This window comes from bacterium, from assembly GCA_024224155.1.
In the GTDB taxonomy this organism is placed as follows: domain Bacteria; phylum Acidobacteriota; class Thermoanaerobaculia; order Multivoradales; family JAHEKO01; genus CALZIK01.
Genome location: JAAENP010000050.1, coordinates 1 through 110,891, shown reverse-complemented (window position 1 = coordinate 110,891; position 110,891 = coordinate 1). Strand labels below are relative to the sequence as shown.

The following is a 110,891-nucleotide window of genomic DNA, read 5'->3' as shown; positions in this document are numbered from 1 at the left end:
TTTGGTAATGGTGTCGCGGTACTTCTGATCATGGTTTTTCTGGCAGGATGTACAACAGGCTACAGAGCCGGCATGCATCCCCCTCTGAAATTAAAAAGAGAGCTAGATTCATTAAAACCTAATTCTCTTTCTCAAAAGGCGGCAAGATATACAATAAAAAAAGGCGATACCATTTGGAGGATAGCTCATAATCATGGTGTATTGCCTGACACAATTATAAAAGCCAATAAAATTAAAGATGTTGAGAACATAAAACCGGGGCAACTATTGATTATACCAAGAGGTGTAGTCGTTAAAAAGGACGTCTCCGAGCGGAAGGTGCCGGCCTATACTCATACTAAAAAGTTAAATGAACAATTTAAATGGCCTATACTCCAGGCACCCTGATTTTATTGCCTTTTTCTTCTATCTAAAGTCTGGACGTCTTTCAATCCCGAGATCCCTGCCCTGTCAGAGCGTCAACTCGATATGGGTATACGCGTCCCCTGGCAGATTCTGGTGACATCAGCAACAACCTCTATGGTCAGAACCCCTATACAAGCCGCACGGTTTTGCCACCGGTAAGAGACCCTGAAGGCAAACTGGAATGGGGAAGGACATGAGTCACAACAGAGCCGCCTCGCAAAGGACGCTGGGAATCGCTGCCCTTGCACTCCTGAGCCTCGCCGTCGTACCTGGAGTCGCGACGGCCCAAAATATCGGTGTATTTGTAACCAGTAATCCGAGCCCGGGCAGTTTCGGAGGGCTCTCCGGCGGCGACGGGTTCTGCAACGGCCAGGGCTTGCCGGCATTTCCCGGGAGCGGCCCCTGGGTGGCCTGGCTGTCTACCGATGGCAACGACGCCCGCGACAGGATCGCTCAACCCGGAGCTGGCGGAGCCTATGTGTTGGCGGCGTTGCCAACAACCGTAATTGCAGACAACCTGACGGATCTCACGGATGGAACCCTGGATCATCCGATCGAGCGGGACGAAAACGGAGTACTTGTTCTTAGCGGTAGTGTCTGGACGGGCACGAATGAAGATGGGACGGCGACAGGAATCGATTGCAGTGATTGGACTGATAGCACCGCTGCTTCGACCGCAACTGTCGGCTCGATTGTGACCGCCCTTCCCTCAGACTGGAGCAGGGTTGGAACCACCCCATGCAATTCAGTATCGAGGCTTTATTGTTTTGGGTCCCTACCGACGGTCCCCGCGATCCCGAGTCAGGGTTTGTACTTCTTGCTCGTTCTACTCCTCGCCGGTGGCGCGTATCTGTGCCGGCAGCGGCAGGCGGTCGGCTGACCTCGTCGCGGCGCCCACCCGCGCCACCTTCTGACGTACGCATACGACCGGGTGGGGTCTCGAGGCTTCCCCTTAAAGCCCGGGTCTGGCTCGCTCTCTAGCGCAGTTGGTGTCGGTCCCGGCCCTCGTTCCCAGGGGACCTGGGCAAGCACATGATCTATGGGACTAGATGAGGACCCGTCGGGTCCCTCAGAGGGGGGGCACTGGGCCTATCTCTCGATGGGCCCCGATCGCTATCGCAACCTGAACATGCAGAGGCTCTACTACACCAACGGCAATTGCACCGGCACCGAAGCGTGTCATGAGCTTCTGGGAAGACGTGGCCAAAGATGTTCGATTAGAGCCAGACGCCGCTCGTATGCGGGGCCGCCGACTGCTTGAGAAACTTCGGGTGTCGGACTGGGGGGAACTTAGTTCTTTCTTCAACGACACCGAAGACGTTGCCGGCAGAGATACCCAGGGTGGTAAAGCCTCGGACTTCTCTCGCGTGGCATTGAAATCGAAGCCCTAGCGCCTGATCGGCGCGACCTTCCCGTTCGTCTTCCCGTTCATTGCCGCCGCGATCTCGCCCGAGATTCTGTCGGCTGCCTGCTTCACGGGATCGGCGGCCAAGTGGGTGTAGCGCTGCGTTGTAGCGGCCTGCATGTGGACGAGTAGCTTCCCGATGATAGGAAGCGACAAACCCGCTCCAGCGCCGGTTAGACTTACCAAAACACTAAGGGAGGAACCGTCCATGACCGACGCTGAACTGTCCAACCGTCTCGAGCGCCTGGAAAGGGAAAACCGCTGGATGAGGCGGGTCGGTTTCGCCGTGGTTGTGGTCGCCATGGCAGTGGCTTTGATCGGAGCCGCGAAACCTGAAGAGATCCCCGAAATGATCGAAGCGCGTATGTTTCGCGTGATCGACGAGAAGGGCAGTCCCCGCGCCCAGATGGATGCTAACGGCCTCCGCTACGCCGACGAAAACGGCAAGACCCGCGCCCAGATGAACGCTGACGGCTTCGTCAACGTCGACGAGAACGGCAAGACCCGCGCCCAGATGAACGCTGACGGCTTCGTCAACGTCGACGAGAACGGCAAGCCCCGCGCCGCGATGACCGCTAACGGCCTCAGCTACGCCGACGAGAACGGCAAGACCCGCGCCCAGATGAACGCTGACGGCTTCGTCTACGCCGACGAAACCGGCAAGCACCGCGCCCAGTTTGGTGTCGTGGAGGTTGTTACTCCCAAGACGGGCGAGGAATCGCGTTACCCGGCTGGCATGGCTCTATTTGACGCCAATGGCAAAGTGATCTGGGAAGCGCCGAACTAGAGCCTCCAAATCCGCCGCCGGTCGCTCCCAAAAGCCGGAGCGCAGGGGCTCGGCTACCGCCTGATCGGCGCGACCTCTCCCTTCGCTTGTCCATTCAAGGCGGCTGCAATCTCGCCTGAGATCCGGTCGGCTGCCTGCCGCACCGGATCGGCCGCCAGGTGTTCGTAGAGTTGGGTCCCGCCCGTTCGGGTGGCGCGTCGTCCTTAATCACAAGCGTAACGTCAAACCTGCCTCGATAAGGCACACCTGGGAAAACCCAGCGCCGCAAAGCCACGGGTCCTCGCTTCCTTCGCGACGCTTCTCTCCGCACGAAGCTCGGCTGCGCGGAGCTGCGCCTGGAAGCGCTCGTGACAAAAGCTCAGGAAAGATAACTTCCAGAGGCTTGTGGGTGACCAAGTAGGTGACCGGAAATGGTCACTGCCTCTTAAGCGACTGTAAAAGAATAGGTTAGCCGACTGTTAAGACAGCCTCCGGAGCTGGCAATCTAGTACACGGCCGGGGTGGTTGCCGGGTCTCCCAACTGCCACCGTTGGTCTTACTGGCCAGGAAGATGGATTGCTGAGCCCCTCGAATCAACCTGAAAACTGCTCGCCACGGAACACCGAGCTTGACCACCAATTGACCAACACGCAACTCTTGACCGTGCTTCGAGCCTGGCCAGTCAACCACAAACTCTTTAGATGAAGGGTCTAGAGATGGTAGCCCACTCCATTCCTACTTGGAACCAGATCAATCAGTGGCTACGGGAGTTAACAGCTCTCCAACAGGGCAGCTACGCTACCGCGCCAGCATAGGCCAAGATGCCCCAGCGACTCAGGGCTTTCAGAGTCGGAACCGGTGGGTAGATGGATAAGAACCAGAGTCTTCTGCGAGGAATCCTCCCAGCCTGGACGCTCGGACCAGCTCCAGGGTCGCCTCACCATCCGCTATCATCGAGCGAGCTTCTACAGCCTTGCCTGCGGTCCTGGGCCGCTTTAGGGAGACCAACTCCGAACGACGCAAAGGAGGATCACGATGAGTCGACCGCTCGCAGTATTGGCCGTTATGGCACTGACTCTTACTGCAGGCTGTAACCCACAGCTTCCCGCCGACGAGGGGCTGCCCCATAATACGGCGTGGTCGATCAAAGCAGACTACACCGACGCCTGTAGCTGTCGGCCGACATGCCCCTGTCTCTTCGGGTCGCCTGCGACACTCGGGCACTGCGAGGGCGTCACTCTCGTCGAGATCGAGAGCGGCCACTACGGGGACGTCCGGCTGGACGGGGTCAAGGTGCTCGCCGTGTACCGCGGCGGCAACTGGATCAAGTTCTACGTCTCCGAGGAGGCAGACGAAGCACAAACCGAGGCGGCCGTGGAGCTGCTACCAACGTTCGAACAATTCTTCGCCAGCGACAACGTGCTGGAAGTCAAGAATGTGTCCATCTCAGTAGAGCGGACTACGGAACGGATGAATTTTTCGACGCCAAACACCACGGCCGAAATCGAGGTCATGAAGGGCAAGAACGGCAAGCCGATCAAGATCCAGAATCTCCCCTCGCCCGACTTCCCGGCCCCCCCCTACCTCGATCACACACAGTACCGAACCGTCATCCTGAGGCACGAGGCCGAGGACAAGCAGTTCGAGTACTCGGGGACCAACGGCTTCACGGCCAGGATCGAGGCGGTCGCCGCTGACGCCGAATGATTCGATAAACACTAGAGGCGGTCCAGCGGCTCCCCGAGTGGAGGGTGGTGGCCCTCATCTGGGCTCACACGGGATTCGTTCCCGAGGACTTCGAACCACGTGCGGGGCCTGGCGACCGCAATTCCGGACGTACTGTCAGAACGGAACGGAGCGGAAGGCTGGTACCCCACTCCATTCCTACTTGGAACCGGATTTACGCTTGCCTGCTGGACCTCAGCCAGCTACAACAGCAACTGGCCTCTCACCCGACGTCAGCTTAAGGGTTCCCTCGCTCCAAGCCGAATGGGAACGGTCAGGTGACTCCCTTGCCGGCTTGGAACCGGCGCTGACTGTCGACGTCTTCTAAGGCACAGTCTTCGACCATGCGCCGGTGTCGCCGGACTCGCGCCAACGGGCGGACCACTCATTCAAGTTGTGGCCCGGCGGGGCCACCGACATCGAGGATCTTCTCGAGTTCCGCGACGCTCGCTCGGTAGGTCTCCGGACGCACACCTTGCCGGGCACTTTGACGAGGTGTGGGCGCGCAGCCTCGGCACCGGGGGCGTAGATTTTGGGCCGCCTAGGTCGAACCCGCTCTGGGTCTCCGAGGTCTTGAACAGCACCGCCTCGAAGTCGAGCAGCTCATCGCTGGCGTGATGCGGTTGTCTTTCCCGCTTCGCAAGGAACGGTGCTGGCGGCAGAAGCTGTAACTTGACACGTCCGAGAAGTCGCCCTTATCAGACCGCCGGACGAGTCGGAGCTCGACAAAGAAAGCGTCCCGTAGGGCGCGCTTCGCCTAGCCCCGCCAGACTTCCAGCGGCTCTCGCTTTGCGATCCGTTCGAAATCGCGGTCGGTCGTGAGCACAGTCAGCGAGTGACGAAGAGCGAGCTGGGAGACGAGGGCATCGATCGTTCCGAGCTGAACACTTCGCCGGCGGCAACGATTGCGAAGCGCCGCAGCTTCGATGTGATCCTCTCGGTTCGGAACCAGGAAGGGCAACGCTCCGAAACGATCCACGATGGCGTCACGAGCCTTGGGCCCCAAGAAGCCCTGTAGGAGCTCCTGAAGGATGAGACCCGTCGTGCCCCGCACCGTTTTCCCTCAGCGAAACCGGCGGCTAGAAGTAGTGATTCAGTTTGCCGACTTCTTCCCTGAGTTTGTTGACCGTCGATCGGAGCTTGCTACGCTCTTCGGCTTCGAGGTTTGCAGCGTCGCGGCGGGCCTGGGCGATCAGCGGGGTAGCCTTATCCAGGCTCGCCTTCACTTTTTCGTAGGTGCTGCCGTCTTCTGCTGCAGCCGGCGAGGCACCGATTGCAAACATGAGAGGCGTAGCAAATGCGGCAGTCTGGCTGACTCGCCGTACGAACTCCCTCCGGCTTGGCAGTGCCTGCTTCTCAGTGCTCATCGCGCGCCTCCTCTGGTATGCGGGACCGATCGTGATCTGGGAACTGGCGTAGGTTACTCTATTCGGACGACGCCAACAAGTTGAGAAGCCGCCCGCCTTCGCCACTCGCGCCGTCAGGCGCTGCGAGCTCGAAGATCTCGGCTCGATCGAGCCAGGTAGCCAACGAGGCCGCTCCCGCTGATGACAGGGCGGTCCTGGCCTCGGGCGCGGTCAACAAAGCGTCGAGGGCCGCCGCGGGAGAGCCGAGGCGCAGCGTCGCTCGGCCGCCTGCGGCGGAGGCCAGCAGAACGAGGCGGCGTCCGCTCACGGGTGGCAGCTCGATCGGGGCGGTCTCCTCAAGACCACAGCCGCTCGTCGGGATGATCAAAAGCCCGCCCCGTCGACGGCCCAGAACGGTGAGCGGTGCGGCCTCTCTCGAACTCGGGTCGTCCGATTCCGACGAAGACTCGGCGTTGCGCTCGAAACCGGCGAGCAACCCGCGCTGGGCCCAAGCCACGAGAAGGTCCCAGACCTCCCCTGCGATGCTCGGCCCCGTCACCTCGACGACGGCCTCCGACAACTCGTCGATCAGCGATGCGGGCTCGATGCCTTCGGCCAGCCCGAGCCACACGGCCGCGGCCGATGCATTGAGCGCATAGAGCCGGTTCGGCGTGCAGTCGTAAACCACGAGCCCGTCGCCGAGGGGGGTGGCTTGGAGGTGCTCCGCAGGTCGCAGCGCGGGCTCGCTCGGTGCGATTCCCGCGCAAGCATCGCTCGCCAGCGCGCGATCGAGCGGGCGCAGGAGCGGCAAACAGGGGACGAAGCGGTCGCTGTCCGTGGTCGGCCAGAGCCGTTCCCATCCTCGTGCGCCGGCGAGCTCGTGCTCGGTTCGGACCCGCCACGAGGTCGGATCGGGGCCGATGTCGGGAACAGCGCCACGCCCCACGCCTACTAGCGACAGAAGATCTGTGACGATTCGATCCTTGGCGGTCACGATCTCTGTCGCCGCCCGATCGTAGGGGCCGACGCCGAGGGCCGGATTGACGTTGCACTCGATGATCCATGGTCTCAGATCCTCGTCGACGAGGACGTCGACGCCCAGGAGCAGGTAGCACCCGTCGAGCCGACAACGGACAGCACGGTTTTCCAGCAGAGCTTGCTCGCGGAGCGCGAGCAACATGCGCAGGATGGCTGCGCGGATCTCGCTGAAGAGCTTCTCGTCATCAATGCTCAGCTCTCGCAACTGATTTCGATAGCCATGGAGGTCGGTAGCCCGTGCGACCTCCTGGTGGCGATGCTGCAGTGACGCATTGGCGACGTGCACGAAACGGTCGTCGAGCGACGCCGGGTCGAGAGTGTAGGGCCGCGACGCCATCTTGCAGACCCCGTCAGTATGAAGGTAGCAAAGCAGAGGGTCGAGTGCGGTGATCAGCGGGAAAAAGCGCAGCCCGTACTTGAGCCCCGACAGTAGATGTGGCCGCGAGATGTACTCTTGGACCATCCATTTGTGGTCTCTTGGCACCGTGTCCGGTTCGCGGATCAACTCGATCTCTCGGCCCCCACCAAGCGCCTTGGGCTTGAGCAGCCAAAGCTGATCGGGATCGAGCTTCGCCTGAGCGCGCCAGGCTTTGTAGTCGTCTGGCATAGAGAAGCTATGCGGGTGGATTCTGCGAAAGATCTTGCCGGCGACTCGATCGCTTTCGACGATGTTGTCGTGCAGGTCGCTCTTGACGGAGAACGCGTCGAGGGCGGGAAAGCAGTTCACTCTCTGGCCGGGTGCCAGCGCGCGGAAGAAGTCGCCGCTCGGCACGACGCCATCCCAGTAGAAGTCCCAATCGTCTCCCTCGGTCTGTCGGTATCCGACCGACTGAAGGACTCGATGCAGAGTGGCCACCTCCGAGTCTGGCAACCTGGGATCTACAAAGTAGCGCATCGCCATCGTGCCCCCAGTTTAGCGGTGTGCGGCCGCGCTACCATGAGCAGATGTCGATCTCGCCGGTCGCGAGCCGCGCGGCTCCCGGTAGATCCGGCAAGCTCCTATAGGCGTGGGCGTCGCCCGAGCCGCGGACTTTCACTCATAGCGGAGAAGAAGCTCGAGTGCACTCTCTCACTCGATGCCAAACAACTCGTCCGTCGCGCATCCGAAATGACGCGAGAGCTTCAGCGCCAGCGGTAAACTCGGAACGTAGCGGCCGCTTAGCACCTGGCTTCTTAGCTCTGGCGCGAACTCCATTCGCTGATTTTCCTGTGGTGCGGTTCCGGGTTCTTCATGAGAACTGTCCGCTGTAATCACGTTCTCGACCCCCGGGCAGCAGATGGCACGAAGAGAACTCGTCGGAGTATTGGACGGTCTCACGGAGGCCGTCAACGTCGTCGATCCGCTGGACGGCTGGCCAGGGCTAGTTCAGGTCCAGCTGGACACTGGCTCCTGCCTTACCGCGGTACATCTAGGGCCCATTGGACTCACTCACCGTAACCGGGAACTCTCCGCCGATGCCGTGAGGTCCTCGGAAAAGACTGCAAGCTTACTGACCAGGAACTGCGACGCATTCGAGAACACCTGAGCGCCCTAGCCGAAGTCGTTGTCACCGAGTTTGAGCGACGAGGTCGGCTCTCGGAGAAACAGCCCCCGCTTGAGCGACGGTAAGACAAGAAAGGTCATGCCCCGCGCGCTCATTTACACCCGCGTCTCCTCCGAGCAGCAGGTCAAGAACTTCAGTCTGGACACCCAGATGAAGCGTTGCCGCCACTACTGCGAGACCAGGGGCATCGCGGTCGCGGGGACCTTCGTCGAGGAGGGGGAGAGCGCACGCACCACAGAGCGGACCGAGCTGAAGAAGTTGTTGGCTTACTGCCGTGAGAAGAAGGGCAGGATCGATTTCGTGGTCGTCTATGCGATCAACAGATTCGCCAGGGACGCCCAGCAGCACCTGGCGCTGAGAATCTGCCTGCATCACGGGGCGAGAAACGAAGGAGTGGTAGCGCGTACGGGATTCGAACCCGTGTTACCGGCGTGAGAGGCCGGCGTCCTAGACCCCTAGACGAACGCGCCTTCGTGGGAGCGGCAGGGTAGCAAAAACCAGCGATACGGCCAAGGGGGCTCAGAAAAACCAATCGGGAGGGGACACGAAGGAATCGTGTCCCCGACTACTCCTCCACGAAGAGAATCCGAACACCGTCGGGATCGTGGGTGCCGAAGATGGTGTTGCCAGCGGAGTCCTTACGCAGGCCGCCTGGAATGTTGCGATCGCGAAAAATCAGCTCCTTGTAGATATCCTCGGCAGAGGCCACGACCAGGGTAAGAACCATCGGCGCTTCGGGCGCGTGGTAGCCCGCGCTCGAGTCCTTGCCCTTTCCGCGAGCCAGACCGGTCACCTCGATCTGCGCCGAGCCCGCCTGGTAGACCGCGGAGCGGCCTTCGGGCGTATCACGGCTGGCCAAGCGGGGAAGCCCCAGAACCTCGCTGTAGAACTGACACGTGCGATCGAAGTCCTTGGCCTTGAGGGTAGGCCTGAATTCGCGAATTTCCATGTTCTGATGCCTCCTTGCGGCGGACTCGCCGACTCCCGAGTGGTATCCTCTACGCCGTCGTGCCGACCCGCCTGCGAGCCCTCACCGGCCTCCTCATCTTACTCGCCATTCCGCCCCTTGAAGCAGCCAATCCGGCTGCCGAGGACCGCTCGTTCGAAGTTCTCGAGACCGGCCTGGCGGTCGTCGAGCTGGGCACGCAGAGCCGGCCGCTCCCCTACTCTCACACCCTGGCCGGGCCGATGTTTGCCCTCCAGCCGCTGGTGGGCCTCCTCGGCGGCGAGCTCGACATCGGGCCGATGCAGCAGAAGCACGAGCTGCGGATGGGCGAAGCCGCTTTCCTCTTTGGTCCCGGCGCGGTGACCATGACCGAGAACGAAGAGATCGAGCTACTTTCCCAAGCGCCAGTTGCCGGCGACCGTGGCCTGCACGTGCCGTTGGATCTCCTGCAAACGCTCTACGGCAACCTCCTGGGATACGACTTCGACTGGCAGCCGACCGACCACCTGCTGAGGATCGAGCGGCAGCCGTTGCGCGAGCTTCCGGTGACCGTGGACGTGGTGAGGCTACGCGGCGTCACGACCCTGGTCTTCGAGTTCCCGGAGCGCCCACGCTACCACCTCAAGAAAAGCGCCCGCGAAATCGAGATCGAGCTGATCGGCGACCGGCTCGAGGAGACCTCGCAGACGCTTGCGTCGACCGGCGAGCTCGTTCGCGACATCCAGTTGACATCGGAGTCGATCCGAATCGAGCTCACCCGGCAGGCAACGACTCAGGACTACATTCTCGAGAATCCGTTCCGGATCGTTTTCGACGTTTTGCGCGACCGGTCCGGCGGTTCGACCCTCGTGCGAACCCAGCGTCCGCCGGTCCAGGCACAACGCCAAGGCGTCCGGACCGTGATCATCGACCCGGGGCACGGCGGTAGCGATCCGGGCGCCCATGGCGCGGGCGGCGCGGTCGAGAAAGAGCTGACCCTCGCGCTGGCCCGGCAGCTCGAGACCCGCCTGGAGCAAGCCTTAAACGTCCGGGTTGTGTTGACCCGATCCAGCGACATCGACATTTCGCTCGATTCGCGCTCGGCGCTCGCCAACCAATACAAGGGCGATCTGTTCATCTCGCTCCACATCAATGCCTCCCCGAACTCGTCGGCACGCGGCGCCGAGACGTATTTCTCGAGTTTCGAAGCCAGCGACGCGGAGGCCGGGCGTACGGCCTCGGTCGAGAACGCGAGCGTCCGCGACCCGCTCTACGACCTCCAACTCATGCTCTGGGACCTGGCTCAGAGCCGCTACCTGGGCCAGAGTCAGACCCTGGGCGGACTCATGCAGGCCGAGCTCAACGACGCCCTGGGCCTGCGCAACCGTGGAGTCAAGCAGGCCCCGTTCCGAGTGCTTCTGGGCGCCGCGATGCCCGCGGTGCTCGTAGAACTGGGATTCCTGAGCAACCCGAAAGAGGAGCAGAGGCTTCAAGACTCCGAGTATCGCGGCCAGCTGACCGACTCCCTGGTGCGCGCGGTCTCGCGCTATAAGGCACAGGTCGAGGGGTCTTCGGCTGAGCAGCTCGAGTTTTCCAGCCGATGAACCGCCGAAGAGCCTTGTTGCTGACGGCCGCCCTGGTCGCGGTCGGGATCGCGGGTCTCGGAATCGTCTGGTTGAAAACCGAGCCCTCACCGGCAGCCGCTACCGACCCCGGTGACACGGAACCCGTCCAATCATCGGCGGGCTCACAGGCCGCGGTCTACTTTCCGGCGACAAGTGGAATGCTCGAGCCCGAGCTGCGAACGATGCCGGCTGAGCTGCAGCCGACAGCCAGAAGACGCTGGCTCGCCGAGCAGCTGGTGGAGGGCCCGACGACCGAGGGTTTACGGCCTGCCTTGCCCAACGGTACGCAGGTCGCAAGCGTCTTTACGGCACCGGACGGCACGATCTACGTCGATTTCAAGATATCCGAAACGGTCGGCATGGGCTCGACCGAGGAAATGCTCGCGCTCTACAGCATCGTCAACACACTGCTCCTGGACGACGAGGCGGCGCGCTGGGCGGTGATCCTGATCAACGGCCGACAGCGCGACACCATCGCCGGCCACGTCGACACTTCGAGCCCGCTGGCCGCGCGGCCGGACCTCATCCGCGAGGCGGGATGAATCAAATCGGAGTGTTCGACTCTGGCGTTGGCGGTCTTACCGTCGTCAGGGCCCTCAAACGCCGGCTCCCGAACGAGTCGATTCTCTTTCTCGGCGATACCGCGCGCCTCCCCTACGGAATCAAGTCGCGAAAGACGATTGCTCGCTACACCCAGCGCAATGTCGAGTTTCTCGAGCGCCGCGGCGTCAAGGCCGTGGTGGTCGCCTGCAACACGGCGTCGGCGCTGGGTCTGTCCGAGGTCTCACCCAACGTGCCGCTGTGGGGCGTCGTCGAGCCGGGAGCCGCACGGGCCGCCCGGGTCTCGAAACGGTGCGTGGGCGTGCTCGGCACCGAATCGACGGTTCTTTCCGAGGCCTATCAGCAGGCGATACTCGAACACCGGCCCGAGCTCGAGGTGGTGAGCCAGGCCTGTCCATTGTTCGTGCCCCTGGTGGAAGAGGGCTGGCTCGAGGATCCCGTGACTCGCCAGGTCGCCCGACGCTACCTTCAGCCGCTGATCGAGCACGGTGTCGACACGGTGGTTCTCGGATGCACGCACTACCCCCTGCTCAAGCCGGTGCTTCGCGAGCTGTTCGACGACGCCGTCGAGCTGGTCGACTCGGCCGAGGTTGTCGCCGCTGAAATCGCAGACGCTCTGGCGCAGGCGGACGACTCGGAGGCTCAGCCCCGCCCGCGCGATCGATTCCTCGTAACCGACGCAGCCGACCGCTTCGAGCGGCTGGCCCATCGCATCCTCGCCGGTGATTGGGGCACCCTCGAGCTTACGGATCTCTGAGCCGGCTACGGCTAGAATGACTGCGTGCTGAACAAGAACCATCCTACGGCGCGCGCCCTCGGGCGCTCAGCAGCCGAGCTGCGGCCCGTCAAGATCACACTCGACGCAATGAAGTTCGCCGACGGCTCGGCCCTGATCGAAACCGGTGACACCCAAGTACTGGTCGCGGCGACTCTGGAGAATCGCGTACCGCCGTTCCTCGAGGGCAGCGGCAGCGGCTGGATTACCGCCGAATACGCCATGTTGCCGCGCGCGACGAGCCGGCGCTCGGCGCGCGAGGTCAAGCGCGGCCGGCAGTCGGGCCGGAGCGCCGAGATCCAGCGCTTGATCGGCCGGAGCCTTCGAGCCGCGTTCGATCTTCGCGCGATGCCCGAGACGACCCTGATTCTCGATTGCGACGTCCTGCAGGCCGATGGCGGAACTCGGACCGCGTCCATTACCGGCGCCTTCGTGGCCGCGGTCCGCGCTCTCGGCGAGGCGTTCCTGCGAGGCGACCTCAAACGCTGGCCGGTTCTCGACAACGTGGCGGCCACCTCGGTCGGGATCTTCGGCGGCGAGCTGCTTCTCGACCTCGACGCCAGCGAGGATCAGCAGGCCGAGGTCGACATGAACGTGGTCGGCACCGGCGCCGGCGCTCTGGTCGAAGTCCAGGGCACCGGCGAGCGCGGCACCTTCAGCCGAGCGCAGTTCGACAGCCTGTTGGATCTAGCGGTCGTCGGGATTCAGACCTTGGTCGAGCGGCAACAGAGCGCCCTGGCGCCGGTTCTCGAGCAGGTGGCAGCGCTCGAGCGCAAGGGGCCCCGACGCGAAGCCGCGCCCAAAGACGAAAAAGAGCTCTGGGGCAGACCCTAAAGAACCGTGCCGCTGAGGTCGACCTCGAGAAGCGGGCGCCGCTTGCTGGAGGTAGTGATCTGGACCTTGCCCTTGAAGGGCCCCTTGGCCATTTCCGGTTGCAGGGTCAGGACCACCTTGTAGACCTTGCCCGCCTCCACTTCTTCGATCTCGGCGTCGATGCCGGCCACGTCCGCGGTCGCGCCCGAAAGTGAGATCGTGGTGTTGGTCTGGTTCCGAACCTCGAGGGTCGTCGTGAACGGCGTCTCGAGCCGGCGACTCCCCAGCTCGGCTACGCGGGGTGTCACGCTGACTTCGGGCCGGACAAAGCCCGAGACCGGAATCTTGATCACCCGTTGCTTCGGATGATTGGTCTCGACTTCGATGAAATCCGCGAGCGGGCCGACAGGCGCGCCATTGCGGTCCAGCGATAGGCTCACCTCCCAACGCGAACCGGTCTCGGCCTCGCCGGTATCGAGTCGCCGGTAGCCCGCCTTCACGAACGGATACGGGGAGCGCACGCTCCGAATCTCCAGGTCCGGACCCTGGGCGGTCCAGAGCGTCTGGGTGCTCGATTCGGTTCCCGAGCCCTCGACCACGATGAAGCGGGCGTAGCCCGGCTGAACCTCCACCTGCGGCTGAATGACCGCCTTGATGACCAGGTTGATCCTCGGGTTGGAGCTGTCGCTGGTAAAGACGGTTACCGACTTGGCAATCGGTCCGGTGAAGTTCTCGGTCTTGACGACGGCGGCGATCTTCCCGGTAGCCCCGGCAGCGATGGACTTGTCGTACTTCGCGATCGTGCAACCGCAGGCGGGTTTGACCTCGCGCACCGTCAGGACGGCGTCGCCTTCATTGCGCAGCTCGAAGCTGTGTTCGATCTGCTCTCCCTTGGCAACGGTCCCGACGTCAACGATCGGTTCCCGAACCACGGCTTTGGCCGCCGCCGAAGCGCTCGAAGCGGTCACTGCCAGAAGCAGGCCGATCGAAACCACCAATTGTGCCGGCAAGAGTTCTCTACTCACGTTCTTCCTCCAGGTCCCTGACCCAAGGCCAATGCTATATTGCCTCGGCGTCGGGCGGGACACAATACGTAATCTGAGCTGACAGGCCGCACACTCTCGTCACCGAACCGAACCCGGTCACAAGAACGGTACTCTCTTTCATACCAGATTACGTATTGTGTCCCCGAAGTCCCCCCTCGACATCTACCTGATCGCCATCGGCGGCAGCGGCATGGCCCCCCTCGCCTGCCTGCTGCAGGAGGCCGGGCACTCGGTACGGGGCTCCGACGGCCCTCTCTACCCGCCCATGAGCACATTGCTCGAAGACTGCGGCATCGAACCGTTGCTCGGCTACGAGCCCGGGCACCTGGATCCTCGGCCCGACCTCGTGGTCGTCGGCAACGCGATTCCTCGAACCAACCCGGAAGCCCTGGCGGTAGAGGAGATCGGCATCGAGCGAATCTCCATGCCCGAGGCGCTCTACCGTTTCTTCCTGGCCAGGCGGCGCCCGCTTGTCGTCGCTGGCACCCACGGTAAGACTACGACGACCGCCCTGGCGGCATGGGTCTATCGAGCCACCGGCAACGATCCGGGCTTTCTGATCGGGGGCGTGCCCTTGAATCTAGAGCAGAGTTTCGCGAGCGGCTCGGGAGAACGATTTATCGTCGAGGGCGACGAATACAACGCCGCCTACTTCGATCGCGGCCCCAAGTTCTTTCACTACCGGCCCGAGACGTTGATCCTGACCAGCGTCGAGTACGATCACGCCGACCTTTACGAGACTCCGGAGGCGCTCGACGAGACCTATCGCCAGCTGGTGCGCTCGATGCCGAAGAACGGCCTCCTGATCGCCTACGGCGATTCGGCAGAGGTGCGCTCGGTCGCCGGGGAGTCTCCGTGTCGGACCGTCCTCTACGGTTTCGAGGAAGGCCGCGACGTGCGGGCGGCAAACGTTCGCGGCAACGAGCGCGGCACTCAATTCGAGATCCGCGTCCGGAGCGACCACACCGAGCACCGGATCGGCATCGAGCTTCCCCTCGGCGGACGACACAATCTGCTCAATGCCATGGCCGTGTTTGCAGCCGCGCATGCGGACTCGGTACCGGCGGCAGAGATCGCGGCGGCGCTCGCCGCATTCAAAGGCGTGCAACGACGGCAACAAGTGGTCGGCGAGGGCCGCGGCGTCCTCGTCGTCGACGACTTCGCTCACCACCCCACGGCGGTTCGCCTGACTCTGGAGGGTCTCCGCAGCCGGTACCCCGGCAAGAACCTGGTCGTGGCACTCGAGCCGCGCTCGCTCACCGCGGCGCGTCGGCTCTTTTTTGGCGACTATCTCGAAGCCCTCACATCGGCAGATAGGGTCTGGCTCGCGCCCGTGTTTCATGCCGGCCGCTTCTCCGACGACGAACGTCTCGACACCGCAGAGCTGGCCGCCGCGCTCGAAGAGCGTGGCACTCCGGCCACGGCATGCGACTCGATCACCGAGCTGCGACAGGGGGTCCTCGAGACGCTCCGTCCGGGCGACCTCTTCGTCACCATGTCATCGGGGAGCTTCGAGGGCTTGCCGCACGCGGTCGCGAAGGCACTGGCCTGAGCTTCTCCGGCCGCCTACCAGACCGGATCGTAGTCGCTCGACTCGAGGCTCCAGCGCGGCCCGGCAACGTGAACTCGCCGGGTCGGGCCGTCGGCGTCCACCAGATCTCGCTGAGCGTGAGTCCAGGCCAGGATGGAGCCCTTCAAGTTGAAGACGCGAAACCCGGCGGCCTGGAGCTTCTGCGCATACAGACCGCTCCGATGTCCGATCGTGCAGTAGATGACCAGCGTCTTGTCGGCGTAGGCGCTCGGGTCGCTCTCCAGCTCGGTGCTCGTGATCGAATCCGGAATCATGGACACCGCCTGCTCCGGGGCATTGCGCACGTCGACGAGCACCACTCTCGTGGTCTCTCGAAGCCGGTCGAGCTCCTCGACCGTGAGATCTCCGACTTCGGGAAATAGCCTCTTCGATCGAGCGTAGAGTTTCTCGATCTCGAGCTGCTTTTCGGTATCGGGCATCGAAGTGCCGGCATTCTAACCGCAATCGCTCGTCGCCCCGAAAGATGCGCGTAAGTCTGTAAGATACAGGCACTTTGGTTGTTGGTACCGGGCCGTTCTGCTAACATTCGCCGGGCTTTTTCCAGCGGCTCGAAGAGCCTCCCCTCATGATCTACCCCGGCAACGAGACCCTCGCAGAGGAGATTCGCGGTCGTATCTTGAATACGTTCCGCCAGACGCTGAAGCTCGCTGAAAACGGCGACCTGCGCGAGGCCGAGCTCGGTTGCGACTTCGTTCTTCGCCTGGATCCTCTGTTCGAGCCGGCCCGCCAACTGAACGAGCGCCTCCAGGCCGAGAACGGACCGGTTGCGGTAGCCGACCTCCGGGCGATCATTGGCGAAGGGGCCACGGCCGATTCGGATGCAGAGTCCGATCTGGTAAAGGAGGTCGACGCGGTTTTCGGGGAGCTCGACCCGGTCGTCCCCCCCGCGCCGGCTCCCGAGCCCGACGCCGACGCCGCGGTGCTCGACCTCGAAGCCGAGCCCTCGGCGCTGGACTCGGCGCTGGATCTGAGCTCGCTCGAAGAAGCTCCGGCCGAAGAGCCACCGGCGGCCCCGCCTGCACAACCGGCGCAGGCACCGCCGCCCCACTCCGACACCGAGCCCGTCGCAGAACTCGACAACGAGAGCGAGCAGCGCGTTCAGGATCTCCTCCACGAAGGCCAGCTTGCCTTCGACAGGGCCGAGTACCAATCCGCGATCGACGCCTGGTCACGGATCTTCCTGATAGATATCGACCACCCGGAAGCCAACCGACGGATCGATCTTGCTCGCAAGCTCAAGGCCGAAGTCGAACGGAAGCTCGAGGAGACCTTTCACGACGCCGTCACCAAGGTAGAGACCGGGCGCCTGGAAGAGGCGCGGCGCGGTTTCGAGGCCGTTCTCGAAATGATGCCCGGCCACCTGGCGGCCCAGGAGTACCTGGACCGGCTCGACGCGCCCGACTTCGCCGCGCCCGAACCGCCGACCGCGATGGAAGCGACCGGAGACGTCGAAGGCGGTCTCGACGACAGCCTCGCGAGCGAACGCGAGCTCCCCGCCGACATGGCCGGTGGGCTCGACCAGGCGACGGATCTCCCCCTGCCCGGCGAGGCTCAGCCCAGACCTGCCATCGGAGGCGTCGCCAAGGCCTCGAAACCAGTTCGCTCGCCGAATCAAACCTTTCGCACCCTCGGCGCGGCCGCGCTCGTCGTCATCGCCGTCGCCGGTTTCTTGCTCTACAAAAACTGGGACAGCTTCTTCCCCAACGCTTCCGACGCGGCAGTCCCGGTGCAGCTCGATCCGATCACACGCGCCAAGCGCACCCATGCGGAGGCCGGAGCGGCGATTGCCATTGCCCAGCTGCGCCGGCTCTCTCCGGGGCATCCGCAATACGCGGAGGCGCAGGCCCTGGTAGCTCAGTGGGAAGCCTCGCTGGATGCAAGCAAACCCAAGAACGACGCGCCCGAGCCCGAGGCCCTGGCGGCAAGAGACCGGCTCGTGGACGAGGCCCGAACCGCCTTCGGCGAGAAGCAGTTTCTCCTGGCGCAGGAGCTTCTGGAGCGCGGCGCATCGCAGGCCGCCCTGGATGACGCCGCTGAAGAAATGCTCGAAGAGACTCGAGACGAGCTCGCGCCGATGCAGGCGGAGATCGCGATGTTTCGCGACGGCGAATGGGAGATGGCGCTGCGCAACCTCTGGCGCATGCGGGAAAGCGACTTGGCCACTCCTGATGTCAGCCGATTGATGGTTGATTCCTATTTCAATCTGGGGGTGCGAGACCTTCAGCGGCAGGACCCTGGCGCTGCGATTCTCAGCTTCAGGGAAGCCGACGAACTGGCCGGCGGCGATGCCCAGATTGCTCGGTTGATCGAGTTCGCCGAGGTCTATCAGACCCGCTCGGAAGACCTTCTCTACCGGATCTTCGTCAAGTACCTACCTTTTCGGTGAGATGAAACGGTCGGCGCGCGGAGCGCACAACACGCCGATCGACCTGCCTCTCGACCCGGCGTCAAGGGCTTCGAGGGTGCCGGCGATCGAGCAGTCGCAGCCCGAGCTGCCACTCGAGCCCGCCACGGATCCGTCCGCCAGCCCCGAACCGCTCGCTGACTCCGAGGCACAACGGCCGGCAGCCAGAGCCGTCACCGGCGGCCGGCGATTGGCGGCAGGAGTCGTGGACCTCGCCGTGCACCTGGGCGCTTTCGCCACCGCCGTCGCCGGAAGCTGGTGGCTGGGGGTTCCTCCGAGCCGCTTGTCGTTGCTGCCACTGCTGCTCCTGATCGCCTGCTTTTCTTTCGTCTACCACGTTCTGCCGCTCACCTTCTGGGGACACACTCCGGGAATGGCGAGCGTCGGTCTCGTAGCCCGGACTACGGACGGCGGACCTCTCACGATCGACCAGGCCGTTCGGCGCTGGCTGGGCGCGTTGTTGAACGTTGCCAGTCTGGGATTGATCTTCTTCTTCAGCCAAGAGCGTTCGCTTTCCGACCGCCTCAGCAGATCGGAAATCCGGGGACACAATACGTAATGCTGCTCTAGGCGAAGTGGCCTCGAGACCAATGCCTCCCCTGCAGCATTACGTATTGTGTCCCCCGCGGCGGCTCCCGCGGCGGCGCAGAAACAGCGACGTCGCGATCGTGCCGTTAGCGACCGCCGTCGTCACGGCAAAGGCGGTGAGGCTTCCGAACCAGGGCAGTAGCGACACGACCCCGCCGAGCTGATAGAGCAAACCGGCGCGTTTGAGTGCGCTCGACGCCAACCCACCGACCGCAAAGAAGGAATGGCCGATCAGGAGCAGCCAGACCGCCGGCAGAAAATCGTACATTCGCTGCCAGACGAGAGCCGCGGTCAAGACGATCGCAATCAGTGACAGATTGCCCTGACCTCTAAACACCCAGCGGGTGATGTCCGATCGGACAGCCGCTCGGCGCGAGCGCCGCATGGCAAGCGCCTCGAACGCGCCACCGAAGAGAATCGCCAGCGACCACAGCAGCAGAACCGCGAGCGCCCCCCCGGCGCCAGCGACCGCGGCGGTCATGACCGCCGCAACCGGCAGAACGATGGCCCAACACACCCAGGGCCACGGTGAGCTCAGATAGCCCGAGGCCGCGCCGGCGAAGAGCGTCTGTACCTTGTCGAGATCGGAGGCTTCGCCCGAAAGGGGGTGGCGTGGACGCAGCGGGTCGTATTCGGACGGCATGGAATGGGATCACGGCCGAGGCGCTCCGGGGCCAGCCGCTGATCGAGATCCTACCGCTGAGTTGCGACTCGAAGCTGCATCCGGGCTCTCTCGATCGCCTTTTCACGCTCGAGCCTGGCGACCGGATCGCGGGCTTCCATCGCGCGCGCTTCCTTGAGAAGCCCTCCGATCTCGCTCGGATCGAGCTCCTCCGCCGGGCGGGCGTCCTCGGTCGGCACCGTCAACTCGTTGCCGGCCATCTCGGCGAAGCCGCCGTCGACGTAGAAGACCCTCAGACCGGTTTCGGTCTCCACCCGAAGCTTGCCGATCGCCAGCTTGCACACGAGCGGCGCGCGCCTTCGGAGCAGACCGATCTCACCGTCGTGAGCCGGCAGCGCAACGAAGCTCGCGTCGCACTCGAGCACGACCTTCTCCGGCGTCACCACCGAGCACCGGAAAGTCTTCGCGTCGGGAAAGGTCTTCGAATCGGCCATAACCCGGACTAGGCTTCCTTCGCCAGCTCCTCGGCTCGCGCCGCGGCATCCTCGATCGTACCGACATACATGAATGCTTGATCGGGAAGATGATCCCACTTACCGTCGCAGAGCTCCTCGAACGAGCGAATCGTGTCCTCGCGAGAAACGTACGCGCCCGGAATACCGATGAACTGTTCGGCGACAAAGAACGCTTGCGAGAGAAAGCGCTCGATCTTGCGGGCGCGCCGAACGATGAGCTTGTCGTCCTCGGACAGCTCGTCGACACCGAGAATCGCGATAATGTCCTGGAGGTCCTTGTAGCGCTGCAGAATCTGCTGGACCCGACGAGCCACCCGATAGTGCCGCTCGCCCAGAAACTCCGGGGCGACGATTCGGCTCGATGAGGCCAGCGGATCGACCGCGGGGTAGATGCCCTTCTCGGAGATACTCCGTTCGAGGTTCACGGTCGAGTCGAGGTGGGTGAATGCCGTCGCGGGGGCCGGATCGGTGTAGTCGTCCGCGGGAACGTAGATCGCCTGAATCGAGGTCACGGCCCCCTGCTTGGTCGAGGTGATGCGCTCCTGGAGCTCACCCATCTCGGTGCCCAGGGTCGGCTGGTAGCCGACCGCCGAGGGCATGCGGCCGAGAAGCGCCGAGACCTCGGAGCCGGCCTGCGAGAACCGGAAGATGTTGTCAATGAAGAGGAGCGTGTCGACACCGGTCTGGTCGCGGAAGTGCTCGGCCATGGTCAGCGCCGACAGCGCCACGCGCAGACGCGCGCCCGGGGGTTCGTTCATCTGGCCGAAGACCATCACCGTCTGGTCGATGACGCTCTTGCCGGTGTCACCGATCTGGGCTTCCTGCATCTCGAGCCAGAGGTCGTTACCCTCGCGGGTGCGCTCTCCGACTCCGGCAAAACACGAATAACCGCTATGGAAACGTGCCAGGCGGGCGATCAGCTCCTGGATGATGACCGTCTTGCCGACACCGGCGCCGCCGAACAGGCCCGCCTTGCCACCCCGAACCAGTGGACACAGCAGATCCATGACCTTGATGCCGGTCTCGAAGAGCTCGGTCTTGGAAGACAGATCGTCGAGCTCGGGAGGCTCGCGATGAATCGGCAATCTCTCGGTGATCTCGATCGGTCCCCGATCGTCGATGGGATCACCGACCAGATTGAAGACCCTTCCCAAGGTCTGCTCGCCCACCGGAACCTTGATCGGGCTCCCTGTATCGAGAATCTTGGATCCCCGCTTGACGCCATCGGTCGAGTCGAGCGCCACCGCCCGAATCCTGCCACCACCGAGGTGCTGAGCGACTTCGCACCACAGCATCTCGGGCTCTTCGTCGCCCATGACCGAGCGCTGGACCTCGAGGCGCAGAGCGTTGTAGATCTCCGGCAGGTTCTCTTCCGGAAAACGGGCATCGAGAACCGACCCGATGACCTGTGTGACTTCGCCGTAACTGCCTTCCGTCATAACTAAGCTTACCTTTGCGTTTATGGGGTCAGGCGAGCGCGTTGGCTCCACCGACAATGTCCAGCAGCTCCATCGTGATCTGCGTTTGCCGCGCACGGTTGTACTGCTGGGTAAGGTTCTTGATCATCTCGCCCGCGGCGTCGGTCGCGGCCTTCATGGCGACCATGCGCGCGATCTGCTCGCTCACGGCCGCGTCCATGAACATCTGAAAGAAGCGCACCCGAACCGTCGCCGGCAGGAGCTCGGCAAGGATCTCGGCTGCATTCGGGGAAAACTCGTACTCGACCTCGCGCTTTTTGGAACCGACCGGGATCTCGCCGCCGGTCTCGGAAACGCCACGCTCGAGCGGCAGAACCTGCTCGACCCTCGGCACCTGCTTGCCGACGGAGACGAACTTCATGTAGGCGATCGAAACCGAATCGATCTCGCCGGCGATAAATCGGCTCATCAGCTCGCTCGCCAAAGGCTCGACCTCATCAAAGCGCGGCGAATCGGAGATATCGGCAACCTCGCGGGCAACGGCCTGCCCCAGGAACCGAAAGTAGGAAGCACCCTTCTTACCGATCATGTGGACCTCGGTCTCGCTCCCCGCCTGCCTGCTCTCCTCGAGAAAGTGAAGCGCCGTGCGCAGCACATTGGCGTTGTACCCGCCGCAGAGGCCCCGGTTGCTCGAAAGCACAAGCAGCGTGTGTCGCCTGCTCTCGGTCGGCACTTGCATCAGCGGGTGGTCCACGCCCTCGGCCGCTCGCGCCAGCTTCTCGACCAGCTCGGCCAGCTTGTCCGTATAGGGCCGGCCGGCCACGGCCGCGTTATGCACCGACTGAAAGCGAGCCGTCGCAATCAGCTGCATCGTCCGCGTGATCTTGCGGATGTTGCGCGCTGCCTTGCGGCGCTTGACCAGTACTCTGCGATTCGCCATCGGTTAAGGAATCTAGCCCGCGAATTGGTTCTTGAAGTTGCGCATCAACCCGGTGATGTTCTCGCCGAGCTCGTCGGAAATGACGCTGGTTTCGCCGATCTCCTCAACCACTTCGGGGAACTCGTTTCGGATGTGCTTGAGCAGCTTGGACTCGAACTCGCCAACCTGGTCGACCGGTAGGTCATCCAACAAGCCCTTCGAACCCGCGAAGACGCTCAGAACCTGATCCTCGACCGAGTAGGGTCGATACTGAGGCTGCTTCAGGAGCTCGACCATACGTTCCCCCCGGTCGAGCTGGCGCTGGGTCGCCGCGTCGAGCTCGGTGCCGAGCTGAGCGAAAGCCTCGAGCTCCCGAAACGACGCGAGGTCCAAACGTAGCGTCGAGGCGATCTTCTTCATCGCCTTGATCTGGGCGTTACCGCCTACGCGGGAAACCGAGATTCCGACGTTGACCGCCGGTCGAACGCCGGCGAAGAAGAGATCCGGCTCGAGATAGATCTGGCCGTCGGTGATCGAGATGACATTGGTCGGGATATAGGCCGAAACCTCGCCCTCGAGCGTCTCGATGATCGGCAACGCGGTCATCGAGCCGCCGCTGTCCCGAAACTTGTGGATCCGGAGCTCGTCCTTGTCGTCGAGTGTCTCGAGCCAGGCCTCGGCACGCTCCAAACCCTCACCGCGATGGTAGATCCCCGAGACTTCGTCCGGCCGGACATCTTCGGGCGCCTCGAGGCCCTGCGGGTGGACCCGGGCGAGCGAACGGTCGATCGAGTCCTCGGGAGTGTCCTTGGGGACGATCGCATACTCGTTGCGCAGCTTGACCGCGCGCTCGAGCAGCCGCGAATGAAGATAGAAAACGTCTCCGGGATAGGCCTCCCGGCCGGGTGGCCGGCGCAGCAACAGAGACAGCTGGCGATAGGCCTGGGCCTGCTTGGAAAGATCGTCGTAGACGACGAGGGTGTGGCGGCCCTCGGTGTACATGAAGTACTCGGCCATCGCCGCTCCCGCGTACGGAGCGATGTACTGAAGCGGCGCCGGGTCCGAAGACCCCGCCGACACCACGATGGTGTAGTCGAGTGCGCCATGCTCCGCAAGCTTGTCGACGATGCCGACCACGGTCGATTCCTTCAAGCCGATCGCGACATAGATACAGACGATGCCGCTGTTCTTCTGGTTGAGGATCGTGTCGATCGCAATTGCGGTCTTGCCCGTCTTGCGATCGCCGATGATGAGCTCGCGCTGACCGCGGCCGATCGGGATCATCGAATCGACCGCCTTGATGCCGGTCTGAAGGGGCTCGTCCACCGGCTGGCGGCCGGCGATGCCGGGCGCCTTGTGCTCGAGCGGCCTTCGATCCGGAGTGTCGATATCGCCCTTGCCGTCGAGCGGGCGGCCGAGCGGGTCGACCACCCGACCGATCAGCGACTCGCCGCAAGGAATACTCAGGAGATTCCCGGTTCGCCGGACCTCGTCGCCCTCCTTGATGTCGAGATAGTTGCCGAAGATGACCACACCCACCGAGCTCTCTTCCAGGTTGAACACCTGGCCGAACTGGCCGTTCGAGAACTCGAGCTGCTCGCCGGCCATGGCGTTCGACAGGCCATAGACGCGGGCGATTCCGTCACCGATTTCGAGCACGCGACCCACTTCGTTGAGGTCCACCGCGCTTTGATAGTTCTGGATCTCCTCGGTCAGAACCGAGGCGATCTCGTCCACGTTGAATTTCATCTCGCTATCTCCACTCTGCTGGGCTTCTTGGTCTTCTTCGAACCGGGCTAGTCCACGATGGAATCCAGGCTCTGAATCTGCTCCGAGGCGCGTTCGAACAGGCGTCCCGCCATGGCGTCGAGCTCGCGGGCAACACTGCGGTCGAGCTTTCGATCGCCGGCCCTGAAGACCATGCCGCCAATGACCTCGGGGTCTTGGAGCTCGACCAACCGAACTTGGCCACCGGTCCACTTCTCGGCCACCTGCTGCGCTCGCTTTCTCTGCGCCGGCGACAGCGGCTCGGCCACGATGATGTCGACCTCGGTGATGCCCCGCATGGCCTCGAATTCTTGCCGGTAGCCTTCGATATAGGCGCGCAGCAGACTCAGCCGGCCCTTGCGGCCCATCACCTGGAGCGAGTTCACAACCAGGTCGCTGGCCTGATTTCGAAAGGCGGTTTCGAGCAGCTCACGCTTCACATCGACGTCCACCAGGGGCGACGACAGGGCGAGCTCGAACCTCGGGTCCCGATCCAGGAGCTCACCGAGCCCGGTCAACTCCTCGAGCACGGACTCCGACGCACCGGCCGTTTCGGCCAGCTGGAGCGTAGCTCCGGCATAGAGCCGAGCCACCGCCAGTTCGCGTTCGTCGAAGCCGCCGGACATCAGTTGGGGTCGAGTTGATCGAGCTCGTCGAGAGAGCGTGCGATCATCTTCTCTTTCTCGGCCGTCGAAAGCTCCTTGCGCAGAATGCGCGAGGCCATTTCGGTTGCCAGGCTGGCGCTCGAGGTATAGAGCTCTTTGATCGCGGTCTGCTTGGCGAGCTCGATCTCGCGCTTGGCGCGATCGAGTATCTTCTGGGACTCTTCCCGGGCTTCCTCTTCGATCCGCGCCTTAACCGCCTTGGCGTCACGTCGACCTTCCTCGACAAGCTCGGTAGCTTCGGCCCGGGCCTGGTTCAGTTGGCTGGTGTGTTCCTCGAGGCGTTTCTCGGCCTCTTCGCGATCCCGTTTCGCCTCGGCCAGGGAATCGTGAATGAACTGCTCACGCTTTTGCAGCGCGTCGAGCAGTGGCCCCCACGCGTACTTGCCCAGGACGACGAGCACCGCACCAAAGATGAGGAGGGTCCAGACGGCATTGCCCAGATTGCCGGAGAAAATGTTCTCTTCTCCGCCTCCGGCAGCAAACGCCGGGGTCGCTGCCCCGGCGGCTGCGATTGCGAGCAGCCACAATTGCGGTTTCATTCTCATGCTTCTCATGCGGCCGGCCGATCCCGGCCGGCCGTCCCGGTCGATGGTTATTTGGCGTTGACCGCCAGCATCGTGATGATCAGAGCAAAGAAGGTCGCGCCCTCGATCAATGCTGCGGTCAGAATCATCGGCGTGAAGATCTGCCCCGCAACCTCGGGTTGACGCGCCATCGACTCAACGGCGCTACCGCCGATCCGGCCGATACCCGCTGCGGCGCCCATGATCACCAGACCCGCGCCGATCGCGCCGCCCAGCTTGGCCGCACCCAGAGTGGTCAACATCGAGCCCCCGTCGGAGCCGCCTTCGGCCGCCATCGCCGGGGCCGCGGGAACGAACATGACCGCGAGGCCCATGACGATCATGACAAGCGCAAATTTCGACAATCGCTTCTGCATCTTTTCTCTCCAATTTTCCGTCGAGCGGGAATTGACGGGGGTTCGGATCGCCATCGCAGTCACGCCTTGCGGCCCTTTGTCCCGCGACTCGGGCATGGCGAGTATTCCCGATTAGTGAGCTGTAGCTTCCTCATGGTCGTCATGGTGAAAGACGACCGACATCCCGATGAACAACGTCGTCAGGAAGGTAAAGATGAACGCCTGTAGAAAGGCGACAAAGATCTCCAGAAGGCTGATGCCGACACTACCCAGAATCACCGGAATCGCGACGCCGAAGCCGGCGCCCGCGCTGACCGAGCCCGCGCTCAAGATGAAACCGAGAAGAACCGCCAGCACCAGGTGTCCGGCGAGCATATTGGCGAACAGCCGCACCGCCAGCGCGAACGTTTTGGCGAGCCAGCCGGCGATCTCGACGGGAACCAGAATCGGCGCCATCCACCACGGCCCCGGGCAGAAGTGCTTCAGAAAATCGACCTTCCCCAAACGAAGCCCATTGATGACAACCATCGCGAGCGTCACCACGGCCAGAGTGCCGGTCACCCAGATATTTCCCGTCGCCGTGCCGCCGATGTGAAGTCCGATGGCCAGCGGCGTGATCGCGCCGATCGGAATCATGCCGAGCAGATTCATGGCGAGCACGAAGAAAAACAACGACCAGACGTACTTGATGAAACGATCGGTGTGCTCGCCCAGGGTCGGCTCGGCGACTTCCTTGCGCAAGTACTGGCAGATCACCTCGATCACGCCCGCGAACCCCGTCGTCATCAGCCGATCCACGCCTTCCCCGGACTTACGCGAGCGCCGGAAGGCGAACGGTAGAAGAATGCAGAGCAGCAGCCCGGCCAGAATCGTCATCGCGATGTGGTCGCTGAACAGCGTCACCACACCCTCGGGCGTCAAGAGTCCCGCGTCGAGCTCCGTCTCGACGATGGGATGCTGAACAACGTGTTCGAGCGGATTCGTACCAGCCATGGCGCGGAAAAATCGAAGGTTTTTTGGTGGAAATCGGCGAACGTTTCCTCAGCTCGCGGCGCGAGTATAGCCACTTGTGACGAGTTTCACAATCTCCGAAAAACCCTGAGCGCAAAGGCGGTATCGACGATCAGAAACACCAGATAGCTGACCGCCAACCAGAGCAGGAAAGGCGCGACTTCGACCTCGCCGAGCAGGACCACCGCCACCGCCCCGATGCCGACCGCGCCCAGGCGCACCAACATGGCAGCAAGGAACCTGGAAACGCCCGCCGGGCCCGCGCTGGCAGCGGCGCCGGCGCCCGAGATCAGCGGCACGGCCCCCAGTATCGACCCCAGAAAAACGACGCCGCAGGCCCAGATCATCGATTCCCGGGCCCCGGGAGCCGCGTCACAGGTCAATAGGGTCCCGGCGACGAGCAAGACGACCGTTACCGCGATCGCGATTGCGGCGAAACGCAGCATCGGAATCACTCCGGATCGGGTCTCTCGCTGCCCTTGGCTCGGGCCTTGGCGCGGGCGTTGGCGCGGGCCTTCCGATCCGCGGCCTCGGCCGCGATCCGAGCGGTGCGCACGAAGTTGTAGAGCCCACCCACGACCCCGATTGCCGCGCAGATCAGGAGCGCCCGTGGCTCCGTCCCGAAACGGCGGTCGATCCACAGTCCCAGGAACGTGAACCCCGCGACCGCCGCGGCCAGCTCGAAGCCCATGCCCGCCATCGACATCGGTCGACGGCTCTTGCCGGATCTGGTCACTAGTAGATGATCCGCATTCGAGAACCGGAACCGCTCGGTACGACCGTAGCCGTGATCGTCGACTCCGCCTTCGCGGCGCTCAGCCCCGATTCCCCCGAACGTCGGACTGTCCACCCCTCGGACTCGAGCAGCGAGATCCAACTTGCGGTCAAGCTCGACGCCGACGACGGCGTCTCCAGAACCACAAAGCTCTGGCCGCCGCGGTCGACGCCCTGGTCCGCCACCGACGCTCCACCCGGAATCGGCAATTCCACAGGGAAACCGGGCGGAAGCACCAGACCGGACTCCACCCAGCGAGGACCGCGCCGATCTTCCTCGGTCGAAAGCTCGGAATCGATCGCGCCTCCCACGTCCTCGGTGGCCAGAGTCTCCGCGGCTCCGGAGTCGCCCGCCTCGGGCACACAGCCGATCGCCGCCAGAGCCAGCGAGCCGAACGCCAACATGAGGACAACCGCGGTGAAATGGACTCGCATCGCCATCGGAAACGCTAGCACAGGCCTGCTCACGGTCGGGGGTGCGGGAGTGGGGGCAGCCGCGGAAGCCGTCCCAGGATCCGGCGAAGATCCGACACCGAGGCGCGTCGAGCCGACTGGGCTCGGGACCGGTCCAGAAGCAGCGCGCTCAGGCCCGCACCTCGCGCTCCTTCGCAATCCTCGAGAATCCGATCGCCAACGTGAAGACAGGCTCGAGCAGGCACACCAAGGCGGTCCAGACAGGATTCGAAGATTGCCGGATGCGGCTTTTCGAAACCGACCTCGGCCGAGTATGCGAGCGCGTCAAATCCGGGTAGCTCGAGTCCATCGAGCAGCCCCGCAAGCCGATGATCCCAGTTGCTGATGACCCCCAGCAGATAACCCCGGGCGCGCAGCTCGGTGAGGACTTCACAGGCCTCCGGGAAGACCTCCCAGGATTCCGGCCGGCTGAAGCGCTCGAAGAGCTCGGCAGCGGCGAAAGCCGGCTCAGCCGGGCTTTCCAGGTATTCGAGAATCCGTGCGACGAAATCCGTCCACCAACCCCTGGCTTCGCTCCGTCCGGGTCCGAATCGATTCGCGAGAAAGCCGGCACTTCCGGCATTGGCTCGACAATCGAACTCCCGCCAGACGGTTCGGACCAATTCGCCGGCGCGGTCACTCGACACCTCGGCACCGTGCCGTGTCAGGATCTCCGAATAGATGGAGCCGAGCTCGGGACAGTGGAACAGAGTGCCGGTCGCATCGAAGGTGACGGCCCTGACCTGGAACGCTGCCTCGGAAACCGCTCGCATCGGCATGCTAGCCTGCATTATTCATGACGATTCGTTCATGATTGACGCAGGCTGAAGTCCTGATTCCCGTGTCGAACACCGATCTGCGCATTTTCGCAGCCGCGATTGCCTTGGCCGCCTGGCTCGTCCTCCTGTTCACTGGTTGGGCGTTCGGAGGACTCGTCCATACGCTACTCGTCGCGGCGCTCTTCCTGGTCCCGTGGCGAGCCGTACCGAGAAGCACCACGGAGATTGTCGATAGCTCTGAGCAAGCTGTAGGCAAGGGCGGTAATAGCCAGTCCGACTAGGAAGGCATGGACCGGAAAAAAGCCGCGCAGCTTGTAGAGAAACAACCCGGCCAGCGCTCCGACCAGCACGCAGATAGCGATGCGCCTTTTCATCCTTGAGCGCCCGCAACGCTGAACTCGAGGCTTCCTATTTGAGGGGAGGAGACCTCGACCCGGTCTCCCGCAGCCAGCGGACCAACCCCCGAAGGAGTTCCGGTAAGCACCAGATCGCCGGGCTCCAACGTCATACAGCTGCAAACGTAGCTCACCAGCTCGCCGAAGCTCCAGATCAAGTCGAGTGACCTGCCGTGCTGCCTCGGCCTACCGTTGACTCGAGTCACCAGCTCGAGCTCGTCCCAATCGGGATCGGTGACCAACCTCGGGCCCAGGGGACAGAACGTGTCGAAGGACTTGGCGCGCGCAAACGTCCGGTCGCGCTTCTGGAGATCGCGAGCGGTGACGTCGCACGCCAGCGTGACGCCGAGAACGCCCTCCAGCGCTTGCTTCGGCTCCACACGCTTGAGTCGGCGGCCGATCACCAGCGCGAACTCTCCCTCGAAGTCGACTCGCTCGCTCTGGCCCGGCAGAACCACCACCCCACCCGGTTCGAGTAACGAAGACGGGGCCTTCAAGAAGATCAGCGGCTTTTCCGGCACCGGATTGTCGAGCTCCAGGGCGTGGTCCCGGAAACCTCGCCCGATGCCGATGACCTTGGAAGGAAAGGCCGGCGCCGGCGCCATGCGTGCAAGGTAGGTCTCCACCGCCCGCTAACGATACCCCTTCTGGAGCAGCAGCCAGAGGAAGAACGGGCCGCCGACGATTGCGGTCAGCACGCCCACTGGCAGGTCGGCCGGTGCCAGAATGCGCCGAGCCAGGAGGTCACAGAGCGCCAGAAACGCGCCGCCGGCCAGAAATGCCCCGGGCAGCACCCAGGCATGGGCGAAGCCGACACCACGTCGCACCCAGTGCGGCACGATCAGGCCCACGAAGCCGATCGGCCCGGTTACCGCGACCAGGGCGCCGACCACCAGCGAGACCACGGCCACCACCGACATCCTGAGACGCCCGAGATCGACGCCCCGGCTCGCGGCCAGCTCTTCTCCGGTGGCGAGCTGATCGAGCTCCCGCCGCATCAGCAGCAGCGCCGCCGCACCGAGCAGGATCCACGGAGCCACCCAGAGCACCTCGCGGTATCCGACCACCGCCAGCCCGCCCATCATCCAGCGCACCATGCGGAAGGTGCGCGAGAAATCCGCCAGATACTGGACGAAGAGAATCAGGGCCGAGGATGTCAGCGCGACCGCGACACCGGCCAGGAGCAGAGTCGCGGTGGACCTCTTGCGCGCCACGAAGACGATCACCGAGCTGGCCGCGAGCGCGCCGCCGAAACTCGCGATCGGAACCACCGGAACTCCACCAAGACTGGCGGCCGCCACCAGCTGTTGCGCGAGCACGGCACCGAGCGCCGCGCCACCGGCGACGCCGAGGGTGTAGGGCTCGGCCAGCGGATTTCCGAACATTGTCTGAAAAGCCGCGCCACAGACCGCAAGGGCGCCGCCCGCCAGGAGCGCCAGGAGTAGGCGTGGAAGCCGAAGCTGCCAGACAACCCGTGAGGCCACCTCGTCGCCGGATGCGAGCGCCTCGAAGCCAACCTCGTGAGCCCCGACGAATGGGCCGAGCAGCAGGATCGCAACCCAGACCGCCGCCACCGACCACAGGAAGCCACGCTTCACTTCGACCGCCTCCCGAGCTCCGGAGCCGCCGATTCGGCATCGAGGTCGACGGCCACTACCGGGTGAGCCGGCGGCCCACCCAAGGGCCGCGAAAGATGAAACGGCGCGCCATAGAGGTCTTCGAGCAATGGCATGTCGAGCACTTCCACCGTCGATCCGGCGGCTGCGACCTCGCCGGCCGAGAGCGCCACCACGCGGTCGGCAAGCACATAGGCGAGGTTCAAGTCGTGGCTGGCGAACACCAGTGTCCGGCCCTCCTGGTGAGTGAGCTTATGGAGCAGACGCGCGATGCGCCGCTGGTGCCCGGGATCGAGGTAGGTAGTCGGCTCATCCAAGATCAGGCATTCGGTCTCCTGGGCGAGGGCCGCGGCGATGTAGACGCCCTGGCGCTCGCCGCCGGAAAGCTCGCTCATCGGTCGATCGGCGAGCTCGCTCGAGCCGACCACGTCCAGCGCTCTGGCGGCGGCCTCGAAGTCCCGAGCCTCGTAGCCCACCGACCAGCGCCCGCTGTGAGGATAGCGGCCGAGCAGAACGACATCGCGGACCGTCAGCGGAACTCTCGCCGGCCGGACCTGCGGAACATAGGCCAGCGAGCCGGCGAGCTGACGAGACGTCAACTCGGAGTAGGCGGTGCCCCGGAAGGTAAGACCGCCGCGACTGGGCTCGAGGACCTTGGCCAGCAAACGCAGCAAAGTTGTCTTGCCGGCCCCGTTGGTGCCCACGACCGCCACGCTCTCGCCCTCTCGGAGACTCACCTCCACGTCGTTCAGAATTGCGCGGTCCGCGACCTCGAAGCTGACTCGACCGGCGAGGAGCTCGGTCATGACGCCCTACCGGGGTCACACGAGACCAGAGCGGCCTCGAGATCGCGATAGAGCTCGGCCACTCTCGGTCCGGGCAGCAAGACGTGATTACCATCGACGATCTTGACGCATGGGGCGCTGTCACCCGCGACCTCGAGCCAGTCTCCGGTCCAGGCATCCTCGTCCTCGGGCGCGACCTCCTCCGGCTGCAGCTCGAGGACGACCTCCGGGGCCCGAATCACGGCCTCCTCGAAGCCGAGACGCGGATAGAGCTCCTCGCCGTCCGAAGCCGCGTTGGCGGCTCCGAGTCGCGACAGCAGCTCGCCGAGAAAGGTGCGCGGCCCGGCGGCGTAGATCTCCCCCGCGCGGCCCGGCTGACGGGCCACCGAGAGCAGAACCCTTGCTTGGAGCGGCTCGGCGCGTGGCTCCAGCCCCCGTCTCAAGTCCGCTATCAGCTCTTCGCCGCGCTCGGCCACGCCCGCACGCTCAGCGATCATGGCAATCGCCACGTCGACATCGGCAAGCGATTCGTGCGGCACGATCATGACCTCGACACCCAGCCGCTCGAGCGCCTGGGCGAGCTCGGCTTCGCTGGGCACGAGGATCGCCAGATCGGGCTCCAGGGTCGCGATGGTCTCGAATCGCGGATCGTAGAGGCCGCCGATTCGAGGCAGGTTCTCGACTTCGGGAGGCCAGTGGGCATAATTGCCGACCCCGACCACCCGCGCCCCCAGGTCGAGCGCGAAGAGAGTCTCGACGATCCCCGGCGCCACCGCGACCATTCGCCCGGGTACCGCCTCGTGCTTCAACTCGGGCTGCCGGCACGAAACCACGATCGGCGCGAGCACGAGCGCGAGCAGCAACAGTCTCATCGCCAGCGGACCGAGAAACCACCGACCAGACTCCTGGGAGCGGCCGGGAATCCGAGGGCCTCCTGATAGCTCTCGTCGAGGGTGTTCTCGAGTCGAGCGTAGGGCTGCCAGCGATCGAAAGCGCGCCACTCGACAGCCAGATCCATCCTAAAATAGCTCTCGTTGACGGCGCGCGCGAACGAGATCGGGTCGACATCGTCTCGGCTTCCCACGTAGATCGCGGTCGCGGAGAGGCTCGTTTTCCTTTGGCGCCGGCTCAGAACCACCGAGACCTTCTCGTCCGGCCGGCGCAGAAGCGCCAAGCCGGTGGTCTCGTCTTCGGCGTCGAGCAGGGTCGCCGAGCCGCGCACCGCGTAGCGGTTGCCCCGAAAGGCGAGGCGCGTCTCCAAACCACGGGTCCGAGCCTTGCCGACGTTGATATTGGTCAAGGTCGAAAAATCGAAATCGATCAGGTTGGTCAGCCGGTTGTCGAAGCCCACCAGCTCGAGCCGCCATCTGCCGATCTCCACCTCCGAGCCGAGCTCGAGGCTCTCGCTCTCCTCGGGCTCTAGGTCGGCGTTGCCGGAGAACTGGAAGAAGAGCTCGCCCAGCGAGGGCGCCCGAAAGCCCTCGCCATAGGACACCCGCACGCGTACGGTCTCCCCGATCGGCAGCAGCACTCCCGCACGCGGGGTCAGCCGGCTGCCATAGACGTCGGAATGATCGAAACGAGCTCCGACGTCGAGCGTGAAGGAATCGAACTTCTTCAACGCCTGACCGAACGTCGATCTGGTTTGCTGGCGGGCCCGATCCAGATTGACTCCGAAGATCGAGCGATCGCTGACTTCGAGCCACTCCATCTCGACGCCGAAGGCCAGCCAGGAGCCGGGTTCGAAGCGATAGGTCGCCTGGGAGCGCAGTCGATCCGCTTCGGACCGGGTGTCCGATTCGGTAAACCCGAAAACGTCCTCGGGATCTCGAAAGGAAGAGTCGAGGCTGACGCTCGAGAGCTGCGCGTCGAAACTCCAGCTGCCGGAGTCCCAGCGGAAGGGGACGGCGACCTGGCGCTCGCCCCAGTCGATGGTGCGCTCGGGCGAGGGCAGGCCGGACGACACCGGGATGCCGACCTTCGACTCGTTGACCCGAGTCAGAAGCCCGAGCGTTGCTCGCGAGCTCAAACTCCATTCCAAGCCGGCGACCAACTCCCCACCACGGTAGAAGTCGTTGGTCTCGAGGCCATCGCCTTCGCGGAAGTTGCCCGCTAGATCCAGTCGGGTGTTGCCGAGCTCGGCCCCCAGGCTCACCGCGGCACGCCCGTAGCCTCGCTCGCCCGCTTCCATCCGGAGCGCGCCTCCGTTCTGCCGGCCGCGCACAATCTGGACCACGCCCCCCAGGGCGTCGCTCCCGTGGAGTGCACTGAACGGTCCTCTCACGATCTCGACCCGGTCGACGCCTTCGGTGGGCAGGAAGGCCCAGTCGAATCCGCCGAAGTAGGGATTGTTGAGCTCGACGCCGTTCCACAGCACCAGGGTGTGATCGGACTCGGTGCCGCGCGAGAATATCGACGTCACCTTGCCCGCCGAGCCCGAGCGCACGACATGAACGCCGGTGGCCGTCGTCAGCAGATCGGCGATCGAAGTCGCCTGGCGAGCTTCGATCTCGTCGGCGTCGATAACCTCGACCGAGGCCGGCAGGTTCTCCTGGCTCTCTCCTTCGAGAGCGGCGGTTACGACCAGGACCTCCTGGATTACCTGAGCAGGGACACCTTGCGCCCAGGCCTTCGCCGTGCCGAACAGCAGGATCAGCGTTGCTAAGAGAAGTAGGGGTTGTCTGCGCAAGGCGAGTCTCCTCGAGCAGGGGCACCCGGAAAGAGGTTTGCGACTCTGTGCGCAGACATCCTTCCCCACGCCCCGGGGGAATCGGCTCGCCGTTTTCGAGCGAGCCCGGTCTTGTGCCGCGGTAGGTCTCCTGGCTCCCGGATCCTCCTACTCCCGAACCTTCCCCTGCGCGTGGCGTCGAGCCATCGCAGAGTGGCGTTCCCGGTTTCGTACCCGGCTACAGTGGCGGGGACCGCGTCGGCTTGGTACCGACTTCCCTGGAGCGGCATCGCACCCATGTGCGAGCGCTCGACCCTCGAACGGGTCACCACGGCACTTGAGTTGTCAAAAGACCCGCACTACGGGTCCACCGGACTCTACTACTAGCCTGGCCGATTCACCAGGGATTCGTAGCAAGGTGGTGCGAGTCTAGCGAACGCGGCCCTGCGTCGCTCCCAGAGGCGGCGTCGTCCGATTGGTGAAGCCGATCGGAATCCCGGTGGATTGGCTCGGCTCGACTACCAGGTCGTTGGAATAGACCGGCGCCGGCGGGGCCGAGTTTTGCTCGCGCATGAAGTTGATCAGCCGGGTGGTCGGATCGAGCTCGGCCCCGGGATCGGCTTGCGATTGCATCGAGGGCGGTATCCACCCAAGCGCGATGGTCTGGCTGTCGAGCACCGTGCCAAAGCCCTTGGACTCGGTGTCGGAGGCCACCGAAACGATCGCTTCCTTGGGCAGGAAGATCCAGTTGCCGAACTCGGTCAGGAGAAGAACCTGGTCCTCTCGCGTATCGCTTTGCTGAGGCTGATACCGGGTCACGAAGGTGGCGCCCGACGTCAGGGTCACCGTAAAGACATCGGCAACGACGGGGCCGGTAGCCATAAGGGCGAACAAGCTCGCAATCACTAGAAATCTGCGCATTGAAACCTCCAACCTCCTGAATTTCCCTTTGATCATAGCATTTGGCTGATCGCAGCAGTCTCCTCGGGCCTCTCCGGGCTGCCGAGTCGGTCCATTCTGCGCCGCAGCACCTCATTCTCGAAGGCCACCCCGACCTGAGCCGCCGCGAGCTCCAGAATCTCGATCTCCTCGATTTCTCTGCTCAGCCGGCCATTGTCGGTGTAGACCACAGAGTTGACCCTGTGGCTCCCGAGCACCGGGAAGAGCACGATCTGACCCGTGCGCGGCTTGCCGATCCGCTCGGCGAACTCCTCGGGGAGATCGGCGTTCTCGAACTTCAAGGACCGAGCCCGGCCGTCCGAAATGGCCTCGCACAGGGCGTTGCGAGAATTGAGTGGAATCTCGAGATGATGAGTCGCCTCAGCCAACGAGGTGCCGTCGGGACCACTGCCGAAGGCTCCGAGAGCCACCAGGCGCTCGCCTCGGACTACGAACATCACGGCTCGCTCGACCGATTCGGATATCACCTGCATCAAATTGAGCGCGACGGTGGCGGACAGGAGACCCGACCTCAAGTCGGCCACGACTCTGCGCAGCTTGGCAAAGCCCGCATTGGTCTCGAACTGCTCGTTGACGATACGGGCTCGCCCGCGCCGGCTCCGCAGAACACTGGCCAGGCAGGCATAGATCGCGTCACCATCCGGGGGCACCGAGGCCAGCGCGCCGGCCTCGTAGAGTCGAGCGGTCGAAGCCGGATTGCCGGCAATGGTCAGGATCGACGCATGCGTGCGGCCCCGGCAGTAGGACTCCAGGTCCGAGAACTCGATGGCGCCGTCGCGAAGGTCCAGGAGCACGACGGGTGGAGACTCGCCCGGCAACGTCAAGCCCGAATCCCAGAGTTTGACCTCGGCGATGGTCACCTCGTGTGCGGGAATCCGCTCGCGCAGCGCATCGATCAGCGAGCGGTCTCCGGTCACGACCTGAAAACGCGGCTTCGACTCCTGTTCGTCGCCGCCGAGCGGCTCGCTTCGGCTCCGCTGCCGCGTCTCTCCGGGCTGCTCTTCGCTCTCCTCGGAAACCAATCGCTCCAGGGCCATGTCGCTCTCGGGATGAGAAACCGCCGGGGACTTGACCACTTCGCTTGGTGGAGTCGTGTCTTCTTGGGTTTCGCCTTGCGCCTTGGCCCTCGCTCGATCGCGGTTCTTTTCGTCAAAGATCCGCAGCGCTTCCAGAACCACGATCTGAGTGTTCAGGTTGATGTCCGGGAGCACGTCGCCCGGGTAGACCGCGATGTCGTCCACGGGCCGCAGCTCATTGAGGGCGAACTCGAAATCGCCGGAGCTCCAGGTCACGAGATCGTAGATCGTGTGCTCGATCTGATCGGCAATCACCTCGCGCAACTGGTCCCTGGTCATCACCCCCATGCCCACGAGGACCTTTCCCAGAGAGACCTTGGGCACTTCTCGATCCTGCCTCGTCAGGGCTTCCATCAGGGTCGTTTCCTCGATGGCACCGTTCTCCAGGAGATAGTCACCGAGGCGCTTCGACTCCGGCGTCCAGGCGCTGATAATGCGCCCGCGATGGAAACCGACTTCGGCCCGACGATCGGCCGACACGATCGCCAGGGTCCCGCTCCGCCCACCCAAGTGAACAAACTGCATGACGTCTGCAACGGAAACGTCTTCGAGATTGCCCGAGATCGACATGACGAAACAGCCCGGTCAGCGAACCAGTTTGACCAGGTTCTCCAGAGTCTTGAGTTTGCGATCGGTGGCCGAGTACATTCTCGCGGCAAGCAGGGCGGATGCCGCGTGCGCGGCAAGAAGATCTAGGAGGTCGCGATCGTCGGGCGTGAAGGCACTCTTGTGATCGAAGAGCTTGAGCACGACGACCGCGCCGACGATCGCTCCCTGCACGGTCAGCGGCACCACCGCCAGCGCGTCCGATCCCTCTTCGATGTCCATTCGCAAGACGCCGTCTTGCAGGGTTCGATCGACCTGAGGATCGCCACCTAGATAGTAATCTCCGGCGAAGCGCTCGTCGTCGGTGTCGAGCCCCTGGGCCAGCGCGATCTCGCACTTGGCGTGGCCGTCGTCGCGCATAAGAAGCGCAAACTTCTCGGCCCCCACTAGCTCGCGCGAAATTTCGGCGATGGTCGTCGTCACCTCTTCGACGTCCAGCGTCGCGTGCAGCTGGTAGGTCGCAACGTAGAGGTTCATGAGCCGGCCGCGCTGGTTCTCGGTGTCCACGAGCCGGGTGGCCAGCTCGTCCATGTCCTGCTCGGCGGCAATCAGGTTGGCCTTGAGCTTGTCGACCTGGCCCGAAGCCTCCGGTTCGATCCATTGGGCTTGCGGGACGCGTTCCTGGAGAACGCCCAGGAGTTTTCCGGCGCGCTCCAGAGTTACCTGAAGCTCGGCAACGACGCTGTCGAGCTGGGGGTTCTCCGTGTTCGCCTCGGTCACGACTCTCACTAGTCGCTGACGCCACTCATCGTCATCTTGGAAACGACCTCGAGCACGCTCTCGCCTCGGAAGGGTTTCGTTATGTATTCGCTCGCCCCCATATCGATCGCCCGCTGAGTGTCTTCTTCCTTGCCCTCGGTCGAAACCACCACGACCGGAATCTCGGACAGCGCCTGGTTGCGTTTGATCTCGTCGAGGAACTCGAGTCCGTTCATCCGCGGCATGTTGATGTCCAGCAGAATGAGATTCACATCCGGGTGCTCCGCCAGTCTCTGGAGGCCTTCGACTCCGTCGACCGCATGAACCAATTCATGCCCGCGCAGCATGACGTCGAACATCTTGTGGATCAGCTTGGAATCGTCGACGATCAGGATCTTTCTACTGCGCACGGTTGGGTTCCTTTCGTCAGTCCACACTTCCCTGATGACTGGTCATGGATCGTACAGCTCACGGCTTGAACATGATGCGAAGGATTTCACACGTAGATAAGCGCGTTTAGACCCATTCCTGTGTGGCGTTGTACATAGACAGTGCATGGGCTTGTTTCGGTCTAATAGAGCCTAGCCGTCTTTTGCGGTTTTGGGCAGTGACGAATGGTCAACGAAGAGCTAAGAGAGCTTCTGGACGACTTCCTTCTCGAAGCGGAAGAGCGTCTCACTCGCGTTGAAGTTTCCCTGTTGGCAGCGGCAGACGCGACACCTGAAGCGCGCGAGCTTTCGTTCCGTGAGGTGCGCCGAGAGCTGCACACGCTTAAGGGCAACTCCGGAATGATGGGCTTCGCAGGTCTCCAGGCTTTGGCCCACGAGCTCGAAGACCTCGTCGACGATCTCGACCCCGACAATCCGGACCTGGCCCCCCTCTTGGCCGGACTCGATCGTTTCAAAACCGACTTGGGCGACGCCACGCACCCGGCCAAGCCGCAGGCCGAGACGCCCGTGGAGCGCAAGCACGACCGCCGCGAGGGAAGCACCCGTGTTCGGCTCGACCTCCTCAACCGGCTGCTCGAGACTTCGACCCGCCTGGTGGTGGCCCGCAACACGTTGAGCGATCGCATCCAGATCGGGCTTTCCCTGGACCCGGAGGAGCCGGATTTCGCCGATCGAGCCAAAGAGAGCTGGCTGGAAGCCGAGGAGACGCGAATCAAACTGGACCAGGTTCTCGAGCTCCTCCAAGAGCAGATCCGAAGCCTTCGGACCATTCCACTGAAATCGGTTTTCACGCGGCTCCAGCGCCTGGTTCACGACGAGAGCGCCAAAGCGGGCAAAGAAGTTCGCTTTGAGACCCGTGGCGGTGAGACGCCGTTGGACAGCGCGTTGACCGAGCTCGCCACGGACGCGCTCGGACACCTCATGCGCAATTGCATTGTCCACGGGATCGAGACTCCCGAAGACCGTGAGCGGTGCGGCAAGTCTCGAGTCGGCACGCTCTTTGTCGAAGCCTCGCTGCGCGCCGGCAACGTCGAGATCGAGGTGTTCGACGACGGCGCCGGGATCGACGAGGCAGCCCTTCGCCGAGCCGCCGAGAGGGCGGGAATTCGAGAGGCCGAGACGGCTGATCTGCATGCCTTGCTGTTTCACCCCGGCTTGTCGACGCGTCGAGAGGCCGATCAGAGCGCCGGACGCGGAATAGGGCTTTCGGCGGTTCTGGCCTCGGTTCATCGCCACAGCGGCACCATCGAGGTCGACACCTCGCTCGGACTCGGCACTCGCTTCTGCCTACGGCTGCCGCTGACCGTGGCGATCACCGACGCCCTGATCGTCTCCTCGGGCGGCGATCGATTCGCGATTCCGATCACCGCCGTCAGGGAGACCGGGAGTCGGCCCACTCTCGACTCGGAAGAGGCCGTCGATCTCAAGCACTTCCTCGATCTGCCACTCGGGTCCGGCAAAGCCGACTTCTTCGTGACGGTCGAATCCGAAGGACGCCAACGCAGCGTCCTGGTCGACGAGCTCGGCAGCCTTCAGCGCATTGTCGTCAACCCGCTCGATGAGATCTTCGGCAGGCCCAAGGGCATTGCGGGCTCGACGGTGCTCGGCGATGGCCGGGTCATCTTGATTCTCGATCCAACGCAGCTCGCTGTCGGATCCTCCGAAGCCGAAGACCGATCCATGACCAGCACCGGAGAAGCCCCGTGAGCCCGACCAAGCCAACCGACGCCTTAGGCAACGAGCGCAGAGGCCAAGACGACGCCTCTCAGGCGATCCTGGCTTTCGCCGATCGCCTGAGATCCTCGAGGACCGTCCAGCCCGAGCAGCGGATGACCTTCGAAAGCTGGGTGGCTTTCAAAGTGTCCTCCCGCACCATGGCACTTCCGGTCAGCCACGTACGAGAGATCTTGCGGCTCACGGAGCTCACCGGAGTCCCGAACGCCCCCAGGCAGGTGGCCGGTGTAATGAACCTACGCGGCCATGTCCTGCCGGTAATCGACACCCATGCGTTGCTCGGCCTGCGGCATCAGCTCGCAACCGATTCGAGCCGCATTCTGGTTTTTCTTCTGGACAACCGCGCCGTCGGACTCATCGTCGACGACGTGACCGGGCTCGAGAAACTTCCGGCCGAGCTCTTCCAGAGCGTCACCGACAACGAGCCGTTGGCGCAGTTGGCCCGGGGCCACTTCGCGCACGGCGACCAAGAACCTCTGCTCCTCCTGGAACCGGCGCGACTGCTTGCCGGGAACAACCTGGCCTTCAACTAGCTGGAGATTTGCCATGTTTCGCAAAGTAAGCATTCGAGCCCGGATCGTCTTCCTGCCGCTGCTGGCCGGCCTCGCCTTTCTGGCGCTGTTCCTGCTCGTTCGCCAGAGCGGCGATCGCTACAACAGCTTGATGGGAGAAATCGAGGGCGGCTACTTCCCCGCGCTCAGCTTGAGTCACGATCTCGCACAATCGCTGGGGTCGGTTCAACGTGCTTTCGACGAAGCTGGCGTTTCCGGCAGCACCGAGTCGCTCGACACCGCCGAAGCGCTGCGCAAGAGCTTTCTGGCACGAGTCACCTCCGGCACGGGCAACGTGACCCTCGACAATGATCTTCTTACGGCCGTCCGCCGGGAGTTCCAAACCTATTATGAAACCGGGCTCGAGGCGACGCTGACCCTTATTCAGAACGGTCCCACCGAAGACAGCCTGCCACAGCTCGAAGCGACTTCCAAAGCCTACCAACGTGTCGAGACCCGACTCGACCGGCTCGGGGCCAACCAGTCGCGCGAGCTCCACGCCGCTCTGACGACCGCACGCCAGCAGGGCCTCGACACCACCATCCGGCTCTCGCTACTTCTGGGTGGGGCGCTCATCGTGCTGTTCGCGCTCTCGTACTTCATCGTTCAGTCGGTGACCAAGCCCCTCTCACGGGCCCTGCGCGCGGCCGACGCCATGGCACAGGGTGATGTCGAAACCGACATCAGCGTCGACTCCAACGACGAAGTTGGGCAGTTCATGCGCTCGCTTCAGGAGACCGTCCTCTACCTTCGAGAGATGGCCGGGGCAGCGAATCGAATCGCAAAAGGCGAGTTCTCGGTCCGGGTCGAGCCCAGGTCACAGAAGGACAGCTTCGGCAGGGCCTTCCAGACCATGGCCTCCAACCTCCAGGAGATGATCGGCAATCTCAAAACCTCCTCGGAGCAGGTCCTGAGCGCCGCCGACCAGATCTCGGTATCGGCGGTGCAGATCAGCGAGGGCGCCGAGAGCCAATCCTCAGCCACCGAGCAGACCTCTTCCACGATGGTCGAGATCGCCGCCCAGATCGATACGGTCGGCCAATCCATCCAGTCCCTGGCGAGCAACGTCGAGGAGACGTCCTCTTCGATTCAGGAGATGAGCGTGACCTCCGACGAGGTCGCGAGTCACTCGGAAGGACTTCTGTCCGCGGTGGAGGAAACCTCGGCCACCATCGAGGAGATGACGGCTTCGATTCAGTCGATCGCCAACAAGGTCGATTTCGTCGATCGGGTCTCGCGCGAATCAGCCGAGGCCGCTCAACTGGGAGGCACCCGTTTGTCCGAGGTCATCGGTGGCATCGAGGCCTCGACCGGTGACATCGGCAAGATCGTCCGGATCATCGAGGAGATCGCGGATCAGACCAATCTACTGGCCTTGAACGCCGCCATCGAAGCTGCGCGCGCCGGCGACGCGGGCCGCGGCTTCGGGGTGGTTGCCGACGAGGTCAAGCGACTCGCCGAGAAGTCGGTCGACTCGACTCGCGACATCGCCCGCTTTGTAGAGAACGTGCAAAAGGACACCCAGGAGGCGGTCCAACTGATTCACAGCGTACTTGACGAGATCGTCGAATCGGTGACCAAGACTCGCGGTCTGGTCAGCGAAGTCTCGGTCGCGACCCAGGAGCAGCGCGGCGGCGCCGCCCAGATTCTCGAGACTTCGCGCAACATGCAAGACATCACCCGCCAGGTCGCCTATGCGGCAAAGGAGCAGGCCCAGGGAGCCCGCGACGTTCTGAGCGCGGTCGAGAACATGAACGAAATGACCCAGCAGGTCGCTCATTCCGGCTCCGAGCAGAAGCGCGGCGGCGACATGGTGGTCAAAGCCGTCGACCACATCGCGTCGATTGCTCGATCCAACGTCGTCACCAGCGAGCAGCTCTCTCTGGCCACCGTCAGCCTGGCCGATCAAGCGACTCGATTGCAGGAGATCGCCGGTGGGTTCGCGGTCTAGGAGAACACTCTGAGCGTGCAAGCCAATCCGTCCATCGACGAATCCTGGGACTTCTGTATCCAGGAGCTCGAAGCGCTACCGTCAAGGCCGATCGAAGAGCGGGTCGAAGTTGTCGAGCGGCTGATCCGCAATCCGCTTCCCGGCATCCGGGAGCAAGCCCTGCGGGTTGGCATCGCCGTCCTCTCAGACGACGTTCTGGTCGACTATCTGCGCAGCGATGCCGACGCCGTCGCTCGCAATGCCGGTCTCGAGATTCTCAAGAAGAAGGGCGGCCAGAGCCTGCCGCTGGCGATCGAGCTGCTCAAGGACGCCGATCCGGACGTGACCCTGCAGGCGATTCTCATCGTCGATCACATCGGTGACCCGCGCGCGCTCGAGCCGTTGCGCTCGGTTCTGCGCCACGAGGACCCCAATATCGTCCAAGCGGCAATGGTCGCCATCGGCCACCTCGGAGACCGCCGGGTGATTCCGGATCTGCTGCCCTTTCTCACCGAAGACCTGTGGCTGCAGATGGCGGCGATCCAGGCGCTCGGCGACCTGCGCAGTGCGGAGGCGATTCCACCCATCGCCGCCCTCTTGAGCGACCTCATGGTCGGGTCCACCGCCGCCGAAGCCATCGCCCAGATCGGCGGCCAGCAGGCATTCGACGTTCTTTCCAAGCATTGGCTGTCTTTTCGCGAGACTCTCGACCCCGAGAATACCCTCGGGCTCCTGGCTCATATTCTCGAGGGCCTGTCCCACGACGTGGTCTATGACGCGAATCTGCGCCCGGCTCTCGCCGTGCACCTGCGCGACCCCTATCGCGGCGTTCGACACTCGGCCGCTCGCTGCCTGCTAGCCCTGGGCCCCGGGGCGGAGGACACGGAAGCACTTAGCGTCCTGCTCGCCGCCAACGTGGAGTCCGAGGTCCTGCCAACCTGTCTCGCCCGAAGATCGGACCTCGCGCGCACGCTTCTCGCCAAGCCGCTGCCCCTGATCGGATGGGGATTCTTGCTCTGCGCCCGCGAGCCCGAGCTGGCGCCCAAGGATGCGCTGGTCGAGGCCCTGCGCTCCCTGCGTGGCTCGCCCCTGCCAACCCAGCTGGTGGGAGCACTCGAGAAACTCCAGGCCGACGAGTTCGGCGAGCCGCTGCTCGACCTCTATCTGAATATGAGACCCATCGAGCGCGCCAGGTTCATACCGGCGATGCGGGCCAGCAGCGCTTCTTTGATGCGCGCTCTCGAGAACGCGGATTCGGTCTCCCCGGAGGATCGCGCCGTGCTCGAGGCGATCCTCGGGCACTCGAGCGAAGCCACCCGGCGCGCGCTGCTCGAGCTGCCCGACGAACGGCGGCCACAAGTCCTGCGCCTGATTCTGGACCAGCCCGACCTGCTCAGGGCCCTACCCTGGACCGAATGGGTTTCCGGCCAGCCCGAACGTTATCTGGAGGTCGCCGCTCGAGCCGCCGCCGACAGCGGCCTTCGAGAGTTGCTCCCCCTACTGCGAGAGGCTCTTCGGGAAACTCCCGTCGCGGGGGCCATTCGGGCGGTCGGTCAGCTTGGCGATCACGAGAGCGTCGCCGTGATCCTGCCGATCTATGATCGCGAGGACCTGGCTCTGCTCAGGCCCGTGGTCCTCGAGAGCCTGGGCTCGATCGGCGGCACAGAAGCCCGCGCAGCGCTACGCAGCGTCGCCACCGGCAGCGAAGGCATCGACTCGAGGCTCGCCTACCACGCGCTCGCCAAGTGTGCGTCGGAGGAGGACGACGAGTGCTTCCGCCAAGCCGCCACTCACAGCGACTGGTACATCCGTCTCGCGGCGGTCGAGGCCCTGGCCCGATTCTCCCGCCCCGCCAATCTCAGGGCCCTGTCGCAGCTCGCGGCCGACCCGGTCTCGATCGTCGCCCAAAAGGCACTGTCGGCACTAAGGTCCCAATGAACCTGCTTTCCGAGGTCCGCGACATGACCGATGCGGAGTACAGGCTCCTCAACGAGTTCGTGTCGAATCTCTACGGGATCTCGTTTCCCAACGAGAGACGACGCCTGCTCGAGTCGAGGCTCAAGCCGAGACTACAGGCGCTCGACATGAATCGCTTCATGGATTACTACCTGCTCCTGCAGTACGCCTTCGAGGACGAAGTTACGACCTTCACAAGACTGATCACCAACAATGAGTCGTATTTCTTCCGCGAGACGCGACAGTTCGATGCGCTTCTCAAGCAAGCCTGGCCCGACCTCGTCAAGGGCGTCACCAACGGCAGTCCGGTGCGCATCCTCTGCGCCGGCTGCTCATCCGGAGAGGAGCCCTACACACTCAGAATCTTCTCCGAAACTCATCGACTGACACCTGAGCTGCCGCTGCAGATCGACGGCCTCGACATCGACGCCGATCGGCTGGCGGCCGCTCGCAAGGCCGAATACACCCAGACCTCCCTGCGCGCCACCAGCGAGCCTCAGATTCGGCGGTTCTTTTCACGCACGGGTTCCGATCACTACATGCTCAATCGCGCGCTCCTGGAGGACACGAAGTTCTCGTTGGGTAATATCCTCGACCTTCGGACTTTTCCGACTGCCGGTGGCTACGATGTTCTCTTCTGCAGAAACGTGCTGATCTATTTCTCCGAGCGAGCTCTTCATCGGGCGATCGACAACTTTGCCAGCGTCTTGCGCCCGGGCGGGCTGCTCTTTCTCGGACACGCCGAGTCGATCATCGGTCTTTCGGACGCTTTCGAAACCGTCCGCTTCGACCGCTGTATCGCGTACCGGCGGCGACCATGAGACGGATCCGCGTCGCGATAGCCGATGACTCGGCCTTCATTCGCAAGGCGCTGGTCCGAATCCTCGAAGCCGATCGCCGGTTGGTTGTCGTCGGCACCGCGACCTGCGGAGAGGAGCTTCTCGACCATCTCGACGAGTGGGCGCCGGATGTGATCAGTCTCGATCTATCCATGCCGGGCATTGGGGGTCTGCGCACGCTCGACCGGATCATGGAGCAGCGCCCGACGCCGGTGATCATCCTGTCCACCCACGCTCGCGAAGATGCGCCGCTGACCATAGAGGCCCTGCACCGAGGAGCGGTGGATTTCATCGACAAGCAAAGGTACTCGCTCGTCGACTTCCAGTCGCTGAGCCGAATCCTGATCGAGCGAATCCTGGAGATCGCCGGAAAGGACGAGGTTCCCCGATCTTCCGTCAGCCAGGATGAGACCGGACCAGAGGCTCCAGGAGCGCCCGCCCGGTTGGCCGCCACCGAGGCGAGCAAGTCCTTTTCCCACGATCTGCTGATCATCGCCGCGTCCACCGGCGGTCCGATAGCGATTCAAACCGTGCTGGAAGGACTCGCGCCCAAGCCGCCGGTGCCGATCGTTCTGATCCAGCACATGCCGCCGGATTTCACCGGGGCTTTCGCCGAGCGGCTGAACAACCACCTACCCTTTGCGGTACGCCACGCCTCCGATGGCGAGCTCCTCCTTCACGGGACCGCCTACGTGGCTCCGGGGGGCTATCAGCTCCAGTTCAAGAAGACCCGTCTTGGTCTCGCCGCAGTCGTGACCGAAGATTCGATGAGCCAGGAACACAGCCCGTCGGCCGATGTCACCTTCGCGTCCGCCGCCGAAGCGGTGGGCTCGCGTGTCCTGGCGACGATCCTCACCGGCATGGGCAAGGACGGCGCGCACGGGCTGGCGAGGCTCACCGACCAGGGCGCACACGCCATCGCCCAGGACCGCAAGAGCTCGATCATATTCGGCATGCCCAGGGCTGCCATTGAGCGCGGCGGGGTTGCGGACGTACTGCCGCTGCACGAGATAGGGCCGCGCCTTTCCGAGTTGCTGCGTGCCGAGATCGTAGAGCCGGCGAGCACCAAGTGACTCGACCCCACGCCTGACTCGAGGAAGCGATCCTGGCCGCCGCTTTGGCGTTGCTTTCTTCGGCTCCTTTTCATCCGGCTAGTGCAACATTCTCGGAGATCTCGACAGCCTTGCCGACGACCCCCAGCAGCGTTGCAGGGTCAAGGCGCTCTCGCAGCCGCCTCTAACCGCGGGTGAATACGAGCCGGTCGTCTTCCGACAGGTCTTTGCGAAAGCCGTAGCCGTCCTCGGCGAAGTTCTTCAAGCCCTCCGGGTCATCGATGCGGTTGTCGACCACGTAGCGCGCCATGAGGCCGCGGGCGCGCTTGGCGGAAAACGCGATGGTCTTGGGCTTGCCGTCTCGAATCTCCTGAAAAACCGCCGTCACCAGGCGCGACTCGAGTCGCTTCTTCGGCACCGCCTTGAAGTACTCGTTCGAAGCCAGGTTGAGCACCACGGCTCTGCCTTTCTGCTCGGCGTTGAGCTCGTCGACCAACCGGTTGCCCCAGAATTCATACAGGTTCTTGCCGCGGCTGTTGTCGAGACGCGTGCCCATCTCGAGCCGGTACGGTTGGATGAGATCGAGCGGCCTGAGCAGCCCATAGAGGCCGGAGAGGATCCGAATGTGGTTCTGCGCCCAGCGCAGATCTCTCTTCGACAGGCTGGCGGCGTCGAGCTTCCTGTAGACATCACCTTGAAACGCCAGTAGACATAGCTTCGAGTTCTTGTCGGTGAAAGGCAGTCTCATGGCCTGGAAGCGCTCGTAGTTGAGCTCCGCCAGGGGTTCACTGAGCTTCATGAGCTTCTGCAGAGACGCGGCATCCAGCTTCTTGCAGCGCTCGAGCAGAACCGCGATGTCCTTGCCGAACTGTGGTTTGGTTGCCGGCAGCCGCTTGGGGGCTGTGGAGAAGTCCATGGTTTTTGCGGGTGAAAGCAGGGTCAGCATGGGCGGCAGATTACCAAACGCGCCATGGTGGGATGCTAGTCTGTTGTGAAGTCGTCGCTCGCATCGAATCGCGAACGTCCCGAGGCCAGAATCGTGGTGGTCGAACCCAGCAAGAGCACCATCAAGCGTCTTCGCGAGATCCTCGAACTCCTCTTGCGGACGATGAAGACCCTCAGCCTCTACGAGGCCAGAAACCCGGTGAGCGAGAACCTCGAGAAGGAGCTTCACGCCCGCCTCGCTCAGTTGCTCGATGAAGAGGGACCTCTCGAACTCAAGGTGCTCGAGCATCAGATTCTCTTCGGCGACGAGGTCGTCTATGAGAACCAAGAGCGCAAGGAGAGTCTGGCTTTTCTCCTGTCGCGTGACGGGATCCGCAGTCTCTCCTTTCGAGGCGGACTCGAGCTCGACGAGCTTCGGCGCTTCGTGTCGTGCTTGAACCGCGCGCGAGTTCTGGTGGGCGGTGAGGACGATCTCGCCACCCTGCTCTGGGACCAGGACTTCGAGTCGATCGACTACTTCGTGATCGACGAGCTGGCCGACGGCGCGACCGGCGAGGAGCCGGGTGAAGGGCTGGTGGGCACCGGCTGGTCGACTGGCTCGACCGGAGTTGCTGGAGCGGTCGGAGCAGGCGCAGCAACCGCGGCCAGCGAAGCCGGCGAGCCGGGCAGTTCGGAGCGGGATCCCACTGCAGCAGAGGCCGGCGGGACCGTGACCTTGCAGGACGTACGACCCTCCGCAAGCCTGCCGGTGAAGAGCGTGCAACTGTCGGAATCCGAGATTCAGAAGCTCCACGACGAGCTGGCCGAAGAGAGTCGCGCCGACCCGGCGTCAATGGCGGTCGAGCTGGCGGTCGAACTGGCGATGCTCGAGGCGGACCCCGAGGAGCGACAGATCGTCGCGACGGCCTTGGCGGACATCCTGGACGAGCGGCTCGCCCACGGCAAGCCGGAGGAGTTTCTGGAGTCGTTCGAGCGCCTGAGCGAGCTTGCCGGCGAGGTCTTCGCGGTCGAGCCCGCGGTGACGGAGCTTTTTGAGCAGGTTCATCATGCGGGCGCCCGAGAGGAGCAGCTGGGCCGTTTCCTGGAAGCCGTCGATGGACACCTGGAGCTCGCCGAGCGAGCGCAACGGTTCCTGGCGGGGCTCCCCGAGGCCGCGCTGCCGACGTTGATCGACAGTCTCGGGAGCCTGCAGCTCTCTCGTCTGCGCCGCGCCGTCTCCGACGCCGTCCTGGTCCACGGCGAACGCGGCCCGAGAGATCTGATGAACCGGCTGCCGGCTCTTCGCGCGGGCGGCGAAGGCGAGGTCATCGACGAGTTGCTCCACATGGTGCATCACCTGCCTCAGGACAGTGCTTTCCCCCTGGTCGAGCGCCTGTTGAGCTCCGGTGACTCCGAGCTGGCCCGCCGGGGCGCGCTGATCCTGGGGCATTTCCGAGGGGAGAAAGTCGAGCTGCTGCTGCTCAAGCTCTTCGAAAGAGGTGCTCCGGAGACAAAATCTCTGGCAATCAGCGGTCTGGCTCGCAGCGGCAATCGGGCTCTCGCACCGCGGTTGTTGAAACAGGTGATGGAACCCGGCAATCTGAAGTTGGATTGGGAGGAGATCCGGCGGGAGCTGGCGGCAATCGGTCGGCTCGGAGGAGATTCGATCTTGCCCGACTTCGACAAGCTGCTGCAGGCCAGAAGCCGAGTGTGGTTTCCGACCCGTGAGAAGAAGGAGCTGGTGCGAGCCCTCGTGCATGGCGTGAGCGCCGTCGGATCGGCATCGTCCCAGGCCTATCTGGAACAGCAGGCCGCAAGCGGAAACCGAATGCTCAAGGGAATCTGCCGCGAAGAGCTCACGGGAGCGAACCGCTGATGGCTCCAGAAGGCCGCAATCGGGACAGCCGGCACTTCCTGAAGCAGGCCCTGGAGGTCATTCGGCAGCTGGCTCCTCTGATTCGCAATTCCTACTTTCACGATCTCTCGAACGCCGTCTTCCGCGAGCCCATGCAACAGTTCCTCGCCGCCCTGCAGCCGTTGGTGGAGGCAGAGGACGGTTTTACCCTGGAACGGCTCGGTCAGGGGCTCTTTGCGAATGGGACGCGCATTCCGCAGCGGCTCCGAACGGCCCACGCCTACAGCCTGGTCTCGGCGGAGTTCGAGAAGCAGGGACTCGGCGGAATGCGCTTGCTGGACACGGTCTCGAACCGGGATCTGAGAGGCCTGCTTTCGCTACTGGCCGGCGTCCGAGCCGGCGGCGCGGCCGAGGCCAGCGAGCTCAACCAACGCTTGAAGGCCGCCGGTATCGACAACATCGAGCTGTTACCCCCTCGAGCGGAGGTGGGCGGCACGAGCGACAGGGAGCGCCCCAACCTGCGCGAGCGAGCCCTCCACACCTATAAGGAGGTTCTGGATTTCATCCAGACGACCTTCACCGACCTCGACTCACCCGGCCAGCTGAATCAACGCAGAGCCAAAAGGTTGGTCCAGAAGCTGGTGGACCTGAGCGGCGAGGAGGCCGAGGGCTTCTCGCTTTTCGGTCTGGCGGCGATCAAAGACCACGACCGCTACACCTTCAACCACATGGTCAACGTCTGTGTGCTGGCAATTGCCTTCGGTCAGCGGCTCGGATTGTCTCGCCAGGACCTGGCCGAGCTGGGCCTGAGCGCTCTCTACCACGACCTCGGCAAGCTCAACATCCCACTGGAGGTGCTCAACAAGCCGGCAAAGTTGAACGCCAAGGAATGGGCGCTCATGGGGAATCACACTGTCTACGGCACGCGGGCGCTGTTTCCGCTGCTCCAGCGGGATCTGCGGGCCGTGCCCCGATTGCTGGCCGTGCTCCAGCATCACCACGGCTTCTCCGGAGAGGGCTACCCGAAGCTCCGGCTGCTCAAGAGCCAGAATCTGTTCGCCCGGATCATCGCCGTAGTCGATCTGTTCGACGCCATGACGACCAAGCGTGTCTATCAGGAAGAGTGCCTGCCCGACGAAGCGCTGCGGACCATGCACAGCCTGGCGGGCAAGTACTGCGATCCGCTCGTGGCCAAGGCGTTCACAAACTGTATCGGCATCTTCCCGGTGGGCTCGACCGTCGAGCTCGCGTCGAACCGATTGGCGGTGGTGGTCAAACCCAACTCGGATCCGGACCGCCCGGATCGTCCCACGGTCCGCGTTGTGACCGATCCGAGCCAGCAACCGGCCGAGCCCTACCTGCTCGACCTCGCCACACCCGAGGCCGCGGATCAGAGCATCCGCGGATGCGTCGATCCCGACCTCTACGGCCTGAATCCAGCCTATTTCGCGATCTGATGGATCTATCACTCCCTCCAAGCCCTATCCTTTCGGGTGTTGGCGCGACTCGGCCTCTTGAATGAAGATAGAATCGGTTGCAACCGGTCAGATGAGAGGAGGCGACAAATGTCTGTGAGCGCGTCCGCCGAGCGTCGCGAGTTTCGTCGACTGACGCTACCTCTCTCCGCTCGTTTTCGGCTTCGTGACTCAACGGTCGTGCGTCGAGGAACGATAGAGAACATTAGCGGAGCGGGTGCCGCGATCCTGACGCCGGTTCCGCTGCCGGCCAACGGCATCGTAGAGCAGCTGAGGTTCTCGCTGTCTCCCGAGGACTCGCAAGACCGCGTCAAAGTCTCGGTCGCGGCAAGTGTCGTCAAGAGCGAGCCAAGGCGGTTCGCAGACAGTAGCGAGCGCTACCGCTCGGGTCTGGTGTTCCTCGACCTAGAGGGCGAGCCCTTGGAAAGGGTGAGCGAGATCATCGACAGCGAACTGAGCAGAGCGGCCGCGGCCTAGTTTCTTTCCGACATTCCACCCCCGGGGTGTGCCCGCCATACCACCACAGGCCCGTCATAGGGTCCGGGGTCGGAGCCCCGGGAGCTCGTTGGTTCGAGCGCGACGATGGGTGTCGGAAGGAGCCGCCATGAAGAAGCCCGTGAAGCTCAAAGACCATAGCGAGGTCCTCATCCGTAAGATGACCCGGGAGGATCTCGCCGCATCCCTCGTCTTCTTCGAGTCGCTCTCCGAAGAGGATCGAGCCTATCTTCGCAGAGACGTCAGGAGCCGCGAGGTCCTGGAGCGGAGAATTCGCGAGGCCGAATCGGGCACCGCGATCCGGCTGGTCGCGGTGGCCGGCGAGCGGATCGTGGCCGATGGCACCCTGGAGCTCTTCGGCGAGGACTGGAAAAAGCATGTCGGCGAGCTGCGCTTGATCGTCGCGCGCCAGTACCGGCGCAAGGGGCTCGGCACCCGAATGGCGCGCGAGCTGTTCCTGCGCGCGAGCAGCGCGAAGCTAGAGGAGATCGTCGCCAGAATGATGAGGCCCCAGAAGGCGGCTCGCAGTATCTTCCGCAAGCTCGGGTTCAGGCAGGAGACCGTGCTGCCGGATTACGTCAAGGACCTCGCTGGCACAAAGCAGGACCTGATCGTGATGCGCTGCGATCTCGAAGCCCTCTGGCGCGAAATGGAGGACTTCGTCGCCACGGGCGACTGGCAGCGCACCCAGTAGTTGTTCGGACTGGAAGCAGCTCGGGAAACACGAGGCGACTCGAGGCAACTTCAAAACTTACGGCTTTCATTACGGAGATGCACCACCCCAACGGGCAGGATGCTATTTTCTCCTTCCAACCAGCTCGAGGAGGTGACCATGTCCGCTCGCAAAATGCTCATCGTCTCGCTCAGCGCTCTTCTCGTCGCGCTTCTCCTCACGACGGCGGCACAGGCCCAGCAGATCTTCGCCGATGGGTTCGAGTCCGGCGACACATCGGCCTGGTCCAAGGCCCGAAAGCCGAGAGGGCTCGACGTCAGTGGGAATGCCGCCCGCACCGGCAACTTCGGCCTCGAGATCCTGAGCGGCCGCGGACGGACCGGCGTCCAGGACAAGATCCCCCGACGTGAAGATGCCTACATGGTCGACTTCTTCTTCAGCCCCAACAACTGGGAAATGCTCTTCAACAAGCGGGTCGACATCCTGCAGCTGTTCGGAAGGGGTGGCAAAGGCGCGCACGTTCGTCTTTTGCTCGAGCAAGTCGGAGAGGACCGTTTCGAGCTGCGGCTCCTCGCGCGCGAGAACACCGGCCGATTCCGTTTCATCGGCAGCGCAGAGGTGCGCCGCAACGAATGGACCCCAGTGTCGGTGCTCTGGGCACGCGCCGGCACCAACGGGCTCGATCAGGGGCTCGCCGCACTCTTTACCGATGGCGGCCTTCGCGGCGAGAAGAACAACCTCGACAACGACCGGCTCACGATCGACACCGCACGGTTGGGCTTGCTGAAGAAGGCCGGCGCGGCCAAGAGCGGCAGCTTCTACCTGGACGACTTCCAGAGTTTCCGAACGCTCTCTCCTTAGCGGGCTCCCAGCCGGGAGGCGGAGCCGCCGTTACTTCCTTTCACCACTCTTGCGAAGGTTGACCGCTCCCGCCTTAGGCGGTAAGAAAGTCGGGCAGGTCTGTCAGGGTGTGCCTGGCCGGATACCGCTGGTATAGCGGGCACCGAGGTCTCGAGAAAGTGTCGGGCGAATCGCGGAACTGGAAGAGGAGGTCCGTGTACGGCGGCGCGGCCTGGCACCCGGGCGTTCTTGTCGTTTCGGCAGTTCTTGCGGCCGGTGCGGTGAGTGCGAGTCAGACCGGGAACTGGACCGACGCTCAGAAGGAAGAGTTCCTCCTCAAGGCGCAGGTCGTCGACATCGTAGAACTCGAGATCGGAGTGACCGGCTCGCGTCGCGCCACGTTGAGACGAGACTCGGTGACCCACGACGCCCACATTCAAACGGTCGACATCATTAAGCGCAGGGCCAAGGTCGGGCCGCGCACCGAGCTCAACTTTCGCGACAGCTATCGGTACAACATCGCGGCCTACCGGTTGGACAGGCTCTTGGGACTGCGAATGGTACCGGTTTCGGTAGAGCGCGTGATAAGGGGCAAGCGGGCCGCCGTAACCTGGTGGGTGGATGATGTCCTGATGATGGAAGCGGAGCGGGTCGAGAAACGGATTCAACCTCCGAACCCGAAAGCCTGGAACCATCAGATCTATCGCCGGCAGATCTTCACCCAGCTCGTCTGCAACGCCGACCTCAACGCGGGCAACATCCTAATCACCAAGGACTGGAAGATCTGGTTGATCGACTTCACCCGCGCCTTCCTCAGCCGCAAGAACCCGCCGGAGCCGAAAAGCATGCTCAAGATCGACGCGCCGCTGCTCGCGCGGTTGCGGCAGTTGAGTAGGGAGGAGGTCGCCGGCGCGATGCAGGGCTGTCTCACCAAGGCCGAGATAAAGATGCTGCTGTCACGGCGCGACCGCGTCGTCGAGATCTTCGAGGACAGAATCGAGCGCCAGGGTGTCGACGCGGTGGTCTACGAAGAGCACGAGACCGAGCCCTGAAGAGTCGCACGGACCGCCCCTGAGAAGTGTCGGCCTCTTCCGCCAGAAGAGAGCCTCGGCTGACGCCCGGCGCTGCTCCTCTCTTGTGTCGCGACGCTCCCACCGAGGCCGCCCCCGGATGTCCGCTAGTCCGAGAGAACCGAAGACAATAACTGCTCGGCGATGAACCGATGTCCCTTAACGTTCGGATGCCACACATCCAAGGCATAGTCCCTGGGCAATCCTCCGCTCGCGGCAAAAGCTGCTCGCAGGTCAAGCAGCGAAATGGCCTTCTCTTTCGAGAACTCCCCGATTTCCTGGTGCACATCCAAGAGCGGGTAATCGTCAAAAGTAAGCGGGCGGTCAGGGAAGACCGGTACCAGAACCACCTGAAAATCAATACCCCTCGGTTCCAGAATTTCTTTCATATCCAGAATACTCTGGAAGACCACCATCTTGTTTTTCTTGAAATGAAACCGGTGAAAATCGCCGCCCTGCAGTCTTTGCAAAGCCTTCTCGAGCGTCAACAGAAAGAAGCTCTTTGGCTTTCGAAAATATAGGATCTTCTCGCCGGAAGACTCGTCGAAATCAAAATCGTTCAGACACATCACATAGACGACCTTGTCCGGCGAAAAGGGCAGCACTTTCGTTCGAACCACCTCGAGGATCTGTGGCGTGTTGTAGCCGTCCACGCCGAAATTGAGAGCTTGAACCCTGGGCTGAGATTTCATCCGACTCGCTTCCATCTCGAACTGGCGAACGAACGTCTCTCTTAGGTGAATACCCAGTCCCAAGGTGATGGAGTCGCCCGCAAACGCTACCCGAAAGGTGTTGCAGGGTTTCTTGGTCGACTTGTAATCCCGGTCTCTGAATCCATAGCGATTCGTCCTAATCCGTGCATGTACATACTTGCCGTAGGAGCGGTATTCCCACATCAAGACGGGATTTCGCGAAGGTATCGTGACCTTGTCGAACCATCCATAGTTGTCGAAGTTCTCTCGCCAGCGATAGTACTGGACGTTCTTGGTTACTTCGTATCCTCCAACAAGCAGAACCGAGGAAACAGTCGTGCTCACTAGAAGCCACTTGAGCTTGGACGTGACGAAGTAGCGCGTATTCACTGACTCTGCAAACCGCGCGACCGATTTGAGTCTCTCGAATAGAGCCATCGTCTTGTTGCTCGTGCTGGCTATGGGGGAGAAAAAGCCAGGATGAGTGTCCTACGTTCGGTCAAGAAGCACAAGAACGCCAGGGAATGACGCCATTGGGCCCGATGCACGTCCACGCATCGCTCGACCAGTAGCTGCCCTTGCTGGCCGGCAAGCGATACGCGCGAAAAGCTGCGTCAGGGTGTGCTTGCCCGCCTCAGCGCAGGTCGGCGCAGATCGCAAAGGCGTTTACCCAATCACAGGAGCGGAGGTGTTCCACGTGGCACACCCATCCTTGGGGTGCAAGACGGGGATAGCTACCGGTGATGGGACCTCCGAATTCCTGCAATTCGTTGTTGTAGAGGCTAGCGCATCCACCACCGATGATCTTGTATGGATACGGACAGAGCGCGACTGAGTAATTTGTCAAGTTCTCGCAGCGCGATTCGACGACGAGCGTGTGGCCGAGATCAAACGTGCCGACGTTCCACAGGTCGTGGCCCATGAAATCGACGTCGTCGTGAGTCAGCAGCGGACCGCCCGTCTTGATCGCTCCGCCCTCCCAGTTGAGGTGAAGAGTGGACGGTTGGCCTGCCCTGCGGGCCATGATCTCGTTGTTGTCGAAAGCCAGGTTGAAACTACTAAGGGAACCGAGTACCAGCGTACCGCCCCGGTCCGGCTTCACGTCTACCCCGCCTTCAAACCGCACCATCGGACGGGGCAGTAGATCCGGGAAGGGCACCAAACTCGCTCCGGCCGGTTCAAGAGCGGCCTCGCCAACCGGGCTCTCGCTCGGCGAAGCCTCGTCTTCCTCTTGCGGACGTCGATCGCGGTACGCCGCCTCGAGAACCGCTAACGCTCGTTCGATCTCCTGTGGTGAGGGTGTTGCGGCGACCTGAAACAGGGCGGGTTCTGACCACAGCGTCTCGCCCTTCGGCGTCACCGCTCCGATCATCCAGGCATAGCTCCCGCCGGGAGCCAGACCCTGCTCCAAAGATGGCGTCCAGGAAGAAACACCGGCCGAAACGCTGTGCCGAACCACAGCTCCACCCAGGCCGCCTTCAGCGGAAACCTGATAGATGACAAGCCTGTAGCCACTGGCCCGTGGAACGCTGCTCCAGCTGAAGGTCGGGCAGCTCTCGGCCGTCGTTCCTACCGCAATGGGGCTCCCCGGTGAAACCGGCTCGGGAGATTGAAACGCCGCGCCCATCGTTGGTGCCGACAACAAAAGTAACGACGCGACCGAACCGACAAGAACTTTGCGCACCATCCTCTGCCTCCCTTCGGCAAGTGGGTAAGAAGACCCCCATCCGCCCTTCGGCAGCCGGACGGTCTTAGGGTCTTCGTGGCGGGTGCTCGGTGCCAACCGTCGCGGAGAAGCGAGGACCCGTGGCTTTGCGGCCCTGGGTTTTCCCAGGTGTGCCGTTATCGAGGCGTCTCCAGATTACGCCTGAGGTGACGATAGAGGGACCACCCGAAGGGGCAGGCCGTGAGCCGGCGCGGGCCTCTCGCTGCCGATCATCGGCAAGCTGCTCGGACACACACGCAGGCCGCGACAACGCAACGCTATGCCCACCTCGCCGCCGATCATGTGAGGCAGGCAGCGGACAGGATCTCGGGAGAGATCGCGGCTCCGCTGCCGGATTCTGAGACTCCCGTATTTGCCGCATTGGAACGCCCGCTGCTAACGTCGTGATCCGTGAAACAGAAGATCGTCACAGTCGGCGCCGGCGAGGATCTTCAGGCAGGCCTTACAACCGGCGTAGACCCACGAGTGGTCGGGATCTTGCGCTCGCCGTCTTGGGCGTCCGCTTGCGCGTTGCACGAGACGCTCGGAATTGATCTCCTGGTCATCGTGCTTCCGCTAGAGGACATGACCTTCGACGAGTTGGTCGCGGGCTTGAGTGCTTCCGGACTTCCTCGCCTAGTGGTCATCGCCGGCGAAAACGACTATCGCGTGCTGTCGCAAGGCGAGTCGGGCCGGCTGACCGTACTGCCGGCAAGCCTTCCGACATCCGAGCTGGTGTCGATGTGTTTCCAGTTCGTCAGAACCTCGCCGCGGACCGACCAGCGCATCATGGCGCGGCTCGAAGTGAACATGGAGGGCAAGCCCAGCGGGCTGCGAATGGTCCAGACGCGCGACATCTCGGCGACCGGAATGAAAGTCGCGACCAGCAACCTCGTGCCGCCCGAGACTTGGGTCAAGTTCACGTTCAACTGGCCGGGTGATCCAGAGCCCATTTCCGGCGATGCCGAGGTGATCCGTCACACTTCTCAGGAAACCGAGGGCATCCAGGGGATGGGGCTTCGCTTCACCGCCTTCGAGGGCCACAGCGGCCAGCAGCTGCGCGAGCACATTCGCCAACGCGTCGACCCGCAGTAGCGCGGTGGTGTCCGGTGCAACGCATCCGCCCTCGCGAATACTGGAGCTACTCGGCCGCACCCAGGCCGCGACGACGCAGCGCTACGCGCACCTGGCTCCCGATCAGCTCTTGCGGCGGTCGTTCTCGCTCCGCCGATCTCCGCCGCTGCGGCGGTCCAGGAACATCGAGAACGGGAACAGGTTTCTGATCCGCGCTTGCTCTTGCGCCGGTCTTCGCCTGAGCGACGATCCCTGCCGGTTCGTCGCTCCGGGCCTTGCCCCTCACCCGTTGATTGCTCGGGCATATCCAAAGATCCTCATTCTGTCTAGGCTTTGCTTCACCAAGAAAAGACAACCCTGTATCCGCGTTGACGCGGACTCCAGCTCGTCGCTTATCTCTACACTCATCTCAAGATGCTCTTTCAATTCAAAAGGTCCCGGTCGAGGGACCCCACCCGGTCTCAAACGGTCCCATAGATCATGTGCTTGCCCACGAAACCGGGTCAACTCCAGCTACTACGTCCTGGGCTGGCTGGCCAGTGCGGGCTAGCAGACCTGTACGAGGCTTGGGTGCCGCAACACTCGAACGTGCTCACCCTAGGCAAGAGTCGGGGCGAGGCTGTGTCGAAGCTACGCGAGCGGCTGGCTGAGGAAGTCGGGGTAAACCCGGAGGTGTGCGAGGACTTGAACTAGGTACCTGCGCTCAGGTTTTACGAGCGAGGGCCAGAAGGCGGGTAGAGCCCGCACGCAGCCTACTCGATGGACTCACCGTTGACCTGGTGGAGATAGTGGTCCTCTACCACTAGCCCGTCCGCCGTTCGGTTAACAAAGAAATCCACGTCATACGTGTTCTCGCCGTCCTCGAAGTCCACGCAGACAGCATAGGAACTCTCCTTCGTCTGGTGGACTTTGTGAAACGTGGTCAGCACGCCCGCGACGTTCTTGTCGGCCCTCTCAGGAATATCGTAGACATCATCGTCACCAGCCGCTGATGCCACCCAGAGCCGGATGAAATCCGTTATCTGGAGGGAACCTTCGGAGTTCGGTTCCGCTAGAGGTGCTTCGTTTTCCACTTGTCCATGAGCGGCACTCGTCTCGAGTTTCGCTTCCTGCAACGGCTCCGGCGCCTTGGAGCAGGCAGCGATCACTCCTGTCAGTGCCAGCGCACTCATCGTCCAGGGGGAGATGGCTGCTCTCATTCTTTGGTCCTCCTTAAAGCATCAATCTTCATCACGAACAGTTTACCGGACGCACTCTGCCGGTAGAATTCCCGGCATACTACTCGGTCACACCCAGGCCGCCTCGACGCAATGCTATGCGCACCTGGCAGCCGATCCTGTGCGGCAAGCGGCGATCTCGAAGACCGATCTTCCCTACTGAACTAGCGTAAAGTCCGTCTCCCCGAGCGTTACGAGCATGTGCTTGTGTGGCTTGAACTGAATCCGGTGCTCCCCCACCGACGGGTAGTTCCCGAACGCCACACCGCCGCGAGCATTTTTTCTGAAGTGGAGCGCGAGCTTTAGCTTCGGCTGCCCCGGCACCCACTCCCAGTGATGGGCTTCGACCTTCTTCTGGTGGCTGTGGTCCTTGAGGAACTGCTTGCGGTTCTTGAACCAGGTGGCGGCGTCCATCTTCTCGAGACTCTCGAGCAGCTTCTGGTCGTAGACGACCAAGAGGTCGAATGCCAGTGGCGAGTTCTGATTCAAGTCGGAAGAGACCGAAATCTCGACGGTCGATCGGCCACCGAACAGCAGCGGGAACTGGTGACCGAAGTTCCACTTCGAACAACCACACAAGAACAGCAGCAGCGTCATCACCAACCATGCGGATCGATTGCGACGAACGCCGGTTACGATCCGAAGCCCGTCGCCCCGCGAGTCGTTGAGGATCACTGTGGCTATTCTACTCACCGACACGAGTCAGGCAGCTAGGGCTGCGTTCTTGATCTAACCACCGGTGAGCTTGAACTGCTTCTTCAGAAAGAAACAACTGATCTCATCTGCCGGAGGAAAGCAGCCTCAATGTCGGGTTTCGGTCGTGAGTGTCCTTGACCCCCCAGGAGGAAGGTTCACCCCGAGGAAGGTTCCGAGGAAGGTTCTCCGAGGAAGTTTCCCCCATTTTCGCCCTCCCGAGGAAGGTTCCTCCGAGGAAGGTTCCACCATTTTCGCCAGAAACAGATCCCATTCGGCGTCTCTTACTCATGAGATGCCACGAAGACTCCGTTTCATTCCACCCGAAGGCTCCGTCGTCGAAGTCACGACCCGCACCATCCAGGGCCGCCTGCTCCTGCGCCCCAGCCCGCAGCTCAACTCTCTCATACTCGGCGTTCTCGGCCGTGCCCAAAGAGTCTATGGAGTCAAGATCCATGACTTCATCTTCATGTCCAACCACTACCACCTGCTCCTTTCGGTCAGATCGGCTCTCCAACTTGCCCGTTTCATGGGCTATCTCAATGGAAACCTCGCCAAGGAAGTGGCTCGCCTCACCGGCTGGAAGGACAAGGTCTGGAGCCGGCGCTATCAAGCGGTTCTCGTAAGTCAGGAAGAGCGGGCCCAGATCGGGCGCCTTCGCTACATCCTTGCCCACGGGGCCAAAGAGAATCTCGTCGCAAGCCCACGGGAGTGGCCTGGAGTTTCCTCCTTGAAAGCTCAGCTGGGCGAGGACACCCTGGAGGGCATCTGGGTTGACCGAACCAAGGAGTTCGTGGCCAGGAGACGAGGTGTTGAGCTCTCTTTCGATGAACTAGTCGAGGCCGAGCGAGTCCATCTCTCTCCGCTTCCGTGCTTGCAGAACCTGCCAGGTTCGAAAAGAGAAGCTCTGATCGCGCAGCTCCTCCGTGAGATCGAGTCAGAGACACTCGAGCGGGGGGTGCAAACTGGTACCAAACCGCTGGGTGCCGCGTCCGTGTTGAGACAGCGCCCTGCCGACAAGCCCCGCCAATCGAAGCACTCGCCGGCGCCCTTCGCTCATTGCGCTTCGAAGACCGAGCGAAGGCTCCTCTGGCAAGCTTACGGTTGGTTTCTGGGAGCATATCTCGATGCCAGTGAGACGTTGAGAGCAGCGGGAACGGCTTCGTTTCCCGAAGGGGCCTTTCCGCCGCCGTCTCCGTTCGTCGATCCACTCTTCGAGCCAGGGTAGGAAGAACCGGTCTTCATACCCGGTACAGTGGTTCGAGGGGGACGACAGGCGAAGCCGTGTCCGCTGCTACGAAGGAAGGCCTCTAAAGAAGGCTAGCCACATCCACACCACGGGTCGGACGGGAAGTCTCTCTTTAACCAGCTCCGCGAAAGCCAAGATTCCGCTCGCAGGAAGGTCACGACACCGGAATCATGCGATTCGGGTGGAACTTCTTCTCTTGAACTTCTTCTCTTGGGACGTACTCGCACAGGCTGGCGTAACGAGCGGCCAGCGACTACCTGAGTGCTTGTCCGGTCACTGCGGTTTGTCGCTTGCGATGTCGCGTTGCCTGAGTGAAACCGGAAAAAGGGAGGACCAAACATGAGATACCGAGTTCCCCACTTCGCGAGGAGGCCGGTTCTCGCGGCGACCATCGGCCTGGTTCTAGCAACTCTTCCCCTTCCGTCGGCGGCGCTGGGCCAGGAGAGGATCTCCAGCTTCGGCCGCTACAGCGGCTACAGCGAGGCCTCCTACGACGGTTGGAGCCGCCACTCGGAGTACGTTCCGATGGCGGACGGTGTCGAGATCGCCGTCTTCTACTTCGTTCCCACCCGGGCCGGCCGGGAGGCCTCGGAGCCGCTGCCGGTGCTGCTTCTCTACACGCGCTATCTGCGCATTCTGGAGGTGGACGGCGAGATCATCACCCCGGTCGAAGAGGAGGTCTTCTACCAGGAGCTCATCCGTCACGGCTACGTCTTCGCCATCGCCAACGCCCGGGGCACCGGAGCCTCGTTCGGTGTCAACAACGGTCCCCACGCCGCCGACACCACCGCGGACTCGTGGCACATCGTCGAGTGGTTGGCCGAGCAGCCCTGGAGCGACGGCCACATAGGCATGCTCGGCCACTCCAACTCGGGCAACAACGCGCTCCTGACCGCCACCCAGGCGCCGCCCCACCTGGAGGCAGTCTACGCCGAGATGGCCGACCCCAGCGTCTTCGACTTCGCCTTCCGCGGAGGCACCTTCAAGGAGGGCTTTGTCGAGTTCCTCGGCACGTTGACGCGGTGGATGGACACGGGCCGCCTCGGCTTGCCGGCTCCGGTGGACGCGGACACCGACGGTTCGATGCGCGACGCCGCTCTCGCCGAGCACGCCGACAACCTCTGGGTCGATCGATTCCCAAAGAACGTAAAGTACCGCGACGCCTCGATCACTCGGCCGAACGGCGCGGTGTGGTCCTGGGAGGTGGCGAGCTCGATCGACAACCTCGACGCGATCAAGGCCGCCGGTATCCCCGTCTATAACCGGCTCGGCTGGTACGACACCTACACCACCCAGCAGGCGTGGGCGTACGCGAATCTCAAAGGCGCCCCACAGAAAATGATGATCGGGCCCTGGGCCCACCAGGACGGCGGCGGCGGCCCGGTGCGCGTCAACGAAGCGCTCCGCTGGTTCGACTACTGGCTGAAGGGCATCGACAACGGGATCATGGACGAAAAGCCGGTCCACTACTACCTGATACGGGGCAATAAGACCGTGCCGGCGCTGGCCGAGCTGCCCGTAAGCCTCGACGAGATCGACGCCCAGGACGGCCGCCGGTGGCGGGCCGAGAAGCGCTGGCCGCCGCGGAAGGCCAAGCCGAAGCGCTTCTTTCTCGAGGCCGGACCCTCCGGCACGGTGGCCTCGGCGAACGACGGCCGGCTGGTCACCAAGCGGCCCCGCGATTCCGGGGCGGCCGACAGCTACAGGGTCGACTACTCCTCGACCATGGGGTCGTTTTCCCGGTGGATGAACGGCGCCGGGCAGCAGCGGGAGGACCGGCCCGGCACCACATTCTTCGACGAGCGGACTCGCGAGGACGAGAAGGCCCTGACCTACACCTCCGAGCCCTTCGCCAAGGCCCGCGCGATCGTGGGCTATCCGGTCGTCCATCTGTGGGTGACGTCGACCGAGAAGGACGGTGACTTCTTCGTCTACCTCGAGGAGATCGACGCCGCAAGCAACGCCCACTACGTCACCGAAGGAGCCCAGCGCGCCTCCTACCGCGCCTTGGCCAAAGCGCCGTGGAAGAACTTCGGCCTGCCCTTCCACCGATCCTTCAAGAAGGACGTGCGCAAGCAGCTTCCGGCGGAACCCGTGGAGCTGGTCTTCGATCTCTTGGGTACCGCCATCGTCATCGACGCCGGGCACCGGATCCGGATCTCCATCGCCGGAGCCGACGCGCTCAACCACGCCCTCTACCCCGACCGCAAGGGCCGCAAGGCGCCGACGATCTCCGTCTACCGCGACGCCGCGCATGGCTCCTACGTCGAGCTGCCGATGATGAAGCCCAAGGGTCCAGATGCGGCCCGCGGCGCTCTTCCTCGCGTTCCCTATTGAGAGACGAGATTCCGGGCCGGAGAGCCGTGAACGAGTCGCCCTCCGGCCAGGAGGAAGGAGGCACAGGATGCTCATACCGAAGCGGCGCCACAGCCTACTGGCACCGGTAGTGACTCTGGCGGTCCTGCTGGGAACTGCTTCCCACCCGCTGCTCGGAGCCGAGCGGACCCGCGCGGCCATCCAGAGTGAGCTGGCCGCTTACATCGACGCCTTGTTCGACTCCGAGCCCGCCTGGGGAAGCGCCCTCATCGCCAAGGACGGCCGAGTGCTCTTCGAGGGGAGTTACGGCTGGGCCGACTCCAGCCAGGCGAAACCGAACGAGCCCCGGACTGCGTTTCGAATCCAACACCTGACGAAGACCTTCACCGCTGCGGCCATTCTGAGGCTCGTGGAGCGCGGCCGGCTGTCTCTGGACGACAAGGTCGTGGACTACGTGCCCGAGCTCCGAGAAGGCGAAGCGGTCACCATTCGGCATCTGCTCCAGATGGAGTCGGGGATCCCCGACCTGATCCAGTATTTGGAGGACCAGGGAGGCTTCGATCGATTTCACCACCCGGAGGAGATTCTCGATTACTTCGCCCGGGAACCCCTCCTCTTCGAGCCGGGAACCCAGGTTGATTACTCGAACTCCAACTACATTCTGTTGGGCCTCATCATCGAACGGACCACCGGCAAGTCCTACGGACGATTCCTCAAGAAGAAGATCTTCAAACCGCTCAAGATGAGGCGCACCCGCTACGACCCCGACGATCGAGCATTCGCCAACCGCCGCGCGATCGGCTACGACGACATCACGGTGGAGCCGCCGACGGAGGCTCTCTACGTTCATCCATCGCTGGCCTACGCCTCCGGCGGCGTCTTGTCGACGGCCCGCGACCTCCTGAAGTGGGACCAGGCGCTCTACGGTGAGCGGGTGCTCTCACAGGAGACCCTGGAGGAGGCTTTCACTCGGGGCAGCGGTACCTGCGGACTGGGCTGGATCCTCGACCACGTCCGAATCCATGGGGAGAGGCACAAACTCGTCTGGCACGCCGGTGGAGCTCCGGGATCCCGCGGCTTGCTCGTGCGAATGATCGATGCTCGTGTGACCATCATTCTGCTCTACAACACCACAGGGTTCGAGGACCTCGACCTCTACCGTTGGGTCGCGAACCTGTCGATGGATGTCGGCGAGATCGTGCTGCGCGACGCCGGGTGATCGATTCGCCGTGCCGCTGTTTGAAGCGGCCGGCGCCCCTGACGGCCGTTCCCATATAGCGGTCAACCTTCGTGCTGACCGAGAGAGGTGTCGATGTAGCGGTCGACCTCCTTGCCTTCGAGCTCGGGATCGCTAAACCCTTTGTATGGAGGAATAAACGTGGTGCGCCCTAGAGGATTCGAACCTCTGACCTACAGCTCCGGAGGCTGTCTCGGCGGCCAGCTAAGCATAAGCTCTACATAGGCTTAGGCAAAGCATGAGTATTTCGGTCACCTACTTGGTCACCGACAAACCTCTGAAGGTCGCCTTTATCTGAGCTTTTGTCAGAAGCGCTCCCGAGCGCAGCTCAGCGCAGCCGAGCTGGAAAAGACCGTCGAGGCCACTCGCTAATTGAGAGGTAAAGAAGTCTCGGCCAGGCTCGCGTGCTTGGCCGCGTCGGCAAGGGGAGGGGGGGCGGGTACCCTAGCCCGCAGCCGGGGGCCCGACGGGTCCTGATCTGGTCCCATACATCATGTGCTTGCCCAGGTCCTCTGCGGCTCCAAGGGTCCTACCGGCCCTTCTGTGGCGCGATCCGCAAGAGCCCCGAGCTTCCGATCCAGGAGCCCGCCCACGCTGGAGAGTGGTTAGGTCCGTGCGAAGACAGCTACGGACCCGGTGAAACGGCAGGCTCTATCGACACACTGTCCAGCCAGGCTTCGTCAGGGCCGGACCAGTATTCGCCACGGATTCTGAGGTCGTCGACCGACTCCAGCACGCGACCGAAATCATCACCGGTTGCGTCTCTCCTTTCGGCACCCTTGATCCAAACCCAACGGCTCTCCACGACACCTTCAGGGCTCTGAATCCCTATCTTGCCCTCCGTCAGAGGAACCGCGTACTCACCCCAGTCCTCTCGCGGCCGCATCGGGATGCGCAGCTCGAGGCTGCCGCGTTCACCCGAGCCCACGATGATCAGGTCAGCCGGGACCTCCTTCTCCGTCTCACTGGCGAGTGGCGTAACATGCGCCACCCATTTTCCGTTTCTTTCCGATTTCCACTTTCGTCTTAGCCAGTAGTTCAGACTTCCCGCGTGGAAACGGGTCCAGTCCGCATCGCCCACCCAATGCGGAGGTGCCCGAAAGTAGAAGAAGTCGGTAGACTCATCTTCAAGATGCAGACATCCGCCCATCTTGCTTCTGCAGTCTTCCTCGGACGATGGCGTAACCGGCCTCGAACCAGCACCCCAAGTCCACCACCCTTCGTCGTCGTCGCCTTTGTCGAAGGTGCTGGTCAGCTCTAGCGGGGGCTCTTTCTCGCCGGTGACGCTCTCAACGGCGGGGCCTTCGTCGTGGTCGCTGTCGGACCCGGTCTCTGGCCACCAGTTTTGGATCACAAGCACAAGGGCGACAAGGACGGCGCCCACGACGACCAATCCCGACCTCGTGCGAAAGAAAGCCGCCCTCGAGGGACTCCGCTCGCGGGGCAACTCGTCAGCTTTCCACCGACTTCCAGCCGAAGGCAGCACCGCTTCTCGCTCCGCCGCTTCCGTTCCGCCGTCGTCGGCAAAACCCAGAAGACGCTCCACGCCCTCCACGAGCTGCCGGAAGGCGGGCGCCTCGGTGTCGCCACTCCACTTCGAGAGATCCGCGGCCTGCAGGCTCCGGAAGCCTAGCGGCGGCTCGACGTCCTCAAGGAAGAGTGGAACCAGAACCCCTCGCTTCCGAGCTTCGCCCGCCTCTTCAAGCACCCAGCTGGACTGGATGGCGGACTCGGACCACGCGACCAGAACACAGCGGGCCTCCTGGATCTCCCGCCCAATGTAGTCGTGCCAGGTCAAGCCGGGCGGAATCGTCCGGTCCCAGAACACGGACCACCCGGAGCCTTCCAGAGCCGCCGCCAGCACGCGAGCCCGGCCGCGGTCCTCCTTCGCGTAGCTGATGAAGATGTCACTCATCGGTCTCCAATGAGAGCACCCAGCGCGCGGGAAGCACGTCCCCTTTTCTGTCTACATCCTCGCGACCGAAAGCCGTGGCTTTGCGGCCCTGGGTTTTCCCAGGTGTGCCTTTATCGAGGCACCTTTAGATTACGTCCGGTGTGACGAAAGAAGCGCCACCCGAACGGGCAGGATGGGCCCCAGCGCGGGCCTCTCGCTGCCTATCATCGGCAAGCTGCTCGGCCACACCCAGGCAGCCACAACGCAGCGCTATGCGCATTTAGCCGCCGATCCTGTGCGGCAGGCGGCTCTTTCCTGGCATTGACTGGAGCCTACAACGGGTGCCGCTCCAAACCACAGGGCCGCCAGGCCGACCCGGATCTCGGGCGAGATTGCGGCTGCGATGGACGGCAACCCCAAGGGAGAGGTAAAGCCGCTTAGACGTTAGAAGCAACGGCCCCGTTTCCGGGGCCGATCAATCACCAAGCGGGACCCGGCAGAGCGGTAACTCAGCCGAGCCCCTAGACCGAGCAAAGGAGCAAGCCCAATGCCCGACCCTGGTTCCGAGTCTACCGATCTTGAGCGAGTCCGGAAGAGACTCCGCTCTGACGACACCCGCGAGTTTCTTCGAGCGCTGCAAGCTGTGCTAGTCGAGGCGCTGCGCTCTCAGCAGATCGCCTCTCGGGAAGCCGGGAAGGTGGCCGAAATCGCCGTAGACGAGGGCCACAGAGAAGCTCTGGCCGAACTGGTGTTGCTGCTCCTGGCTGACCGCTGGATGATCCGGTTGTAAAGCTCTTGGCCTTTCTACTCAGGCGCACTCACGTACAGGGAGTGTTCGGCATCGTTTGCCTACCACGCAATCTGACGGAGAGCCTCTTTCTTCAGATGCACGATCACTCTTTCTACGAGGTTGCATGACGACAACTCCGACTCGGAATAGAACACCTGGTTTTGGTTCTCTCTTAACGCCGCCGGAAAACTCGATGCGTCCTTGTATTTTTCGTTCGTAAGGATGAAGAGGCGCGGTGCGAACTTTGAACTCGAGAAGTGGGCTATTTCTTCGCCTGCACCCTTCGATGCATCCAGAACGATGCACGTGTCGCAGGCCCCAAGATGAAACAGCTCTTTGTCTGGCACCGACAAGAACTCGGCGCCGTCTATCAGCTTGTCTAGTTCTGGGTCTTCGCTGAAGCGAACGTCGGCATAGGGAAACCGACCTCCGATCTGGTCTTTGATCTTCTCGCGTTTGGCAAGAAGACTTGGGTCCTTACTGCTGGGTCCCCAGACGAGGACATTGAGCTTGTGGTTTGTGATTCGATGGTCGAGGTCTTCGAATCCCTCATTGAAACTCATTTCTCAACGCGCCGAGGTTCTAATCCGTCGCGTCCGCGAGCTTCGCACAAACTGACATCCCCAGATCGGTACAAGCAAATGCCCCGGATGCTTCCACCGCGAGGGCCTTGAACCTAGTCAGATGAGCGAGTACTGCGGCGACCTTATTCACCGCAACGTCTAACGCAGCTGAAATCTCAAGAGCCTGGAGCCGAGGCTTACCCGCAAGCAAGGAAACAATCTTTAGACCAAGCCAATCGTGCCCGATCAACGCACCCATTAGTTCCCGCTCTTCATAGGCCTTTGAAAGACATTTTTCGTTCTCCAACGTTGCAAGCTCCTTTCGGAGTTCCTGTGCAGCGCTCTCGTAGGACTCTATGAACGGCTTGGCACGAGATACGCCGACATCTGAGGGTGGTTCATGCGAGATAGCAGCTCTCTCACCAACCCAAAAGTCGATCACGGAGTCCCACGTATGAGGTCTCACCTGATGCGCCGTTTTCGAGGAGATTTTTTCGCCTGATGCGAGGAAATAGTTCGTCTCAGGAAGGTCGAAAAAGACGGTAGGTTCGACCTCGTCGTACCGAGCAGCCGCACTGCACCCCTGAAGCCACGCAACATACTCAGTTGCACGCTTGCGAGAGCCATAGCTCTTGGCTCTAGGCGGTCTGTCATACACCGCAAGTTCCTCTACGTCTGGGTTGGTCGACATGATCAAGCTCCAGCCTTTGCCGCTGTGCCGGTAGGCGAGTCGCCGGGTTCGGCTGGGTCGCCGACGGTCTCGGACAAACTGCCCGCAACTCGCTGGTCTTCGCTCAGCACATGCAGCTTCCTGTCTATGTCCTCGATGGTTCTCTTCAGCTTAGTCAGCCCAGCTTTGCTCAGCTGTATAACGTGAGTGTTTTCACCATCCGATTCTGTCTCAGTCACGATTTGCAGGATCACGCAGGGGACGAACTCCTCAACCTGTTTACGGTTCTTATCAAACCTCGGTCTCAAATCTACAAAGGACGCAAACCTAACTGCGGTATTCAGAATTCCAGTTCGCAACCAACGGAGCCTGCGCTTGCGCTCTAACGTTGGGTTCTCGGTAAGCAAAGCCAGCAGACGCTGAGTGCCCTCTTTTGGGTCGTCGCCAAGCTGCTCACTCAAGCCCGTAAAGCTGAGGAATTCCGTGATCACCTCTTCGAAAGTCTCTCCCTCTTCTACCCACTCTCGTCCGTCGAAGTAGAAGAACTCGAGCGCACTCATCGCGTGGGACAGTGTCCGGACCTTCGGTTCGCCTTCTAGTTTGCTCGCTAGGTCGGAGAGTCGCTTGAAGTTGATGTCATATGCATCAGATCCTCGAACCGCTTTCAGCAGCACCTCGAGATCTTTCTCGCTGACCGACCCAATGAACTTGAGTCCTTGTGGCACCGGGGGCACAAATCGTGTCTTTGCCATCGCTCTTAGCCTCGAGAAGCCTGCCAGATGCGTGCCGATGCCCTAGGAAAAAGGGGAATCCTGCACATTCTCATCGTCTACTAGAGTCGGACAATCTAGGCTACCAAGCAGTGTCTCAGACGGTCAACAGGTTTGGCAGTGCACGCGATATTACAGTTAGTAAGCCCTCCAGTCCCCCTGGAGCCCTGGGGCCCTGGGGCGGAGCTAACTTCAACGATAGCATTCCGATCAGCCAGCACGCTGTTAGCGGCGCAACACGAGCCAACTGGGCGTGTAGCGCACGGCGTTTGAAGTGCTCGGGGGACCCTACCGCCCGGAACCTGTTCGCGTCAGCCGTCGGCTCCCAGTATCGACCAGAATGCATGCCAGTTCAAGATCGGGGTGGCTGTCCTTTCCAAGCCTCTCTAGCTCCTCGGCGCAGAGGAAGCGTCGCCGTCCTTCTTGCCTGGAATCACGTAAGGGTTCGCGAACCGTTGCCGACTCCGCCGCGCGGTCGAAGGCTTCGAGGTAGCTGTCAAGTGGGTACTCGGCCATCGCGCGTTCTCCTATGTTCTGCCCTTTGAGCGGAATTTGTCGGCGGGGCTGGGCCTTGCCGGTTTCGGCGCGTGGATCTTGTTCTTGGCCGTAGGGTTGAGCCCGAACTCAGACGCGACCCGATTCGCAAACGCACGGTTTGACTCGAACTGAATCGCGGCCGGGTGACGTAGCTTGTTGCCCTTGTCGGAGACGTAGAACCAGCCTTCGTCTTCACAAATCGCGTAGAAGTGCTCCATGTCCGCGCGGGCGGTACAAAGATCCTCGAACTGATGCCGGTGGTAGACCTCGCCCCAATACGGCGCCATCTCGAGCCAGAGTTCTTTCGCACAGTCGGACAGGTGGTCCGGTGGTTCGCCTAACTCGCCAACGGGCAGAGGTGTGTCGGGATTCTCGCGGCCAGGGTCGTTCTTGTTCGTGCCCTTCACGATCCTAAGTGCTGCCGGCGTCTTTTTCGGTCCCCGCGGCATAGTGTTACCTTTCTACCCAAATGTGCGGACGTTGAAACAAGGCCTCACGCCGTTGCATCCGGGACAGTCTGCTCAGAATGTTGGGGGCGCTGGTACCTCTCGACTCGATTCGTTCGCGTGCTGCGGTAGATCCCACGCCTCTCCTCGGATGTCTTCCGGTTGTGGCACGCGACACAGAGGCCTTGAGAGTTGGTCGGTTCGTACCTCAGCTCGGGGGCAACGCTCACTGGAACAACATGATCGGCAATAACGGACGGGTTGAGACACAGCGAGCCGTCGTCTAGTTTCCAGTGGCAGACAAGGTCGGCAGCTAGGGCGAGCTTGCGCCAACGGTCGTGCGAAGCGCCGTAGCCGGCTCCGCCTTTGTGCAGCGCCTTGCGTGCGCTGGGTCTACGGCGGCCTGACGGGCGCGATCGTTCATGCTTCTCACAGAAACGCTCGCGCGTCGCGACTCCACAGCCAGGAAACGGACACGGGGTTGGAAAGGCTCCCACTACATAGTCTCCAGTGACGGTGTGACGGTAGTGACCGTTCTTTTCCTACCTTCTGTTTCTTCGTGATCCCACCGGGGCCACGTCCTGCCACGGAAGATACGTTACGTCCCGACGATCTTCCAGCGCCACGGCTGCGGCTCGCCCCAGCACCTGTAGGAGTTGTCCTGTCCCGCGTGAGGTACAAACCGTCTTACCGATGAGTGGGTACAGTGTTTCCGGTCAGCAGAAGTCGGACACATTAGGGTTTCGATCTAAGAGACACTTTGGGGTCTAGAGTCAGGCCCAGGAGAGTGTCGAATGCCAAGAAAGAAGAAGCAGTCCAGCGAAGCGGCAGTCCGTGAGATCAGGCGGCGGGCCCGCCGCCGATTTTCGGCTGAAGAGAAGATTCGGATCGTTCTCGAGGGTTTGCGTGGCGAGCTCAGCGTAGCCGAGTTGTGCCGACGAGAGGGCATCGCATCGAATCTGTACTACCGGTGGAGCAAGGACTTTCTCGAAGCGGGGAAGAAGCGCCTCAACGGGGACACAGTGCGCGAAGCGACGGGTAACGAGGTCAAGGCGCTGCGCTCGGAGAACCGCGAGCTGAAAGAGGTCGTTGCGGAGATGACGCTGAAGAATCGGGTGCTCAAAAAAAGTCTGACGGGTCTTGGCGAGGAGGTCGCTTTGTGAGGCGCTCTGGCTCCGAGAAGCTGGAGATGATCCGTCTGGTCGAGCAATCGGACCTTCCGGTGCGCTCGACGTTGCGCCAGCTGGGGATCGCGCCGAGCACCTTCTACGGCTGGTACCAGCGGTACCTGGACGGTGGCCCCGAGGGGCTGGAAGACCGCAGGCCCCCACCGCGGGCCCGCTGGAACAAGATCTCGCAAGAGATCCGTGAGGAGGTGGTCGAGCTTGCCTTGGAGCGCACGGAGCTCTCGGCCCGGGAGCTGGCCTGGCACTTCACGGATGAGAGGCGCTACTTCCTGTCGGAATCGAGCGTTTACCGCATTCTGAAGGCCTATGACCTGATCACCAGCCCGGCCTACGTGCTGCTGTCGGCCTCTGATCGCTTCGCGCAGCCGAGCCGGCGCGTGCACGAACTCTGGCAGACCGACTTCACCTACCTGCGGGTGATCGGCGGGGGCTGGTACTACCTCTCAACGGTGATGGACGATTACTCGCGCTATCTGATCGCCTGGCAACTGAGCCCGACGATGGGAGCGGAGGATGTGATGGCGACGCTCGATGAGGCGCTCGAACGCACGGGAGTCGAAAGCGTGAAGGTACGGCACCGGCCACGCCTACTCAGCGACAACGGGCCAGCCTACGTCTCGAAGGATCTGGGGGAGTATCTGGCCGAGCGAGGCATGACGCACACTCGCGGGAGGCCCTATCACCCCCAGACCCAGGGCAAGATCGAGCGTTACCACCGCTCGATGAAGAACGTGGTCAAGCTCGAGCACTACCACTTCCCGTGGCAGCTCGAGCAGGCCATCCGAGACTTCGTTGCCTACTACAACCACGAGCGCTACCACGAGTCGCTCGAGAACGTCACGCCCGCAGACGTCTACTGTGGCCGATACCGACAGGTGCTGTCCGAGAGGGCCAGGATCAAGCGGCTGACGATGCAGCGCAGAAAGAGGGAGTACCGGGCTGTCAAAGCCGCCTAGGTTGAAACTATGAACCGTCTCTTAGAAATCGACCCCGAGTGTCCGGAATATTCTGACGACCTACACTTAGTGTTTTGTTGGGGAATCGTGGCGCGCCCTAGAGGATTCGAACCTCTGACCTACAGCTCCGGAGGCTGTCGCTCTATCCAGCTGAGCTAAGGGCGCCCTTCAAAGAAGAAATGGGGTGAGCGAGGGGACTTGAACCCCCAACCACTTGAACCACAATCAAGCGCTCTACCGATTGAGCTACGCTCACCACAGTTGTCAAAAAACTGGCCTGCCTGGAGGGATTCGAACCCCCGACCCGCGGCTTAGAAGGCCGCTGCTCTATCCAGCTGAGCTACAGGCAGCCTCACTCGGAACCGCAAGGCCGCAAACCTGCGACCAGTGTTCCTCTCATATCGGGGCGCCGAGATTTGAACTCGGGACCCCCTGCTCCCAAAGCAGGTGCGCTACCAGGCTGCGCCACGCCCCGTCAGAGCCCGGCAGTCTACGGGAGGGCGCTCGAAAGCTCAAGACGGGCCGAAGCGCTCGCCGGCAGCCGCGGCGAGATTGTCGACGTAGCCTCGCGGCGAGAGCACCCGCCACTCGCCGCTTTTCTTGGTCATGCCGCGGATCTTCTTGGCCCCGCCGAGGCCGGCGGGGTGGACGAAGACCGACGGATAGCCGGTCACGCCGTACCGATTCGCCAGGGCTCGCTCGGCGGCACCCTTCTCTGGGTTGACCTTGATCTTGACCAGGTACTTCGTGTACTCCTGGACCACGGCGCGGCTCAGGAGCTCCGACTCGAGCTGCCGGCAGTAGCCGCACCAGTCGGCGTAGAAGTACACCAGGACGGCCTGGTTCTTGGTTCGCGCCCGCTCGAGTCCCCGGTTGAACCCGGCTGCGCCCTGGAACCAGCTCGAATCGGGATCGACCCAGCGCGGCTTCGGCGGCTCGACCACCGGTTTGGGGGCCGGCTCGGGGACCGGCAGGGCCGCGACTGGAGCCGGCACGGGCGCGGAAGGCCTCTGCCGAGACACACGTTCCGACGAGCGATCGGCCGCGGAATCGCGCGGGATCTCCGGGCGAAGGCTCGGTACCGGCTCCGGCGGAGCTTCCAGATCATCGACCCGGCCTTCGACCCACTGCAGAGCAGCCAGGGTACCGAGCGCCAGCAGAATCACGACACCCAGGATTGGCTCCAACCGGAACCCTCGGGCCGGTTCGCTCTGATGGGGCGTGCTCGGCTCTTCGCGCGTCCGAATCTTCGCGAACACCACGCCGCAGGCCACGCATTCGCTGGCTTCCGGCACCGTGCGGCCGCATTTCGGGCAATCCATCGTCGGCGGGTTCATGACGGCCAGCCACAACCTAGCATCCGGAGCGCGGGATGGAAGTAAGCTGCATCACAGCGACCCGGCTAGTAGAATCAGCCCTCAGCCCGAGCCCGCGCCAATGGAATCCCAAGTCAAAAGCCCGCCCTCCGGGCAATCTGCCACTACAGGCTCATCGACCTCCGGTGGGTCGGATCGAGGCGCGTTCGAGCGGTTTCTCGAGGACAACCCGGGGTATCGCGACACCGTGGTTTTCGATGAGCTGAGGGCACGCGAGTTCGCGCGGCTGGACCGCCAGCGCCACGTCTACCTGGACTACACCGGCGGCGGCCTCTACTCGGAAGCCCAGGTGCGCCAACACTCCGACTTCCTGCTCTCGCACGTTCTGGGTAACCCCCACTCCTCGAATCCGAGCTCGCTCGATACCACCGACCGGGTCGAGCGCTGTCGCCGCCGGATCCTCGACTTCTTCAACGCTTCGCCCGACGAGTACGGCGTTATCTTCACGGCCAACGCCAGTCACGCCTTGAAGCTGGTCGGCGAATCCTACCCGTTCGAGGCCGGTGATCAGTTTCTGCTCACCTTCGACAACCACAACTCGGTCAACGGCATCCGCGAGTTCGACCGCGCGCACGGCGCCCGGACCACCTACATTCCGATCGTGCCGCCCGACATGCAGGTCGACGAGGGGCGGATCGACGACTACCTGGATCGGGCTCGACCGGGAGGGCACAACCTGTTCGCCTTTCCGGCGCAGTCGAATTTCTCCGGTGTTCTCCATCCTCTGGAATGGATCGAGAAGGCTCAAGAACGGGGCTGGGATGTGCTCCTCGACGCTGCCGCGTTCGTTCCGACCAACCGGCTGGACCTGGGGCAGTGGCATCCCGACTATGTAGCGCTGTCGTTCTACAAGATGTTCGGCCATCCGACCGGTGTCGGAGCGCTCATTGCCCGCTGGCAGGCGCTCTACAAACTCCACCGGCCCTGGTTCGCCGGTGGCACGATCTCGGTCGCCTCGGTCAAGGCCGACCGCCACTACCTGGCGCCAGGGGCGCAGGCCTTCGAAGACGGCACCCTCGACTACTCGAACATCCCGGCGGTCGAGCTGGGGCTCGATTTTCTCGACTCGCTCGGTTACGAGCGAATCCAGAAACGCCTGAAGCCCCTGGCCGGCTGGATGATCGATCGGCTGCTCGAGATGCGCCACCCGAACGGCAAGCGCCTGATCCGGCTCTACGGACCGGGTTGCCTGGAGCGCCGCGGCGCGACCCTGGCGCTCAACCTCGTCGACGCCGACGGCGAGATCATCGACCAGGACGAGGTTCAGAAGCTAGCCAACGAACGGCAGATCTCGATTCGCACCGGTTGCTTCTGCAATCCGGGCGCGGGCGAGGTGGCGCTCGAGATCTCAAAGAGCGAGCTCACCGCCTGCTTTCGCAGCTCGCCCGAGCGCATGAGCTACGACGACTTCAGAAACTGCGTTCAGGGCAAGGGCAGCGGCGCGGTGCGCGTGTCTCTGGGAATCGCGTCCAACTTCGCCGACGCCGAAGCCTTCATCGAGTTCGCGCGCGGCTTCGTGCAGGCGTAGGGGCGGGGCGAGTGCGACCCGCGCTCTGTAGCGGTTGAACTCCGTGTCGACCGGAATCCCTCGAAGTTTCTCCGCGGTGATTCGAACCGATAGTAGGCCGCCGGTGCGCTCTTCTCGCTCGCAGGGCCTCGCTCGCAAGAGGCACGCGGCCGGCCCCTCAGACACACAACCGCAAGTGGTTGTAACGATCGACTTCCGTGAACTCGACCGCTACGACGCGGGTGTGGCTTCGCGCGCCGGCCGTCAGGTCAGTCCGAATGCGCCTGGTCGAGCTTCTTGCGGAAGTTCTTCGCCCACGACTTGAAAGCGGCTTTGACGTCTCCCCACTCTTTCGATCCCTTGATGACGCCACCCATGCGCCGGGGCTCTTTGGTTGCTACGACAGCATCTTGAGGTCGTTCGGGTCAATGCCCTCGTTTTTTCGCCTCGGAGTGGAAATAGACCAGCGGCTGGTCGAGAATGAACTCGCGATAGCCTTTCCAGTACTCCTTCCGACTTCCGATACACGAGAAGGTCCTTCTTATCGGCACTCGGTTCGAGATCCGAGTGGTCGCCGAGAAAACCCGAGAGCGTCTGCTGTTTCTTCTTCTTGGCCTCCGCCTCAGTAGAAGTCAAAAGGCCGATTGCGACGAACGCCACGGCTACCACGACAACAGCTTTCGTGATTCTCATTCCGCGAGCCTCCTAACAGTTCGTCGTGTTTCCTTCAGAACTCCCGGATGAGCAATGTGCAGCCCGACCATCCGAGCGATGAGTATCGCCAAAAACAGTTGCCCGGTGACGGCCTCCATCCAGGCAAACGTCTGGCTCCAGTGATTTGCCGGTGAGATCTCGCCGTAGCCGAGTGTCGTCAAGGTGACGAAGCTGTAATAGATGAAAGCGTACTCGCTACCCGGTATTCCCGTATCGAAGACCAGGTCGGCCGGCAATCGAAACGACGCCGGATCGATAATTGCCACAAGGCCGTAGAGGAGCGCCCAGATCAGGCCCAGTAAGAGATAGACGGCGATCGCACCGGCGATCTTGTCGCCGGTCACCGGGCCGGATCTCAGAACCGACGTGAAAACAACCACGGTCGTGAAGATCAAGAAAGCGAGTCCGAGCATGGTTGCGACCAGCGGCGCCGATCCCTGCGGTTCGGCGAACGCCGCGATCTGAGCAACTCCGGCTGGTGCACCGAGAAGAGCCGCCGCCCACAGATGCCACCGGCTTCCACCGATGGAGTAAACGGCAAGGATCAGCACCATGACCATGCCAAAGCGAAAGAATCGCACCCGCTCGAGCTCCACCATGATCGGGTATAGCACGAAGAGCGCCACCAGTGAGATCAACAAGGGCAGCAGCTTGCCGGGTGCTAGCAGGCGCTTGAACATCGGGTTGAGAACCTAACCATGGATAAGACGGTCGACCGGAAGACGGTCGACACGGAGGTCGACCGCTACATCGGTACGCGTCGTTGCGCTCAATATACGAAGTCCTTGAAGCGGACCTTGAAGAACAGCGAGTAGAGAATCGGGACGACGCCCAGTGTCAACGCGGTGGCGAAGACCAGCCCGAACATGATCGCGACCGCCATCGGTCGGTACATGACGCCGCCGCCGATGTATAGGGGGATCAGGCCGCCCAGCGTGGTGAACGTCGTCAAGAGAATCGGACGCATCCGCCGCTGGGCCGACTCGACAATGGCTCGCCGCGGCGTGAGGCCATTCTCGGAGATCTCGATCTCGATCCGGTCAAGCAACACAATGGCGTTGTTGATGACGATGCCGGCCAGCGACACGATGCCCAGCAACGTCATGAAGCCGAAGTAGGAGCGCATGACCAGGAGACCGATCACCACTCCGATCAGGCCCAACGGAATCGTGATGAGGATGATCAGCGGTCGGCGAATCGAGTTGAACTGGCTCACCAGGAGCAGAATGATGATGAGCGCCGCGACCGGAAGCTGCTCGCCGATCGAAGCGTTGGCTTCCTGCGAAGCTTCGTCCTCACCACCGATCTCGTAGGAATAGCCCAGGGGCCAGCTGGCACTGTCCTGATCGAGAAGCGGCACCAACTCCTCGTTGACCGCGATCGCGGTGAAACCCGGCTCGAGATCGGTGGCAACGGTAACCGTCCGCAGCCGATCTCGGCGGCGGATGTTGGCCGGCTGCCAGGCCACTTCCAGGTCGGCTACCTGCTTGAGTGGAACCGAAAGGCCGGTCGCCTGCGAGAACACGTTCAGGCTGTCCAGCTTCTGCAGGTTCAGCCGGTCGGCGCCGACCGAGCGCAGAGTCACCGGGATGATCTTGTCGGCCTCGCGGTACTCGGTGGTGGTGATCCCCGAGAGCACCGTCTGCAGCGAAACCGCGACATCCTGATTGGTAACACCCGCGCGCTGTGCCCGGGCCTGGTTGATCTTGACCAACAGTTTTTTCGAACGCGCGCCCCAGTCATCGGAGATGTTTCGCGGTCCCTCCACTTCGACGAGGCGGCTCTTGACCTGATCGACCAGGCGGAAGATCAGGTCGGCGTCTCGCCCCGACACCCGAACCTCGATCGGATCGCCCGCTGGGGGTCCCAAGGGGAGCGGCTCGATCTTGGCCTTGAGTCCCGGAAACCGGCGGCAGAAGACACGGAGCTTCTCGACCGCAACGTCGATGTACTCCCGCGATGAGGCATTGATCACCAGGATGGCGTACTCCGGACTGGCCTGCTCGGGGCCGTAGGAAAGAAAGAAGCGCGGGGCGCCCTCGCCGATGAAGGTCGCCCAGTTGGTGACCCCGTCCTCTCCGACCTCGATCTCCTCGGGCGTGGCAACCAGGTTGTACTTGATGAACGTCTCGACCTCGAGGACCACTTCCTCCGTACGCGCCAACGGCGTCCCGGTCGGCAAGAACAGCTCGGCTGTCAACGACGGCCGCTCGTTGGGAGGGAAGAAGATTGCCGGCACCAGACCGAAGAGCTGCATAACACCGAAGAAGACCAACGCAACCACCGCGACCGACACCCAGGGCCGGCGCAGACTCGCCAGCAGCCCCGACCGATATCCCCTATAGAACGGTGTGTCGAAGGCACCTTCCCCTCTCGGCTTCACCTTGAGAAACATGACGCAAAAGAGCGGAATCATGGTCAGGGCCAAAACCCATGAGCACAGCAGGGTGATCGTTACCACCTGAAACAGCGCCGCCGTGTACTCACCCACCGCCGACTTCGCCAGGTAGATCGGCAGGAAGGCGGCCGCGGTCGTCAACGACGACACCAGGAGCGGGGTCTTGAGCTCGGCGGCCGCAGCGATAGCGGCCTCCTTCGGCGGTTTCCCCTCGGAGATCTGCACCATGATCGATTCCGACATGACGATGGCGTTGTCGACCAGCAGCCCGAGAGCGATCATCAGCGCCGCCAGCGACATCGTGTTGATGCCGACGTCGAACAAAGACATGAATATGAAAGCCATGACGATCGCCATCGGGATCAGGCTGGCCACGACCAGTCCGGTGCGAAGCCCCAGGCTCGCCAACATCACCAGCATCACGATGGCCACGGCCTGCACCAGATTGCCGACGAAGCCATCGACCTTCTTCTCGACCTCGCCGGCCTGAAACTGGGTGAACTCGAATTCGACGCCGTGCGGATAGCTTTCCTGGGCATGGGCGATGGTCTTCTTGACCTCCTCGCCGAGAACCAGAATATTGCCGCCCTCGCGCATCGAAACCGCCAGCGCCAGACCCGGTTCGCCGCTGGCTCGCATCTTGCGACTCGGCGGATCGACGTAGCCACGGCTGATCTCGGCGACATCCTCGAGATAGATCAACTCGTCGCGACCCGGCAGGCTGATGATGGTGCGCGCCAGGTCGGCGACCGACTCGAAGTTGCCTGACGGCTCGAGAACGATCTCCTCGTTCAGGGTCCGAACCTGGCCGCCGGGGTTGATGATGTTGCGGCTCTCGAGAATGTTCTTGAGCTGGCCCGGCGACAGACCCAACTCGGCCAGCCGGGCGTTGTTGTACTCGACAAAGACCCGCTCTTCCTGCTCGCCGTGGATCTCGACCTTGGCGACCTCCTCGATGAGCAGGAGCTCGTCGCGCACCTCGTCGGCGACGTCTTTGATCTCGGCGTAGCTGTAGCCGTCGCCGGTCAGGTTGACCACCGTGCCGAACACGTCACCGAATTCGTCGTTGACATTGGGCCCGATGACGCCATCCGGGAGCTCGCCCGCGGCCCGGCTGACCTTGCGCCTCAGGTCGTCCCAGATCGGCCGCATCACCTTGTAGCGTTCTTGAATGTCGACGATGATGATCGAGACTCCGTTCTTGGACTGGCTGTTGATTACGTCGACCTGGGGAATCTCCTGAATCGCCTTCTCCAGCTTGTCGGTGACCAGCTGCTCGACGCGCTCGGGACTGGCTCCCGGAAAGTAAGTGATCACCATCGCGGTGCGGATGGTGAACCCGGGGTCTTCCGACTGTGGCATCCCGAGATAGGCCTGGATGCCCGCTACCGCGAGCACCGCCAGCACCACGAACGTGATGCGGTTCTTCTCGATCGCCGCTCGGGTCAGATTCACGAAGGGATCTCCACGACCTTGACCTGCTCTCCGTCCGACAGCCGGCGCACACCGGCGGTGACCACCAACTCACCGTCCGCGAGACCGCTTCGGATCTCCAGCCCGTCACCGGTGAGCTCGCCTATGGTCACCGCACGACGTTCCACTCGAGCAGTGAGAGTTTCCGCCTCGCTCCCCTTCTGTGCGAGCTTCAGGACGAAGACGAACCGCCCCTCCCGATCCTCGCCGACCGCGACCGGTGACACCAGCAGCCGTCCCTGAGTTGCCGCGGTCGAAAACCGGAAAGCGACCTCGGCAGCCATGCCGGAGCGGATATCCGGATCGGATTCCGTGAGTTGGGCCGTAACCGGGAAGGTGGTCGCGGTGCCCACCGCCGCGACGCCCGCCTCGGTGACTTGGGCGTCAAAGGTCCGTCCGGGCAAAGCGTCGAAGCGCACTTCGACGGTCTGTCCGAGCTCGACGGCGGAGATCACCGCCTCGGGCAGAGCCACCTCGACCTCGGTATCAGAGCCCGCGGTCAGGAGAATGACCTTCTGGCCGGCGTTGACGTTCTCGTTGACCTCGACATTGACCGCCGCGACCGTGCCGCCGACCGGAGCCCGCAGAGTGGCGTAGGAAACCTGCTGGCGGGCCTGCTCGAGCCGCTTCTGGGCCGCCTGTACTTGCGCGAGGCTGGACTCGCTGCTGGCCCGGGCGCCATCGAGCTCGCGCCGGGAGGCGTTGTTGTTTTCGTAAAGGCCGCGCACGCGCTCGTAGTCGGCTTCGGCGTTTCGCGAAGCCGCCTCGGCTTGAGCAAGGCCCGCCACCGCTTCCTGGACTCTTAGCTCGTAGTCGGTCGGGTCCATGCGCGCCAGAAGCTGACCGCGGCGCACCTGCTGACCGACTGTAACCGCGACCCGATCTACCGTACCGGCGACTCGGAAGCTCAAGTTCGACTCGACACCCGCCCGAGCGACTCCGGCGAATGTCCGCAGCCGCGCTTCCTGGCTGGTCGAGACCTGTTCGTAGCGAACCGGACGCAGAACGGTCTCGACCGGTGGCGGCTCCTGGCAGGCGATAAGGAGCGTCGCGACAGCCGCTAGAGCTATGACGCCTAGCTCCGTGAACATTTGTAGCGGTCGAGCTCTGTCTCGACCGTCCCTTCCGGGCGGTGGATTCCGGTCGACACGGAGGTCGACCGCTACATCCTCCCGACCGGTCTTGAGCGAGTGAGTATCCCCATCTTTCAACATCGTCATGGTGTTTCCTCGGTGCAGTTGCCTACTGCGTCCCCGCCGGCAACGAGATCCCCTGCAGCGCCACGTAGGCGTCCAGTCGATCGAAAAAATCCCGGCGAAAGTCGTCGTCGGAGAAGAAGTCGAGCAGGTTGGCGGAACGCTGACCCTCCAGCCAATCGATCATGAAGTCGTAGAGGGCGTTGGCCGCCTGTTCTTCGGCGTTGAGTGCCGCGGTCTGGGCGTCGAGAAGATCGAGCAACGAAGCGACACCACGCGAGTACGAGTCCTCCACCAGCTCGAGATTGGCGCGCCCGGCCTCGGCCGCCTGGTTGGCCAGACCGATGCCGACGAAGGAGGCTCGGGTCCTTTCCAGTGCCGTTCTGATGCGCTGCTCGATTCGCTCCTCCGCCGCCGTCCGCTCGAGCCGCAGCCGCTCGAGATCGATCTCGGCCTGTATCTTCTCCGCACCAAGCAGGCCTCCCGTGAAAAGCGGCAGAGTTGCGTTGACGGCCAGGCTCCAGCTCGAATCGTCCGCCCGCGGCAGCTCGAACGGCAAGGCCCCGCCAAGCTCGAAGCCGGACGAGCCGACCCCGCCGCGGCTCAGAATCTCGTCCAGCGCGGCCTGGAGCGCCACGGTCGGGGACCAGAAGGCGCGCTTCGCCGATGCCACGAGCCGCTCCTGCGCCGCGATGCCCGCGTCGATCAGCTGAAGCTCGGGGGCTCGCCCCAGACCCTCGAGCACGATGAAATCTCGAAATACGCCGAAGCCTTTGGGCGTATGGATGAACACCCGAAAGCGCCCCTGGCCGGTCAGGAATCTCGGCGAGTCCAGGGGCACTGCCTCGGTAACGAACAGAGACTCCAACCGGCGACGCAGCAACCGGTTGACCGCGATCTCGGCGGCGCGGCGGTCGCCGACCGCTTCGACCAGAGACTTCCGCGCGGTTGCGCGCTCGCTTTGCCAACGCAAAACCTCGCCGGCCGCGGCGACCCCGATGCTGCGTCGGTCCTGGGCCTGGTCCAGATTGGAGCGCGTGCGCTCGACGTTGTTGCGCTGCACCCGTTCCAGCGCCTTGGCGCGCATGAGGTTGAGATAGGTCGTGGCGGCGTCGAGCGCGATGTCGAGTCTCAGGCTCTTGAGGTCGTACTCGCGCCCTTCCTGAAGTCGCTTCTGGATGTTCAAGTTGGCCAACGCCGGCTCGGAGTACAGAAGCTGGGTCAGCTCGGCCGAGCCCGTGATCGTCCGCTCGGACTGGCTGCCCAGGCTCGCCGCGGCGCGGTCGTCGTCGATTGTCACCGACGTCGCAGACAGGTCGAGCCGGGGCCGTAGCGAGGCGCGCGCGATGGCGACCTCTTCGGCACCGGCGGCAACCACGCGCCGGCGCGCCAGAAGATCCAGATTGAGCTCGACCGCCTCCCGAACCGCCTTGTCGAGCGATAGCTCGTAGGCGCCTTCGATGTCCTCGGCGTGCAGAAGCTCGGCTTCGATCAAAACTTCCCAACGTGGCGACACGTCGATAGCCCGCGCCGTCGCCATGTTGATCACCAGGTTGTCGCGGACGCTGAAACTCACCGGAATATCCGCGGGGTCCTCGCCCAGAAGAATTCGTTGAACATTCAACGCGACTCTTCGGGCGAGCTTCGGGAAGAATTCCGGTGAGCCGGCCGAAGCCAGCATCCCGGCTTCAACGTCGCCACCACCCAACCCCGAGAACACCGGCAGCTTGCGCTCGATCAGCCCATCGATCAGACGCCGGTACTCGAGCTGCGAGAACTGAAACAGAGGCCAGGCGTAGATGGCATCCGTCTCGGGCGAGATCGCCGCCAAGACTTCATCGGCCGACTCTCTCGTCGGAATGTACTCGAAACCGACTCCGCTTCCGGCCAGACTGATACGCGTTCGATCGACCAGCTCCGGGACCGACTCGAGCAACGGCGCCGTCGCCAGGATGCCGACCTGCTGGAATGGAACGATCTCCCGGAAGGTCGCGAGCTCCTGCGCCAGAGTGTCCGGTAGCGCCACATAGCTCAGGTTGTGGATGCCGCTCGAGCCAAACTCGAAGGGCAGGCCCTGGAGGCTCGCGTCGATGACCACCGGCGCGACCACCGGCTTGGTCAGCTCCCCCAGACAGCAGATGGAGTGCGAGGCGATCAGACCCCAGGTGATCACCAAGTCGACCTCGGGGTCATCGAGCAGGCGGTTGATGTTGTCCAAGGCCGTCGCCAGGGTCCAGTCGCCGACGAAGTAGGCGTCTTCCGGAAAGCTGACTTCGAACTCGCCCTCGGTCAGCGCCATGACCTCACGGATCGTGAGCTCCTTGACTGCTTCGTTGAGCTCCCAAGGCCCGTCCACGACCACGCCGATTCGGAACGGCTGCGCGGCCGCAGAAACGGCCACCAACAGAGCCACAAGCACGATCAAGACCGCCCGATGTCCTCGTCCGCTCGCACACATAGACGTCCTGAGCCTCTCGTAAGGTTGGTCGAAACGGGACGATAACAGGTCGGCCAACGAAGCGCGACCCCGCTCGACTCCTTCGATCGGATCGTCGTTAGTTTCACCGCCCTCAGGTAGTATCTGCACAGCCACGAATCGTCGTGGCTCGCCCCAGAATGGCTTCCAACCGAGCAAAGGGACCGCACAGGTACGTGGTGATGGGCGCCGGCGAGGTCGGCTTCCACCTTGCCCGCACCCTGTCCAGGCAAGGCCATGACATCACTGTGATCGACACCGATCCGGCCAAGCTCGAGCGCATCGACGAGGAGCTCGACGTGCTCATGGTCGGAGGCAACGGCGCCCACCCCCCGGTCCTGACGTTGGCCGACGTCGGCTCGGCGGATCTGTTCATCGCGGTCTCCTCTTCCGACGAAGCCAACCTGGCCGCGGCGCACATCGCCAAGCATATGGGCGCGGCCCGGACCATCGTGCGGGTCGGCGAGGCCCAGGAAGTGATCGCCGACCGCCGGCTGTTCGAGGAGCTCTTCGGCGTCGATCTACTGCTTTCTACCCAGCTTTTGACGACGACCCGAATCCTCAACACGATTCGGGGCCACAGCACGGTCGCGGTCGAGTACCTCGCCGAGGGGAAAGTCCAGTTGCGCAAGATCCACCTGGACAAGGACTCGCCGTTGACTCAGAAACCTCTGCGCGAGCTCAAGCTGCCCAACAACACCCTGGTCGTGGCTTTCTTCCACGGCGAAGAGCTCGTCATTCCCTCGGGGGATGACCGCGCCGATGCCGGCGACGAGGCCCTGATCCTCGGCACCACGGACGCCATCGGTCAGGCCGAGAAGATGGTCAGCAGCGGTCGCGAGGTCATCGGCCCGGTGGTCATCGCCGGCGGTGGGGCTACCGGTCACACAGTGGCCCGAATGCTGCTGCGCGTGGGCGCCAAGGTCAAGATCATCGAACACGACCGGCCGCGCGCTAAGCAGCTGGCCGCCGAGTTTCCCGACCTCGAGGTCGTCCACGGCGACGCCAAGGACCTTCAGCTCTTGAAGGCCGAGCGCGTCGACGACGCCCACACGTTCGCCGCGCTCACCGGCGAAGACGAGGACAACCTGATGGCTTGTCTGCTGGCGCAGGAGCTGGAAGTGCCGCAGGTCTTGGCACTGGTTCAGCGCGCCGAGACCTCGAAACTCTGGAGCCGGCTGAACCTTCACGACGTGTTCTCGCCGCGCGCCGTTGCCGCCGAGCGCATTCGGGACTACATCGACAGCGGCTTTTCGGCCAACATCGTCTCGCTCCAGCGCGGCGCGGCGCAGGTCCTCGAGCGCCGCCTGGCCCCGGCAAGCCCGGCCGCGGGAGTCACCCTGGCCGAGATGGACGCCCCCCGAGGCTTCATCGTCGGCGCCGTGGTTCGCGGCCATCGGGTTTTCGTACCGCGCGGCAAAGACCGGCTCGAGGTCGGCGACCTGGTGATTCTCTTTGTTCGCGAAGAAGAGCTCGGAACCGTCCGCCTCCTGTTCCCCGGCCAGGGCAATACGTAGCCTACGCGCCGTGAACTTCCGCTCCGCAGCCTTCTTTCTCGGACGCCTGGTCATGCTCGTGGCGCTGGCAGAGCTGGCTCCTCTCGCCTGCTCGCTGCTCTACAAGGAGTGGGCGGCGGCCCAGGCTTTCGGGGTCTCGGCAATCCTGGCGGCCGTCCTCGGCGCCGCATTGATCCTCTACGGCGAGCGTTCGGAGGCCTACCGGCGCGAGGGCATTCTGATCGTCGCCGGAGGCTGGATCCTGGCTTCGATCGTGGGCGCGATCCCGTACCTGATGACCGCCACCATCGCGAGCCCGGTGGACGCGCTGTTCGAGTCCGCTTCCGGTTTTACCACCACCGGCGCTTCCATCTTGACCGACATTGAAAGCGCCGGCCGCGGCATCCTGTTCTGGCGTTGCTTCACCCAATGGTTGGGCGGCATGGGCATCATCGTTCTGTTTGTCGCTCTCTTGCCCGAGCTCGGACCGGGTGCGCGATTCCTCTACAAGATGGAGGTACCCGGCCCGTCCGCCGAAGCGCTGCAACCGCGAATCCACACCACCGCCAAGATCCTGTGGAAGATCTATCTTGCCCTGACCGCGATTCAGACGCTGCTGCTGAGCCTCGCGGGCATGGATCTCTACGACTCCCTGACCCACACCTTCTCGACGCTTTCCACCGGGGGCTTTTCGCCCAGAAACGCCTCGGTGGCGGCATTCAACTCGCCGCTGATCGAGATCATCATCATCGCGTTCATGTTCGTCGCCGGCGCGAATTTTTCTCTCTACTACCGCGTCTGGCAGAACCGCGGCTGGAATCTGCTCAGAGACGCGGAGTTTCGAGTCTACGTGGGCATCGCCCTGGCCGCGTCGGCCATCGTGAGCTGGGACCTGATGCGCCATCGGGCCTACGACAGCGTCACCGAGGCTTCGCGCGATGGTCTGTTCCAGGTCTTGTCGCTGTCGACCACCACCGGCTACGCAAGCGCCGATTTCGACACCTGGCCGGTGCTGTCTCGGATCATGCTGGTCACTCTGATGTTCATCGGCGGCTGCGCCGGCTCGACCGCGGGCTCCATGAAGATCATGCGCATGGTGATCGGTCTCAAGTCCGCGCTCCGGGAGGTGCGCCTGATCTTCAGCCCCAATACGGTCCTGTCGGTTTTCGTCGGCGGCAAGCGCGTGCCAGAAACGGTGGTGCGAAGCGTCGCGGGCTTCTTTATCCTCTACATCAGTATCTGGGCTTTCGGTGCCCTGGCCCTGAGCATCGGGGGGCCGGATCTCATCACCACCGCCACCGCCTCGGCGGCCACGATCGGCAATATCGGTCCAGGCTTGAAGGCCGTAGGTCCGACCGCCAACTTCGCATTCTTCAGTGCCCCCGACAAGCTGTTGATGGTGCTCCTGATGTGGTTCGGAAGGTTGGAGGTGTACGCCATCGCTGCTCTGTTCACGCGCGCCTTCTGGCGACCGTAGCGGGATTGGCGCGGAAAGATAGACGACCCAGATTGGAGCCAGTCCCCGAAATCCGCGCAGACCGAAGCCTGCTTCTGCCCGGCCCGCTGCCGCCGCTTTCTCACCTCGGCGCGACGCTCCTGCGCCATTCGGTTCACACCTCGCTACGCTACGCCCTCTACCAGTTGGGCCTGCCGACACCCGAAGCTCCTCCCACTCGGTTCGTAGCCCTGAGGCTGTACTTCGACCGGCCCTCGCTGTCGGACTCCCTCGGCACGGCTCCCGGCTCAGAGGAGATCCTCGGCGCTCTCCTGCATCCCGGCGGCGCCGCGGTGGCGCCACTGCCCAGGCGGCTCCGCGGCGCCCTCTGGTTTCATCGCCGGCGTCTGAGCACCAAGAACTCGGCGGCCGGCCGATGGCTCTCGCCGAACCGAACGAGCCCGGCTCGCACCCAGGATCCTCGAGTGCGGTTGTCCGAGCTTCTACCGCCGCTGGGAGACGCGCTCTTGGGAGACCTCATCGCAGCGCTCGACCGACGCCGTTTGCGAACCGGCGGCCAGCACGTCGACCCGGCTCAGAGCCCCGAGGCGGCCCGATTCCTGAAAGATGCCCGGCCGGACCTGTCGCGACTCGGCTTGCCCGATCCGATCGCGGCCTCCTGGAACGACTCCAGGCCGCCACTTGATCCCGGGAGCTCGGTGCCCGTCGAGATCGACTGCCCCGCCGATCGTCTCCGTGGCGGCTTTCGCGAGTACTACCGCCACCTCCTCGACCTCCTGCGCCCCTCGTTGCTGGCACTCGGAGATCGAGCCGTGAGACGGGGCCATCTGGCTTCGGTCGAGGACCTTTTCTTCCTGCCGCTCGACCTATTGGACGATCTCGACGGCGAGCTCAAACCCGACTGGCTGGACGAAGCGATTCAATCGAATCGCGAAGAATGGCGCGAGCTCCGGAGCCGCAAGGCCCCGGCCGACACGCTCGGCAACGTCGAGCCGGCGGCCCGGCTCTCTCTTCCGGACCTTCTCGTGCCCCTGTGGCCGTTGGTCTAGTCCTCTAGGCCCGGACCTCTAGGCAAAGAGGGTCGGAATCGACGGCTGCGCCGGTTTGTCGGTCGCGCTCATGATCTCGCCGTCCACGGTCTCGAAGCTCGCGCTACCCAGGGCAAGCAGGCAGCGGTTCCTCCCCGATTTCTTCGCTTTGTAGAGCGCCTCGTCGGCCAGCTCGAGTAGCGTCCCCGCCTCTTTGACGTGCAGCTCGGGAAAGGCCGCGACCCCGGCGCTCAGCTGCAGCTTGATTCTCCTACCGTGGGGCTTGAACGCCAGGCTCTCGACCGCTTCTCTCAGGCGCTCCGCCACCTGCAACGCGGTATGACCCTCGGTCTCCTCCAGGACCACGGCGAACTCCTCCCCTCCGTAGCGACAGCACAGGTCCTTCTCGCGCCGGTGGCCCTCGAGCACCGCGGCGACAGCCATGAGAGCCTGATCCCCGGTCGCATGGCCGTAGAGATCGTTGATCCGCTTGAACTTGTCCAGGTCGCACATGATCACCGCCATCGGCTGACCCGATTCGACCGCTTGGCCGTAGACGTTCAACAGACGCTCTTCCAACGCGCGGCGATCGGCCAGGCCGGTGAGCGGATCCTGGCGCGCTTCCCGATCGAGCACCACGCTGTGGACCGAAGAGGCCATCTGAGGAAGCAAGGCGTCGAGCCATCCGGTGGCTCCCGGACGCTGCTGCCGGGGATCGCACCACATCCGGATGACGCCCAACCGGCGGCCCGGCACGGCCAACTCGCGCTCGACGATCTGCCAGCTGACGCGCCGGTGAATCCCGGGTAAGGCCGCCGGCCGCGGCGGAGGCTCGGGCTCGCCCTCGCGAACCCAGCCATCGGGCCCGGAGAACCAACTCTGCTCTTCTCCGTTGGCGTCCAGCAGAGCGAGCTGGAACCAGCTGAACGTGACCAGGCGCCGGCACTCACCGAAGATCTGCCTGGCAATGGCCAGGGGCTCGGATTCTCCAAAGATGATCCGGTGACCGGCCAGATGAACCTCCTGCATGGCGTGCGCGCCCTCGATCGCCACCCCGCGCTCGCGATCGAGGCGGGCCAGCTCGAGCGCCAGCACCGCTACCGCTCCGAGGAGGCCAATGCCCGCTCCCCGGCCACTGCCCAGGAAAACCACCACAGAGAGGACCCCGACCAACCAGGCACCGATCTCGTAAGCCAGATCGCGGTTGAAGGCATCCTGCCGCAGCTCGCGATCACCCGTGCTCCAGCGAATCACCTCGGCGATCGCAATCACCAGAAAGTAGAAGCCTCCCGCGGCGAGGCCGGCGCGAAAGACGCTGTCACCCTTTGGCGCGAAGACGGCCAGCCAGGCGACTCCGGCAACGATCACCGCGATCAACCGGACACCCAGAAGCTCGGCCCATTCGTCGGATGGACGTTCGCCGGCGCCGCTGCCCCTGCCGAGGGCGCCGCCGGCTCGAGCGTGGCTCGGTGAGCGCCCCACCGAGATCAGGGAAGCGATGGCCAGAAACGCCAGTGCTGCCGGAGCCGCGAACCGGCTACCGACGAAATGGAGAAGCGGAGGCAGCGCCACCGCGCCCAAACCCAGGCCGCGCCCGGAGCGTGAACCGTAGGCCGCGCCCAAGGCCCCGAATCCCAGCGTCGCCAGCAGCACCTCCACAGGTACCAACCCGGCGCTCGGCGCTCCCTGCGGCAACCACCACGCCAAGACGACCAGAAGAACGCCAAGACCCAGTACTCCGTAACGGTATCTGGAATCCAGGAGAAGTCTCTTTACAGGCACGTTGGATTCGATCGGCACCCAGTCGGGATATCGGGCCGATCGTATGCCCGGCGCGATAACGACGCAATGGAGCTTTCTTGCGGACGATTCTGCTAGCGGAGGTCCCGCGCGGCCGGCAGGATCGAGAATCCGTCGGCCTGACGCACCGCGGTCACCACCGCGTGCGCGACTGCGCGCTCGGCAAGCACGCCGATCTGGTGGGTGTGGGCAGGCTTCCTGGCCGAGGCAAGAGTCACCAGCAGGTCGCCGTCGAAAATCGTCAGGGCGGGCACCAACGTCCTGTAGAGACCGCCGAAGGCCATCTCGGTCACCTTCCGCGCCGAGACCTTGTCCAGAATGGCGTCGGTCAAGACGACCGCCAGGGTGGTATTACCCTGCCAGCGAGTCCCGTCTTCCGGAGTCAGCGAAGCGAAGACCCGATCCGCGCCCACCAACTCGTGGGACTCGGGAGTAGCCCGGCAGCCGGCGAGGATCGTTCCCGACTCCGCGTCGCGCACATCACCGAAGGCGTTGACGGCCACCGCGGCGGCGACCGAAATGCCACCGCTCGTGGTGCAGCCGGCGAAGCCGAACCCACCCTTCATGGCCTGGGACCGGCCAAGGGCCTTGCCGACCGTTGCGCCGGTCCCGGCCCCGACACTGCCACACGCGATGTCGCCCGACGCGGCGTTCTCCACAGCGGAGCGAACCAGCTCCGGGGTCGGTCTCGCCTCGGGGTCGCCGAAGCCAAGATCGAACAGAATCGCGGTCGGAACCGAAGGCACCGGTCCGACATCGGTAGCCAGGCCGTGACCGTGTCGAGCGAGCCAACGACCGACCTCGTCGGCCGCCGAGAGCCCGAACGCGCTGCCGCCCGCCAACACCAGCGCGTGCGCCCGGGAGCCGACGTGATTGGCGCGAGTCAGCGCGTCGAACTGCCGCGTGCTGGTAGCCGTGCCCCGGACCTCGGCGGCGGCGACCACGCCCTCGGGGCAGAGAATCACGGTGACACCGGTCATGCCGTCCGTGTCGGTGCCGTGACCGATCGAGAATCCCTCCACGGCGAGCCGCGGCGAAAGCTCCGGCAGCGGCGCGATGGAATCTCTCGACATGGTTGGCGATCCTGGCAGAGCATTGTACTGGCCCCCTCGGCTAAGATCGGCAGACATCGTGTCGAATCTCGAGTTTTCGCGTACGCCCTGGATCGTCGGTCATCGCGGGGCCGCTGGGGAGGCCTGCGAGAACACACTGGCATCCTTCCGGCGTGGCTTGGAGGCGAGGGCCGACATGATCGAGCTCGACGTTCAGATGACCCGGGACGGCGAGCTGGTCTGCTTCCACGACTGGACCCTGGAACGACTCGCCGGCCGAGCCGAGGCCGTCGAGGAGACAGCCGGTGAGGTGGTGACCGAGATCACGATCGCTCCCGACGGCTCGAAAATCCCGACTCTGAGCGAGGCGTTGGCGGTGATCCCCGAGGACGTGCCACTCAACGTAGAGGTCAAGCGGCGTCGCGCCCGGAGAGACAGGCTCGCGCGAAAGGTCATCCAGGAGCTCGACGGTCGATCACCGATTCTGGTTTCGAGCTTCGACTGGGAGCTCCTGCGGGCGCTTCGCAAGCTCGCAGCGGGTCTGCCGCTGGCGCCCATCGAGCGCTACCAGCCGGGCGAGCTTCTCGAGGCCGGCGGCGAGCTCGGCGCCTTCAGCCTGCACTGTCACCGTCGCCTGGTAACCGAGCACTTCATCGAGCGGGCAAGCGCCGCCGGGTTCGACCGGGTTCTGGCCTACACGGTCAACGAGCCCCACGAGGCCGAGCGGCTGTTGAAAGACGGGGTCTCGGGATTCTTCACCGACCTGCCGGCGAGGCTCGTCGACCACTTCAGGGGCCGGTGAAGAAACAAGTACTGTGGGCCGCCGTCGATCAGGGCTCGACCTCCACCAAGGGCGCTTTGATTTCCGAGCAAGGAGACGCCGTGCTGGAGGCGAGGGCGCGCGTCCAACGTGTCGTGTCCGGTGACTCCGTCGTTCACGACCCGGAGGCTCTTGCCGAAGGCGTCACCCGCGTTCTGAACCGACTTCTCACCAAAGCACCCGAGGCCTCGGTTGCCGGGATCGGACTGACCTGTCAACGCTCGACCTGTCTCGTCTGGGACCGGGAATCGGGCGAGCCCCTTACCGAGGCTCTTTCCTGGCAGGACCGCAGCCAGGCACGACGGGCCGTACGGCTCGCTCATCACGACCGGATGATTCGGCGGCGTACCGGCTTGCCGCTCTCTCCACATTACGCGGCACTCAAGCTGAATCATCTGCTCGGACGGATCCCCGGCGGCCAGCGCAAGGCCGCCCAAGGCGAGATCGTGGCCGGAACCCTCGACGCGTTTCTCGTTCGCCGCCTGGTCGGCAGGGATCTCACCGAGCCCGGCCATGCCGGACGGACACTCTGCTTCCACCTCGACCGTGGCGCCTTCGATCGCGATCTCTGCCGCCTCTTCGGCGTTCCGCCGGCGGCGTTGCCTGCCATCGTGCCGAGCGCGGCGATGCGCGGCTTCTACCGCGACATTGCCCTGACCGCGGTGGCCGGCGATCAGCAGGCCGCGCTCCTCGGCCATGGCGGCTGGCGGCCGGGAGTTACCGCCGCCCATTTCGGCACCGGAGCATTTGTTCTGGCTTCGACCGGGACCCGGCCGAAGCGTGGAGCCGGCGTTTTGTCCGCCGCCCTCGCGACCACGAGCCGAGCGCAGAGATTCCAGGCCGAAGGCTCGGTCAATAGTGCCGGCAGCTCGGTCGACTGGATCTTCCGGATCACCAAGAAGCGGATCCGGGACTGGAGTGAGCGCAAGATCGAGCCCGGCGCGCTGCCCGCGGTTCTGCCCGCCTTCGCGGGCCTGGCTACGCCCTGGTGGAAGCCCGGGGCGCGAGCAATCTTCGCCGCGATCAATCCGGAGACGAGCGCCGACGACCTGATCGCCGCCACCCTGTTCGCGCTCGCCATGCGCGTTCTCGACTGCATCGAGGCCTTGACGCGAGCAGGGGTGCCGACGCGCCTTCTCCGCGTCAGCGGCAAGTTGACGCGATTGAACGGGTTGGTCGCCCTACTCGCAGACGCCGGTCAGCTCCAAGTCGAGGTGTCGGAGCACGAAGAGACCGGTCTCGCCGGAATCGCCCGGTTGGCCGCGGCCGGAGCTCTTGGCAACAGCCGCGCCCTCGAGCATCGACCGAAGACTCGACGGCGAATACGTCCAAGGTGGTCGGTCTCGAAGGCTGCCGAGATTCGCCGCCGCTGGCGGCGCTTCGTGCGGCTCAGCCTCGACGCGGCCGAAGTCGGACCTTTCTAGCCGGCACCTGAATCTCCCCCCTCTCTCTCGAGTTGCCAAAACTGCTCGTCGTAGCCGGGCTTGAGCCAGCGCCTGACCGGTCCCCCGGTTATCTCGAGGCCGCGGTCTTCGAGACTGCGACCCAGCAGATGCAGGAACTCGTTGCGGCCATCGACGACCGCCAGATTCAGAAAAAACTCCCTCGCCCGGCCCGACGGCTCCAGCCGAACGAAACGAAGGCTCTCGCTTCCGGAACGCACCATTCCGCACGACACGATCTCCCCGAGCGGCAGCGATTTGGGCCGGAAATGTTGCAGCAGCTGATACGAGAGGGCTTTCTCCCCGAGCACTACGGCGGGAGAGCGTGTAGCGGTCCACCAGATCTTGAGCAGAGTCACCAAGAACAAGAGGGCGTAGAACACCAGCACGCCGAAGGCCCGGCCGAGGGGCTTCCTTCCGGGCTCTTGGAGAAGCCAGGTGACGCCGCCCAGAATCGCCAACACGCCGATCCCCCAGAGCATGGCCTTGCGGCAGGCGGAGCGCACCCACGGACGGAAAGAGAACGCGGTGCTGGCTGAATCGTCGGCTCCGATCACGCGGCCTATTAGATACCAACCGCGGGTCCGAGAGGCGATTGCGCTAGGCTGCCGCTGCTCCGCCCATCGACAGCTCGGAAAACGTCGAGACGCGGGACGAATCGAGCCCATGAGTCATCGGAATTCAGCGCGACCGGTGGTCGCTTTCGGACTTGCCTTGATCTCGGCTGGCTGGCTTGCTTGCTCGTCGCCGGCCGACCGCAGCCCGCCCGCCGACGCGGTTGGCGCGCCCGAGTTTCTCGCCGGTGAGGATCCCGCGAATTGGGTGAAGATCTACGATCCGGCACGGGCCTGGAACGGCTACACGTTGGCGCTCTACGGACGGCGGATTCCGATGCTTCTCGACATGAACGGGAAGGTGCTGCACTCCTGGACCGAGGCACGAGTCAAGTCGAGGGTCCGGCTGCTTCCCGACTGTTCCCTCCTCGGTCTCGCTCTGGGCCGGGCAATCGTCGAGTACGACTGGAACGGTGAACTGGTCTGGGAGGTGCCGATCGAGAACGCCATCCCCCACCACGACCTCATCCGCCGGGCCAACGGCAACACCATGGTCCTCATTCTCCGAGGGGGAGAGCGGACCGACGACATTCTAGAGATCAACCGAGCGGGCGACACCGTCTGGGAATGGAAGTCGGGTGAGCATCTGGATGCCTACTACGCTCTCGAGACGGCCTCGGCGGAGATCACACACCTCAACTCGATTCAGGAGCTGCCACCCAACAAGTGGTTCGACGGCGGCGATTCGAGATTCCGCCCGGGCAACCTGCTGATCAGCGCTCGCAACATGAACGCCATCTTCCTGATCGACCGCGCTACCAAGGAAGTCGTCTGGACGTATAGCCACGAACTGGACCGCCAGCACGAGGCTCTGATGATCGCCAAAGGGTTTCCCCGGGCCGGCAACATCGTGCTCTTCGACAACGGCTATGCCAGCACACACGTCTACCGGCAGAGCCGGATTCTCGAGATCGACCCCTCCGACAAGGCCGTCGTCTGGAGTTACGACGCCGAGGGCTTCTACAGTCCGACGGGAGGAATCGAGCAACCCCTCCCCAACGGCAACGTCCTGATCAGCTCGACGCGTGGCAGGCGGGCCTTCGAGATCAATCGCGCTGGCCGGACCGTCTGGGAATGGGCGCCGCCTTTCGAGCCCAATCGGCCGAGTCGCATAGCCTACGACCACTGCCCGGAGCTCGTGGCTCGGGCAAAGCCCGACCCGCGGCCGGTCAGGCCTCGAGCCGACTATCGCCACGTCGACCCACGGACCTATGTCTACGCGCGCAAAGGCGCAATCGCTGAAGTGCGGATCGACGGCGCCGAGCGCCGAGCCTTGCGGGAGAAGAACAGCTGCCGCAAGGTGCTGGTCCCCGCCGAAGCGGAAGTTCTGCTCGGCTACGGCATCAACCGGCGTGGAGCGCGCGGAGCCGGACACGCCAACTACAGCGCGCGTTTTCGGCTGACGCTCTCCGGCACCGATCCGCCCACCGAGGAGGTCCTCGTTGACGAGACTCTCGACATGACGCGAAGCAACTGGGAGGAGAGAGCGGTGGGGCTCGACGAACAAGCCTTTCGCTGGGTCGACCTCTGTCTTTCGATCGAGCGAGTTGGAGCTACCACCGAAGCCGAGCCGACCAAGTTCGCTTTCTGGACGAATCCGGTGATTCTCCCCCGGGGACAGCAACAAGGCTCGGCACCGGCAGATCAGCCCACGCTCCTCACGCCCGAGGAAGCCGAAGTCCAGCGTCAGCATCTGAAGGCGCTCGGTTACGTTGACTGAAACGGGCTATTCCTGAATTGGATATTCTCTCGGAATGAGCCCGAGCGAAGATCAGGAGCCTCTGACTGCACTGGCGCAAGGAACGTCGGCCTCGTGGCAGATGCTGGCCAGCCGCTATCTCGGTGAGTATCTGGACAAGATCCGGCTGGCCACGGACAGACTCCCGGAACAGCTGGTTTGGTGGCGCCCACACAAGAACGCACTCAGCGTCGGCAATCTGATTCTGCACCTCCACGGCAATCTCTCGCTGTGGATATCGAGCGGTCTCGGCAAGCGCGTCGTGAGCCGGGAGCGCGGCAAGGAGTTTGCCGCCGATCGCACGCACGGCAGTAGTGAGCTCATGCGACTCATCACCGCAACCGTCACCGACTGCCGCGCCCTCATAGAAGATGTTCCAGATGCAACTCTGGCCGAGAGTCTCGCAATCCAGAGCTACGAGATCGATGTCCGCGGCGCGATCTTCCATGCCGTCGAGCACATGAGCTATCACACGGGACAGATCCTCTACATCGTGAAGACGCTCACTTCCGAGCACGAGGCATTCGACTTCTACACCCGGCATCAAGAGGAGTGATCTGATGACCGACACCAAGCGCATCGCGATCAACACCGGTGGCGGCGACGCGCCGGGCCTCAACGCCGTCATTCGGGCCGCTGTTCTCTCCGCCGAGAGTCGCGGCTGGGACGTGCTCGGAATCTGCCGCGGCTATCAAGGGCTCCTGGACACCCATTTGACCAAGCCCCTGGACCACGATTCGGTCCGCGGCATCGCCCATCTCGGTGGGACCATCCTGGGCACTAGCAATCGTGGTAATCCGTTCGACTACCCCATCGAGCTTGGCAACGGCCGGGTCGAGACCATCGACCGCTCCGACCAGGTGGTCGAGAATTTCCACAAGCTCGGGCTGGACGCCCTCATCGCCATCGGCGGCGACGGCTCGATGGCGATCGCAAATCAGCTCTGTGAAAAGGGGATGCCCGTTGTCGGAGTTCCAAAAACCATCGACAACGATCTCGACGGCACCGTGGTCACCTTCGGCTTCGACACCGCGGTGATGGTCGCCACGGAGGCCATCGGCCGCTTGCACTCGACCGCCGAGGCCCACGAGCGAGTTTTCACCATCGAGGTCATGGGCCGTTATGCCGGGTGGATCGCCCTCTACGCCGGTCTCGCGGGCGGCGCCGATGCCATTCTGATGCCCGAGATCCCCTACGACATCGACATCGTGTGCGAAAAGGTCCTCCGGCGCGAAGCGCGCGGCCGCCGTTTCAGCCTGGTGGTGGTCGCCGAGGGTGCGACTCCCGTCGGCGGCGAGATGACCATCAAGGGAGAACAGGAAAAGGGTCGGGAAGTGCTTCTGGGTGGCGTGGCCGAACGAGTGGCACAGGAAATCCAGGAGCGGACCGGCAAGGAGACCCGGTCCGTGGTCCTCGGCCATATTCAGCGCGGTGGGTCGCCCACCTCCTACGACCGTATTCTGGCCTCGCGCTTCGGCGCGGCCGCCGTGCGAGTGATCGCCGAAGGCAAGAGCTCGGTCATGGTCGCGCTCGATCCGCCGATCGTGCGTACGGTGCCGCTCGCCGACGCCACCCGGCGCATGAAGACGGTGCCGCTCGACGGCGATGTCATCTGCACGATCCGCGAGATGGGTGTGTCGCTGGGCGACGAGTAGAGACTCGTCCCACCTCTGTTCAACCCGCCGGAGCTGGCGCGAGACGAACGCTCACTTCGGGAGTACTCGCCGCTTCCAGGTTCAGCTTCGCGATCTTGCCCGCGGCCATGAGGTCCGCCCGGACCTCGTCGAGCGCGTCGAGGCGCGCCTGCGTGTCGCGCACGGTCACCTCCTCGACCTCCGCGCGCAGCGACACCTTCGCCTCGGTCTTGGCTCGCCGCACCTCGGCGAGCGCCGCCGCCGCGACCTCGAGGGAAAGCGGCCGCGCCTCGCCGGCGCTATCAGAGCCAGCTGCGCCAGCGGCGGCGAGCGCTCTGAGCTCGCCCGCGTCCGGCCAGCCCGAGGCGTGCACCGACCCTTCCCGCCACCAGGACCAGACCTCCTCGGTGGTGAAAGGCAGAAACGGAGCCAGCAGCTTGAGCTGCACCGCCAGGGCGCTGAGCAGAGCACGATTTGCCGAAGCCGCCGCGGCCTCGCCCTCGTTGCCGTAGGAGCGGCTCTTGACCAGCTCGAGATAGTTGTCGCAGAAACCCCAGAAGAAGGCTTCGCTGCGCTCGAGAGCCCGAGCCTGATCGTATCGCTCGAGATCCCGGGTCGTGGCCTCGACGACCTCGGCCAGAGCGAGCAGCATCGACCGGTCGAGCGCGCAGCGTACCTCGCCGGTCGGACCGCTGCGCGAAAGCACGAACTTGGCCGCATTGAGCACCTTGATCGCCAGCTTGCGGCCGATGCGCAGCTGGCCCTCATCGAACGCGGTGTCGACCCCCATGCGAGCACTGGTGGCCCAATAGCGGACGCCGTCCGAGCCGTAGCGTTCCAGAAGGTCCATGGGCGTGACCACGTTGCCCTTGGACTTGGACATCTTCTTGCGATCCGGATCCAGCACCCATCCCGAGATCGCCGCGTTGGTCCAGGGTAACGAGTCGTGCTCGAAGTGCGAGCGCACGACCGTCGAGAACAGCCAGGTGCGGATGATCTCGTGCGCCTGCGGCCTCAGGTCCATGGGGAAGATGCGGTCGAAGACCCCATCCGGCTCGCACCAGCCCCCGGCGACTTGCGGCGAGAGCGAGCTCGTCGCCCAGGTGTCCATCACGTCCGGATCGCCGACAAAACCTCCCGGCTTGCTCCGGTCTGCCTCCGAGAAACCCGGCGCAGGCTCGCTCGACGGATCAACCGGCATCGCGTCCTCGGCCGCCACGATCGGTGAGCCGTAGTCGGGCTCACCCTCCTCGTCGACCGGGTACCACACCGGAAACGGGACGCCGAAGAAACGCTGGCGGCTGATGCACCAATCGCTGTTCAAGCCCTCGACCCAAGCCGAGTAGCGGGACTTCATGTAGGGCGGATGCCAGGCGATCTGTTCGCCGCGGTCCAGAAGCTCGCTCTGGTATTCCAGTGTCTTCACGAACCACTGCCGGCTGGTCACGATCTCGAGCGGCCGGTCGCCCTTCTCGTAGAACTTGACCGGATGAGTGATCGGTTTGGGATCGGCCAGCAGGTCGCCGGACTCGGTGAGCTGCTCGACGATGCGTTTCTGAGCCTTCTTGGTATAGAGGCCTTCGAGCTCGGCGTAGCACCGCCGCGCCCGTTCCGGATCCTCCGACTCCCAACCTGGTTCGCCCCAGGGAATCGGCGCGAGCGTTCCCTTTCGGCTCACGGTCGCGCGCACCGGCAGCTTGAGTTCCCGCCACCAGACGATGTCGGTGGCGTCACCGAATGTGCAGATCATCGCGATGCCGCTGCCCTTGTCGGGCTCGGCCAGCTCGTGCGGCAGCACCGGAACGCGAACGCCGAAGAGTGGGGTCGTGACCTGCTGGCCGAAGAGGGGCCGGTAGCGCTCGTCTTCCGGGTGCGCGACCAGCGCCACGCACGCGGGGATCAACTCGGGACGCGTGGTTTCGATGGCCACGACCTCCTCACCGTGGTGGAACGCCAACCGGTGATAGGCGCCCGCGGTCTCTCGGTCCTCGATCTCGGCCTGGGCCACCGCGGTATGGAAATCCACGTCCCAGAGAGTCGGCGCTTCGACCTGGTACGTCAGTCCCTTCTCCAGCATGCGTGCAAAGGCCCTTTGCGAGACCCGCTGCGCGATCTCTCCAATGGTCGTGTAGGTCAGCGACCAGTCGATCGAAAGACCGAGGTGGCGCCATAGGTTCTCGAAGGCCTGCTCGTCGATCTCGGTGAGCTCGAGGCAAAGATCGACGAAGTTCCGGCGCGAGACCGGCTCGAGCCGTTTGCCCGGCTTCTCGGGCGGAGCGAAGTCCTTGTCGTAGGGCAGGCTCGGCTCGCAGCGGACGCCGTAGTAGTTCTGCACCCTGCGCTCGGTGGGCAGTCCGTTGTCGTCCCAGCCCATCGGATAGAAGACCTTACGGCCGCGCATGCGCTGGAAACGAGCAATGGCGTCGGTCTGGGTGTAGGAGAAGACGTGGCCGACATGAAGAGAGCCGCTCACCGTCGGCGGTGGCGTGTCGATCGAGTAGACCTCGTCCCGGGAAGCCTCGCGATCAAACCGGTAGGCGCCATCGGCCTCCCAGCGCTCGCACCATTTGTCCTCCAGCCCTTCGAGAGACGGCTTCTTCGGGATCTGCTCTGGATCGTGCTGGCTCAATCGGGGGGACTCTCTTTCGCGTGGTGTTCGCGAGGCCGCGGAAGTCTAGCAAAGCATTCGGGGACACCATTCCTTGGTGTCCCCTCCCGACCGGTTTTCGAAGCCGCGCTTCGGCCTGCCGCTCGCCACCGAAGCGCGGACGTAGGGCGCTAGTCTCAATGAAGCACCGGGAACTCGGTCGACACGGAGGTCAACCGCTACACCCTCTCGAAAGCCGTCTTCGCTTTCTCCTCTACGCGATATCCAGAAGCACCTTCAAGACGCCGGGCTGGGCGGCTCTCTCAAAGGCCGTCAAGCCATCGGCGAGCGGAAACCGTTGCTCGATCAGCGACTCGACGTCGACCCTACCTGCCGCCAACAGCTCGAGCGCGGGCGCGAAGGGCCCGCAGCGCGAGCCGATCAGTGTGATCTCGTCGACCACCAGGCTCGAGACGTCGATAGCAAGCTTGCCGGCGTAGGTCGATTTCATGACCAGGGTGCCTCGCGGACGCAGAGCCCGTCTCGCCATCTCGAAACCCGCCGAATTGCCGGTGCACTCGACCGCGACGTCGAAGCTTCCCGCGGCGACATCCTCGGGGCCGATGACCTCGATTCCACGACCCTCGAGCAGGGCTCGCTTCTCGGGTCTGCGATTTACCGCCACCAGATCGCAACCGGTGAGCGCCAGGATCTGGGCGATCAGGGTGCCGAGCTTGCCGATTCCGGCAACCAGCACCCGATCTGCGGAGGAGATCCTCACCTGCTCCTGGATCTCGAGTGCCGCGGCCAGCGGCTCGGTGAAAGTGGCGACGTCGGTGGGCACGGCATCCGGCACGACGTGGAGGTTCCCGATCGGCAGAGTCAGATACTCGGCGAAGGCACCGTTGCGTCCCACGATGCCGAGCACGGTGCGGTTCTCACAATGGCTCGACCGGCCCGCGGCACACGCCGTACAAGTTCCGCAGGAGGCGTTGATCTCGCCGACCACGCGCTTGCCGATCAGCCCAGGTGCTCCTCCCACCACTTCTCCAACGAACTCATGGCCCGGAACGCCGGAGAACGGATAATAGCCGCGTAGGAGCTCAAGATCGGTATTGCAGATGCCTGCCCGGAGAACTCGCACCAAGGCCTCGCCGGCGGGTGGTTCTGGGACCGCAAGATCCTCCCGAAGCGAGAGCTTCAGGTCTTCGAGCCAAAGACCCAGCATGAAACGGATTCTATGCTGCCGAGCAACGCCGACGACGGCGTCGCCCCGCCTGCTCGGGGCCTTACGAGGGGAGCCCTCCGAGGGACGCTGATGCGAGGGATCCCTCGCTACGCTCGGGATGACAGCGAAAGAAGCGCGCCTCTCAGCCGAAGAAGCGGTAACAGGCTACTCATTCCCCGAGACGACATCGCCACAAAACCCATGCTCCCCAGGAAATGAGTAGCCTGTCACCGAAAAACAGCGGAAGAAGAAAGAAAAAGGGCCGCCCCGAAGCGCGGCCCTTGGCCCATGCCGTGCGGTCCAGGAAGGACCGGCGCAGACTTTAGAAACGGATCTCGACTCCCCAGCGCATTTCCCAGAGCGACCGGAACTCCAGGAGGTTGTCGATGGTGGCATTGCTCTCGTTGAAGTCCGTGAAGACGTACTGCCCCGCCGCGTTGACATCCGTATCGACCACCTCGGGGGTGAAGAAGAAGGCGTCGTAGACCTTGCCCCAGTCGTCGTTGAGGAAGTTCCCAAAGTTGTAAATCTTGACGAAAGCTCTGCCGTTCACCCTGGCGAAGCCGAGGGCAAAGTCCTGGTGGACGCCGATGTCGACGCGATTGCTCCAGCGGGTGTGGGTGCCGTTGCGGGGCAGGAAGCCGGGCCCGAAACCCTGCCGTTGGACCCAGTCGAAGAACTCCTGCGTCTGGAAGGAGTCGGCGAAGACCACGTTGGGGTCGTCGGTGCCGGTCGGTACGTAGAGCAGGTGGCGGCCGAAGAAGCCGTCACCCTCCAGATCGCCGCCGTTCATGGCGAAGCTCTGCGGCTGGCCCTCCTGGAGATAGCCGAACAGGGTGAAGCGCGTCTCGTAGCTGCCGAAGAACTCCCGGCCGAGACTCGCCCGAACGGTGAAACGGTGCGGCACCACGTAGTTGGATTTCGCGGGCCGCGGGTTGTTGATGTCGCTCGTGGCCAGGTTTTCGAAGTTCGAGAGCGCGACAAAGGATGTCATCGGGCTGACGTCCTTGCCGTCTATGTTGGCGTAGCCGAGCGAGACGTCGAGGCCGTTGTCCCAGCGCTTCGTGACCAGGAGCGAGAGGATGTCGGCGGAGGCGCCGAAGCCCGAGTTGGTCAGCATGAGGTTGTCCGAACCGTTCGTAAAGTCGTAGATCGGTGCTCCGGCCAGTGTCGTCCCGACGATGGTCTGGGAGAGGTCGACGTAGATAGCGGAGTCCTCGAGCTCGGTGTGGAGGTAGTCGAAGTCGGCCTGGTAGCCGCTGTTGAAGCGATAGGTGAGGCCGAGCGAGAACTTATCCTCGAACGGCTGCTCGTAGTTCGGATCGATCAGCACCAGCCTGCTGCGGGCGGCGTCGGCGGCGGTGGTGCCGGCGACCTGGTCGAAGAGCGTCTGGGGAACGTCTCTGCCCGGATTGGGGCCGGTCAAGGGGATCGTGCCGTCGAACACCGAGCCCCTATCGAAATTGTCGAGACGCGTCTGCACGTTGGTCACGCCGTCATTACTCCAGGCGTTGGAGACCCAGACATTGGGGTTGCCACCAGAGAAGCGGCCAAGGCTGGCGCGCACCGACATCTGCGGCTTCGGGCCCCAGATAACGCCCAGGCGGGGCATCAGCAGGCTCAGGCCATCGAGGTTCGAATCGTTGCGCAGCCCGCCGTTGGCGTCGGTAAAGGCCTGATTGAAGGTGGGATTGTCGCTGCTGGTGAAGAACTCGTAGCGCAGACCCGCCGCCACCGTCAGATTGCGCTCGTCGAAGAAGATCTCGTCCTGCAGGTAGATCGAGTTGAGCGTGTTCCCGAAGCTCGCCGCGGCGTCATTGGCAACGTTGGTCCCGCCGCCACTGCCGTAGTAGACGCGGCTGGGCCGGCCGAGCTCGAAGCGATCGATGCCCGAGACCCCGCACGCTGGATCATCGAACCGCCCCTGCGCCGTGAGATCTGCACAGAAGGCGGGATTGCCGACCGAGCTGTCGAAGAAGTCCCACTCGCCGCCGCGGGAGTGCTGCACGAAAATGTTGAAGATATCGTTCTTCTCGATCTCGTATCCCGCCGTGAAGACGTTACGCCCCCTGAGGAGCTGTGCCGACAACTTAGCGTAATCCGTGTCGGTGGCCAGGGAGTTGGCCTGACGCGAGTCGTCCGCTCCCAGGTAGACCGTGCCGGTGCGGCCGCCGATGCTGATCTGGAAGTCGCCGAAGTCCGGGGGGCCAACAGTGACCTGAGAATCGTCCATCGTGTTGTTGCTGAGAAAGAGCTCGGTCGAAAGGGCGTCGCCCCACTGCGAGGAGAGCCGGGCCGTGGTGGTCGTCGACTCGGCGCCCTTGGTGTAAAAGTGGTTCGGGAACTCGAACTCGTTGTTGTCACTGTCCGAGCCGCGGGCCTGGAAGCCGTCGTAGAAATTGTAGATCAGCGACAGATTGTGGCGATCGGCGGCGTTCCAGTCGAGCTTCAGCATCTGCTTGTCTTCCTCCTGGGAGCCATCCCCCGGCAGGCCGCCCGGATCGTAGCCGTAGAGGCTGTTTGCGATCGAGACGATGCGGTCGTAATCCGCCTGGCTGAGCCAATCGCGCTCGACGCCGTTGCCCGAGCCCGCGTAGCCATGGGCGAGGAAGCGCGGCGACTCGGTGGTCTCGTAGGCCGCGAAGAAGTGAAGCTTGTCCGCCATGAGGCGGCCACCCAGCGTGAACCCGGTCTTGGTCGATTCGAAAGGCGGCGAGCTGAAGTCACCCGATTCGCCGCCCAGCGAGTCCCCCTTTAGACTCTCGTCGGTGTACTCGTAAAACAGGTTGCCTTTGAACTCGTTGGTGCCGGACTTGGTCACCGCGTTGATGGTGCAGGCCGAGAATCCGCCGTAGGTGACGTCCGCGGGCGCCAGCTCGACCGCCAACTGGGCGATGGCGTCGTAGGGGAAGGGCATCCCGGTGGCCGTCGAGTAGCCGTTGGTGTTCAGGCCGAAGCGGTCGTTCTGTCCCACCCCGTCCAGCGTCACGCTATTGAAGCGAGGATGCTTGCCGGCGCAGTTGACCTCGAAGCCACGTTCGCCGTTGTCGATGTTGACCCGCGGGTCGATGCCGTAGGCGTCTTGGATGTCCCGGTTGAAGGCGACCGTAGTCTCCAGCTTGAAACTATCGAAGGTCGCCGCCGGACCCGTGGCCACTTCGACGAAGTCGCGAGAGGCGGTGACGGTCACCATCTCCGTGATCACCTCGGGGTCCACCTTGATCCTGAGGTTGTAGATCTCGGCCACCGCGAGATTCGGGACCTCGACGGTCTCCAGATCGTTGACGATGACGATGTAGGGCCCGCCCGGCGACAGGCGCGTCGCCAGGAAGAGGCCGTCCGCGTTGGAGGTGAGACTCTTGATGTTGCCTGTACGCGTGTCCAGAACCTGGATCCTAGCTTCGGCGATCGGCTCGTCATCGGCGTCCACGACGGTTCCACGGATCGTGGCGGTCGTCTCCTGTGCCGTGGCGGTGGGCGTCAGGGTGAGCGACACCACCAGCGCAAGGGCCAGGGCAAAAGTAAGAAGCGTTGTTCGTTTCATAACTTCTAGAATCCTCCCACTAAGAATTAGACCGAGGGTTGAAAGTTCGGGTTCAACGTCATGACCCACGGCGCACGGCACCGTGTCGATCTTGTAACGAGATAAACCAACATCAATTCGGAAAAGTTGGCGAGACAGCACACTTCCGATTGCGAAACGCTAACCAAATAGGCCTGTCCAGATCAACCCTCGTTCGGGTGGGTTTCTGCGACTCTCGAAGACCGCTTGAAAAATTCAAAAAAACGAATCGCCGAAACTTCATTGAATGTCGAAGTTACCCCTGTAGGAAAGGCTCTTTCCTGTCAAAACTTCATTAATTCGAATCTCACGCTGCGGGCTTCTCGAACACCATCATATCGACCGGCGGATTGATTTCGAAGGATTCGACCGTCGCGGTCGCAAACTCGTCTCCGTCGATCTTGGTGACTCGCTTGTGCGGCAAGGTGTATTCCCCGACGCTGCGGTAGTCCGAGAACACGACCTCGTACTCGCCGGGTGCACCGGTCGCCGGATGGGTTCCCTGGTACATCTGCTTGACGAGCCGGCCCTCGCTATCGATCCAAAGCCGGGTCGCGAACGTTGGCGACGAGACCAGAACCGTCTGGACTTCGTGCCCTTCGATCTCCTCACTCCCGACCAGCGCGACTTCGAGGTCTTCCGAGCGATGATTGCGCAGCAGCGAGAACAGCTCGCGGCCGAGCTCGCGCACCTGACGCTCGACCTGCTCGGCCGGGAGGGGCTGGGAGCGGCCCCCCATGCGAACGAAACCCTCGCCGCCGGTCACCACGACTTCCTGCATGCCGACCGGCGTCTGAATCGTGAGGTAGAGCCGGTCCGGAAAGACCACCAGAAAGGTCTGAGCCAGGGTCATCTGCTGCCCCTGCATGGTCACGTTCAGGCTGGTGCTGGTGCGCAGAGCCTCGAGAGCCGCCGAGTTCTCACCCCCGAGGGCCGAGACCATGCGGCTGAAGACCTCCCGGCCGGCCGTCATGTCGTCCTCGGTAACCTCGACCGCGGCGGTGCGATCGGGCGGACTGGGGATCGAGATATCGATATCGCTCACCTCGCCGAAGCTCGACAGCGGGCGATCGAAATCTTCGGCGCGACCGACGACCAGCAGCGTGGCCTTGTCGGGGTGGAGATGGGCCTCCGCCACGCGCGCCACATCCGCGACCGATACCTTCTCGATGTTCGAACGATAGGTCTCGAGAAAGTCGACCGGCAGGCCATAGTAGTCATAGAGCATCTGCTGCTCCAGGACCTGACCCTTGGAGGCGTAATTGAAGATGAAGGAGTTGAGAATCGTGTCCTTGGCCCGAGCGAGCTCTTCCTCGGTCGCCGGGTTCGAGATCATTCCCTCCAGCTCTTCGTAGAGCGCGTCCACGGCCTCGCCCATGGTCTCCGACTTGGTCTGCAGGCCGAAACCCGTGACCCCGGGATAGGCGAACGACGAGCCGACGCTCCCGCCGGCGCTGTAGGCGAGTCCCTTCTCGGTGCGGATATTGCGCAACAGCCGGCCGGAGAATCCGCCGCTCAAGACCTCGTTCATGACCTGGAGAGAGAAGAAGTCCGGGTCGTCGACCGTGATCCCGAGATGTCCAAGGCGGACATTGGCCTGGGTGACATCGCTCTTTTCGATGAAGTAGACACCCGCTTCTTGGTCCTTGCGATACGGAATCTCGAGCTCGTCAAAGGGCGGACCCTCGGGCCAGTCTCCGAACGTGTCCTGGAGTTTCTGCTTCATGCCGGCGCTGTCGAAATCACCCACAACGCCCAGGTAGACGTTGTTGGGGTGGTAGAAGCGCCCGTGCCATTCGGAGAGGCCCCCTCGGTCCACCGCGGCCACGGTCGCGTACTCGGTCAATCGCGACATCGGCGCTTCGGAACCGTAGACAAGCCTCGAGAACTCTCGCGGGGTAATCGCCAGCACATTGTCGTTGCGGCGGGCGATCTGAGCCCGGGTCTGGGCTTTGGCGATCTCGAGCTTGTCCTGATCGAAGACCGGGTATCTGAGAACATCGTGAAACACCGGCAGAACCTCGTCGAAGTCGCCGGACAGACAGTCCATCGAGGCGAATCCGACCGTGGCTGCGACATTGGTCTCAACCGATGCCGCCCGGGCCTCGAGAAAGTCGTCGATCTCGTCGCCGGTCATGTCGCGGGTTCCACCGGTGCGCTGCACCGCGCCCATCAAACCGGCCAGGCCGGTCTTGTCCTTGGGCTCATAGACCGATCCGGTACGGATCCGAGCCACAACTCGAATCAAGGGTAGCTCGTCGTCTTCGAGCAGGAAGACCTTGAGGCCGTTGGCGAGCTCGAAGGTCTCCGGGCGCGGAATGTCAAAGGCCTGGAGCTCGGGGTATTCGATGTCCCGATAGTCCTGCACCTGAGCCGCGACCGGGGGCGTCAGAGCCAGCGGAGCCAGCAAGGCGACGAGCGCCAATCCGGCCGGCGGCGCGAAGCCGGTGAATACAGATGATCTCGTGTCTCTCATGTACATGCTCTTCATCTTCCTAGCCCTCGTTCGAGTCGGCGTTGCCGAGCTCGGCGGTTTCAGCGGTTTCGGCGGTTTCGGCGACCGGGGCATTGACGATCATTGCAACCGTCCGGTTCACGGGCTTGAAGGCTTCGCGAGCCACACGCCGGATGTCTTCCTTGGTGACTTCTTCGATGCGATCGACGCTGCGAAACAGCTCGCGCCAATCCCCAAACAGGACCTGATAGGCGGCAAGCTGCTGACCGATACCGGTGTTGCTCGCGAGCGAGCGGACCAGGCCCGCCTTGGCGCGGGTCTTGACCATGGCCAGCTCCTCGTCGCTGATGAGCTCGGTCTTGAGCCGCTCGATCTCGTCACGGATCGCGGCTTGGACTTCCTCGTTGGAATGATCGGGCGTGGGGAATGCGAAGACCACCATGAGGTTCTGATACTTGTTGCCGGGGAAACCGTTGAACGCGCCGGTCTGGGCCGCAATCTTCCGATCTCGAACCAGGTTGCGGTACAGCCGCGACGTCCGGCCCGTGGACAGAACGTCAACGATCGCATCGTAGACGGCGTCATCGGGATCGGTCACCGCAGGTCGCAGATAGCCTTCGACGTAGAGCGGCTGTGCCGCATCCGGCATCTTGATCACGCGCTCGGCAATCTGCGCGGGCTCGACGGTGCGTAGCGCCGGCGGCTTCTCTCCGGCCGGAAGACGGCCGAAGTACCTCTCGAGCATCGGCACGAGCTCCTCGGCTTTGACCGCACCGACGATCGCGATCGTCATGTTGCTCGGCACGTAGTACCTGTCATAAAAGGCCTGGGCGTCTTCGCGCGAGAACGACTGGAGGTCGCTCATGTAGCCGATCGTGGGGTAACCGTAGGGATGGGCGATGAACGCCGTCGCGAGCATCTGCTCGATTAGCCGTCCGATCGGCTGGCTGTCGGTTCGCAGCCGCCGCTCCTCCATCACCACGTCGCGCTCGGTGTAGAACTCTCTCAGCACCGGATCCAGAAAACGCTCGGATTCCAAGTAGGCCCAGAGCTCGACCTTGTTGGCGGGAAGCGAGTAGTAATAGTCGGTCTTGTCGGAGGCGGTCGACGCGTTGAGCCCGACGCCGCCGGCGCGGTCGATGATCTCGCTGAACTCGTCGCGCTGCAACATCTCGGTCGCCCGGTCGCGGGCTTCTTTCCAGGCCTTTTCGAGCCGGGCGATCTCCTCCGGGTCGGCCCCGAGCTCGCGGCGAGAAGGGTCGTAGGCCTGATAGGCCTTGTCGACTTCGGCGAGCGCGGCGCGCTCGGCGTCGATGTCCTTGGTTCCGATCCGGCTCGTGCCCTTGAAGGCCATGTGCTCGAACATGTGGGCCAGACCCGTGATGCCGGCGACCTCCTGGGCCGAGCCCGCGTTGACGTAGGTGTAGAACGACACCACGGGCGCAGCGGGCCGCTCATAGATGAGAAACGTCAGGCCGTTGTCCAGGGTGTACTGGGTGAGGTTTTTCTCGAAGTTCGCCAGATCCTGCGCAGGCAGAGCCGCCGCCAGCGCGGCAGCACCGAGCGCAAAGGCAGCACTTCTCAGAAGTCGTCTCATGCTTTTCTTCCTTTCAGGTGGTGCGATCGAACCGTAGTTACGGTCGATGCGATCGGGAGGTTGGGCAGTTTACGTGAACGAGCTGTGCTAGAAAAGCACCCATGGCAGACGACAAGCGCTATTTACATGTCACGACGGGCACGATGATTCCAGTACCCGGCGGTAAGCAGATCAAGGAGATGATCGGTCGCGTCCACACCGGCACCGAGGAACTGAGCCTGGCACGAATGGTGGTCCCTCCCGGTTGGGGCGAGCCGCCGCAAACGCCCGAGTTCGGCGAGCTGACCGTGGTCTTGCGGGGCCGGGTGCGGGTCGAGGTCGACGGCGACCAGGTCGACGTCTCCACCGGGGAAGCAATCTGGACACCCGCCGGCGTTCGCGTTCACTTCGGCAACCCGTTCGACGAAGAAGCCGAGTACTACGCCATCTGTCTGCCCGCCTTCTCGCCAGAGCTGGCGCATCGCGATGATGACTCTGTAATACAAAGTACTTGACAACCAAGGGCCCGGAGCGTACAGTCCTCGCGATCATGAGCGAGCCAGCGGCCACGGCAACCCCGACCGGCGCCCCCGCGCCCCGGCCGGACGCCCTGAGCGACCGCGCACTCGACCACCTCGCCTACATTCGCTCGGCGATGGAATCCGCGGGCTCGTTCACCTCGGTTCCCGGGCGCGGTGGTATGGCGATGGGGCTTTCCGCGATCGTCGCGGCGATCGTGGTTCACAACTCCCCGGAAGACTGGTTTCAGATCTGGGTGCTGGATGCGCTAGTGGCGGCCGCGATCGGTGGCGTCTTCATGCGGCACAAGGCCGCGGCTCTGGGGCAGAAGCTCGCGAGCGGCGTGGGCCGGAGATTCCTGCTCAACCTGAGCCCTGCACTCCTGGCAGCGGCCATGCTGTCCTTCGTCCTGCTCCGGAGCGGTCGCGCCGACCTGGTACCGGGAACCTGGCTGCTGCTCTACGGCGTCGCGGTGGTCTCCGGCGGGGCCTTTTCGGTTCGTCCCGTGCCGGTCATGGGAGTCTGCTTCATCCTCCTCGGCGCGGTGGCACTTTCGAGCTCTCCGGCCTGGGCCAATCCGCTGCTCGCGGCGGGCTTCGGCGGGCTTCACCTCGTGTTCGGGTTCATCATCGCTCGGAGCTACGGTGGCTAAGGCGGCCGCAGCCCGAACCGGGGCGTCGGCGGTGCCGGAAGCCACGGCCGCCGCTGAAACCGGCCCGCCCTCGCGCAAGCGGCGGCTGGCGACAGTGGCCGGCTATCTCTCCGATTCCAGTGCCCGCGAGTTCGATCGCCTGGTCTACGAGCGTATCCGGCTCGGTATCCTGAGCGCACTGTCCGTGAACCGCTCCATGACCTTCTCCGAGCTCAAGGAGCTGCTCGAGACCAGCGACGGCAACCTGAGCGTCCACGCTCGCAAGCTCGAGGACGCGGGCTATTTGAGCTGCAAGAAGAGCTTCGTCAAGCGAACGCCCAAGACCGAGTTTCGGATCACCTCGAAGGGCCGGCGTGGACTCGAGCGATACCTCGCGCACATGGAGGCGATCATCCACGCCACCCGTGGCGAGTAACTCTTTTTTTGGAGTCTGACTTTGTGATGCAAAGTACACTGCCAAAACACGACCCGCTCCATGTCGGCATCATCATGGACGGAAACGGCCGCTGGGCCGCTCAACACGGCCTCCGACGCACCGCCGGCCACCGACAGGGAGCGGAGGCCGTGCGCCGCACGGTCGAAGCCGCCGGCGAGCTCGGAATCGACGTACTCACCCTGTACGCGTTCTCGGCCGACAACTGGCAGCGACCGTCGAGCGAGGTCCGAGCCTTGATGTACCTGTTCGAGGACTTCCTGTCTCGCGAACGCGACCGCCTGGTCGAGAACGACGTCCGGCTCAACGTCATCGGCCGCCGAGACCGGCTCCGCCCCTCGATCGTGAGCGCCATCGAGAGCTCCGAGCGGGCTACCCGGGCTTGCTCGTCGCTACTTCTGCGCCTCGCCGTCGACTACTCCGCTCGTTGGGCGATTGCCGCGGCTTCCCGTCTGGGAACCCAGGCCGCGATCGGTCCGGTACCGGATCCGGTGTCGGATCTCACCTGCCGTATCGAGCGCGTGACCCACTCGGTGGCGGGTGTGCCGCCGGTAGACCTCCTTATCCGCACCAGCGGCGAGCAGCGGCTCTCGGACTTCCTGCTCTGGGAATCGGCGTACGCCGAGCTGCTCTTCCTTCCCGTTCTCTGGCCGGACTTCGGCCCGGAACAGCTCGCCACCGCGGTGGAGGATTTCCACAACCGGAATCGGCGCTTCGGACGCCTGCCGGCTCTGGCCTCCTGAACCTTCACAGCCCTGGAATCACGTCGAAGGGACAAGACATGACCGCTCGCCGCCTGTTTGCCATTCTCTTCATTTTCGCCTCGACCGCGGTCGCCTGGTTCATCCTGGGCGCTTCGGTCGCGACCCGGACCAACCAATCCAAGATCGAGGGCGGGCAGCAGGTCGCCTCGCTGTGGGGAGGCCAACACAGCCAGATGGCGCCGAAGGTATTTCACAACCGCCTGCACGAGGTCTCGGAACAAGTGACCCAGAAGGACGAGTCGGGCAAGGAGGTCACGAAACGGGTAAAGAGGGAGAAGGAGGTTTGCATACCCCTGACCATCAGCTCGAGCTCGGTCGACGTTCGGCTGAATGTCGATCACCGCAGAAAGGGACTCCTCTGGCATGACACCTACACCGTCGACTTCAAGGCCGTTTACATGGTCAGGATTCCGAGCCTCAAAGCCAAGTCCGTAACGGTCGACTTTCAGTTTCCGTCGCCGACCGCGATCTATGACGATTTCTCGCTCAGCTTCGGCGGCGAGGACATCTCCCAGGTGAACAACCTGGCCCAAGGCGTCTCGGCTCGCTTCGTGCCCAAACCCGGCAAAACCGTTCCGATCGAGATCCGCTACCGCTCGCGCGGCCTGGACACCTGGAGCTATCGTTTCGGCGACTCGAGCGTGGGCCAGATACGTGACTTCAACCTCGCGATGATCACCGACTTCGGCGGCATCGACTTTCCCGCCGGGGCACTCTCGCCGACTCGAAAGAGCCCGACCGGAGACGGCTGGCGACTCGAGTGGTCGTTCGACAACCTGGTCAGTGGCCAGCACATCGGGCTGGACGTCCCGAACAAGCTCAACCCGGGACCGCTCACCGCTCGCATTACCTTCTTCGCGCCGGTCTCGCTCCTATTCTTCATCACCGTCCTGATCATGCTGGGCGCGCTCAAACACCTCGAGCTTCACCCGATGCACTTCTTCTTTCTCTCGGCCGCGTTTTTCTCCTTTCATCTGCTCATGGCCTACCTGGTCGACCACCTCAACATCCATCTGGCGTTCGCCACGGCGGCCGTGGTCAGCCTGGGCCTGGTCCTCAGCTACCTGAGGCTGATCTGCGGCTTACGGAGCGCTCTGCGCTACGCCGGCTCCGCCCAGCTCGTGTTCCTGGTGCTCTTCAGCTACGCCTTCTTCTTCGAAGGCCTGACCGGGCTGGCGGTGACGACCGGCTCGATCATCACCCTGTTCGTGCTCATGCAGTTCACCGCCAAGGTCGACTGGAACCGGGTCTTCGATTCCGGCGAGAGCCCGCTCGAGGCGTCCGTTACCAGACCCTAAACCGCGGCTTCCCAGGGCCGCCATCCACAACTAGGCGCCGTCTAGTTCTTCATGACGGTAACGTCGCAGTCCAGCGCACCGAAGGTGCCCTTCGTCTTCTTCTTGAAGGCGGTGCGGGCGTAGGACCACGCAGATACGCCTCCCGATTCGAAACCACCGGCGAAAATCGCCGTCGGGATCTCGATCTTGAACCGACTGACGCCATTCGTCTTGGTCCTGAACGTGCCCGATTTGAGAGGGAAGATCTCGGACATCCCGGTACCCCGATCCAGCACGAGAAGCTCGGCGCGATAGGTGCCCCTTGCACCCTTGACCGGTCCGCCGCTGTCCTCGGCCCGGACCCGGCAGGAAATTGGTATGACCGTCCGGCCGGAAACGTCGGCGATCGATGGCACCGGCACGACCGACTCCAGAGTCGGGAACTTCCTCAGAAGACTGGGCTCGTCACTGAAGAAAACGCTGGCGCCGTTGTTGTTCGCAAAGCCGCTGTCGGCGGCGAGAGCCGCAGCCGGGCTCATCGTTAGCGCCGCAAGCGTCAGAAAGCCCGTCCAAGA

98 protein-coding genes, 5 tRNA genes, 1 pseudogene and 3 riboswitches are annotated in these 110,891 nt (G+C 63.4%); of the genes and pseudogenes, 44 read left to right on the top strand and 60 right to left on the bottom strand.

Annotated features, from left to right (window positions below):
* The 4 genes from GY769_03305 to GY769_03290 all read left to right on the top strand — a co-directional run.
* On the top strand, nucleotides 1-387 hold a 387-nt coding region (locus GY769_03305; GenBank protein MCP4200941.1), incomplete at its 5' end, for a LysM peptidoglycan-binding domain-containing protein.
* 199 nt (nucleotides 388-586) lie between these two features.
* A complete protein-coding gene (locus GY769_03300) occupies nucleotides 587-1,285 on the top strand; it encodes a DUF1554 domain-containing protein (protein ID MCP4200940.1) in 699 nt (232 codons plus the stop codon).
* Between the two features lie 733 nt (nucleotides 1,286-2,018).
* On the top strand, nucleotides 2,019-2,597 hold the full coding sequence (locus GY769_03295; protein MCP4200939.1) for a hypothetical protein: 579 nt from the start codon (nucleotides 2,019-2,021) through the stop codon (nucleotides 2,595-2,597).
* Nucleotides 2,598-3,611: 1,014 nt separating this feature from the next.
* On the top strand, nucleotides 3,612-4,283 hold the full coding sequence (locus GY769_03290; protein MCP4200938.1) for a DUF1326 domain-containing protein: 672 nt from the start codon (nucleotides 3,612-3,614) through the stop codon (nucleotides 4,281-4,283).
* A gap of 775 nt (nucleotides 4,284-5,058) precedes the next feature.
* Here the strand turns inward: GY769_03290 and GY769_03285 are convergent.
* From GY769_03285 to GY769_03275, 3 genes are read right to left on the bottom strand one after another with little or no spacing between them, the layout of a single operon-like run.
* Nucleotides 5,059-5,355, bottom strand: coding sequence for a PIN domain-containing protein (locus GY769_03285; GenBank protein MCP4200937.1), 297 nt, complete (start codon nucleotides 5,353-5,355; stop codon nucleotides 5,059-5,061).
* A 25-nt stretch (nucleotides 5,356-5,380) separates the two neighbouring features.
* Nucleotides 5,381-5,668, bottom strand: coding sequence for a hypothetical protein (locus tag GY769_03280; protein ID MCP4200936.1), 288 nt, complete (start codon nucleotides 5,666-5,668; stop codon nucleotides 5,381-5,383).
* A gap of 58 nt (nucleotides 5,669-5,726) precedes the next feature.
* Complete coding sequence (locus GY769_03275) at nucleotides 5,727-7,580, bottom strand: hypothetical protein (GenBank protein MCP4200935.1); 1,854 nt, start codon at nucleotides 7,578-7,580, stop codon at nucleotides 5,727-5,729.
* A 727-nt stretch (nucleotides 7,581-8,307) separates the two neighbouring features.
* Here GY769_03275 and GY769_03270 point away from each other — a divergent pair.
* Complete coding sequence (locus tag GY769_03270; GenBank protein MCP4200934.1) at nucleotides 8,308-8,664, top strand: recombinase family protein; 357 nt, start codon at nucleotides 8,308-8,310, stop codon at nucleotides 8,662-8,664.
* Here the strand turns inward: GY769_03270 and GY769_03265 are convergent.
* Nucleotides 8,624-8,699: transfer RNA gene (locus GY769_03265), tRNA-Glu, on the bottom strand. The two genes, GY769_03270 and GY769_03265, sit on opposite strands and share 41 nt — an antisense overlap.
* A gap of 95 nt (nucleotides 8,700-8,794) precedes the next feature.
* On the bottom strand, nucleotides 8,795-9,178 hold the full coding sequence (locus GY769_03260) for a VOC family protein (GenBank protein ID MCP4200933.1): 384 nt from the start codon (nucleotides 9,176-9,178) through the stop codon (nucleotides 8,795-8,797).
* A gap of 14 nt (nucleotides 9,179-9,192) precedes the next feature.
* Between GY769_03260 and GY769_03255 the strand changes: the two genes are divergently transcribed.
* The 4 genes from GY769_03255 to rph are packed head-to-tail and all read left to right on the top strand — an operon-like array spanning nucleotide 9,193 to nucleotide 12,949.
* Complete coding sequence (locus tag GY769_03255; protein MCP4200932.1) at nucleotides 9,193-10,758, top strand: N-acetylmuramoyl-L-alanine amidase; 1,566 nt, start codon at nucleotides 9,193-9,195, stop codon at nucleotides 10,756-10,758.
* Entirely contained in the window at nucleotides 10,755-11,321 is a 567-nt protein-coding gene (locus tag GY769_03250) for a GerMN domain-containing protein (protein MCP4200931.1), read from the top strand. The genes GY769_03255 and GY769_03250 overlap by 4 nt, the downstream gene beginning before the upstream one ends.
* A complete protein-coding gene (locus GY769_03245) occupies nucleotides 11,318-12,097 on the top strand; it encodes a glutamate racemase (protein ID MCP4200930.1) in 780 nt (259 codons plus the stop codon). Before GY769_03250 ends, GY769_03245 begins: the two co-directional genes overlap by 4 nt.
* 27 nt (nucleotides 12,098-12,124) lie before the next feature.
* The gene (gene rph, locus GY769_03240) at nucleotides 12,125-12,949 is read left to right on the top strand and encodes a ribonuclease PH (GenBank protein ID MCP4200929.1); all 825 of its coding nucleotides are present in this window, start codon (nucleotides 12,125-12,127) and stop codon (nucleotides 12,947-12,949) included.
* Here the strand turns inward: rph and GY769_03235 are convergent.
* Nucleotides 12,946-13,953, bottom strand: coding sequence for a DUF1573 domain-containing protein (locus tag GY769_03235; protein ID MCP4200928.1), 1,008 nt, complete (start codon nucleotides 13,951-13,953; stop codon nucleotides 12,946-12,948). The genes rph and GY769_03235 overlap by 4 nt on opposite strands.
* A 157-nt stretch (nucleotides 13,954-14,110) precedes the next feature.
* Here GY769_03235 and GY769_03230 point away from each other — a divergent pair, with 157 nt between their 5' ends.
* Nucleotides 14,111-15,526 (top strand): UDP-N-acetylmuramate:L-alanyl-gamma-D-glutamyl-meso-diaminopimelate ligase, encoded by a 1,416-nt coding sequence (locus GY769_03230; GenBank protein MCP4200927.1) that lies wholly within the window; start codon nucleotides 14,111-14,113, stop codon nucleotides 15,524-15,526.
* A 14-nt stretch (nucleotides 15,527-15,540) separates the two neighbouring features.
* Here the strand turns inward: GY769_03230 and GY769_03225 are convergent, their stop codons facing one another.
* A complete protein-coding gene (locus tag GY769_03225) occupies nucleotides 15,541-15,984 on the bottom strand; it encodes a rhodanese-like domain-containing protein (protein ID MCP4200926.1) in 444 nt (147 codons plus the stop codon).
* Nucleotides 15,985-16,130: 146 nt separating this feature from the next.
* Between GY769_03225 and GY769_03220 the strand changes: the two genes are divergently transcribed.
* Nucleotides 16,131-17,951 carry a hypothetical protein gene (locus tag GY769_03220; GenBank protein MCP4200925.1) on the top strand — a complete coding sequence of 607 codons (1,821 nt, stop codon included), beginning with the start codon at nucleotides 16,131-16,133 and terminating at the stop codon, nucleotides 17,949-17,951.
* 1 nt (nucleotide 17,952) lies between these two features.
* A complete protein-coding gene (locus tag GY769_03215) occupies nucleotides 17,953-18,528 on the top strand; it encodes an RDD family protein (protein MCP4200924.1) in 576 nt (191 codons plus the stop codon).
* Between the two features lie 48 nt (nucleotides 18,529-18,576).
* On the opposite strand, the gene GY769_03210 is transcribed toward GY769_03215, so the two are convergent.
* The 23 genes from GY769_03210 to GY769_03100 form a co-directional block, all read right to left on the bottom strand.
* Nucleotides 18,577-19,200, bottom strand: coding sequence for a hypothetical protein (locus GY769_03210; GenBank protein ID MCP4200923.1), 624 nt, complete (start codon nucleotides 19,198-19,200; stop codon nucleotides 18,577-18,579).
* A gap of 50 nt (nucleotides 19,201-19,250) precedes the next feature.
* Nucleotides 19,251-19,673 (bottom strand): ATP synthase F1 subunit epsilon, encoded by a 423-nt coding sequence (atpC, locus tag GY769_03205; GenBank protein MCP4200922.1) that lies wholly within the window; start codon nucleotides 19,671-19,673, stop codon nucleotides 19,251-19,253.
* A gap of 8 nt (nucleotides 19,674-19,681) precedes the next feature.
* Nucleotides 19,682-21,133 carry a F0F1 ATP synthase subunit beta gene (gene atpD, locus GY769_03200; protein ID MCP4200921.1) on the bottom strand — a complete coding sequence of 484 codons (1,452 nt, stop codon included), beginning with the start codon at nucleotides 21,131-21,133 and terminating at the stop codon, nucleotides 19,682-19,684.
* Between the two features lie 28 nt (nucleotides 21,134-21,161).
* Nucleotides 21,162-22,052 (bottom strand): ATP synthase F1 subunit gamma, encoded by an 891-nt coding sequence (gene atpG / locus GY769_03195; GenBank protein MCP4200920.1) that lies wholly within the window; start codon nucleotides 22,050-22,052, stop codon nucleotides 21,162-21,164.
* A 12-nt stretch (nucleotides 22,053-22,064) separates the two neighbouring features.
* Complete coding sequence (locus GY769_03190) at nucleotides 22,065-23,780, bottom strand: F0F1 ATP synthase subunit alpha (GenBank protein ID MCP4200919.1); 1,716 nt, start codon at nucleotides 23,778-23,780, stop codon at nucleotides 22,065-22,067.
* A 47-nt stretch (nucleotides 23,781-23,827) separates the two neighbouring features.
* Nucleotides 23,828-24,424, bottom strand: coding sequence for an ATP synthase F1 subunit delta (gene atpH, locus GY769_03185; protein MCP4200918.1), 597 nt, complete (start codon nucleotides 24,422-24,424; stop codon nucleotides 23,828-23,830).
* Entirely contained in the window at nucleotides 24,424-25,002 is a 579-nt protein-coding gene (gene atpF, locus GY769_03180) for a F0F1 ATP synthase subunit B (protein ID MCP4200917.1), read from the bottom strand. Before atpF ends, atpH begins: the two co-directional genes overlap by 1 nt.
* Before the next feature lie 53 nt (nucleotides 25,003-25,055).
* The gene (gene atpE, locus GY769_03175) at nucleotides 25,056-25,289 is read right to left on the bottom strand and encodes an ATP synthase F0 subunit C (protein ID MCP4200916.1); all 234 of its coding nucleotides are present in this window, start codon (nucleotides 25,287-25,289) and stop codon (nucleotides 25,056-25,058) included.
* A 225-nt stretch (nucleotides 25,290-25,514) separates the two neighbouring features.
* Nucleotides 25,515-26,375: a F0F1 ATP synthase subunit A gene (atpB, locus tag GY769_03170; protein MCP4200915.1), complete on the bottom strand. Its 861-nt coding sequence runs from the start codon at nucleotides 26,373-26,375 to the stop codon at nucleotides 25,515-25,517.
* Between the two features lie 86 nt (nucleotides 26,376-26,461).
* Nucleotides 26,462-26,839 carry a hypothetical protein gene (locus tag GY769_03165; GenBank protein ID MCP4200914.1) on the bottom strand — a complete coding sequence of 126 codons (378 nt, stop codon included), beginning with the start codon at nucleotides 26,837-26,839 and terminating at the stop codon, nucleotides 26,462-26,464.
* A gap of 5 nt (nucleotides 26,840-26,844) precedes the next feature.
* Nucleotides 26,845-27,129, bottom strand: a complete 285-nt coding sequence (locus GY769_03160; protein MCP4200913.1) for an AtpZ/AtpI family protein — start codon at nucleotides 27,127-27,129, stop codon at nucleotides 26,845-26,847.
* Nucleotides 27,129-27,608 (bottom strand): hypothetical protein, encoded by a 480-nt coding sequence (locus tag GY769_03155; protein MCP4200912.1) that lies wholly within the window; start codon nucleotides 27,606-27,608, stop codon nucleotides 27,129-27,131. Before GY769_03155 ends, GY769_03160 begins: the two co-directional genes overlap by 1 nt.
* Before the next feature lie 23 nt (nucleotides 27,609-27,631).
* Nucleotides 27,632-28,393, bottom strand: coding sequence for an HAD-IA family hydrolase (locus tag GY769_03150; protein MCP4200911.1), 762 nt, complete (start codon nucleotides 28,391-28,393; stop codon nucleotides 27,632-27,634).
* A gap of 170 nt (nucleotides 28,394-28,563) precedes the next feature.
* A complete protein-coding gene (locus tag GY769_03145; GenBank protein ID MCP4200910.1) occupies nucleotides 28,564-28,773 on the bottom strand; it encodes a hypothetical protein in 210 nt (69 codons plus the stop codon).
* Entirely contained in the window at nucleotides 28,770-29,420 is a 651-nt protein-coding gene (locus GY769_03140) for a fumarylacetoacetate hydrolase family protein (GenBank protein ID MCP4200909.1), read from the bottom strand. Before GY769_03140 ends, GY769_03145 begins: the two co-directional genes overlap by 4 nt.
* A 6-nt stretch (nucleotides 29,421-29,426) precedes the next feature.
* Nucleotides 29,427-30,392 (bottom strand): iron ABC transporter permease, encoded by a 966-nt coding sequence (locus GY769_03135; protein ID MCP4200908.1) that lies wholly within the window; start codon nucleotides 30,390-30,392, stop codon nucleotides 29,427-29,429.
* Complete coding sequence (locus tag GY769_03130; GenBank protein ID MCP4200907.1) at nucleotides 30,389-31,216, bottom strand: ABC transporter ATP-binding protein; 828 nt, start codon at nucleotides 31,214-31,216, stop codon at nucleotides 30,389-30,391. Before GY769_03130 ends, GY769_03135 begins: the two co-directional genes overlap by 4 nt.
* Nucleotides 31,213-32,067, bottom strand: a complete 855-nt coding sequence (locus GY769_03125) for an ABC transporter substrate-binding protein (GenBank protein MCP4200906.1) — start codon at nucleotides 32,065-32,067, stop codon at nucleotides 31,213-31,215. Before GY769_03125 ends, GY769_03130 begins: the two co-directional genes overlap by 4 nt.
* Nucleotides 32,064-33,884, bottom strand: coding sequence for a TonB-dependent receptor (locus GY769_03120; GenBank protein ID MCP4200905.1), 1,821 nt, complete (start codon nucleotides 33,882-33,884; stop codon nucleotides 32,064-32,066). The genes GY769_03125 and GY769_03120 overlap by 4 nt, the downstream gene beginning before the upstream one ends.
* Nucleotides 33,885-34,007: 123 nt before the next feature.
* Nucleotides 34,008-34,143: riboswitch (cobalamin riboswitch) on the bottom strand.
* A 149-nt stretch (nucleotides 34,144-34,292) separates the two neighbouring features.
* Nucleotides 34,293-34,784 carry a hypothetical protein gene (locus GY769_03115; protein MCP4200904.1) on the bottom strand — a complete coding sequence of 164 codons (492 nt, stop codon included), beginning with the start codon at nucleotides 34,782-34,784 and terminating at the stop codon, nucleotides 34,293-34,295.
* 32 nt (nucleotides 34,785-34,816) lie between these two features.
* Nucleotides 34,817-36,469, bottom strand: coding sequence for a DUF4388 domain-containing protein (locus tag GY769_03110; GenBank protein MCP4200903.1), 1,653 nt, complete (start codon nucleotides 36,467-36,469; stop codon nucleotides 34,817-34,819).
* A 15-nt stretch (nucleotides 36,470-36,484) separates the two neighbouring features.
* On the bottom strand, nucleotides 36,485-37,225 hold the full coding sequence (locus tag GY769_03105; protein ID MCP4200902.1) for a GAF domain-containing protein: 741 nt from the start codon (nucleotides 37,223-37,225) through the stop codon (nucleotides 36,485-36,487).
* 8 nt (nucleotides 37,226-37,233) lie between these two features.
* Nucleotides 37,234-37,563, bottom strand: coding sequence for a response regulator (locus GY769_03100; GenBank protein MCP4200901.1), 330 nt, complete (start codon nucleotides 37,561-37,563; stop codon nucleotides 37,234-37,236).
* A 255-nt stretch (nucleotides 37,564-37,818) separates the two neighbouring features.
* Between GY769_03100 and GY769_03095 the strand changes: the two genes are divergently transcribed.
* The 6 genes from GY769_03095 to cheB are packed head-to-tail and all read left to right on the top strand — an operon-like array spanning nucleotide 37,819 to nucleotide 45,736.
* A complete protein-coding gene (locus GY769_03095) occupies nucleotides 37,819-39,360 on the top strand; it encodes a hypothetical protein (protein ID MCP4200900.1) in 1,542 nt (513 codons plus the stop codon).
* Nucleotides 39,357-39,920, top strand: coding sequence for a purine-binding chemotaxis protein CheW (locus tag GY769_03090; GenBank protein MCP4200899.1), 564 nt, complete (start codon nucleotides 39,357-39,359; stop codon nucleotides 39,918-39,920). Before GY769_03095 ends, GY769_03090 begins: the two co-directional genes overlap by 4 nt.
* Nucleotides 39,921-39,933: 13 nt before the next feature.
* Nucleotides 39,934-41,889 (top strand): HAMP domain-containing protein, encoded by a 1,956-nt coding sequence (locus tag GY769_03085; protein ID MCP4200898.1) that lies wholly within the window; start codon nucleotides 39,934-39,936, stop codon nucleotides 41,887-41,889.
* 15 nt (nucleotides 41,890-41,904) lie between these two features.
* Nucleotides 41,905-43,806, top strand: a complete 1,902-nt coding sequence (locus GY769_03080) for a hypothetical protein (protein MCP4200897.1) — start codon at nucleotides 41,905-41,907, stop codon at nucleotides 43,804-43,806.
* Nucleotides 43,803-44,645, top strand: a complete 843-nt coding sequence (locus GY769_03075; protein MCP4200896.1) for a protein-glutamate O-methyltransferase CheR — start codon at nucleotides 43,803-43,805, stop codon at nucleotides 44,643-44,645. The genes GY769_03080 and GY769_03075 overlap by 4 nt, the downstream gene beginning before the upstream one ends.
* Nucleotides 44,642-45,736 carry a chemotaxis-specific protein-glutamate methyltransferase CheB gene (gene cheB / locus GY769_03070; protein MCP4200895.1) on the top strand — a complete coding sequence of 365 codons (1,095 nt, stop codon included), beginning with the start codon at nucleotides 44,642-44,644 and terminating at the stop codon, nucleotides 45,734-45,736. The genes GY769_03075 and cheB overlap by 4 nt, the downstream gene beginning before the upstream one ends.
* Nucleotides 45,737-45,899: 163 nt before the next feature.
* Here the strand turns inward: cheB and yaaA are convergent, their stop codons facing one another.
* Nucleotides 45,900-46,661, bottom strand: a complete 762-nt coding sequence (yaaA, locus tag GY769_03065; protein ID MCP4200894.1) for a peroxide stress protein YaaA — start codon at nucleotides 46,659-46,661, stop codon at nucleotides 45,900-45,902.
* A 45-nt stretch (nucleotides 46,662-46,706) separates the two neighbouring features.
* Between yaaA and GY769_03060 the strand changes: the two genes are divergently transcribed.
* The 6 genes from GY769_03060 (at nucleotide 46,707) to GY769_03035 (ending at nucleotide 53,029) form a co-directional block, all read left to right on the top strand.
* The gene (locus GY769_03060) at nucleotides 46,707-48,515 is read left to right on the top strand and encodes a hypothetical protein (GenBank protein ID MCP4200893.1); all 1,809 of its coding nucleotides are present in this window, start codon (nucleotides 46,707-46,709) and stop codon (nucleotides 48,513-48,515) included.
* Nucleotides 48,515-49,951, top strand: coding sequence for an HD domain-containing protein (locus GY769_03055; GenBank protein ID MCP4200892.1), 1,437 nt, complete (start codon nucleotides 48,515-48,517; stop codon nucleotides 49,949-49,951). The genes GY769_03060 and GY769_03055 overlap by 1 nt, the downstream gene beginning before the upstream one ends.
* A 108-nt stretch (nucleotides 49,952-50,059) precedes the next feature.
* Nucleotides 50,060-50,446: a PilZ domain-containing protein gene (locus GY769_03050; protein MCP4200891.1), complete on the top strand. Its 387-nt coding sequence runs from the start codon at nucleotides 50,060-50,062 to the stop codon at nucleotides 50,444-50,446.
* A 127-nt stretch (nucleotides 50,447-50,573) separates the two neighbouring features.
* Nucleotides 50,574-51,158, top strand: a complete 585-nt coding sequence (locus tag GY769_03045) for a GNAT family N-acetyltransferase (protein ID MCP4200890.1) — start codon at nucleotides 50,574-50,576, stop codon at nucleotides 51,156-51,158.
* A gap of 138 nt (nucleotides 51,159-51,296) precedes the next feature.
* Nucleotides 51,297-51,998, top strand: a complete 702-nt coding sequence (locus GY769_03040; GenBank protein MCP4200889.1) for a hypothetical protein — start codon at nucleotides 51,297-51,299, stop codon at nucleotides 51,996-51,998.
* Between the two features lie 194 nt (nucleotides 51,999-52,192).
* Nucleotides 52,193-53,029: a hypothetical protein gene (locus GY769_03035; protein MCP4200888.1), complete on the top strand. Its 837-nt coding sequence runs from the start codon at nucleotides 52,193-52,195 to the stop codon at nucleotides 53,027-53,029.
* A 125-nt stretch (nucleotides 53,030-53,154) separates the two neighbouring features.
* Here GY769_03035 and GY769_03030 read toward each other — a convergent pair whose 3' ends face one another.
* Nucleotides 53,155-54,177, bottom strand: a complete 1,023-nt coding sequence (locus tag GY769_03030; protein MCP4200887.1) for an SGNH/GDSL hydrolase family protein — start codon at nucleotides 54,175-54,177, stop codon at nucleotides 53,155-53,157.
* A gap of 196 nt (nucleotides 54,178-54,373) precedes the next feature.
* Nucleotides 54,374-55,426 carry a hypothetical protein gene (locus tag GY769_03025; GenBank protein ID MCP4200886.1) on the bottom strand — a complete coding sequence of 351 codons (1,053 nt, stop codon included), beginning with the start codon at nucleotides 55,424-55,426 and terminating at the stop codon, nucleotides 54,374-54,376.
* Between the two features lie 46 nt (nucleotides 55,427-55,472).
* Nucleotides 55,473-55,590, bottom strand: a riboswitch (cyclic di-GMP riboswitch).
* Nucleotides 55,591-55,855: 265 nt separating this feature from the next.
* Here GY769_03025 and GY769_03020 point away from each other — a divergent pair.
* The gene (locus GY769_03020; GenBank protein MCP4200885.1) at nucleotides 55,856-56,539 is read left to right on the top strand and encodes a PilZ domain-containing protein; all 684 of its coding nucleotides are present in this window, start codon (nucleotides 55,856-55,858) and stop codon (nucleotides 56,537-56,539) included.
* A 731-nt stretch (nucleotides 56,540-57,270) separates the two neighbouring features.
* Here GY769_03020 and GY769_03015 read toward each other — a convergent pair.
* Both GY769_03015 and GY769_03010 read right to left on the bottom strand, forming a co-directional pair.
* On the bottom strand, nucleotides 57,271-57,717 hold the full coding sequence (locus GY769_03015; GenBank protein MCP4200884.1) for a hypothetical protein: 447 nt from the start codon (nucleotides 57,715-57,717) through the stop codon (nucleotides 57,271-57,273).
* A 174-nt stretch (nucleotides 57,718-57,891) separates the two neighbouring features.
* Complete coding sequence (locus GY769_03010) at nucleotides 57,892-58,410, bottom strand: hypothetical protein (GenBank protein ID MCP4200883.1); 519 nt, start codon at nucleotides 58,408-58,410, stop codon at nucleotides 57,892-57,894.
* Between the two features lie 313 nt (nucleotides 58,411-58,723).
* On the opposite strand from GY769_03010, the gene GY769_03005 reads away from it, so the two are divergent.
* The 3 genes from GY769_03005 (at nucleotide 58,724) to GY769_02995 (ending at nucleotide 63,212) form a co-directional block, all read left to right on the top strand.
* Nucleotides 58,724-59,656: a hypothetical protein gene (locus GY769_03005; protein MCP4200882.1), complete on the top strand. Its 933-nt coding sequence runs from the start codon at nucleotides 58,724-58,726 to the stop codon at nucleotides 59,654-59,656.
* 360 nt (nucleotides 59,657-60,016) lie between these two features.
* Nucleotides 60,017-62,014 carry a CocE/NonD family hydrolase gene (locus GY769_03000; protein MCP4200881.1) on the top strand — a complete coding sequence of 666 codons (1,998 nt, stop codon included), beginning with the start codon at nucleotides 60,017-60,019 and terminating at the stop codon, nucleotides 62,012-62,014.
* 67 nt (nucleotides 62,015-62,081) lie between these two features.
* A complete protein-coding gene (locus GY769_02995; protein ID MCP4200880.1) occupies nucleotides 62,082-63,212 on the top strand; it encodes a beta-lactamase family protein in 1,131 nt (376 codons plus the stop codon).
* A gap of 643 nt (nucleotides 63,213-63,855) precedes the next feature.
* Here the strand turns inward: GY769_02995 and GY769_02990 are convergent.
* Complete coding sequence (locus GY769_02990) at nucleotides 63,856-65,145, bottom strand: TIR domain-containing protein (protein ID MCP4200879.1); 1,290 nt, start codon at nucleotides 65,143-65,145, stop codon at nucleotides 63,856-63,858.
* 49 nt (nucleotides 65,146-65,194) lie between these two features.
* Nucleotides 65,195-65,264: riboswitch (cyclic di-GMP riboswitch) on the bottom strand.
* Nucleotides 65,265-65,671: 407 nt separating this feature from the next.
* On the opposite strand from GY769_02990, the gene GY769_02985 reads away from it, so the two are divergent.
* Complete coding sequence (locus tag GY769_02985; protein MCP4200878.1) at nucleotides 65,672-65,914, top strand: hypothetical protein; 243 nt, start codon at nucleotides 65,672-65,674, stop codon at nucleotides 65,912-65,914.
* A gap of 59 nt (nucleotides 65,915-65,973) precedes the next feature.
* Here the strand turns inward: GY769_02985 and GY769_02980 are convergent, their stop codons facing one another.
* From GY769_02980 to GY769_02955, 6 genes are all read right to left on the bottom strand, one after another.
* The gene (locus tag GY769_02980) at nucleotides 65,974-66,477 is read right to left on the bottom strand and encodes a hypothetical protein (GenBank protein MCP4200877.1); all 504 of its coding nucleotides are present in this window, start codon (nucleotides 66,475-66,477) and stop codon (nucleotides 65,974-65,976) included.
* 19 nt (nucleotides 66,478-66,496) lie between these two features.
* Nucleotides 66,497-67,168 (bottom strand): hypothetical protein, encoded by a 672-nt coding sequence (locus GY769_02975; protein ID MCP4200876.1) that lies wholly within the window; start codon nucleotides 67,166-67,168, stop codon nucleotides 66,497-66,499.
* Nucleotides 67,169-67,170: 2 nt separating this feature from the next.
* Entirely contained in the window at nucleotides 67,171-67,899 is a 729-nt protein-coding gene (locus GY769_02970) for a hypothetical protein (protein ID MCP4200875.1), read from the bottom strand.
* Nucleotides 67,900-68,205: 306 nt separating this feature from the next.
* Nucleotides 68,206-68,433, bottom strand: coding sequence for a hypothetical protein (locus GY769_02965; protein ID MCP4200874.1), 228 nt, complete (start codon nucleotides 68,431-68,433; stop codon nucleotides 68,206-68,208).
* 11 nt (nucleotides 68,434-68,444) lie between these two features.
* The gene (locus GY769_02960) at nucleotides 68,445-68,861 is read right to left on the bottom strand and encodes a hypothetical protein (GenBank protein MCP4200873.1); all 417 of its coding nucleotides are present in this window, start codon (nucleotides 68,859-68,861) and stop codon (nucleotides 68,445-68,447) included.
* Between the two features lie 86 nt (nucleotides 68,862-68,947).
* Nucleotides 68,948-69,397, bottom strand: coding sequence for a hypothetical protein (locus GY769_02955; protein ID MCP4200872.1), 450 nt, complete (start codon nucleotides 69,395-69,397; stop codon nucleotides 68,948-68,950).
* 297 nt (nucleotides 69,398-69,694) lie between these two features.
* Here GY769_02955 and GY769_02950 point away from each other — a divergent pair.
* Nucleotides 69,695-71,043 (top strand): annotated as a pseudogene (locus GY769_02950) (IS3 family transposase).
* Nucleotides 71,044-71,131: 88 nt separating this feature from the next.
* On the opposite strand, the gene GY769_02945 reads toward GY769_02950, so the two are convergent.
* From GY769_02945 to GY769_02925, 5 genes are all read right to left on the bottom strand, one after another.
* A tRNA-Arg gene (locus tag GY769_02945) sits at nucleotides 71,132-71,208 on the bottom strand.
* Between the two features lie 15 nt (nucleotides 71,209-71,223).
* Nucleotides 71,224-71,299, bottom strand: a tRNA-His gene (locus tag GY769_02940).
* 17 nt (nucleotides 71,300-71,316) lie between these two features.
* Nucleotides 71,317-71,393 (bottom strand) — tRNA-Arg (locus GY769_02935).
* Between the two features lie 51 nt (nucleotides 71,394-71,444).
* Nucleotides 71,445-71,518, bottom strand: a tRNA-Pro gene (locus tag GY769_02930).
* 37 nt (nucleotides 71,519-71,555) lie between these two features.
* The gene (locus GY769_02925) at nucleotides 71,556-72,380 is read right to left on the bottom strand and encodes a thioredoxin fold domain-containing protein (GenBank protein MCP4200871.1); all 825 of its coding nucleotides are present in this window, start codon (nucleotides 72,378-72,380) and stop codon (nucleotides 71,556-71,558) included.
* 100 nt (nucleotides 72,381-72,480) lie between these two features.
* On the opposite strand from GY769_02925, the gene GY769_02920 reads away from it, so the two are divergent.
* Nucleotides 72,481-73,947, top strand: coding sequence for an aminotransferase class V-fold PLP-dependent enzyme (locus GY769_02920; protein MCP4200870.1), 1,467 nt, complete (start codon nucleotides 72,481-72,483; stop codon nucleotides 73,945-73,947).
* Nucleotides 73,948-74,615: 668 nt separating this feature from the next.
* On the opposite strand, the gene GY769_02915 is transcribed toward GY769_02920, so the two are convergent.
* The 4 genes from GY769_02915 to GY769_02900 all read right to left on the bottom strand — a co-directional run bounded on the left by GY769_02915 (nucleotide 74,616) and on the right by GY769_02900 (nucleotide 82,165).
* Entirely contained in the window at nucleotides 74,616-75,320 is a 705-nt protein-coding gene (locus GY769_02915) for a two pore domain potassium channel family protein (GenBank protein MCP4200869.1), read from the bottom strand.
* A gap of 89 nt (nucleotides 75,321-75,409) precedes the next feature.
* Nucleotides 75,410-78,493, bottom strand: a complete 3,084-nt coding sequence (locus GY769_02910; protein MCP4200868.1) for an efflux RND transporter permease subunit — start codon at nucleotides 78,491-78,493, stop codon at nucleotides 75,410-75,412.
* On the bottom strand, nucleotides 78,490-79,731 hold the full coding sequence (locus GY769_02905) for an efflux RND transporter periplasmic adaptor subunit (protein ID MCP4200867.1): 1,242 nt from the start codon (nucleotides 79,729-79,731) through the stop codon (nucleotides 78,490-78,492). Before GY769_02905 ends, GY769_02910 begins: the two co-directional genes overlap by 4 nt.
* Before the next feature lie 22 nt (nucleotides 79,732-79,753).
* Entirely contained in the window at nucleotides 79,754-82,165 is a 2,412-nt protein-coding gene (locus tag GY769_02900) for a TolC family protein (GenBank protein ID MCP4200866.1), read from the bottom strand.
* A gap of 158 nt (nucleotides 82,166-82,323) precedes the next feature.
* On the opposite strand from GY769_02900, the gene trkA reads away from it, so the two are divergent.
* From trkA to GY769_02885, 3 genes are read left to right on the top strand one after another with little or no spacing between them, the layout of a single operon-like run.
* Nucleotides 82,324-83,700, top strand: coding sequence for a Trk system potassium transporter TrkA (gene trkA / locus GY769_02895; protein ID MCP4200865.1), 1,377 nt, complete (start codon nucleotides 82,324-82,326; stop codon nucleotides 83,698-83,700).
* A 10-nt stretch (nucleotides 83,701-83,710) separates the two neighbouring features.
* On the top strand, nucleotides 83,711-85,156 hold the full coding sequence (locus GY769_02890; GenBank protein MCP4200864.1) for a TrkH family potassium uptake protein: 1,446 nt from the start codon (nucleotides 83,711-83,713) through the stop codon (nucleotides 85,154-85,156).
* A gap of 32 nt (nucleotides 85,157-85,188) precedes the next feature.
* On the top strand, nucleotides 85,189-86,184 hold the full coding sequence (locus tag GY769_02885; GenBank protein MCP4200863.1) for a hypothetical protein: 996 nt from the start codon (nucleotides 85,189-85,191) through the stop codon (nucleotides 86,182-86,184).
* Between the two features lie 18 nt (nucleotides 86,185-86,202).
* On the opposite strand, the gene GY769_02880 is transcribed toward GY769_02885, so the two are convergent.
* Together GY769_02880 and GY769_02875 are read right to left on the bottom strand one after the other, a co-directional pair.
* Nucleotides 86,203-87,945 (bottom strand): GGDEF domain-containing protein, encoded by a 1,743-nt coding sequence (locus GY769_02880; protein MCP4200862.1) that lies wholly within the window; start codon nucleotides 87,943-87,945, stop codon nucleotides 86,203-86,205.
* A 92-nt stretch (nucleotides 87,946-88,037) separates the two neighbouring features.
* Nucleotides 88,038-89,036, bottom strand: coding sequence for a P1 family peptidase (locus GY769_02875; GenBank protein MCP4200861.1), 999 nt, complete (start codon nucleotides 89,034-89,036; stop codon nucleotides 88,038-88,040).
* 58 nt (nucleotides 89,037-89,094) lie between these two features.
* Here GY769_02875 and GY769_02870 point away from each other — a divergent pair, with 58 nt between their 5' ends.
* On the top strand, nucleotides 89,095-89,817 hold the full coding sequence (locus GY769_02870) for a glycerophosphodiester phosphodiesterase (GenBank protein ID MCP4200860.1): 723 nt from the start codon (nucleotides 89,095-89,097) through the stop codon (nucleotides 89,815-89,817).
* Nucleotides 89,814-91,259, top strand: a complete 1,446-nt coding sequence (locus GY769_02865; GenBank protein MCP4200859.1) for a hypothetical protein — start codon at nucleotides 89,814-89,816, stop codon at nucleotides 91,257-91,259. The genes GY769_02870 and GY769_02865 overlap by 4 nt, the downstream gene beginning before the upstream one ends.
* On the opposite strand, the gene GY769_02860 is transcribed toward GY769_02865, so the two are convergent.
* Complete coding sequence (locus GY769_02860) at nucleotides 91,256-91,834, bottom strand: hypothetical protein (protein MCP4200858.1); 579 nt, start codon at nucleotides 91,832-91,834, stop codon at nucleotides 91,256-91,258. The two genes, GY769_02865 and GY769_02860, sit on opposite strands and share 4 nt — an antisense overlap.
* 109 nt (nucleotides 91,835-91,943) lie before the next feature.
* Between GY769_02860 and GY769_02855 the strand changes: the two genes are divergently transcribed.
* The 3 genes from GY769_02855 to GY769_02845 are packed head-to-tail and all read left to right on the top strand — an operon-like array spanning nucleotide 91,944 to nucleotide 95,284.
* On the top strand, nucleotides 91,944-93,611 hold the full coding sequence (locus GY769_02855) for a hypothetical protein (protein MCP4200857.1): 1,668 nt from the start codon (nucleotides 91,944-91,946) through the stop codon (nucleotides 93,609-93,611).
* Between the two features lie 34 nt (nucleotides 93,612-93,645).
* Nucleotides 93,646-94,185, top strand: a complete 540-nt coding sequence (locus tag GY769_02850; GenBank protein ID MCP4200856.1) for a DUF1572 domain-containing protein — start codon at nucleotides 93,646-93,648, stop codon at nucleotides 94,183-94,185.
* A gap of 4 nt (nucleotides 94,186-94,189) precedes the next feature.
* Nucleotides 94,190-95,284 carry an ATP-dependent 6-phosphofructokinase gene (locus tag GY769_02845; protein MCP4200855.1) on the top strand — a complete coding sequence of 365 codons (1,095 nt, stop codon included), beginning with the start codon at nucleotides 94,190-94,192 and terminating at the stop codon, nucleotides 95,282-95,284.
* Between the two features lie 19 nt (nucleotides 95,285-95,303).
* On the opposite strand, the gene valS is transcribed toward GY769_02845, so the two are convergent.
* The 5 genes from valS to GY769_02820 all read right to left on the bottom strand — a co-directional run bounded on the left by valS (nucleotide 95,304) and on the right by GY769_02820 (nucleotide 106,692).
* Entirely contained in the window at nucleotides 95,304-97,868 is a 2,565-nt protein-coding gene (valS, locus tag GY769_02840) for a valine--tRNA ligase (protein ID MCP4200854.1), read from the bottom strand.
* Between the two features lie 256 nt (nucleotides 97,869-98,124).
* On the bottom strand, nucleotides 98,125-99,078 hold the full coding sequence (locus GY769_02835; protein ID MCP4200853.1) for an alcohol dehydrogenase catalytic domain-containing protein: 954 nt from the start codon (nucleotides 99,076-99,078) through the stop codon (nucleotides 98,125-98,127).
* A gap of 322 nt (nucleotides 99,079-99,400) precedes the next feature.
* Nucleotides 99,401-102,622: a TonB-dependent receptor gene (locus GY769_02830; GenBank protein MCP4200852.1), complete on the bottom strand. Its 3,222-nt coding sequence runs from the start codon at nucleotides 102,620-102,622 to the stop codon at nucleotides 99,401-99,403.
* Between the two features lie 325 nt (nucleotides 102,623-102,947).
* Nucleotides 102,948-105,116 (bottom strand): insulinase family protein, encoded by a 2,169-nt coding sequence (locus GY769_02825; protein ID MCP4200851.1) that lies wholly within the window; start codon nucleotides 105,114-105,116, stop codon nucleotides 102,948-102,950.
* A gap of 19 nt (nucleotides 105,117-105,135) precedes the next feature.
* Nucleotides 105,136-106,692, bottom strand: coding sequence for an insulinase family protein (locus tag GY769_02820; GenBank protein MCP4200850.1), 1,557 nt, complete (start codon nucleotides 106,690-106,692; stop codon nucleotides 105,136-105,138).
* 101 nt (nucleotides 106,693-106,793) lie between these two features.
* Here GY769_02820 and GY769_02815 point away from each other — a divergent pair, with 101 nt between their 5' ends.
* The 5 genes from GY769_02815 (at nucleotide 106,794) to GY769_02795 (ending at nucleotide 110,337) form a co-directional block, all read left to right on the top strand.
* On the top strand, nucleotides 106,794-107,186 hold the full coding sequence (locus GY769_02815) for a cupin domain-containing protein (GenBank protein ID MCP4200849.1): 393 nt from the start codon (nucleotides 106,794-106,796) through the stop codon (nucleotides 107,184-107,186).
* A gap of 35 nt (nucleotides 107,187-107,221) precedes the next feature.
* Nucleotides 107,222-107,842, top strand: a complete 621-nt coding sequence (locus tag GY769_02810; protein ID MCP4200848.1) for a hypothetical protein — start codon at nucleotides 107,222-107,224, stop codon at nucleotides 107,840-107,842.
* Nucleotides 107,843-108,038: 196 nt separating this feature from the next.
* Nucleotides 108,039-108,257 carry a helix-turn-helix domain-containing protein gene (locus tag GY769_02805; GenBank protein MCP4200847.1) on the top strand — a complete coding sequence of 73 codons (219 nt, stop codon included), beginning with the start codon at nucleotides 108,039-108,041 and terminating at the stop codon, nucleotides 108,255-108,257.
* 26 nt (nucleotides 108,258-108,283) lie between these two features.
* On the top strand, nucleotides 108,284-109,018 hold the full coding sequence (uppS, locus tag GY769_02800; GenBank protein ID MCP4200846.1) for a di-trans,poly-cis-decaprenylcistransferase: 735 nt from the start codon (nucleotides 108,284-108,286) through the stop codon (nucleotides 109,016-109,018).
* Between the two features lie 38 nt (nucleotides 109,019-109,056).
* Nucleotides 109,057-110,337 (top strand): hypothetical protein, encoded by a 1,281-nt coding sequence (locus GY769_02795; protein ID MCP4200845.1) that lies wholly within the window; start codon nucleotides 109,057-109,059, stop codon nucleotides 110,335-110,337.
* Nucleotides 110,338-110,378: 41 nt separating this feature from the next.
* Here GY769_02795 and GY769_02790 read toward each other — a convergent pair whose 3' ends face one another.
* Complete coding sequence (locus tag GY769_02790; protein MCP4200844.1) at nucleotides 110,379-110,855, bottom strand: hypothetical protein; 477 nt, start codon at nucleotides 110,853-110,855, stop codon at nucleotides 110,379-110,381.
* Nucleotides 110,856-110,891: the final 36 nt, after the last annotated feature.

Bases quoted from the DNA above. Each gene is read 5' to 3' on its own strand.
- GY769_03300 (MCP4200940.1), top strand. From the start codon at position 587: ATGGGGAAGGACATGAGTCACAACAGAGCCGCCTCGCAAAGGACGCTG.
- GY769_03295 (MCP4200939.1), top strand. From the start codon at position 2,019: ATGACCGACGCTGAACTGTCCAACCGTCTCGAGCGCCTGGAAAGGGAA.
- GY769_03290 (MCP4200938.1), top strand. From the start codon at position 3,612: ATGAGTCGACCGCTCGCAGTATTGGCCGTTATGGCACTGACTCTTACT.
- GY769_03280 (MCP4200936.1), bottom strand. From the start codon at position 5,668: ATGAGCACTGAGAAGCAGGCACTGCCAAGCCGGAGGGAGTTCGTACGG.
- GY769_03275 (MCP4200935.1), bottom strand. From the start codon at position 7,580: ATGCGCTACTTTGTAGATCCCAGGTTGCCAGACTCGGAGGTGGCCACT.
- GY769_03270 (MCP4200934.1), top strand. From the start codon at position 8,308: ATGCCCCGCGCGCTCATTTACACCCGCGTCTCCTCCGAGCAGCAGGTC.
- GY769_03260 (MCP4200933.1), bottom strand. From the start codon at position 9,178: ATGGAAATTCGCGAATTCAGGCCTACCCTCAAGGCCAAGGACTTCGAT.
- GY769_03250 (MCP4200931.1), top strand. From the start codon at position 10,755: ATGAACCGCCGAAGAGCCTTGTTGCTGACGGCCGCCCTGGTCGCGGTC.
- GY769_03245 (MCP4200930.1), top strand. From the start codon at position 11,318: ATGAATCAAATCGGAGTGTTCGACTCTGGCGTTGGCGGTCTTACCGTC.
- GY769_03225 (MCP4200926.1), bottom strand. From the start codon at position 15,984: ATGCCCGATACCGAAAAGCAGCTCGAGATCGAGAAACTCTACGCTCGA.
- GY769_03220 (MCP4200925.1), top strand. From the start codon at position 16,131: ATGATCTACCCCGGCAACGAGACCCTCGCAGAGGAGATTCGCGGTCGT.
- GY769_03215 (MCP4200924.1), top strand. From the start codon at position 17,953: ATGAAACGGTCGGCGCGCGGAGCGCACAACACGCCGATCGACCTGCCT.
- GY769_03210 (MCP4200923.1), bottom strand. From the start codon at position 19,200: ATGCCGTCCGAATACGACCCGCTGCGTCCACGCCACCCCCTTTCGGGC.
- atpC (MCP4200922.1), bottom strand. From the start codon at position 19,673: ATGGCCGATTCGAAGACCTTTCCCGACGCGAAGACTTTCCGGTGCTCG.
- atpD (MCP4200921.1), bottom strand. From the start codon at position 21,133: ATGACGGAAGGCAGTTACGGCGAAGTCACACAGGTCATCGGGTCGGTT.
- atpG (MCP4200920.1), bottom strand. From the start codon at position 22,052: ATGGCGAATCGCAGAGTACTGGTCAAGCGCCGCAAGGCAGCGCGCAAC.
- GY769_03190 (MCP4200919.1), bottom strand. From the start codon at position 23,780: ATGAAATTCAACGTGGACGAGATCGCCTCGGTTCTGACCGAGGAGATC.
- atpH (MCP4200918.1), bottom strand. From the start codon at position 24,424: ATGTCCGGCGGCTTCGACGAACGCGAACTGGCGGTGGCTCGGCTCTAT.
- atpF (MCP4200917.1), bottom strand. From the start codon at position 25,002: ATGAAACCGCAATTGTGGCTGCTCGCAATCGCAGCCGCCGGGGCAGCG.
- atpE (MCP4200916.1), bottom strand. From the start codon at position 25,289: ATGTTGACCACTCTGGGTGCGGCCAAGCTGGGCGGCGCGATCGGCGCG.
- atpB (MCP4200915.1), bottom strand. From the start codon at position 26,375: ATGGCTGGTACGAATCCGCTCGAACACGTTGTTCAGCATCCCATCGTC.
- GY769_03165 (MCP4200914.1), bottom strand. From the start codon at position 26,839: ATGCTGCGTTTCGCCGCAATCGCGATCGCGGTAACGGTCGTCTTGCTC.
- GY769_03155 (MCP4200912.1), bottom strand. From the start codon at position 27,608: ATGGCGATGCGAGTCCATTTCACCGCGGTTGTCCTCATGTTGGCGTTC.
- GY769_03150 (MCP4200911.1), bottom strand. From the start codon at position 28,393: ATGCGAGCGGTTTCCGAGGCAGCGTTCCAGGTCAGGGCCGTCACCTTC.
- GY769_03145 (MCP4200910.1), bottom strand. From the start codon at position 28,773: ATGAAAAGGCGCATCGCTATCTGCGTGCTGGTCGGAGCGCTGGCCGGG.
- GY769_03130 (MCP4200907.1), bottom strand. From the start codon at position 31,216: ATGACCGAGCTCCTCGCCGGTCGAGTCAGCTTCGAGGTCGCGGACCGC.
- GY769_03125 (MCP4200906.1), bottom strand. From the start codon at position 32,067: ATGAGACTGTTGCTGCTCGCGCTCGTGCTCGCGCCGATCGTGGTTTCG.
- GY769_03115 (MCP4200904.1), bottom strand. From the start codon at position 34,784: ATGCGCAGATTTCTAGTGATTGCGAGCTTGTTCGCCCTTATGGCTACC.
- GY769_03110 (MCP4200903.1), bottom strand. From the start codon at position 36,469: ATGTCGATCTCGGGCAATCTCGAAGACGTTTCCGTTGCAGACGTCATG.
- GY769_03100 (MCP4200901.1), bottom strand. From the start codon at position 37,563: ATGTTCGACGTCATGCTGCGCGGGCATGAATTGGTTCATGCGGTCGAC.
- GY769_03095 (MCP4200900.1), top strand. From the start codon at position 37,819: ATGGTCAACGAAGAGCTAAGAGAGCTTCTGGACGACTTCCTTCTCGAA.
- GY769_03085 (MCP4200898.1), top strand. From the start codon at position 39,934: ATGTTTCGCAAAGTAAGCATTCGAGCCCGGATCGTCTTCCTGCCGCTG.
- GY769_03075 (MCP4200896.1), top strand. From the start codon at position 43,803: ATGAACCTGCTTTCCGAGGTCCGCGACATGACCGATGCGGAGTACAGG.
- cheB (MCP4200895.1), top strand. From the start codon at position 44,642: ATGAGACGGATCCGCGTCGCGATAGCCGATGACTCGGCCTTCATTCGC.
- yaaA (MCP4200894.1), bottom strand. From the start codon at position 46,661: ATGCTGACCCTGCTTTCACCCGCAAAAACCATGGACTTCTCCACAGCC.
- GY769_03055 (MCP4200892.1), top strand. From the start codon at position 48,515: ATGGCTCCAGAAGGCCGCAATCGGGACAGCCGGCACTTCCTGAAGCAG.
- GY769_03050 (MCP4200891.1), top strand. From the start codon at position 50,060: ATGTCTGTGAGCGCGTCCGCCGAGCGTCGCGAGTTTCGTCGACTGACG.
- GY769_03045 (MCP4200890.1), top strand. From the start codon at position 50,574: ATGAAGAAGCCCGTGAAGCTCAAAGACCATAGCGAGGTCCTCATCCGT.
- GY769_03040 (MCP4200889.1), top strand. From the start codon at position 51,297: ATGTCCGCTCGCAAAATGCTCATCGTCTCGCTCAGCGCTCTTCTCGTC.
- GY769_03030 (MCP4200887.1), bottom strand. From the start codon at position 54,177: ATGGCTCTATTCGAGAGACTCAAATCGGTCGCGCGGTTTGCAGAGTCA.
- GY769_03025 (MCP4200886.1), bottom strand. From the start codon at position 55,426: ATGGTGCGCAAAGTTCTTGTCGGTTCGGTCGCGTCGTTACTTTTGTTG.
- GY769_03015 (MCP4200884.1), bottom strand. From the start codon at position 57,717: ATGAGAGCAGCCATCTCCCCCTGGACGATGAGTGCGCTGGCACTGACA.
- GY769_03005 (MCP4200882.1), top strand. From the start codon at position 58,724: ATGCCACGAAGACTCCGTTTCATTCCACCCGAAGGCTCCGTCGTCGAA.
- GY769_03000 (MCP4200881.1), top strand. From the start codon at position 60,017: ATGAGATACCGAGTTCCCCACTTCGCGAGGAGGCCGGTTCTCGCGGCG.
- GY769_02995 (MCP4200880.1), top strand. From the start codon at position 62,082: ATGCTCATACCGAAGCGGCGCCACAGCCTACTGGCACCGGTAGTGACT.
- GY769_02990 (MCP4200879.1), bottom strand. From the start codon at position 65,145: ATGAGTGACATCTTCATCAGCTACGCGAAGGAGGACCGCGGCCGGGCT.
- GY769_02985 (MCP4200878.1), top strand. From the start codon at position 65,672: ATGCCCGACCCTGGTTCCGAGTCTACCGATCTTGAGCGAGTCCGGAAG.
- GY769_02980 (MCP4200877.1), bottom strand. From the start codon at position 66,477: ATGAGTTTCAATGAGGGATTCGAAGACCTCGACCATCGAATCACAAAC.
- GY769_02975 (MCP4200876.1), bottom strand. From the start codon at position 67,168: ATGTCGACCAACCCAGACGTAGAGGAACTTGCGGTGTATGACAGACCG.
- GY769_02970 (MCP4200875.1), bottom strand. From the start codon at position 67,899: ATGGCAAAGACACGATTTGTGCCCCCGGTGCCACAAGGACTCAAGTTC.
- GY769_02965 (MCP4200874.1), bottom strand. From the start codon at position 68,433: ATGGCCGAGTACCCACTTGACAGCTACCTCGAAGCCTTCGACCGCGCG.
- GY769_02925 (MCP4200871.1), bottom strand. From the start codon at position 72,380: ATGAACCCGCCGACGATGGATTGCCCGAAATGCGGCCGCACGGTGCCG.
- GY769_02920 (MCP4200870.1), top strand. From the start codon at position 72,481: ATGGAATCCCAAGTCAAAAGCCCGCCCTCCGGGCAATCTGCCACTACA.
- GY769_02915 (MCP4200869.1), bottom strand. From the start codon at position 75,320: ATGTTCAAGCGCCTGCTAGCACCCGGCAAGCTGCTGCCCTTGTTGATC.
- GY769_02905 (MCP4200867.1), bottom strand. From the start codon at position 79,731: ATGACGATGTTGAAAGATGGGGATACTCACTCGCTCAAGACCGGTCGG.
- GY769_02900 (MCP4200866.1), bottom strand. From the start codon at position 82,165: ATGTGTGCGAGCGGACGAGGACATCGGGCGGTCTTGATCGTGCTTGTG.
- trkA (MCP4200865.1), top strand. From the start codon at position 82,324: ATGGCTTCCAACCGAGCAAAGGGACCGCACAGGTACGTGGTGATGGGC.
- GY769_02875 (MCP4200861.1), bottom strand. From the start codon at position 89,036: ATGTCGAGAGATTCCATCGCGCCGCTGCCGGAGCTTTCGCCGCGGCTC.
- GY769_02855 (MCP4200857.1), top strand. From the start codon at position 91,944: ATGAGTCATCGGAATTCAGCGCGACCGGTGGTCGCTTTCGGACTTGCC.
- GY769_02850 (MCP4200856.1), top strand. From the start codon at position 93,646: ATGAGCCCGAGCGAAGATCAGGAGCCTCTGACTGCACTGGCGCAAGGA.
- GY769_02845 (MCP4200855.1), top strand. From the start codon at position 94,190: ATGACCGACACCAAGCGCATCGCGATCAACACCGGTGGCGGCGACGCG.
- GY769_02835 (MCP4200853.1), bottom strand. From the start codon at position 99,078: ATGCTGGGTCTTTGGCTCGAAGACCTGAAGCTCTCGCTTCGGGAGGAT.
- GY769_02830 (MCP4200852.1), bottom strand. From the start codon at position 102,622: ATGAAACGAACAACGCTTCTTACTTTTGCCCTGGCCCTTGCGCTGGTG.
- GY769_02825 (MCP4200851.1), bottom strand. From the start codon at position 105,116: ATGAGAGACACGAGATCATCTGTATTCACCGGCTTCGCGCCGCCGGCC.
- GY769_02820 (MCP4200850.1), bottom strand. From the start codon at position 106,692: ATGAGACGACTTCTGAGAAGTGCTGCCTTTGCGCTCGGTGCTGCCGCG.
- GY769_02815 (MCP4200849.1), top strand. From the start codon at position 106,794: ATGGCAGACGACAAGCGCTATTTACATGTCACGACGGGCACGATGATT.
- GY769_02810 (MCP4200848.1), top strand. From the start codon at position 107,222: ATGAGCGAGCCAGCGGCCACGGCAACCCCGACCGGCGCCCCCGCGCCC.
- GY769_02805 (MCP4200847.1), top strand. From the start codon at position 108,039: ATGACCTTCTCCGAGCTCAAGGAGCTGCTCGAGACCAGCGACGGCAAC.
- uppS (MCP4200846.1), top strand. From the start codon at position 108,284: ATGCAAAGTACACTGCCAAAACACGACCCGCTCCATGTCGGCATCATC.
- GY769_02795 (MCP4200845.1), top strand. From the start codon at position 109,057: ATGACCGCTCGCCGCCTGTTTGCCATTCTCTTCATTTTCGCCTCGACC.
- GY769_02790 (MCP4200844.1), bottom strand. From the start codon at position 110,855: ATGAGCCCGGCTGCGGCTCTCGCCGCCGACAGCGGCTTTGCGAACAAC.